The organism is Reyranella sp., from assembly GCF_004296935.1.
Taxonomy (GTDB): domain Bacteria; phylum Pseudomonadota; class Alphaproteobacteria; order Reyranellales; family Reyranellaceae; genus Reyranella.
Genome location: NZ_SCVH01000166.1, coordinates 57672 through 169788, shown reverse-complemented (window position 1 = coordinate 169788; position 112117 = coordinate 57672). Strand labels below are relative to the sequence as shown.

The 112117-nt window shown below is 66.6% G+C and carries 110 protein-coding genes (1 of these 110 running past the window's edge); 54 read left to right on the top strand and 56 right to left on the bottom strand.

Annotated features, from left to right (window positions below; all coding sequences use genetic code 11):
- The 3 genes in view from EPO55_RS25155 to EPO55_RS25145 are tightly spaced (at most 35 nt apart) and all read left to right on the top strand, a layout consistent with a single transcriptional unit that may run on beyond the window.
- On the top strand, positions 1-92 hold the final stretch of the coding sequence (locus EPO55_RS25155; RefSeq protein WP_296340266.1) for a GntR family transcriptional regulator. It extends 580 nt beyond the left edge of the window; the window shows 92 of its 672 coding nt (coding positions 581-672); its start codon lies beyond the left edge, outside the window; its stop codon occupies positions 90-92.
- Between the two features lie 35 nt (positions 93-127).
- Positions 128-928, top strand: coding sequence for a phytanoyl-CoA dioxygenase family protein (locus EPO55_RS25150; protein WP_296340265.1), 801 nt, complete (start codon positions 128-130; stop codon positions 926-928).
- A 22-nt stretch (positions 929-950) separates the two neighbouring features.
- Positions 951-2315, top strand: coding sequence for a Gfo/Idh/MocA family oxidoreductase (locus tag EPO55_RS25145; protein ID WP_296340262.1), 1365 nt, complete (start codon positions 951-953; stop codon positions 2313-2315).
- Between the two features lies 1 nt (position 2316).
- On the opposite strand, the gene EPO55_RS25140 is transcribed toward EPO55_RS25145, so the two are convergent.
- Genes EPO55_RS25140 through argB form a run of 3 tightly spaced genes read right to left on the bottom strand, consistent with a single transcriptional unit; the run spans position 2317 to position 4317 of the window.
- The gene (locus tag EPO55_RS25140) at positions 2317-2715 is read right to left on the bottom strand and encodes a globin family protein (RefSeq protein WP_296340261.1); all 399 of its coding nucleotides are present in this window, start codon (positions 2713-2715) and stop codon (positions 2317-2319) included.
- A 55-nt stretch (positions 2716-2770) separates the two neighbouring features.
- Entirely contained in the window at positions 2771-3352 is a 582-nt protein-coding gene (gene def / locus EPO55_RS25135) for a peptide deformylase (protein WP_296340259.1), read from the bottom strand.
- A 50-nt stretch (positions 3353-3402) separates the two neighbouring features.
- On the bottom strand, positions 3403-4317 hold the full coding sequence (argB, locus tag EPO55_RS25130) for an acetylglutamate kinase (protein ID WP_296340325.1): 915 nt from the start codon (positions 4315-4317) through the stop codon (positions 3403-3405).
- A gap of 133 nt (positions 4318-4450) precedes the next feature.
- Here argB and EPO55_RS25125 point away from each other — a divergent pair, with 133 nt between their 5' ends.
- On the top strand, positions 4451-5122 hold the full coding sequence (locus EPO55_RS25125) for a 2OG-Fe(II) oxygenase (protein ID WP_296340258.1): 672 nt from the start codon (positions 4451-4453) through the stop codon (positions 5120-5122).
- A 9-nt stretch (positions 5123-5131) separates the two neighbouring features.
- Here EPO55_RS25125 and soxR read toward each other — a convergent pair whose 3' ends face one another.
- The gene (soxR, locus tag EPO55_RS25120) at positions 5132-5671 is read right to left on the bottom strand and encodes a redox-sensitive transcriptional activator SoxR (protein WP_296340257.1); all 540 of its coding nucleotides are present in this window, start codon (positions 5669-5671) and stop codon (positions 5132-5134) included.
- A gap of 67 nt (positions 5672-5738) precedes the next feature.
- Here soxR and EPO55_RS25115 point away from each other — a divergent pair, with 67 nt between their 5' ends.
- On the top strand, positions 5739-5921 hold the full coding sequence (locus EPO55_RS25115) for a hypothetical protein (RefSeq protein WP_296340255.1): 183 nt from the start codon (positions 5739-5741) through the stop codon (positions 5919-5921).
- Positions 5922-6152: 231 nt separating this feature from the next.
- Here EPO55_RS25115 and EPO55_RS25110 read toward each other — a convergent pair whose 3' ends face one another.
- Complete coding sequence (locus tag EPO55_RS25110) at positions 6153-6467, bottom strand: hypothetical protein (RefSeq protein WP_296340254.1); 315 nt, start codon at positions 6465-6467, stop codon at positions 6153-6155.
- Positions 6468-6485: 18 nt separating this feature from the next.
- Positions 6486-7541: a class I SAM-dependent methyltransferase gene (locus EPO55_RS25105; protein ID WP_296340252.1), complete on the bottom strand. Its 1056-nt coding sequence runs from the start codon at positions 7539-7541 to the stop codon at positions 6486-6488.
- 161 nt (positions 7542-7702) lie between these two features.
- Between EPO55_RS25105 and EPO55_RS25100 the strand changes: the two genes are divergently transcribed.
- A complete protein-coding gene (locus EPO55_RS25100; RefSeq protein WP_296340251.1) occupies positions 7703-9250 on the top strand; it encodes a winged helix-turn-helix domain-containing protein in 1548 nt (515 codons plus the stop codon).
- Between the two features lie 12 nt (positions 9251-9262).
- Here EPO55_RS25100 and EPO55_RS25095 read toward each other — a convergent pair whose 3' ends face one another.
- From EPO55_RS25095 to rpmH, 6 genes are all read right to left on the bottom strand, one after another.
- A complete protein-coding gene (locus EPO55_RS25095; protein ID WP_296340250.1) occupies positions 9263-10045 on the bottom strand; it encodes an ABC transporter substrate-binding protein in 783 nt (260 codons plus the stop codon).
- A 65-nt stretch (positions 10046-10110) separates the two neighbouring features.
- Positions 10111-10776 (bottom strand): ribosome biogenesis GTP-binding protein YihA/YsxC, encoded by a 666-nt coding sequence (gene yihA, locus EPO55_RS25090; RefSeq protein WP_296340249.1) that lies wholly within the window; start codon positions 10774-10776, stop codon positions 10111-10113.
- Complete coding sequence (gene yidC / locus EPO55_RS25085) at positions 10776-12617, bottom strand: membrane protein insertase YidC (RefSeq protein WP_296340248.1); 1842 nt, start codon at positions 12615-12617, stop codon at positions 10776-10778. The genes yihA and yidC overlap by 1 nt, the downstream gene beginning before the upstream one ends.
- Before the next feature lie 24 nt (positions 12618-12641).
- The gene (gene yidD / locus EPO55_RS25080; RefSeq protein WP_363719966.1) at positions 12642-12956 is read right to left on the bottom strand and encodes a membrane protein insertion efficiency factor YidD; all 315 of its coding nucleotides are present in this window, start codon (positions 12954-12956) and stop codon (positions 12642-12644) included.
- A 12-nt stretch (positions 12957-12968) separates the two neighbouring features.
- Positions 12969-13304, bottom strand: a complete 336-nt coding sequence (rnpA, locus tag EPO55_RS25075) for a ribonuclease P protein component (RefSeq protein ID WP_296340323.1) — start codon at positions 13302-13304, stop codon at positions 12969-12971.
- A gap of 29 nt (positions 13305-13333) precedes the next feature.
- Positions 13334-13468, bottom strand: coding sequence for a 50S ribosomal protein L34 (gene rpmH / locus EPO55_RS25070; RefSeq protein ID WP_092824441.1), 135 nt, complete (start codon positions 13466-13468; stop codon positions 13334-13336).
- A gap of 142 nt (positions 13469-13610) precedes the next feature.
- On the opposite strand from rpmH, the gene EPO55_RS25065 reads away from it, so the two are divergent.
- From EPO55_RS25065 to EPO55_RS25050, 4 genes are all read left to right on the top strand, one after another.
- Positions 13611-14258: a glutathione S-transferase family protein gene (locus EPO55_RS25065; RefSeq protein ID WP_296340242.1), complete on the top strand. Its 648-nt coding sequence runs from the start codon at positions 13611-13613 to the stop codon at positions 14256-14258.
- Between the two features lie 65 nt (positions 14259-14323).
- Positions 14324-15034, top strand: a complete 711-nt coding sequence (locus EPO55_RS25060) for a VTT domain-containing protein (protein WP_296340240.1) — start codon at positions 14324-14326, stop codon at positions 15032-15034.
- 1 nt (position 15035) lies between these two features.
- On the top strand, positions 15036-16460 hold the full coding sequence (locus tag EPO55_RS25055; RefSeq protein ID WP_296340239.1) for an FAD-dependent oxidoreductase: 1425 nt from the start codon (positions 15036-15038) through the stop codon (positions 16458-16460).
- A 50-nt stretch (positions 16461-16510) separates the two neighbouring features.
- Positions 16511-17947: a HAMP domain-containing sensor histidine kinase gene (locus tag EPO55_RS25050; protein ID WP_296340236.1), complete on the top strand. Its 1437-nt coding sequence runs from the start codon at positions 16511-16513 to the stop codon at positions 17945-17947.
- 21 nt (positions 17948-17968) lie between these two features.
- On the opposite strand, the gene EPO55_RS25045 is transcribed toward EPO55_RS25050, so the two are convergent.
- Positions 17969-18721: a DUF1499 domain-containing protein gene (locus tag EPO55_RS25045; RefSeq protein WP_296340234.1), complete on the bottom strand. Its 753-nt coding sequence runs from the start codon at positions 18719-18721 to the stop codon at positions 17969-17971.
- 104 nt (positions 18722-18825) lie between these two features.
- On the opposite strand from EPO55_RS25045, the gene EPO55_RS25040 reads away from it, so the two are divergent.
- Positions 18826-19719, top strand: a complete 894-nt coding sequence (locus tag EPO55_RS25040) for an EamA family transporter (RefSeq protein WP_296340233.1) — start codon at positions 18826-18828, stop codon at positions 19717-19719.
- A gap of 66 nt (positions 19720-19785) precedes the next feature.
- Here EPO55_RS25040 and EPO55_RS25035 read toward each other — a convergent pair whose 3' ends face one another.
- From EPO55_RS25035 to EPO55_RS25020, 4 genes are all read right to left on the bottom strand, one after another.
- Positions 19786-19965, bottom strand: coding sequence for a hypothetical protein (locus tag EPO55_RS25035; RefSeq protein ID WP_296340232.1), 180 nt, complete (start codon positions 19963-19965; stop codon positions 19786-19788).
- Between the two features lie 141 nt (positions 19966-20106).
- Complete coding sequence (locus EPO55_RS25030; protein ID WP_296340231.1) at positions 20107-20520, bottom strand: cupin domain-containing protein; 414 nt, start codon at positions 20518-20520, stop codon at positions 20107-20109.
- Positions 20517-21137, bottom strand: coding sequence for a glutathione S-transferase family protein (locus EPO55_RS25025; RefSeq protein WP_296340230.1), 621 nt, complete (start codon positions 21135-21137; stop codon positions 20517-20519). The genes EPO55_RS25030 and EPO55_RS25025 overlap by 4 nt, the downstream gene beginning before the upstream one ends.
- A gap of 26 nt (positions 21138-21163) precedes the next feature.
- Entirely contained in the window at positions 21164-22267 is a 1104-nt protein-coding gene (locus tag EPO55_RS25020) for a malate/lactate/ureidoglycolate dehydrogenase (RefSeq protein WP_296340229.1), read from the bottom strand.
- Positions 22268-22505: 238 nt separating this feature from the next.
- On the opposite strand from EPO55_RS25020, the gene EPO55_RS25015 reads away from it, so the two are divergent.
- Positions 22506-24986, top strand: coding sequence for a DUF3772 domain-containing protein (locus tag EPO55_RS25015; protein ID WP_296340228.1), 2481 nt, complete (start codon positions 22506-22508; stop codon positions 24984-24986).
- Positions 24961-26025: an alpha/beta hydrolase gene (locus EPO55_RS25010; protein WP_296340226.1), complete on the top strand. Its 1065-nt coding sequence runs from the start codon at positions 24961-24963 to the stop codon at positions 26023-26025. Before EPO55_RS25015 ends, EPO55_RS25010 begins: the two co-directional genes overlap by 26 nt.
- Positions 26026-26038: 13 nt before the next feature.
- Here EPO55_RS25010 and EPO55_RS25005 read toward each other — a convergent pair whose 3' ends face one another.
- From EPO55_RS25005 to EPO55_RS24985, 5 genes are read right to left on the bottom strand one after another with little or no spacing between them, the layout of a single operon-like run.
- Positions 26039-26563: a UGSC family (seleno)protein gene (locus EPO55_RS25005; protein WP_296340225.1), complete on the bottom strand. Its 525-nt coding sequence runs from the start codon at positions 26561-26563 to the stop codon at positions 26039-26041.
- A 13-nt stretch (positions 26564-26576) separates the two neighbouring features.
- On the bottom strand, positions 26577-28019 hold the full coding sequence (locus EPO55_RS25000) for a thioredoxin family protein (RefSeq protein ID WP_296340223.1): 1443 nt from the start codon (positions 28017-28019) through the stop codon (positions 26577-26579).
- Positions 28012-28989, bottom strand: a complete 978-nt coding sequence (locus EPO55_RS24995; protein WP_296340222.1) for an alpha/beta fold hydrolase — start codon at positions 28987-28989, stop codon at positions 28012-28014. Before EPO55_RS24995 ends, EPO55_RS25000 begins: the two co-directional genes overlap by 8 nt.
- Positions 28986-29927, bottom strand: a complete 942-nt coding sequence (locus EPO55_RS24990; protein WP_296340221.1) for a fatty acid desaturase — start codon at positions 29925-29927, stop codon at positions 28986-28988. Before EPO55_RS24990 ends, EPO55_RS24995 begins: the two co-directional genes overlap by 4 nt.
- The gene (locus EPO55_RS24985; RefSeq protein WP_296340220.1) at positions 29909-30571 is read right to left on the bottom strand and encodes an MSMEG_1061 family FMN-dependent PPOX-type flavoprotein; all 663 of its coding nucleotides are present in this window, start codon (positions 30569-30571) and stop codon (positions 29909-29911) included. Before EPO55_RS24985 ends, EPO55_RS24990 begins: the two co-directional genes overlap by 19 nt.
- A gap of 494 nt (positions 30572-31065) precedes the next feature.
- Between EPO55_RS24985 and EPO55_RS24980 the strand changes: the two genes are divergently transcribed.
- The 14 genes from EPO55_RS24980 to EPO55_RS24915 all read left to right on the top strand — a co-directional run bounded on the left by EPO55_RS24980 (position 31066) and on the right by EPO55_RS24915 (position 45770).
- Positions 31066-32049, top strand: a complete 984-nt coding sequence (locus tag EPO55_RS24980) for an ABC transporter substrate-binding protein (protein WP_296340219.1) — start codon at positions 31066-31068, stop codon at positions 32047-32049.
- Between the two features lie 77 nt (positions 32050-32126).
- On the top strand, positions 32127-33131 hold the full coding sequence (locus tag EPO55_RS24975; RefSeq protein WP_296340217.1) for an ABC transporter substrate-binding protein: 1005 nt from the start codon (positions 32127-32129) through the stop codon (positions 33129-33131).
- On the top strand, positions 33128-34096 hold the full coding sequence (locus EPO55_RS24970) for an ABC transporter substrate-binding protein (protein ID WP_296340216.1): 969 nt from the start codon (positions 33128-33130) through the stop codon (positions 34094-34096). Before EPO55_RS24975 ends, EPO55_RS24970 begins: the two co-directional genes overlap by 4 nt.
- Positions 34097-34106: 10 nt before the next feature.
- The gene (locus EPO55_RS24965) at positions 34107-35075 is read left to right on the top strand and encodes an ABC transporter substrate-binding protein (RefSeq protein ID WP_296340215.1); all 969 of its coding nucleotides are present in this window, start codon (positions 34107-34109) and stop codon (positions 35073-35075) included.
- The gene (locus EPO55_RS24960) at positions 35072-36052 is read left to right on the top strand and encodes an ABC transporter substrate-binding protein (protein ID WP_296340213.1); all 981 of its coding nucleotides are present in this window, start codon (positions 35072-35074) and stop codon (positions 36050-36052) included. The genes EPO55_RS24965 and EPO55_RS24960 overlap by 4 nt, the downstream gene beginning before the upstream one ends.
- Positions 36049-37005, top strand: a complete 957-nt coding sequence (locus EPO55_RS24955; protein WP_296340212.1) for an ABC transporter substrate-binding protein — start codon at positions 36049-36051, stop codon at positions 37003-37005. The genes EPO55_RS24960 and EPO55_RS24955 overlap by 4 nt, the downstream gene beginning before the upstream one ends.
- Positions 37002-37943, top strand: a complete 942-nt coding sequence (locus EPO55_RS24950; protein WP_296340211.1) for an ABC transporter substrate-binding protein — start codon at positions 37002-37004, stop codon at positions 37941-37943. The genes EPO55_RS24955 and EPO55_RS24950 overlap by 4 nt, the downstream gene beginning before the upstream one ends.
- A complete protein-coding gene (locus tag EPO55_RS24945; protein ID WP_296340210.1) occupies positions 37940-41851 on the top strand; it encodes a GAF domain-containing protein in 3912 nt (1303 codons plus the stop codon). Before EPO55_RS24950 ends, EPO55_RS24945 begins: the two co-directional genes overlap by 4 nt.
- The gene (locus EPO55_RS24940) at positions 41848-42213 is read left to right on the top strand and encodes a response regulator (RefSeq protein WP_296340209.1); all 366 of its coding nucleotides are present in this window, start codon (positions 41848-41850) and stop codon (positions 42211-42213) included. The genes EPO55_RS24945 and EPO55_RS24940 overlap by 4 nt, the downstream gene beginning before the upstream one ends.
- 2 nt (positions 42214-42215) lie before the next feature.
- Positions 42216-43310 (top strand): adenylate/guanylate cyclase domain-containing response regulator, encoded by a 1095-nt coding sequence (locus tag EPO55_RS24935; protein WP_296340208.1) that lies wholly within the window; start codon positions 42216-42218, stop codon positions 43308-43310.
- Positions 43311-43334: 24 nt separating this feature from the next.
- Positions 43335-44627 carry a PLP-dependent transferase gene (locus tag EPO55_RS24930; protein ID WP_296340206.1) on the top strand — a complete coding sequence of 431 codons (1293 nt, stop codon included), beginning with the start codon at positions 43335-43337 and terminating at the stop codon, positions 44625-44627.
- Positions 44628-44731: 104 nt separating this feature from the next.
- Entirely contained in the window at positions 44732-45106 is a 375-nt protein-coding gene (locus EPO55_RS24925) for a hypothetical protein (RefSeq protein ID WP_296340204.1), read from the top strand.
- 9 nt (positions 45107-45115) lie between these two features.
- Entirely contained in the window at positions 45116-45364 is a 249-nt protein-coding gene (locus EPO55_RS24920; RefSeq protein ID WP_296340203.1) for a hypothetical protein, read from the top strand.
- 88 nt (positions 45365-45452) lie between these two features.
- Positions 45453-45770, top strand: coding sequence for a hypothetical protein (locus EPO55_RS24915; protein WP_296340202.1), 318 nt, complete (start codon positions 45453-45455; stop codon positions 45768-45770).
- Positions 45771-46240: 470 nt separating this feature from the next.
- On the opposite strand, the gene EPO55_RS24910 is transcribed toward EPO55_RS24915, so the two are convergent.
- From EPO55_RS24910 to EPO55_RS26180, 4 genes are all read right to left on the bottom strand, one after another.
- Positions 46241-46699 carry a DUF2442 domain-containing protein gene (locus EPO55_RS24910; protein WP_296340200.1) on the bottom strand — a complete coding sequence of 153 codons (459 nt, stop codon included), beginning with the start codon at positions 46697-46699 and terminating at the stop codon, positions 46241-46243.
- The gene (locus EPO55_RS24905; protein ID WP_296340198.1) at positions 46696-46911 is read right to left on the bottom strand and encodes a DUF4160 domain-containing protein; all 216 of its coding nucleotides are present in this window, start codon (positions 46909-46911) and stop codon (positions 46696-46698) included. The genes EPO55_RS24910 and EPO55_RS24905 overlap by 4 nt, the downstream gene beginning before the upstream one ends.
- A 193-nt stretch (positions 46912-47104) precedes the next feature.
- Positions 47105-47515 (bottom strand): nuclear transport factor 2 family protein, encoded by a 411-nt coding sequence (locus EPO55_RS24900; RefSeq protein WP_296340196.1) that lies wholly within the window; start codon positions 47513-47515, stop codon positions 47105-47107.
- A 116-nt stretch (positions 47516-47631) separates the two neighbouring features.
- Complete coding sequence (locus EPO55_RS26180) at positions 47632-47895, bottom strand: PaeR7I family type II restriction endonuclease (RefSeq protein WP_363719923.1); 264 nt, start codon at positions 47893-47895, stop codon at positions 47632-47634.
- A 164-nt stretch (positions 47896-48059) separates the two neighbouring features.
- Between EPO55_RS26180 and EPO55_RS24895 the strand changes: the two genes are divergently transcribed.
- The 4 genes from EPO55_RS24895 (at position 48060) to EPO55_RS24880 (ending at position 52653) form a co-directional block, all read left to right on the top strand.
- Entirely contained in the window at positions 48060-50717 is a 2658-nt protein-coding gene (locus EPO55_RS24895; protein ID WP_296340195.1) for a toll/interleukin-1 receptor domain-containing protein, read from the top strand.
- A 489-nt stretch (positions 50718-51206) separates the two neighbouring features.
- The gene (locus EPO55_RS24890; protein WP_296340194.1) at positions 51207-51431 is read left to right on the top strand and encodes an addiction module protein; all 225 of its coding nucleotides are present in this window, start codon (positions 51207-51209) and stop codon (positions 51429-51431) included.
- A gap of 10 nt (positions 51432-51441) precedes the next feature.
- The gene (locus tag EPO55_RS24885; RefSeq protein WP_296340193.1) at positions 51442-52182 is read left to right on the top strand and encodes a DUF3800 domain-containing protein; all 741 of its coding nucleotides are present in this window, start codon (positions 51442-51444) and stop codon (positions 52180-52182) included.
- A 273-nt stretch (positions 52183-52455) separates the two neighbouring features.
- Complete coding sequence (locus tag EPO55_RS24880) at positions 52456-52653, top strand: hypothetical protein (RefSeq protein ID WP_296340192.1); 198 nt, start codon at positions 52456-52458, stop codon at positions 52651-52653.
- A 289-nt stretch (positions 52654-52942) separates the two neighbouring features.
- On the opposite strand, the gene EPO55_RS24875 is transcribed toward EPO55_RS24880, so the two are convergent.
- Together EPO55_RS24875 and EPO55_RS24870 are read right to left on the bottom strand one after the other, a co-directional pair.
- Positions 52943-53956 (bottom strand): tripartite tricarboxylate transporter substrate-binding protein, encoded by a 1014-nt coding sequence (locus EPO55_RS24875; protein WP_296340191.1) that lies wholly within the window; start codon positions 53954-53956, stop codon positions 52943-52945.
- Positions 53953-54759 (bottom strand): hypothetical protein, encoded by an 807-nt coding sequence (locus EPO55_RS24870; protein ID WP_296340190.1) that lies wholly within the window; start codon positions 54757-54759, stop codon positions 53953-53955. Before EPO55_RS24870 ends, EPO55_RS24875 begins: the two co-directional genes overlap by 4 nt.
- Before the next feature lie 154 nt (positions 54760-54913).
- On the opposite strand from EPO55_RS24870, the gene EPO55_RS24865 reads away from it, so the two are divergent.
- From EPO55_RS24865 to EPO55_RS24855, 3 genes are read left to right on the top strand one after another with little or no spacing between them, the layout of a single operon-like run.
- A complete protein-coding gene (locus EPO55_RS24865; RefSeq protein ID WP_296340189.1) occupies positions 54914-56644 on the top strand; it encodes a hypothetical protein in 1731 nt (576 codons plus the stop codon).
- A gap of 42 nt (positions 56645-56686) precedes the next feature.
- The gene (locus EPO55_RS24860) at positions 56687-62002 is read left to right on the top strand and encodes a cytochrome P450 (RefSeq protein WP_296340188.1); all 5316 of its coding nucleotides are present in this window, start codon (positions 56687-56689) and stop codon (positions 62000-62002) included.
- The gene (locus tag EPO55_RS24855) at positions 61999-63006 is read left to right on the top strand and encodes an alpha/beta fold hydrolase (protein ID WP_296340187.1); all 1008 of its coding nucleotides are present in this window, start codon (positions 61999-62001) and stop codon (positions 63004-63006) included. Before EPO55_RS24860 ends, EPO55_RS24855 begins: the two co-directional genes overlap by 4 nt.
- 53 nt (positions 63007-63059) lie before the next feature.
- Here the strand turns inward: EPO55_RS24855 and EPO55_RS24850 are convergent, their stop codons facing one another.
- Both EPO55_RS24850 and EPO55_RS24845 read right to left on the bottom strand, forming a co-directional pair.
- Positions 63060-64739: a S8 family serine peptidase gene (locus EPO55_RS24850; RefSeq protein WP_296340186.1), complete on the bottom strand. Its 1680-nt coding sequence runs from the start codon at positions 64737-64739 to the stop codon at positions 63060-63062.
- Between the two features lie 32 nt (positions 64740-64771).
- Positions 64772-65821: a hypothetical protein gene (locus EPO55_RS24845; protein WP_296340185.1), complete on the bottom strand. Its 1050-nt coding sequence runs from the start codon at positions 65819-65821 to the stop codon at positions 64772-64774.
- Between the two features lie 177 nt (positions 65822-65998).
- Between EPO55_RS24845 and EPO55_RS24840 the strand changes: the two genes are divergently transcribed.
- On the top strand, positions 65999-67783 hold the full coding sequence (locus EPO55_RS24840; protein WP_296340184.1) for a tetratricopeptide repeat protein: 1785 nt from the start codon (positions 65999-66001) through the stop codon (positions 67781-67783).
- A gap of 6 nt (positions 67784-67789) precedes the next feature.
- On the opposite strand, the gene ccmI is transcribed toward EPO55_RS24840, so the two are convergent.
- The 19 genes from ccmI to EPO55_RS24745 all read right to left on the bottom strand — a co-directional run bounded on the left by ccmI (position 67790) and on the right by EPO55_RS24745 (position 86043).
- Complete coding sequence (gene ccmI, locus EPO55_RS24835; protein WP_296340183.1) at positions 67790-69046, bottom strand: c-type cytochrome biogenesis protein CcmI; 1257 nt, start codon at positions 69044-69046, stop codon at positions 67790-67792.
- Positions 69046-69501 carry a cytochrome c-type biogenesis protein gene (locus tag EPO55_RS24830; protein ID WP_296340182.1) on the bottom strand — a complete coding sequence of 152 codons (456 nt, stop codon included), beginning with the start codon at positions 69499-69501 and terminating at the stop codon, positions 69046-69048. Before EPO55_RS24830 ends, ccmI begins: the two co-directional genes overlap by 1 nt.
- The gene (locus tag EPO55_RS24825) at positions 69498-70037 is read right to left on the bottom strand and encodes a DsbE family thiol:disulfide interchange protein (protein ID WP_296340181.1); all 540 of its coding nucleotides are present in this window, start codon (positions 70035-70037) and stop codon (positions 69498-69500) included. The genes EPO55_RS24830 and EPO55_RS24825 overlap by 4 nt, the downstream gene beginning before the upstream one ends.
- Positions 70034-71998: a heme lyase CcmF/NrfE family subunit gene (locus EPO55_RS24820; RefSeq protein ID WP_296340180.1), complete on the bottom strand. Its 1965-nt coding sequence runs from the start codon at positions 71996-71998 to the stop codon at positions 70034-70036. Before EPO55_RS24820 ends, EPO55_RS24825 begins: the two co-directional genes overlap by 4 nt.
- An 82-nt stretch (positions 71999-72080) precedes the next feature.
- A complete protein-coding gene (gene ccmE, locus EPO55_RS24815) occupies positions 72081-72524 on the bottom strand; it encodes a cytochrome c maturation protein CcmE (protein WP_296340179.1) in 444 nt (147 codons plus the stop codon).
- On the bottom strand, positions 72521-72661 hold the full coding sequence (ccmD, locus tag EPO55_RS24810) for a heme exporter protein CcmD (RefSeq protein ID WP_296340178.1): 141 nt from the start codon (positions 72659-72661) through the stop codon (positions 72521-72523). The genes ccmE and ccmD overlap by 4 nt, the downstream gene beginning before the upstream one ends.
- Positions 72658-73377 (bottom strand): heme ABC transporter permease, encoded by a 720-nt coding sequence (locus tag EPO55_RS24805; RefSeq protein ID WP_296340177.1) that lies wholly within the window; start codon positions 73375-73377, stop codon positions 72658-72660. The genes ccmD and EPO55_RS24805 overlap by 4 nt, the downstream gene beginning before the upstream one ends.
- Before the next feature lie 48 nt (positions 73378-73425).
- A complete protein-coding gene (gene ccmB / locus EPO55_RS24800; protein WP_296340176.1) occupies positions 73426-74091 on the bottom strand; it encodes a heme exporter protein CcmB in 666 nt (221 codons plus the stop codon).
- The gene (gene ccmA, locus EPO55_RS24795) at positions 74088-74714 is read right to left on the bottom strand and encodes a heme ABC exporter ATP-binding protein CcmA (protein WP_296340175.1); all 627 of its coding nucleotides are present in this window, start codon (positions 74712-74714) and stop codon (positions 74088-74090) included. Before ccmA ends, ccmB begins: the two co-directional genes overlap by 4 nt.
- Positions 74715-75123: 409 nt before the next feature.
- Positions 75124-76299, bottom strand: a complete 1176-nt coding sequence (locus EPO55_RS24790) for an ABC transporter permease (RefSeq protein WP_296340173.1) — start codon at positions 76297-76299, stop codon at positions 75124-75126.
- A 7-nt stretch (positions 76300-76306) separates the two neighbouring features.
- Positions 76307-77305, bottom strand: coding sequence for an ABC transporter permease (locus EPO55_RS24785; protein ID WP_296340171.1), 999 nt, complete (start codon positions 77303-77305; stop codon positions 76307-76309).
- A 2-nt stretch (positions 77306-77307) separates the two neighbouring features.
- Entirely contained in the window at positions 77308-79281 is a 1974-nt protein-coding gene (locus EPO55_RS24780) for an ABC transporter ATP-binding protein (protein ID WP_296340170.1), read from the bottom strand.
- The gene (locus EPO55_RS24775; RefSeq protein ID WP_296340169.1) at positions 79278-79784 is read right to left on the bottom strand and encodes a hypothetical protein; all 507 of its coding nucleotides are present in this window, start codon (positions 79782-79784) and stop codon (positions 79278-79280) included. The genes EPO55_RS24780 and EPO55_RS24775 overlap by 4 nt, the downstream gene beginning before the upstream one ends.
- Positions 79781-80566, bottom strand: coding sequence for a polysaccharide deacetylase family protein (locus EPO55_RS24770; protein ID WP_296340167.1), 786 nt, complete (start codon positions 80564-80566; stop codon positions 79781-79783). The genes EPO55_RS24775 and EPO55_RS24770 overlap by 4 nt, the downstream gene beginning before the upstream one ends.
- Positions 80563-81726, bottom strand: coding sequence for a glycosyltransferase (locus EPO55_RS24765; protein WP_296340166.1), 1164 nt, complete (start codon positions 81724-81726; stop codon positions 80563-80565). Before EPO55_RS24765 ends, EPO55_RS24770 begins: the two co-directional genes overlap by 4 nt.
- Positions 81723-82325 (bottom strand): histidine phosphatase family protein, encoded by a 603-nt coding sequence (locus tag EPO55_RS24760; protein WP_296340165.1) that lies wholly within the window; start codon positions 82323-82325, stop codon positions 81723-81725. The genes EPO55_RS24765 and EPO55_RS24760 overlap by 4 nt, the downstream gene beginning before the upstream one ends.
- Positions 82322-83440, bottom strand: coding sequence for a glycosyltransferase family 4 protein (locus EPO55_RS24755; RefSeq protein WP_296340162.1), 1119 nt, complete (start codon positions 83438-83440; stop codon positions 82322-82324). The genes EPO55_RS24760 and EPO55_RS24755 overlap by 4 nt, the downstream gene beginning before the upstream one ends.
- A gap of 4 nt (positions 83441-83444) precedes the next feature.
- Positions 83445-84737, bottom strand: coding sequence for a glycosyltransferase family 4 protein (locus EPO55_RS24750; RefSeq protein ID WP_296340161.1), 1293 nt, complete (start codon positions 84735-84737; stop codon positions 83445-83447).
- 13 nt (positions 84738-84750) lie between these two features.
- A complete protein-coding gene (locus tag EPO55_RS24745) occupies positions 84751-86043 on the bottom strand; it encodes a glycosyltransferase (RefSeq protein ID WP_296340159.1) in 1293 nt (430 codons plus the stop codon).
- Positions 86044-86226: 183 nt separating this feature from the next.
- On the opposite strand from EPO55_RS24745, the gene EPO55_RS24740 reads away from it, so the two are divergent.
- The 3 genes from EPO55_RS24740 to EPO55_RS24730 are packed head-to-tail and all read left to right on the top strand — an operon-like array spanning position 86227 to position 89914.
- Positions 86227-88947 (top strand): ABC transporter ATP-binding protein, encoded by a 2721-nt coding sequence (locus EPO55_RS24740; RefSeq protein WP_296340158.1) that lies wholly within the window; start codon positions 86227-86229, stop codon positions 88945-88947.
- 19 nt (positions 88948-88966) lie between these two features.
- Positions 88967-89416, top strand: coding sequence for a Crp/Fnr family transcriptional regulator (locus tag EPO55_RS24735; RefSeq protein ID WP_296340157.1), 450 nt, complete (start codon positions 88967-88969; stop codon positions 89414-89416).
- Positions 89417-89425: 9 nt separating this feature from the next.
- Positions 89426-89914 (top strand): class I SAM-dependent methyltransferase, encoded by a 489-nt coding sequence (locus EPO55_RS24730; protein ID WP_296340156.1) that lies wholly within the window; start codon positions 89426-89428, stop codon positions 89912-89914.
- On the opposite strand, the gene EPO55_RS24725 is transcribed toward EPO55_RS24730, so the two are convergent.
- Together EPO55_RS24725 and EPO55_RS24720 are read right to left on the bottom strand one after the other, a co-directional pair.
- On the bottom strand, positions 89911-90153 hold the full coding sequence (locus EPO55_RS24725; protein WP_296340155.1) for a GlsB/YeaQ/YmgE family stress response membrane protein: 243 nt from the start codon (positions 90151-90153) through the stop codon (positions 89911-89913). The two genes, EPO55_RS24730 and EPO55_RS24725, sit on opposite strands and share 4 nt — an antisense overlap.
- An 11-nt stretch (positions 90154-90164) precedes the next feature.
- Complete coding sequence (locus EPO55_RS24720; protein ID WP_296340153.1) at positions 90165-90986, bottom strand: exodeoxyribonuclease III; 822 nt, start codon at positions 90984-90986, stop codon at positions 90165-90167.
- Between the two features lie 39 nt (positions 90987-91025).
- Here EPO55_RS24720 and EPO55_RS24715 point away from each other — a divergent pair, with 39 nt between their 5' ends.
- A complete protein-coding gene (locus EPO55_RS24715; RefSeq protein WP_296340152.1) occupies positions 91026-91943 on the top strand; it encodes a neutral zinc metallopeptidase in 918 nt (305 codons plus the stop codon).
- A gap of 4 nt (positions 91944-91947) precedes the next feature.
- On the opposite strand, the gene EPO55_RS24710 is transcribed toward EPO55_RS24715, so the two are convergent.
- Entirely contained in the window at positions 91948-92649 is a 702-nt protein-coding gene (locus tag EPO55_RS24710; protein ID WP_296340151.1) for a fumarylacetoacetate hydrolase family protein, read from the bottom strand.
- A 52-nt stretch (positions 92650-92701) separates the two neighbouring features.
- On the opposite strand from EPO55_RS24710, the gene EPO55_RS24705 reads away from it, so the two are divergent.
- Positions 92702-93310: a L,D-transpeptidase family protein gene (locus EPO55_RS24705; RefSeq protein WP_296340150.1), complete on the top strand. Its 609-nt coding sequence runs from the start codon at positions 92702-92704 to the stop codon at positions 93308-93310.
- A gap of 19 nt (positions 93311-93329) precedes the next feature.
- Here EPO55_RS24705 and hrcA read toward each other — a convergent pair whose 3' ends face one another.
- Positions 93330-94433, bottom strand: coding sequence for a heat-inducible transcriptional repressor HrcA (gene hrcA / locus EPO55_RS24700; protein WP_296340149.1), 1104 nt, complete (start codon positions 94431-94433; stop codon positions 93330-93332).
- 138 nt (positions 94434-94571) lie between these two features.
- Between hrcA and rph the strand changes: the two genes are divergently transcribed.
- From rph to EPO55_RS24680, 4 genes are read left to right on the top strand one after another with little or no spacing between them, the layout of a single operon-like run.
- Positions 94572-95291 carry a ribonuclease PH gene (rph, locus tag EPO55_RS24695; RefSeq protein ID WP_296340321.1) on the top strand — a complete coding sequence of 240 codons (720 nt, stop codon included), beginning with the start codon at positions 94572-94574 and terminating at the stop codon, positions 95289-95291.
- Positions 95291-95905 carry an RdgB/HAM1 family non-canonical purine NTP pyrophosphatase gene (gene rdgB, locus EPO55_RS24690; protein WP_296340147.1) on the top strand — a complete coding sequence of 205 codons (615 nt, stop codon included), beginning with the start codon at positions 95291-95293 and terminating at the stop codon, positions 95903-95905. Before rph ends, rdgB begins: the two co-directional genes overlap by 1 nt.
- On the top strand, positions 95902-97068 hold the full coding sequence (hemW, locus tag EPO55_RS24685) for a radical SAM family heme chaperone HemW (protein ID WP_296340145.1): 1167 nt from the start codon (positions 95902-95904) through the stop codon (positions 97066-97068). Before rdgB ends, hemW begins: the two co-directional genes overlap by 4 nt.
- Positions 97065-97910, top strand: coding sequence for a transporter substrate-binding domain-containing protein (locus tag EPO55_RS24680; protein ID WP_296340144.1), 846 nt, complete (start codon positions 97065-97067; stop codon positions 97908-97910). The genes hemW and EPO55_RS24680 overlap by 4 nt, the downstream gene beginning before the upstream one ends.
- 22 nt (positions 97911-97932) lie before the next feature.
- On the opposite strand, the gene hspQ is transcribed toward EPO55_RS24680, so the two are convergent.
- On the bottom strand, positions 97933-98304 hold the full coding sequence (gene hspQ / locus EPO55_RS24675) for a heat shock protein HspQ (protein ID WP_296340143.1): 372 nt from the start codon (positions 98302-98304) through the stop codon (positions 97933-97935).
- Positions 98305-98508: 204 nt separating this feature from the next.
- Between hspQ and EPO55_RS24670 the strand changes: the two genes are divergently transcribed.
- The 5 genes from EPO55_RS24670 to EPO55_RS24650 all read left to right on the top strand — a co-directional run bounded on the left by EPO55_RS24670 (position 98509) and on the right by EPO55_RS24650 (position 103504).
- Positions 98509-99360: an MBL fold metallo-hydrolase gene (locus EPO55_RS24670; RefSeq protein WP_296340142.1), complete on the top strand. Its 852-nt coding sequence runs from the start codon at positions 98509-98511 to the stop codon at positions 99358-99360.
- Positions 99357-100193: a class I SAM-dependent methyltransferase gene (locus EPO55_RS24665; RefSeq protein ID WP_296340140.1), complete on the top strand. Its 837-nt coding sequence runs from the start codon at positions 99357-99359 to the stop codon at positions 100191-100193. Before EPO55_RS24670 ends, EPO55_RS24665 begins: the two co-directional genes overlap by 4 nt.
- The gene (locus EPO55_RS24660) at positions 100193-101545 is read left to right on the top strand and encodes an adenylate/guanylate cyclase domain-containing protein (protein ID WP_296340138.1); all 1353 of its coding nucleotides are present in this window, start codon (positions 100193-100195) and stop codon (positions 101543-101545) included. Before EPO55_RS24665 ends, EPO55_RS24660 begins: the two co-directional genes overlap by 1 nt.
- A 106-nt stretch (positions 101546-101651) precedes the next feature.
- A complete protein-coding gene (locus EPO55_RS24655) occupies positions 101652-102383 on the top strand; it encodes a Tim44/TimA family putative adaptor protein (protein WP_296340136.1) in 732 nt (243 codons plus the stop codon).
- Between the two features lie 17 nt (positions 102384-102400).
- Complete coding sequence (locus tag EPO55_RS24650; RefSeq protein ID WP_296340135.1) at positions 102401-103504, top strand: MltA domain-containing protein; 1104 nt, start codon at positions 102401-102403, stop codon at positions 103502-103504.
- 40 nt (positions 103505-103544) lie between these two features.
- Here EPO55_RS24650 and katG read toward each other — a convergent pair whose 3' ends face one another.
- Complete coding sequence (gene katG, locus EPO55_RS24645) at positions 103545-105755, bottom strand: catalase/peroxidase HPI (RefSeq protein ID WP_296340134.1); 2211 nt, start codon at positions 105753-105755, stop codon at positions 103545-103547.
- A 91-nt stretch (positions 105756-105846) separates the two neighbouring features.
- On the opposite strand from katG, the gene EPO55_RS24640 reads away from it, so the two are divergent.
- Genes EPO55_RS24640 through EPO55_RS24625 form a run of 4 tightly spaced genes read left to right on the top strand, consistent with a single transcriptional unit; the run spans position 105847 to position 109547 of the window.
- Positions 105847-106656, top strand: coding sequence for a (Fe-S)-binding protein (locus tag EPO55_RS24640; RefSeq protein WP_296340133.1), 810 nt, complete (start codon positions 105847-105849; stop codon positions 106654-106656).
- Positions 106656-108074: a LutB/LldF family L-lactate oxidation iron-sulfur protein gene (locus tag EPO55_RS24635; protein WP_296340132.1), complete on the top strand. Its 1419-nt coding sequence runs from the start codon at positions 106656-106658 to the stop codon at positions 108072-108074. The genes EPO55_RS24640 and EPO55_RS24635 overlap by 1 nt, the downstream gene beginning before the upstream one ends.
- Positions 108071-108757, top strand: coding sequence for a lactate utilization protein (locus EPO55_RS24630; RefSeq protein ID WP_296340131.1), 687 nt, complete (start codon positions 108071-108073; stop codon positions 108755-108757). The genes EPO55_RS24635 and EPO55_RS24630 overlap by 4 nt, the downstream gene beginning before the upstream one ends.
- A gap of 25 nt (positions 108758-108782) precedes the next feature.
- Complete coding sequence (locus EPO55_RS24625; RefSeq protein WP_296340129.1) at positions 108783-109547, top strand: methyltransferase domain-containing protein; 765 nt, start codon at positions 108783-108785, stop codon at positions 109545-109547.
- A 76-nt stretch (positions 109548-109623) separates the two neighbouring features.
- On the opposite strand, the gene EPO55_RS24620 is transcribed toward EPO55_RS24625, so the two are convergent.
- A complete protein-coding gene (locus EPO55_RS24620; RefSeq protein ID WP_296340128.1) occupies positions 109624-111021 on the bottom strand; it encodes a porin in 1398 nt (465 codons plus the stop codon).
- A gap of 462 nt (positions 111022-111483) precedes the next feature.
- Between EPO55_RS24620 and EPO55_RS24615 the strand changes: the two genes are divergently transcribed.
- Positions 111484-112050 carry a DUF3576 domain-containing protein gene (locus EPO55_RS24615; protein ID WP_296340127.1) on the top strand — a complete coding sequence of 189 codons (567 nt, stop codon included), beginning with the start codon at positions 111484-111486 and terminating at the stop codon, positions 112048-112050.
- Positions 112051-112117: the final 67 nt, after the last annotated feature.

Genomic DNA, 112117 nt, shown 5'->3' with positions numbered 1-112117 from the left:
CGGAAAGCGAGGCGCTCTGCCGCAAGCACACCGAACAGATGGCCGGCATTCTCACCGGGCGCCTGAAGGACGTGATCTCGCGCGCCGCCTAGAATGACCGGCGGGAAAAGTCAGAGAGGAGGAAACAATGAAGCTCACACCGGAGCAACTGAAGCAGTTCGACGACGACGGCTATCTCTTCTTCCCGAATTACTTCTCGCCGGAGGAAACGGCGATCCTGAAGTCGGAGATTCCCGGCGTCTTTGCCCAGCGCCGCGAGGAGAACGTGCGTGAGAAGACCGGTGACGTGGTCCGCACCGCCTTCGCCGTGCACACTTACAATCCGGTGTTCGAGGCGTTGGTTCACAGCCCGCGCTTCGTCGAACCGGCCGAGCAGCTGCTCAGGGACAAGACCTACATTCATCAGTTCAAGATCAACGGAAAGGCCGCCTTCGACGGCGACGTCTGGCAGTGGCACCAGGACTACGGTACCTGGAAGGCCGACGACGGCATGCCCGAGGCACGCGCCATGAACCTCGCGGTGTTCGTCGACGAGGTGAACGAGTTCAACGGCCCGCTCTATTTCATCCCGAAGAGCCACAAGAAGGGCGCGATCGAGGCCAAGCACGACCTCACCACGACGTCCTACCCGCTGTGGGTGATCGACAACGACGTCATCGCCAAGCTGGTGAAGCAGGGCGGTATCGTGGCGCCCAAGGGCGGTCCGGGCTCGGCGATCTTCTTCCACGGCACGCTGGTTCATGGCAGCCCGCCCAACATGTCGCCGTGGGACCGCCAGATCATCTACGTCACCTACAATTCCGTGCAGAACGCCATCACCCGCCATAAGCGGCCGGCCTACATCGCCCATCGCGATTTCACGCCGATCGACGCCTGGGAAGACGATTGCGTGACGCGCGCCGCCCGCCAAAAGGTTGCGGCGGAATAACAAGGCAGTTCGGGAGGAAACAATGAGTCTTCATCGCATGCTGCTGGCCCGCGCGGCCGAAGCGAAGCCCTTGCGCATCGGCGTGATCGGCGCAGGAAAATTCGGTTCGATGTACCTGTCGCAGATCCCGACGACGCCGGGCATCCACCTGCTGGGCATCGCCGACCTCTCACCGACCCGCGCGCGCGAGAACCTGGCGCGGCTGGGCTGGAAGCCCGAGGTGACCGGAGCGACGTCCTTCGCCGAGGCGCGCAAGCATGGCAGCACCTACCTCACCGAGGACTGGCGCGCGCTGGTCAGCCATCCCGAGATCGACATCATCGTGGAATCGACCGGCGATCCGATCGCCGCCGTCGAGCATGCGCTGGAAGCTTTTAGGCACGGCAAGAGCGTGGTGATGGTGACGGTCGAAGCCGATGCCTTCTGCGGGCCGTTGTTGGCCAGGCGCGCGGCCCAGGCCGGCGTGATCTACAGCCTCGCCTATGGCGACCAGCCGGCGCTGATCTGCGAACTGGTCGACTGGGCGCGCACCTCGGGCTTCGCGGTGACGGCGGCAGGCCGCGGCCACAAGTGGCTGCCGCACTTCGCGCAATCGACACCCGAGACGGTGTGGAAATACTGGGGCCTGAACGAAGAGCAGGCCAAGCGCGGCGGGCTGAACCCAAAAATGTTCAATTCCTTCCTCGACGGCTCCAAGCCCGCCATCGAGAGCACGGCCGTGTCCAACGCCACCGGACTCACGCCGGCGCCGGATGGCCTCGCCTTCCCGCCCTGCGCGGTCGACGACTTGCCGTTCGTGATGCGGCCGATTTCCGAGGGCGGCCAGCTCCATCACAAGGGCCAGGTCGAGGTGGCGTCGTCGCTGGAGAAGGATGGCCGCGCCATTCCCTACGAAATCCGCAAGGGCGTGTGGGTCGTGTTCGAGGCGGCCACCGACTACCAGAAGAACTGCTTCGAGGAGTACATGCTCTGCACCGACCCCTCGGGTCGGTATTCCGTCATGTACAAGCGCTGGCACCTGATCGGGCTGGAAGTCGGCATGTCGGTGGCCTCCATCGGCCTGCGCAAGGAACCGACCGGCTGCCCGATCGGCTTCCATGCCGACGTGATCGCCACCGCCAAGCGCGACCTCAAGCCCGGCGAGATGTTGGACGGCGAGGGCGGCTACACCGTCTACGGCAAGCTGTTCCCGGCCGGGAAGTCGACGTCGCTCGGCAGCCTGCCGCTCGGCCTGGCCCACAACGTCAAGCTCCTGAAGCCGATCAAGGCCGGCCAGTCCCTCACCTACGCCGATGTAACGATGGACGAGACACTGACCGCGGTAAAACTGCGCCGCGAGATGGAGCGGGATTTCGCGCCCGAGGCGTCGAAGATCGCCGCGCAGTAGCTCAGGCTGACGTCATGACCCCGGCGAGGGCGGTGTAGGTTTCCGTCCACGCCGCCTTCACGTCGGGCGTGAAATCGGGCCCAAGGCCCTTCTCCAGGGTCCACAGCAGCGCAGCGCCGACCGGCGCGTAATGCGCCGCAGTCACGCCGTAGCCCTTGTGGCGCTCACCCAGCGCCTTCACGGCCGGCAGGATCGTCTCGAGCTTGTGCAGGTTGGTGACCGCCGTGCCCAGCATGGCCATCAGCTTGGTTTTCTGTTCCCGCATATCCTCGGGAAACATCGGGCGCACCTCGGGCGCGATCTCGAACAGGCGGCCGTAAAACAGGTCCGCCGCGGTGCCGGCGATGGGCACGACTTTCTTGAAACTCGTTTGAACCAGTTCGATCTGCTGCGGTGTCATCGGCGGAATCTCCCGGGCTGAGCTGCCCCGGCCGCCGCAATTTCCGTGCCGCCTGCTAGAGGGCGTGCTCCGGGTCTTTCGCCTTGTCGGTGGCCCTGTCGGAGGTCTTTCCCTCGGCCTCGTCGCGCTCCCTTTCCTTCCGCGCCTTCAAGAGCTTGCGCAGGATCATGTTGCGCTTCAGCGACGAGATGTGATCGATGAACAGGATGCCGTCGAGATGGTCGATCTCGTGCTGGACGCAGGTAGCGAGCAGCCCCTCGCAGGCCAGTTCCTGCTTCTTGCCGTCGCGGTCGAGATAGCGCACCCGCACCTTCGCCGGCCGCGCAACATCGGAATAGTGCTCGGGCACCGACAGGCAGCCTTCCTCGTAGATGACGTCGTCGTCCGAGGCCTCGACGATCTCGGGATTGGCCATGAACAGAGGGCCTGTTTTCGTCTCCTCGCGGTCGATGTCGAGCACGATGACGCGCTTCAGGGCACCCACCTGCGGGGCGGCGAGGCCGATGCCGGGGGCCGCATACATCGTCTCCAGCATGTCATCCATGAGCTGGCGCACGCCGGCGTCGACCGTCTCGACGGGCAGGGACTTCTTCTTCAGACGCGGATCCGGCGCCGTCAGGATGGGGAGGAGAGCCATGGTGCCTAAATATGTAGCAAAATCAGCGTTTCAAGGCCAAGCCGGGCGGATCAGTTGCGGGTCACCATGGTCCCGACGCCCGACTCGGTGAAGACTTCCAGCAGGAGGGCGTGCGGCACCCGGCCGTCCATGATGACGGCGGCTTCGACGCCGCTGTTCACTGCATCGATGCAATTCTCGATCTTGGGGATCATGCCGCCGGAGATCGTGCCGTCGGAGATCAGGGCGCGGGCCTGTTCGACCGTCATGTCCTGGATCAGCTTGCCGTTCTTGTCGAGCACACCCGGCACGTCGGTCAGGAACAGCAGGCGCTTGGCCCGCATGGCGCCGGCGATGGCGCCGGCCGAAGTGTCGGCGTTGATGTTGTAGGTGAGTTCGTCGTCGACGCCGAAGCCGATCGGCGCCACCACCGGGATGACGTCGGCCCGACGCAGCTGCTCCAGCACCATGACGTTGATCTTGGCAGGCTCGCCCACCTGCTTGAGGTCGACCTTCAGGAGTTCGCCGGTCTTGGGATCACGCATCTGCACGACCTTGCGCGCCAGGATCAGGTTGCCATCCTTGCCGCAGATGCCGACGGCGATACCGCCGCATTCGTTGATGTCGGCCACGATCGCCTTGTTGATCGAGCCGGCCAGGACCATCTCGACGATCTCCATGGTCGCGGCATCGGTGACGCGCAGGCCGTTCACGAAGGTGCTCTTGATGCCGACCCGGTCCAGCATCTTGTTGATCTGCGGCCCGCCACCATGGACCACGATGGGGTTCATGCCGACCTGCTTCATCAGCACGACATCGCGCGCGACCAGGTCGCCGAGCTTGGGATCGGTCATGGCGTGGCCGCCGTACTTCACCACGAAGGTGGCGTCGTTGTGCCGGCGCATGTAGGGCAGCGCCTTGGAGATGGTCTCCGCCATGCGGATGAGCCGCCTCTGTTCCTTGTCGGTCTGAACCGGCTCGGCCATGTCTCGCGCCCCGATCATGAAAAGCCCTCTCCGCCCGCCTGTTAAGAAGGGGGGAGAGGGCCAAGGTCAGGAAGGCAATATATCAGTCGCGTGCCGGATAGAAGAGCATCCTTCGACGCGGCAGGATGTCCGGATGATCGATACAGATTCCCTGGCCACTCGCGGTTTCGCCGTAATTCCCAGCCTGATCGACCCCGCGCAATGCCGGGGGCTGGCGGCGCTCTGGCCCAACGGGGCCAATTTCCGCAGCCGCGTGGTCATGCAGCGTCATGGCTACGGCCGGGGCGAATACCAGTATTTCACCTATCCGCTGCCGGAACCGGTCGAGCGGCTGCGCCAGGCGCTGTACCCGCCGCTGGCCGAGGTCGCCAACCGCTGGAACGGGCAGCTGGGCCGCGACAAGCGCTTTCCGCCAAACCTGAGGGACTGGCTCGGCGAATGCCATGCCGGCGGCCAGAAGCGGCCGACGCCGCTGCTGCTGCGCTATGGGCCGGGCGACTACAACTGCCTGCACCGGGATCTCTATGGCGACCTCGTCTTCCCACTGCAGGCGACCATTCTCCTGAGCGATCCTACCCGGGATTTCGACGGTGGCGAGTTCATGCTGGTCGAACAGCGGCCCCGCATGCAGTCGCGCGGCGAGGTGGTTCGCCTTGGCCAGGGCGATGCAGTGATCTTCGCCGTCAACGAACGGCCGGTGAAGGGCACGCGCGGCTTCTACCGCACGGCGATGCGCCACGGCGTGTCGACCGTGCGGCGCGGCCAGCGTTTTACCCTCGGCATCATCTTCCATGACGCGGCGTGACCAGCCACGCTACACGCGACCTGGTCGCAGATTCGCGCGGCCGGGCTGCCGCGGTTTCTTGGGCTGAGTTGGATCGGCGAAATCCTGAGCCCGGTTGCCCAGCAGGTAGCGCGGGCCGGCGCCGCCCACCGCCGCCTTGTCACCCCGGTTGTAGAGGGCGCAGCGGTCGAGCGAGAGGCAGCCGCAGCCGATACAGCCATCGAGCAGGTCGCGCGTCCGTTCGAGCATGTGCAACCGCGCTTCGAGCGCGCCGCGGATCCGCTTGCTGATCGCCTGCCAGTCCGACCGGGTCGGCGTCCGGCCCAGCGACAGGGTGGTGAGCTCGGCCTCGATCTCGGCCAGCGTCAGGCCGAGCTGCTGGGCGATTAGCGCGAAGGAAAAACGGCGGATGTCGGCGCGCAGGAAGCGGCGCTGATTACCGCCGGAGCGGATCGCCGTTAGCGGGCCGCGCGCCTCGTAGAAGCGGATCGCCGCCACCGACAGGCCGGTGCGGCGCGCGAGCTGGCCGATCGACACCAGCGAGAATCCGGTCGTCGGAGTCTTCGGCAAAGGCTTGACCTCGAGTTAGGTTGAGATTCTACGCTCCATGAATGCATTCGAACGGGAGCCCACGACCATGTCCGGATTGCGCATCGAGCATGTCAACGTCACCGCCCCCGCACGCACCGCGAAGCTGATGGAGGCGCTGTTTGGCTGGCACATCCGCTGGCAAGGCGCCGCCCGCAACGGCGGCCACACCATCCATGTCGGATCGGACGATCACTACGTCGCCCTCTATACCGGGCGCGACGTGCACTAAACGGCGGACGATTTCGCCAAGGGCCGGCCGCTCAACCATATCGGCGTCGAGGTCGACGATCTCGACGGCACCGCGGCGCGCGTCCTGACCGCCGGCCTGCGGCCGTTCTCGCACGACGACTACCATCCCGGCCGCCGCTTCTATTTCCTCGACCCCGACGGCATCGAGTACGAGGTGGTGAGCTATCGCGGAGCCGCTTGAAGACGCGAGCTCAAGTTTGGGATGCGCCTCTCAGATGTCGACGCCGACGAGGATTTCGCGTTCCTCGAGGCTGTCGCCCCGGTCCTCGACCGACTTGCGGATATCGCTCAGGAGCTCGATCCACTCGATGTCGGTCTGGACCGATGCCGAGGCCTTGCCATAGGCGGTCAGGTCCGCAAACACCATTGCGAAGATCATCTGTCCAGCTTGAGGTCCCGTGAAGAGCGTGCTCAGACGACACTCCTGGGCACCATTCCTCAACCATGCCGACTTGGCCCTCTTGGCATTGCTCGTCGCCTTGGCGGCGTCGCCCACCTTCCAGCGGCTGACGATCGTGACAGTCATGTCTTCCTCCCTTGGTTCCTACGGCCTGGCTTCAAGGACCATGTTGAACGGCGTTTCGGCGGCGCGGCGGATGCTGCGGAAGCCGGCATCGGTCATCACCCGGCGCAGCCGTGCTTCGCCCGCCTGGGCGCCGAGCGCGGTGCCGACCTCCTGGGACAGCGAAGTGGGGACGCAGACCAGGGTCGATGCGGCGTAGGAGATACGACCGATCGGATTGAGATTGTCCTCAAGCCGATCGCCCGCCATAGGCTCGATCACCATCCAGGTCCCGTCCGGCTTCAGCATGCCGCGGATGTGAGCCGCCGCCCCGGTCGGATCGCCCATGTCGTGCAGGCAGTCGAAGCAGGTGACGAGATCGAACCCGGTGCCGGGAACCTGCTTGGCGGGTGCAACCTCGAAGCGCGTATTGCCGGCAACGCCGTGCTCGCGCGCGTGGGAGCGGGCGTCCTCGATCGAGTCGGCATGGAAGTCGTAGCCGGTGAACTGCGAGTTGGGAAACGCCTTGGCCATCATCACGGTCGACCAGCCATGGCCGCAGCCGACATCGGCGACCTTGGCGCCGCGCTCGAGCTTGGCCACCACGCCGTCGAGCGCCGGCAGCCAAGCCGGCACAAGGTTATTGTGATAGCCCGGGCGGAAGAAGCGGGCGACCGCGCAGAACATGCAGCCCGCCTGGTCGCCCCACGCCACCCCGCCGCCGCTCTTAAAGGCCACCTGCACCTTGGCTTGGTTGTCGAGCATCGCCGCCATGAGGTCGAAGGCGCCCATCATGTAGACCGGGCTGTCCTCGAGGGCGAAGATCATGGCCTGCTCGGCCGGCAGCGCAAAGGTGGCGGCCGCAGGATCGTAGTCCAGGTACCCGGAAGCCGCCTGGTGGGACAGCCATTCGCGCAGGTAGCGCTCGTTCAGCCCGAGCCGCGTGGCCAGCGCGGCGCACGTCGCCGGCCCGCTGTCGTGCAGCGCCTTGTAAAGGCCCAGCGCGTCGCCGATGCGGATCATGGCGATGCTGGAGGCGCCGCCGAGATCACCCAGCATCTGGCTCATGAATGTATTGAGCTTTGCTTCGTCGACCATGCTTTCCTCCTGGCAGTTGAGCGACTGGAGCCTAGATCGCCGGCCGCCTCGTCCGCTTGCAGGCTTCCTTGCGGTTAGCTTGTCTTTTCCTGGAGATCGCTTGCCGATGCCCCCTTCCCTGCCAGATACTGTGGTGTGATCGCACGCCTTGGGGGAGGCCGATGATCCACTGCTTCGGCGACTACGTCCTCGATTGCCAGCAGCGCGAGCTGCGGTTCGGCAAGGGCATTGTTCCGCTCGAGCCGCAGGTCTTCGACCTCCTGGCGCTGCTGGTCGAGCGCCGACATGTCGTGGTCACTCGGGACGAGCTTATCGAGGCGGTATGGGCTGGCCGGGTCGTCTCCAACGCCGCCATCGACAGCCGGATCAGCACCGCGCGGCGCGCCCTGGGCGACAACGGCTCCGACCAGGCATTAATCCGGACCGTCCCGCGGCGTGGCTTTCGCTTCATCGGGAAAGTCGTCACGGAGCCGGAGGTCCAGCGCTATCCGCAGCCGCCGCTGCCGGACCTGCCGTCGATCGCCGTCCTGCCCTTCGAAAACCTTTCGGGGGCTCCGCGCATCGGCCTGATGGCCGACGCCCTGGTCGAGGATGTCACGGCGATGCTGGCCCGCGTCGGCGGCTTCTTCGTCGTCGCCTCGCGCTCCGCTTTTGCCTACCGCGAGCAGCCCGTCGACCTGCGAACCATCGGACGACAGCTAGGAGTGCGGCACCTCGTGACCGGCAGCGTGCGCGGTTCCGGAGACCGGGTCATGATCACCGTCTCCCTGGTCGACGCGGAGACGGGCTTGCAGCGCTGGGCCGGCCGGCTCGACGCATCGCCGGAGGATGTCGTCGACCTGCAGACCGATCTCGCGCGGTCGGTCATCAGCGAGATCGAGCCCGCCCTGAACACGGCGGAGCTCGAGATCATCCGCCGCTGCAAGGCCGATGACCTCGATGCCTGGGCGCACTATCGCAGCGCCGTGGCCACGCTGGCGGTCGGCGGATGGACCGAGGGGACCGTCACCGAAGCGCGCCGGCATCTCCAGCAGGCCGTGCAGCGCGATCCCGGCTTCGCCCGAGGTTACGCCCATTCGGCGATGATCGCGGCGCTCGCGCGTGGGCTCGGTGCCCTGGCCAGCACGGAGCCTCTGCTTGCGGAGATCCGAGGCCTGGTCGACACGGCAATCGAGCTCGATCCGAACGACAGCGAGGTGCTGAGCTTCGCGGGCTGCGCCCTGAATGACATCGGTGACGTCGTGGCCTCCGGCGAGGTGACCGAGCGGGCGCTTCGCATCGATCCGAGCAATGCCCACGCCTTGATCGTGCGCGGATTCTACCTGGCCCTCCACGGATACATGGACGAAGGGCTCGCCGCCTTTCGTCGCGGCATGCGGCTCAGCCCGAGGGATCGGAGGCTTGGTGCGTGGGGAACCGGCCTTGCCGGTTGCCTGTTGCGTGCCGGGCAGCCGGTGCAGGCACTGGAGGAAGCGCGCCTCGCCTACCTGCGTGATCGCAACCTCTTCATGGCGAAGCTGATCGAGGCGCTCGCCGCGCACGATCTCGGCCGGTGCGAGGATGCCGAGGCGGCGCTGAGCGTCGCGCGGCGCACCAACCCACGGCTGACCGTCTGGGTCGTCGAGCACTTCCTGGGTGGCGAGGCCGCCGCCCGCTTCAAGCGCATTTGGCCGCTGGAGGGACGAATAGCCGTTGCCGCCGGCCCGTGATCGTGCCGGAACCTACTGCAGGCCCCACTTCAGGGCGAGACGGGCGTAAGTCCCGTCTTTCTGCATGTCCGCCAGGGCGCCGTTGAGGGCAGCCAGAAGCGCCGTGTTCGACTTCGCAAGGCCGATCCCGAGCTGCTGCGGGTCGTTCGGCACCTGAGCCACGATGCGCAGGCCCGGCGTCTGGCGAGCGAGCCAGGCGGCGACGAGGTAGACCTTCATGACCGCCGTTATGCGGCCGGCCGCGAGATCGACCATGGCATTGCCGATCTCGGCGAAAGGATAGACCTTGATGCTGCCGATCTCGCCTCTCGCCTTCATGGCCACCGCGACGTCGTAATCAGTCGTCGCCGCCTGCACACCGACCAACGCCTTCCTGAGGTCAGCGATGCCGCGCATGTTCGGCGAGCGCCGGCTGTCGACCACCAGGCTGAGCGTCGTGGTCATGTAGGGTGTCGACCAGGCGAACGTCTGCTCGCGCGGCGGTGTGATGGTGATACCGCCGACGATGCAGTCGTATTTTCCCGCCTGCATCTCCTGGAGGATAGTCTCCCATCGCGTGTCGACGAACTCGGGCGCGAGCGACAGGCGCCAGGCGATGTCGTTCATCAGATCGACCTCGAAGCCGACCCTCTGGCCGTCGGCGACATACTCGAACGGTGGATTGACGAAGTAGGTTCCGATGCGGAGCTTGCCCGGCGCCAGTGTCATGGTGCGCTCGCCCTGCGGCGCACAGGCGACGAGGGCCAGGGAGGCGACAAGCCCGGTCGACCTGCCGATCAGCCATCGTCGCGACACGGTCTCTGGTCGGCAGCAGGAGGACTTGGGGGGCAGCGTCCGATCGGTTGGTGGTCACGTTGATCTCAGCGTGATGCTACAGCAGCGATCTCGGCCCTAAGCTCGGGGATACCGAAGCCGGTCTCGCTGCTGGTCGGCAGGACCTCGGGATGGGCGGCGCCATGCTTGCGCGCGGCTGCTTCAGCCGAGGCGATGGCGCGCGGAATCTCGGCCTGCCGCAGCTGGTCGGTCTTGGTCAGGATGAGCTGGTAGGAGACGGCGGCGCGGTCGAGGTTCTTCATGGTCTCGTGGTCGCTGTCCTTCACACCGTGGCGCGAATCGATCAGCAGGCAAACGCGCTTCAGCGTCGGGCGGCCGCGCAGATAGGCCGATGCCAGATCCTGCCACGTCTCCTTCATCGACTTGGAGACCTGGGCGAAGCCGTAGCCGGGCAGGTCGACCAGAAAGAGGCGGCCGGCGAGATCGAAGAAATTGATCTGCCGCGTATGGCCGGGCCGGGCCGACACGCGGGCCAGCGTGCGGCGGCCGGTCAGTGCGTTGACCAGGCTGGACTTGCCGACATTGGATCGGCCGGCGAAGGCCACTTCCGGCAAGGCAATCGGCGGCAGCGATTCGACCGAGGCCGCGCCCGAGATGAAGTCGCAGGGCCCGGCGAATAGCTTGCGCGCCGCCTCGATCTCCTCGGACGTACGCCCTTCCGGCGCGCCCGCCCCTGGAATATTGGCTGCCATCAGCCCTTCTTGCCCGAGCCCTTGCCGCCCTTCTTGCCGGCGTTGCCGTTGGAGGCTGCGGGGGCCGGCGTCGCCGGGAGAGCCGGCGGCTTGGCCTTGCCGCCGCCGATCGGCGTGCCGTGGCGACGCATGATCATGTACTGCTGGGCGATCGAGAGCGTGTTGCTCCAGGCCCAGTAGATCACCAGGCCGGCCGAGAACGGCGCCAGCATGAAGGTGAACAGGATCGGCAGGAACTGGAACACGCGGGCCTGTACCGGATCGGTCGGCTGCGGATTGAGCTTCTGCTGCAGGTACATCGTCACGCCCATGATGATGGGCCACAGGCCGATGTTGAAGAAAAGCAGGAACTCGGGGACGTGCCAGGGCAAGAGACCGAAGCCGGTGAGGATGGTCAGCGGATCGGGCGCGGCAAGATCCTTGATCCAGCCATAGAACGGCTGGTGGCGCATTTCGATGGTGGTGTAGAGCACCTTGTAGAGCGCGAAGAACACCGGGATCTGCACGACGATGGGCAGGCAGCCCGCCGCCGGATTGACCTTCTCGCGGCGATAGAGCTGCATCAGCTCCTGGTTCATGCGCTGGCGGTCCTCGCCGTAGCGCTCCTTGAGCTTCTCCATCTCCGGCTGGAGCCGCTTCATCTTGCTCATCGCCGCATAGGACTTGTTGGCCAGCGGGAAGAACACGAGCTTGACGATGACGGTCAGCACCAGGATCGACAGGCCGAAGTTGCCAAGCTGGACGTAGAGCCACTCGAGCAGCCAGAACAGCGGCTTGGTGAAGAACCAGAACCAGCCCCAGTCGATGGTGAGGTCGAACTTCTCGATGCCGTACTTCTCGGTATAGGAATCGATGATGCGCACGATCTTGGCGCCGGCGAACAGACGCGCCTCGGTGCGGCCGGTGCTGCCCGGCGCGATGGTCTCGCCGCCGCCGACATAGTCGATCTGGTACTTCGCGGCGTCGCCCGTGCCAGTGCCCTTGATCGTCACGTCGACCTTGGATTTCTGGTCCGGCACGAGCGTCGCCATCCAGTACTTGTCGGTGATGCCGACCCAGCCACCCGTGGTGCTGAACTTCTGCTGCTTGTTGTCCTTGAAATCGGAGTAGCCAAACTCCTTCAGGCTGCCGTTGAAGACGCCGTAGGGGCCTTCATGGAGGATGTAGATGCCTTCCGCCGGGGGCGTGCCGTAGCGGACGACGAGGCTCCACGGAAACAGCGTGACCGGCTTGTCGGTCTTGTTCTCGACGCTCTGCTTGACGTCGAACATGAAGAATTCGTCGATCGACACGTCGAGCGCGAACACCAGGCCCTGGCCGTTATCCCAGGTGAGCCGCACCGGCGCGCCAGGGGCCACCGTGCTCTTGTCGGCGGTCCACATCGTCTCCGGCCCCGGCACCTTGATCGCGGCATCGGACGCCGACCAGCCGAACTCGGCGTAGTAGGGATGGACCGTGCCGACCGGCGACAGCACCGGCACCGGCGGGCTCTTGGGATCGATGGTCTCGCGATACTTGACGAGCTGCACATCGTCGATGCGCGCGCCCTTGAGCGAGATCGAGCCCAGCAGTTCGGCGGTGCTGAACGTCACGCGCGGGGTGCGCGCCAGCGCCTCCTTGAGGCCCACGACCTGCTGCCCAGAAGTGGCCGCAGCGCCCGGCTGCACGCCGGGAGCGACCGGCTGGCCGGTCGGCGCCGCGGGGGCGCCCGGTGCACCCGGCTGGGTGGAGGCCTGTTGTGTCGTCGTAACCGGCGGCTTGGCGGGCGGAAAGGCCGCCTGCCAACCCACGATGATCAGCACCGAGAGGACGATGGCGACGATGAAGTTCTTCTGGTCCATTTTGAGGCTAACTCTCGTGACGCGTCAGGCGCGCTCGGCGGGATGGCAGGAAAGCGGCGCGGATGCGCCGGCAGAGGAAGGCACGGGATCGTAGCCGCCGGCGCCCCAGGGCCCGCAGCGGCACAGGCGGTGGGCGGCAAGCCAGCTTCCCCGGAGCGCGCCGTGACGCGCCACGGCCTCGGCGGCGTAGCTCGAGCACGAGGGTTCGTAGCGGCAGGCGCCGACGAAAAAGTAGGCGAGCGTCAATTGGTAGAGACGGATCGCGCCGCGCAGCAACAGGGACATCATGCGGCCCGGAAACTGGCGATTTGCCGGGGCCGGCGCAAGCCGTCCGTACAGGTCATGGGCAGGTCATGGCGTCGCGAGGGCCAGCGCCTTGAGGCGCTTCAGCGCCTCCTGCAACTCCTGGCGCAAGGCTCCGAAGTCGCGGGCAAGGGCCGCCTGGCGGCCGACCAGCACATAATCGAGATCGGGACGGGCCTCGCCCGGGATGACCATGCCGGCGATTTCCCTCAGACGGCGGCGGACCCTGTTGCGGGCGACCGCATTGCCGACCTTGCGGCTGACGGTAAACCCCACCCGGACGAGGGGTTGGGGCCGGTCCGCCGGGGCAACTTGGAGAACGAAACCGGGCATGGCACAGCGGCGTCCGGCCTGAACGCGCAGAAAGTCACGACGGTTCGGCAAACGCCCGAGGCGTGCCGCGGCCAAGTTTGTTAGGCCGACAGGCGCTTACGGCCCGACCTGCGGCGGCTGGCGATGACCTTGCGGCCGCCGACCGTTGCCATCCGGGACCGAAAGCCGTGCCGGCGCTTGCGCACCAGCTTGCTCGGCTGATAGGTGCGTTTCATCACGCAACTCCTTCAAACACAAACCCCCGCGCGGAGCGTCGGGGGCGAAATCCGTGGGCGAGGGTAATAAGCGGCTGACCGGCCAGAGTCAACGATCCGGCGGGCCTTGCCGGGTCGCTCCCGAGTGCCGAACAATGACCCTATGCCCCCTGTCCTGCACGGTTACCGCTACAGCGTCTATGTCCGGATCGCCCGCCTCGCCCTTGCCGAGAAAGGCGTATCCTACGAACGGGTCGAGGTGAACCCTTTCAGCCCCGACATTCCAGCGGCCTACCTTGCCCTTCACCCCTTCGGTCGCGTGCCGACCCTCGTCCACGACGGCTTCGCGCTCTATGAGACCGGCGCCATCAGCCGCTATATCGACCGCGCCTTTGCCGGACCACCCCTGCAGCCCCAGGACGCGCGGGCGCTCGCCCGGATGGACCAGATCATCGGCGTCGTCGATTCCTACGGCTACTGGCCGCTCGTCCGGCAGGTCTTCTCGCAGCGTGTCTTCCGCCCCGCCATCGGCCAACCGACGGATGAGGCCGAAGTGGCGCGGGGCCTTGCCGGTGCCGCCAAGGTGCTGGCCGCTCTCGAGGATCTCGCATCGTCCGGCACCTTTCTGGTCGGAGCCGCGCCATCGCTCGCCGATCTCCATCTCGGCGCGATGATCGCCTACTTCACTGCCGCGCCCGAAGGGGCCGCCATGCTCGACCGACATCGGCGACTCGCCGGCTGGTGGGGCCGCCTGGAAGCGCGTCCATCCATGGCGGCGACGGCGCCCGGTCTGCCGGTCACTCAGGTGTGAGCGAGTTTGCTTTGAGGCCGGCGCGATGAGGGTCAATATCGGTGCCGCACGACACGAAAGCGCACATGACCCTGCCGATGCTGCGCCGGCTGCTTCCCGTGGCGATCCTGCTGCTGGGGCTGGCGCTATTCCTGCTGTTCGGCCTCGAGCGGTATTTCTCCTTCGAGATGCTGAGCCGTCATCATGCCGAACTCGCCTCCTGGGTCGCCGGCAATATCGCGGCGGCGGCGCTCATCTTCGTGCTGTTCTACGCACTGGCGGTGGCCTTCTCGCTGCCGATCGCTGTCGTGGTCACACCGGTCGGCGGCTTCCTGTTCGGCATGTGGCTGGGCGCGCTCCTGTCGGTGATCGGCGCAACACTAGGTTCGGTGGCGGTATTCCTGGCGGCGCGTACGGCATTCTACGATCTCTTCCGGGCGCGCGCCGGCGCCACGCTGGCCCGGCTCGAGGATGGTTTCCGCCGCGACAGCTTCAATTATCTCCTGTTCCTGCGGCTGGTGCCGGTGTTCCCCTTCTGGCTGGTCAACATCGTGCCGGCGCTGCTCGGCATGCAGCTTGGCCCCTATGCACTGGCGACGCTGATCGGCATCGTTCCCGGCGCAGTCATCTATGCCAGCGTCGGCGCCAGCTTCGGCATGCTCATCGAGCGCGGCGAGCGCCCCGATTTCGGCGTGATCTTCGAATGGCACATCCTGTTGCCGCTGTTGGGCTTGGCCGCGCTGTCGCTGCTGCCGGTGATCTACAACCGCCTGCGCGGCGGCAAGGCGGCACCCTGAGATGACGGACGTACTCACGCCTGACATCTGCGTCATCGGCGGTGGTTCCGCAGGTCTCGTCGTTGCCGCCGGCGCGGCGCAGCTCGGCCTGAAAGTCGTTCTGGTCGAGCGTGCCGAGATGGGCGGCGATTGTCTCAACTTCGGCTGCGTGCCATCGAAAGCACTGATCGCCGCCGCCAAGGCAGCCCAGGCGCAGCGAAGCGGCGCGGCCTTCGGTATCGCACCGGTCGAACCCAAGGTCGACTTCGCCAAGGTCATGGACCACGTCGCCGGCGTGATCGCGGCCATCGCCCCCAACGATTCGGTCGAGCGGTTCGAGGGTCTCGGCGTGCGCGTTCTTAAGGAAGAGGCCCGCTTCACCGGTCGCACCGAGTTGCAGGCCGGCCCGCACCGGATCCACTGCAAGCGCATCGTGCTGGCGACCGGCTCACGGCCGACCGCGCCGCCCATCCCGGGTCTCGCCGACATGCCTTATCTCACCAACGAGACGATCTTCGCCAACCGCACGCTGCCGGCCCACCTGATCGTGATCGGCGGCGGACCGATCGGGCTGGAGATGGCGCAGGCGCATCGGCGATTGGGCGCGCGGGTCACGGTACTGGAAGCCTTTGGCTTTCTCGCCAAGGACGATCCCGAACTCTCCGCCGTCGTCGTGGATCACCTGCGCACGGAAGGCGTCGATCTGCGCGACCATGTCAGGCTTGCCCGGGTCGAAAAGGCAGCATCGGGCATGACGGTGTTTCTCGAGGACGGCGAACGGATCGAGGGATCGCACCTGCTGGTGGCGACGGGCCGCGCGCCCATCATCGAAGGCCTCGATCTCGACAAGGCCGGGGTCGCCTACACCAAGCGCGGGATCACGGTCGACGGCGCGCTCAGAACGTCCAATCGCAATGTCTGGGCAATCGGCGACTGCAACGGTCTCTATGCCTTCACCCACATGGCCGGCTACGAGGCCTCGCTGTTCATCCGCGGCGCGCTGTTCCGAGCTCCCGCGAAGCTCGATCCGGCGATCGTGCCATGGGCGACCTACACCGATCCCGAGCTGGCGCAGGTCGGCCTCAGCGAAAGCGAGGCACGCAAGCAGCATGGCGAGGCGATCCGGGTGTTGCGCTGGAAACTGGCCGAGAACGACCGCGCCCAGACCGAGCGGGAGACCGACGGGCTGGTGAAGGTCATCACCGATCCGCGCGGCCGCGTGCTGGGCGCCACCATCGTCGGGCCGCACGCCGGCGACCTGATCCAGCCCTGGTGCCTGGCCCTCTCCAAGCGCCTCAGAATCGCGGCGATGGCGAGCTTAGTGCCGCCCTATCCGACGCTCGGCGAAGCAAGCAAGCGCGCCGCCGGCAGCTATTTCACCGAAGCCCTGTTCGGGCGCCGGACGCGCGGGCTCGTGCGGTTCCTGGCGCGGTTGCCGGTATGGTGAACGGCCGCCGCCTAGGCCATGCCGGCAGTCTCCGATAGACTTCGACAATCATGACCACCGACGTCACCGTTCCGGCACAAGCGACCCGCGCCACGCGCCGCCGCAGTCCGGCCTTCGGCCTGTCGTGGCGCATCCTCGCGCTCGTCGTGACGGCGGTGATGACCGCTGAGGTCTTCATCTTCCTGCCGTCGATTGCCCGCTTCCGCGCGGTCAATCTCGAGCAGTTGATCGAAAGCGGCACCCTGGCAGCCCTCGCTCTCGACGCCACCCCCGACAACATGGTGACGGAAGAGGTCAAGCGCAGCCTGCTCAACCACGCCCGGGTCGACACTGTCGTGCTGGTCGAGCCCAACAAGCCCAAGCGCGCCTTGATGAACATCGAGCCGCGGCCGGATATGCCGAGTTACAATTTGAAGGACCGCGGCGCCTTGGGCCTGATCTGGGACGCTCTGGCTACGATGACCTACGACGGTTCGCGCTACATCCGCGTCGGAGGCGAATCGATGAGATTGCCCTCGGCGATGGTCTGGATCGTCGTCGATGAGCTACCGATGCGGTTGGCGATGTACGCCTATGCTGGCCGCATCCTCGCACTGTCGATTATCATCGCCCTGTTCACCGCCATCCTGCTCTATCTCGGCCTGCGTTGGCTGGTCATCCGGCCACTCCAGGATCTGTCGTCCGACATGACGGCGTTCCGTCGCGCACCCGAGGAGGGCGGGACCGAACGGGCGCCGACGCAACGCAACGACGAGATCGGCGTCGTCGACCGCGAATTCCAGAACCTGCAGCGCGAACTGCGCGCCTCGCTCCGGCAGAAGTCTCGCCTGGCCGAGGTCGGCGCCGCGACCAACAAGATCAATCACGACCTGCGCAACATGCTGTCGACGGCACGACTGCTATCGGACCGGATGGCGCGCAGTGGCGACGAACGTACACGGGTGCTGGCGCCGACCATTCTCAACACCATCGACCGCGCGGCGCGGCTGGCCAGCGACGCCATCGAGTATGTGCGCGACCAGCCGGCGCCGCGTCTGGCAACGGTCGACCTCGCCGATCTGGTAGACGAAGCGGGTATAGCGCTCCAGGAACAGGGCGAGGACAGCACGCCCAACCTCGTCCGCGCGTGGCTGAACGAAGTCGGCGAAGGCCGCAACGCGCGCGCCGACCGAGACCTGCTCTACCGCGTCTTCGTCAATCTCGGCCGCAACGCCTTCGAAGCCGGCGCCACCACCGTCACCGTGCGGTCCAGGGCCAACGGCGGATACCTGCTGATCGACGTCGCCGACAACGGCCCCGGCGTGCCGCAGGCGGTCGCGGCGCAGCTCTTCCGCCCCTTCACCACCGGCGGACGCGCCGGTGGCGCCGGGTTGGGTCTCGCTATCGCGCGCGACCTGGTGCGTACCCATGGCGGCGACATCGCGCTCACCGAGACCGGCCCCTCGGGCACGACCTTTCGCTTTACCCTGCCGCTCGGCGACGTCTGACGAGATCGATCGAAGAGCCGATCAGCGCTCGGCTTTCAGACGGGCGGCGAAGTCGCGGATACGCCGCGCGTTGACGCCGAGGTCGGACTCGCCGGCCCGGCTCTTGGAGCGGATGTCGATCCTGCTGCCCGTGCCCTCGGCACGGATGCGCACGACGATGTCGTCACGAAATCCGAACCAGTTGCTGGTGTCGACGGCCTCGATCCGGCCTTCCGCCGGCGCGCGCGCGATGACATCCCAGCCCAGCGCCATCGCCACACGGTCAGCGCGCTTGAACGCCTCGGCCGGGGCAACAGGCAGGATGATCGACACGATGTCGGGATAGGCGGCGCGCTGGAGCGCGGCGGCGGCGGCGCCGGGATAGTTGGGCAGATTGGGTGCGCCACGCCGCAACTGTAGGAGCGCCACCATGGCAGGTGGGCTGGCGACATCGGTCGAGATGTCGTTGATCACCGGCAATTGCTGCGACCACAGGAACCAGCTCACCGGCACCCAGGCACCGGCCACGCCGATCACGATGGCGAGAAACGCCGCCACGAACCCGCGCCGACGGTCGCCGGGCCGCGTCGGGACGATGGTCGCGAGCCCCAGCGCCACGCCGGCGACGGCGACATAGAAGCCGTAGCGGAAGACGGCGATCGCCGCTTCGATATCCAACCCGAGATAGCGGTGCAGCGGACCGGCGGCGGCAACGATCAGCGCGGCCACACAGGCCGAAATGAACGCCATGCGCGCCAGGCGATGGCTGATCGGGTTGGTCGGTCGAACGAACATGCCGTCTCCGCTGTAACGTCATCGTAACCGCGAAACCAAACCCATGCATCCGCCACACCATTCGGGCGCTCGACAAGCGCGATTGCATTCTCTATGCGGCGGCGATGACGACAGTCGACACCGTCCGGCGGCGGGCGATGGCTTCCGGACTCGCCGCCATCTGCCTTTGGGGTTCGCTTGCCACGCTTTCCGTCCTGGCGGGCGAGGTTCCGCCCTTCCAGATGGTTGCCATGACGTTCGCCATCGGCGCGGCCATCGGCATCGTCCGCGCCCGGTGGCGCGGCGTGGGCTGGGCGGGGCTCGTGCGCTGGCCGGCACAGGTCTGGCTGGTGGGCATCGGCGGCCTGTTCGGCTACCACGCGCTCTACTTCGGCGCCCTGCAATTGGCACCTCCGGCCGAGGCCAATCTCGTCAACTATCTCTGGCCGCTTCTGATCGTGCTCTCGTCGGCGCCGCTCGCCGCAGAAAGCGAACGAGGGCGCCTGGGCTGGACGCATCTGGCCGGCGCCGGCCTCGGCTTCGCTGGCGTGGCACTGCTCGCCGTCGGCCGTGGACTGAATTTCACCGGCGATCACGCGCTGGGCTACGCCCTGGCGCTGGGCTGCGCCTTCACCTGGGCGCTCTATTCGGTGATGTCGCGCCGTTTCGGCGAGACGCCGACCGACGCCATTGCCGGCTTTTGCGCCGCGTCGGCCGTTCTCTCGCTGCTCTGCCACCTGGTGTTCGAGCGCACGGTGTGGCCGGCGACGCCCCTTGCCTGGCTCGCCGTGCTGGCGCTCGGCCTTGGGCCTACGGGATCGGCTTTCTATTTCTGGGACCACGCCGTCAAACGCGGCGACATCCGCGCACTGGGCGCGTTCAGCTATGCAACACCGATTCTCTCGACAGCGATCCTGATCGTCTGCGGGCTCGCTGAACCGACCGGCGCACTCCTGCTTGCCGCCCTGCTGGTCACCATCGGAGCGGTGCTCGCCTCGCGCGAGCTGTGGCGAAAGTAACTCCTCCCCCGTCATACGGGGGAGGTGGCCCGCAGGGCCGGAGGGGGAAGGCCGCCCTTTGGCGCGTCAGTTGCTCTTCGAATCTTCGTCGTAGTACTTGATAGTTCCCTTGACTGGCATCGCAGTCCAAGCCTTCCACTCTGCGTCGAACCGCAGGATAGCTTCCATCTCCAATTCGTCAGTCATGTAGATGATGACATGCATGCCGTCGCGAAGCTGATCGGCAATCGGCGCAATATCGTCCAACGAGCCTTTGACCCAAAGCCCGTACCGACCCGTCAGGCGTTCCGTCGTTTGTGTCGAGGTAGATTCGAAACATCGTTCCTTGCCTGTGGCCTTCCCCCTCCGCCCCTACGGGGCACCTCCCCCGAGGACGGGGGAGGAGGGCTATTTCGGTTCCCAACCGGGCGGCGCCAGTTCGAAACCCGCGAAGTCGAAGCCGGGTGCCACGGTGCAGCCGACAAGCGTCCAGTTGCCCAGTGAGCGCGCCGCCTGCCAGACGCCGCGCGGCACCACGATCTGCGGCGTCTCGCCGAGGCCGAAATCGCTACCGAGCCGAAGGTGGCGGACGGCGTGGCCGTCGTCACTCATCGACAGTTCGAGCGGCGCGCCGGCATAGTGATGCCAGACCTCGTCGGCATCGACCCTGTGCCAGTGCGAGCGCTCGCCCGCCTTGAGCAGGAAGAAGATCGCCGTGCTGGCGCCGCGGCCCGCATCGGGCGCGCGGAAGGTCTCGCGGAAATGCCCGCCCTCGGGATGTGGCCGCAAGCCGAGACGGGCAATGATCTCGTCTGCCGTCACGCCGGCGGAGGCACCGTCGCCTTCATCGACGCCTGCTTGGAGAAGGTCGAGAACCACTTGGCGAGCTTGGCGCGCTTGCCGCGCCAGTCGTGGCTGGCGAAGCGGAAGTCGAGATAACCCAAGGCGCAGGCGATGGTGATGGTGCCGATGGTCGGTTTGCCCTTGAGCGACTTCGACTCGGCTTCGAGCTGGTCGAGTACGCCGTCGATCTTCTTCATCTGGCCCTTGGTCCAGTCAGGCCAGCGCCTGTCCTCCGGGCGCAGGAAACCTTCGTAGCGGGCCAGAAGCGCGGCATCGAGCAGACCATCGCCCATCGCCTGCTGGCGCAACGCCACCCAGCGTTCGCGGCCCTTGCGCGGGAAGAGCTTGCGGCCCTTGTGCTGGCTGTCGAGGTACTCGCAGATCACCGGCGAATCGAAGAGATCCATTCCCTTGACCGACAGCGCCGGAATCTTGCCGATGGGATTGTGCTTGTCGACGTCGGCATTGGGCGCCACCGGCGTCAGCGCGACGTTCACCGTCTCCATCTTCTTGTCGAGGCCCGTGAGCAGCGCCAACACCCGAACCTTGCGGGCGTACGGCGACGAGGGCGAGTAGTAGAGCTTCATTTTGGCCATGGTCGGTCTCCTGCCTTCCGGCGGCGTCAGGCGCCGGCCATTTGGGGAATGTCGATGTCGTTCAGGCGCACCTTGCGCGCGGTATCGACGATCTGCTGCCATGTCGTGGCATCGATCGGCACGCCGTTCTTCTCGCGGTCGACACGGCGCGCGCGTTCGGGCTCGCCCGGCGTCAGGACTTCAGCGACGCCAGGCTGAGGCTTCGCAGACTTCACCCAGCCGATGAAATTCTCGACTTCATCCTCGAAAAATTCAGCGCCGCCCATCGATGCTGGATCGATGATGATCGACAGCATGTTGTTGATGATGTCGGTGCCGTCCTTCTTGATGGTCCGCGGCGAATGCGTTTTGCCGCCGGTCAGGGCGCCGGCCAGCAGGTCGCAGATCACCGCCAGGCCGCCGCCCTTGTGCAGGCCGAATGGCAGGATGGCGCCGTAGGGGGCGTTGTACATGGTGCCGGGATCGGTGGTCGGATTGCCCTCGGCGTCGATCATCAGCCCGGGTTCCATCTGGATCTGCTTGTTGTTGGCAACCCGGACCTTGCCCATCGCCACCTGGCTGGTGGCGAAGTCGAGCACGATCGGCTCCTTGCCCTTGCGCGGCACCGCCGTGCAGTAGGGGTTGGTGGTGAAGCGGGCCTCGGCGGCGCCGAACGGCGCCACCAGCGACTTGTGGCCGTGCACGTTCACCCAATGCGTGCTCACCATGCCGGCGCGCGCGCACTGTTCGCCCCAGTGGCCGATACGGCCGATGTGATGGGCGTTGATCAGGCCGACGACGCAGACGCCGTTCTTCTTGGCCCGCTCGATGCCGATGTCCATCGCCTCCTTGGCGACGACCTGGCCGTAGCCAGCGCCGCCGTCGATCACGAGCACCGCGCCGTTGTCGCGGACGATCTTGGCGTGATGATTGCGCACGCAGGCGCCCGACACGGTGTTCTGGATGTAGTGTGGCATCATGCCGACGCCGTGGCTGTCGTGGCCGAACAGGTTGGCGAGCACGAGATGGTCAGCGATGAGCTTCGCTTCCTGGTCCGAACTGCCATCGGCCCGGCAAATTGCCATCGTGAACCTGTGCAGGCGATCGGGCTTGATCCGAACCTCACCCACCGCGCCTTGCCCGTCGGCCATGCCGTTTCCCCCAAAATTTCCCGTTTCGGCGCGCAAGGTTCCGCGTCGGTCCCGTCCTGTCAACGACGAAGCGGTGACGGGATGCAGACAGCCTGAAGGATGCCCTGATTTCGCCGTTGTGACGGGCCAAATGACGGTCTCGCGACCCGCGAAATCCGGGCCGGGCGATGGCCCGATCCATATCCGTCGTGGTACGGGAAGCAAAGACCCTACGAAGTCATCAGGATCCGGCAACCGCATGCGATTTTCTACCCGCCTCGCCTGGTCCAGTCTTGCGGGGCTCGCGTTCCTGCTGGCGGGCGTCGTCGCGTTCGCCCAGCAGACGCCGGCGCCGCAGCGGCCGTTCTCGCAGCTCGTCGACCTTTGGACGCGCCAGCTCGACCGCATCGCCACTCGCACCGAGCAAGCCGTCCTGCTGCCGGCCGAGATCGATGCTTTGCGCGAACAGGCAACCGACGTACGCGCCGCCGCCGCCGCCGCCGCCGCGCTCGCCCGCAACGACCTTACCGACACCAAGAAGCTGCTGGCACCGCTCGAGGCCAAGCCGGGACCGGATGCCCCGCCCGAATCGGATGCCGTGAAGGCCGAGCGCCAGCGCCTGACGGAGCAGGCGACGATCAGCGAGGGCCGAGCCAAGCAATGCGAGGTCGTGATCGCCCGCGCCGACCAGCTGCTCGAACATCTGACCAAGCTGCGGGGCGAAGTCGTGCTGCAGAACCTGCTGCGCCGCAACGCCTCGCCGTTGTCGAGCCAGGTATGGAGCAATATCGGACCGGAGCTGGCCGCCTCGGCGCAGGCCCTGTCTGTGGCGATGTCGACCTGGAATCGCGGCGGGCTGGCGGCGCTGAGATCAGGCGGACAGGACCTCACGCCGCTCGCCGCCTGGGCCCTGCTCACCCTTGCGCTGTGGTGGGCCGGACGATGGCTCCGCCGCCGCTTCGGCCGCAGGCATGCCCACGAGCCGACCCACCGCGACCGTACCATCGCCACCGCCATCGACGGCATCGGGCTGGTGCTGGTGCCGATTCTCGCCGTGTGGCTGATCGGCAAGCTGCTGTCGGCCAGCGCGCCGCCGCCGCCCATGGATGTGCTGGTGCCGGAATTGACCCTGCGTCTGATCACCTTGCTGCTGGTGTTCGGCATGACCGCGGCCGGGCTTGCGCCGGCCCATCCGGCATGGCGCATCCTGCCGTTCTCCGATTCGAGCGCACATTATCTCTCTCATGCACTGCGCCGCCTGATGGTGGTGGGTATCGTGGCCGACCTGATCTATGTCTCGCTGAGCCAAGCCGGCGAGCGCGAGGCGGTGGCGGCCGTCGGCTCCCTCGTGCTCGCCACCCTGGTCGCGCTGCTCGCCCTGCCGACCCTTTCTAACAAGGCTTGGCATGCGGCGCGGCCCGAGGGATCGGAGCTGCCGCCGATGATCGGCGGCACCTGGTGGTCGATCGCGCGCCTGGTCCTGAGTGCCGTGGTGTTGTCATCGATCGGCTTCGCGCTCGCGGGCTATGCCGCGCTCGCTGCCCACCTTCATGCATCGATCGCCGCAACCTGCCTCCTGATCGCGATCGGACTTCTGCTGCATCGCCTCGTCGCCGATCTGCTCGATGCCGCCGCCGCACCCGACACGCCGTCCGGCCGCTGGGTGCGGCACCGCCTGGGCTTGCCGGCCGATTCGACGGTGCGCGGCCAGCTGATCGTGTTGCTGCTGTTCGACCTGATCCTGGTGGCGTTGCTGGCGCTGACGATCCCGGCCACCTGGGGAGTCGACATCGACGCCATCCTGCAGGGCTTTGGCCAGCTGCTGCGCGGCGTGAAGGTGGGCGGCGTCACGATCTCGTTGGGCAACGTCGGCATGGCGATCCTGGCCTTCGGCGTCTGCATGCTGATCGCGCGCCTGATCCGCAGCATCGTGCGCGACCGCGTGCTGCCGACTGTCGACGCGCCGCTGCCGCTCCGCCAGTCGATCGACGCCGGCCTCAACTACGCCGGCGTCATGATCGCGATCCTGGTCGGCGTCGGCGCCTTGGGCGTCGACTTCACCAACCTCGCCATCGTGCTCGGCGCCCTGTCGGTGGGCATCGGCCTCGGCCTGCAGAACATCGCCAACAATGTGATCTCCGGTGTGATCCTTCTGATGGAGCGACCGATCAAGGCCGGCGACTGGGTGATCGTGAACGGCCATGAAGGCTTCGTGCGGCGCATCAACATCCGCGCCACCGAGATCGAGACCTTCCAGCGCACGCATGTGATCGTGCCCAACAGCATGTTCCTGCAAAACCCGGTCATCAACCGGACCTATGCCGACACCTCGAGCCGGGTGGAAATCCAGATCGCCGTGCCGCTGTCGACCGACGTCATGAAACTGGAGGCAATCCTGCGCGAGGCGGCGCTCGGCCACCCGCGGGTGCTGCGCGTGCCGATGCCGATCGTACGCTTCGTGCGCGTCACTACGGCCGCCCTCGACTTCGAGCTGTTCGTGTTCGTGTCGAACCTCGAGGACCGGCTGACCGTCATGAACGACCTCAACCGCTCGATTCTTGGCCGGCTGATCGACGAGATGATCATCGACCCCAGGCCGGTGCCTGAACTCAGGCTGCGCGATATCGACAAGCTCGGCGCGGCGTTCCGCGGCGAGTTGCCGGAACGGCCGAAGACGGAGGGCAGTTCCGAGATGACCAGCGAAGGACCAGACGATGCCGCCGCGGCGCCGAAGAATTGAGACGCCGCGCCGGCGCTGGCCGCTCGTCGTGCTGTTTGCCTGCGCCATCCTGGCGGGCGTGGCGTTGTGGGCCTATGCGCCGACGCTGCCGGCCGAGACCCTGGTCGCGCGCTACGCCAACGAGCGCTCGAAGTTCATCGATGTCGGCGGCGTGCAGGCCCATGTCCGCGACTATGCGCGCGACCAGGACGACACCGACCCAATTCCGGTGGTGCTGATCCATGGTTCCCTGGGCTCGTTGCACATGTGGGAGGGCTGGGCGCGCGAATTGGCACCACGCCTGCGCCTGATCACGGTCGATCTGCCGGGGCACGGCCTCACCGGAGCCTGGCCGCGCGACGAATACACCATCGAGGCCTACACCGATTTCATCGAGGTGCTGGTCGATGCACTTCATCTCGATCGCTTCGTGCTGATCGGCCACTCGATGGGTGGCGCCGTGGCCTGGAGCTTCGCCGCCACGCGGCCCGACAGGGTAAGCCATCTCGTCCTGGTCGATGCCGCGGGCTACCCGCGCCAGGGCGAGGCGCCGTTGCCGATGCGGCTCGCCCGCATGCCCGTGGTGGGCGACGTCGGCATCTACTTCAAGCCGGAGCGTGTCGTGCGGCGCTCGCTCGAGGAGGTCTACGCCGACCCCGCGATGGTGACGCCCGACCGGATCAGGCGCTATGCCGAACTGCAGCGCTTCCCCGGCAACCGCGAGGCCACCCTGCAGCGCGCCCGCACCCAGGAGCCGCTCGATCCCACGCCACTCAAGCGATTGGACGTGCCGACCCTGATCCTGTGGGGCGCCAAGGACCGCTGGGTGCCGGTGGCCGATGCCTTCCGTTTCCAGAACGACATCAAGGGCGCCAAGCTAGAAATCTTCCAGAACCTCGGCCACAACCCGATGGAGGAGGATCCCAAGGCGACCGCCGCCGCGGTGGCGGCCTTCTTGGCCTCGACGCCGGCGCGGCCGGTACGGCGCGCGCCCGGGCCGGAGCCCGCGACGACCGAGCCGACCGTAGTGCTTCCGGCCGTGGTGCCGGAGAAGGACTAGGGGCCTGAAGTCCTCAGGCGCTGGCGAGCAGCGCCATCACCTTGGCGAAGGCCTCGTCGGCAATCGTCTCGATCTCTTCCTTGGTGCGGTTCTGGATGGGATGCGGCACGTAGACGACAGCAGGCTCGAAGCCCAGCGCATCGCTTTGCGCCGCGACGCCATCCACGAAACCTGTTGTCACGATATTGACGCCGGCGAGGCCGCGTCCGTCGAGGCTATGAAGGTCGTGCAGACTGCACGATGTGCAGGAGCCTCAATCGCTTAAGGCGATCACCGCGAGCTGGTTCTCCGCCGCGATCTTCTGCAGGAGATTCGTCGGCGCCACCTTGGTGTTGGTGGGCTTGCGGTAGCGCCGGGTGGCGACGCCGGCCTTCTTGAAGTGGCCTTCAAGCCGGTCGATGAACTCCGATCCGCGCGCCTTGCCGATATCCATCAGCGCCACGCTCTTGCCCGCGACGGACGGTGGCGGCGCGAGACGGGCGCGGCGCGTCGGCGAGGTCTCCGCCGTGGGATCGCGCAATTTGAGAGCAACGTTCATGGACGGATCTCCCTCAGCGAATTTCATGCGTGACGGCCTGGCATTCGTCGCGCACCGACTGGCCCGGCCAACCGCCGATGATGGCCGAGAATAGACCGGCTTCGCCGCCGGCGCGAACGATCAGGAGCCCGTCGGGCTGGAATTTGTCGACCATCTTGTCGGCGAACGACGGCGGCATGCCCTCGGCGATGTTCTGGGCGCCGCGGATCAGCTCGCTGCCCGGCCGCTTCAGGGCCTTGTAGAGCTCATCCTCGATGCGACGGCGGTTCCAACCGCCGTCCTTGAAGATCTTGTAGTGCTCGGGCGCCAGCACCAGCACGGCGTTGCCGGCGAGGCAGAGCTTGGGATGGCCGACCCCGAACAGGCCCATCGCAAGAGACCGTATGAGCTCCTCCGGCGTGCGCGACTTCTGGTCGATGAAGCCGTTTACGCCCTCGCCGTGGAACAGCGTCACGGCGCTCTTGCCGGCGGGGATGCCGCGGCGTTGCGCCAGCGGTTCCCAGTCGGGATCGGACTCATCCTCGGCGAAGCAGAAGGTGTACTTGCCGGGATTGCCGAGCGTGGCGCGATCCATGCCGCCGGGCAGGCCGCCGCCGACATTCCTGACAATGAGCTGCAAGGCGCGCCCGATGGTGGCGTTGGCGCGGTTGCCCTGGCCGAGCGCGTTGACACCGCTGTTCATGCCGATCGCCTTGGCGGCCGGCCCGTTGATGATCACGAGCGGTCCCGAGAAGTGCGTGGTGCAGAGGAGCCCGTGCAGGACGAACAGCGGATCGAGTGCCGCCTCGAGCACGCCCAGCACCACCGGCATGTACTCGGGCTTGCAGCCCGCCATCACGGCGTTGATCGCCACCTTCTCGACGGTGCACGGCGCCAGGTTGGGCGGGATGCTACCCACGATCTCGTCGGGCTTGCGCTCGGTGCCGCCCAGCATGCGCAGGATGCGATCGTCGGTCGGCGGCACGACGGGAAGCCCGTCGCTCCAGCCGCGCTCGAAGCAGGCTTCGATCGGATCGTCCCATTCGCCGACCGCGATGGCGCGCGCCTTGAGGCCTGTGTCACCGTAGCGCGCCACCAGGGTTTCGTGCACGCCGGGCTCGACGCTCTTGGAGCCGCAGCCCGGCTGCCACGCCGGCAGGCCGTCGCCTGACGCGGCGGCACCGGCAACTCGCGTCCATTCGGCGCGATCCCAGCCCACAGTGCGCTCGACCTCGCGGCCACCCTTGAACCGGATCAGGGTCGGCACGGTTTCGACTTTCAGCTGGAACGAGCGCTGCAGGTCGTGGTCGTCGATCACGGTGCCGACGCCCGACGGGAAGGAAGGATCGTCCTGGGTGATGACGGCCAGCGGACCGGCACGGTCGAGGCTCTGCATCACCGGTTCGACGAGGGTGCAGGTCGGACAATCGTGCTTGGCGACGATCACGAAGCCGTCGTTTGGCAAACCGTCAGGCATTGAGCAGGGCCTCCACCTGGGCATCGATGAACGCCGCATCCTCGGGATTGGCGAGCGGGTTGCCGGCACGATGACCCCAGACCGAGGGGATTTCCACCAGCTTCGCGTCCCGGAGATAGGGCAGCTCGGCGCGGTTGTCGTCGGTCTGGAAATAGAGGTCGGTGGCCGACGGCAGCAGCAGCACCTTGGCCTTTATGCCGGCGAGCGCCATCTGGAGATCGCCGCGGTAGAGGTCGTTGGCGGAGATGTCGCCGTTCTGCCAGCTCCAAAGCTGGGCCATGAGATCGCGCGCGTCGCGGCGCACGAAGTTGGCCTCCCAGGAGCGGACCAAAAAATCCTCCAGGCTGGCGAAGCCCAGCCCGCGCCACATCTCGCGGCGATAGAAGGTCTGGCTGAGCGCCCAGCCGGCATAGATACGGCCCATCGCACGCAGGCCCGCTTCGGACGTACGGGCGGCCTGCACCGCGCTGCGCACACCTTCGAGGAAGACGAAATTGTGCGGCGCCGTACGGGCCGAGCCGCAGACGACCACGATGCGCTCGACTGCGTCGCCGAACAGGGCGGCCCAGTGATAGGCCTGCTGCGCGCCCATCGACCAGCCATAGACCAGTTTGATGCGATCGACGCCGAACAGCTCGGCCATGAGCCGCCGCTGCTGCATGACGTTGTCGTAGGTCGTGACCTCGGGAAAATCACCCCCGGACGTATTGGACGGCGAGGAAGAGAGCCCGTTGGTGAACATGTTGGGAATGACGATGAAGTAGCGGCTGGGATCGAGGCAATGCTCGACATTGACCAGCCATTCGATGTCGGTGTGCTGGGCGCCGTAGCTCGTGGGATAGACGATGACGTTGTCGCGCTTCGGCGAAAGCGTGCCGTAGGTCTTGTAGACAATCCGGGCGTTCTTCAGCGTGCCGCCGCGCTGCAGCGAAAGATCGCCACACTCGAAGACGCCGTCACTGGTCCTCAAGCGAAGCTCCGAATGATCTCGCCATGCACCTGGGTGTAGCTCCGGGCCACGTATTTCAGGTGTGGCCGCAGATGGCGGTGCGCTTCAGGCAGGTGATGGAACGGGATGTTGGGCAGCAGATGGTGTTCGGCGTGGTAGGGCAGGTTCCACATCAGGAAACGCACCACGGGGTTGCTCAAGGTCGTGCGGGTATTGGCGAAGCCGTCGTCGCTGTTGGGGCAGAGTGTGTGCTCGCACAACAGATAAAGACGCAGCAGCGGCAGGCCGATCAGTAGCGGGATGAACCACACCCACAGCACCGCTGTCGTCTGCAGCAGGATCGAGCCCACGACCAGCGCGGCATAGAAGGCGAGCAGCAGCCGGCCCCAGCGCCGGACCTCGGGCCACGCCTGCTGGTGGATGTAGGTCACGTCGCCCTTGAAGCCGAAGGGGAACAGGAGAATGTCGCGCAGGCGGATCATGAGGAACGGGACCGAGCTGATGCGGAAGAGATAGGCCCCCCAGCCCCTGGGTGTGCCCGAGGTGATGAGCTCGGGATCGCGCAGCGGATCCTGGGTGTAGCGGTGATGCGCCAGGTGATAGTGCCGGTAGAAGCCCGCGTTGTTCAGGATCGCCGCGCCTGAGAAGAAAGCCAGGATGTCGGCAAAGCGGCGCGTCTTGAACGAATTGTAATGCGTCGACTCGTGCATGGCGCCGAACAGCGTGTTCACGAACACCGCCTGCAGCAGGAGCGCCGGCACCACCCACCAGGTCCCGCGCGTTTCCAGGACCAGCCAGCCGCCCAGGACCAGCAACGCGAGATGCGCGCCGGTCTGCACAAAACCCTTGGCGTCGGACTTGCCGTAAAGACGCTTCAGGACATCGGCCGGCACCACCCGCATCTGGCGGGCGCGTTGTCCGGTGACGACGAAGGGGCCGGCTACTTGATCGGTGCCCATAGTCCGTCCCGGTAGGCGATCTCGGTCGCCGCTTCGCGCTTCTTCTTCTCCTCCTCGCTGAGGCCAATCTGGTCGCCGACCATCCGGCTGATCGACGGGAAGGTGCCTTTGGGCTGGGCATAGTCGCCGCTCCACAGTTTGGAGCGCAGCAGCGCCTTGGCGCAGTGCAGATAGGCCTGCCGCACCGACACCACGATGGCGCATTTCGGCGCCTTGCCCTGAACCGCCATGGATTCCAGCAACGCCGGATCGACCGAGAGCCGCGCCGTGCCCGCCATGCGCACCGTCTCGTTGGTGCCAGGCAGCAGGAAAATGAGTGCGATCTCGGGATTCTCAAGCAGGTTCTTGAGCGTATCGAGCCGGTTGTTGCCCGGCCGGTCGGCGACCGCCAGCGTGTGCTCGTCCAGCACCTTGAACGAGCCCGGCGGGTCGCCGCGCGGCGTCACATCCTGCTTGCCCGCGGCGTCGGCGGTGGCCACCAGGCACATTGGCGAGAGGGAAACGAACCGGCCCATGTGCGCGTCGATTCGGCCGATATCTTTTACGGCCGCCGTCACGCTGACCGGCGCGTAGGAAGCGACGAGCGCTGCCGCACCGGCGGCATCGAGCAGGGCCGGGGCGCGAGGGAGAACAGAGTCGGGCACGGCAGCGACCTCCAGGGGATCGTGAAAGCCTAGCATGATTCGGACCGGCGGAAGACTTCAGGGGCGTTTCCGGGAGACACCATGACGTTACGTCTTGTCTATTTTGTCTCCCGGCGGACCCCGGGCCCGCATTGAATGGCGGGCACATATGCTCTTGTCGCACCACGCCCCGGAGGGTGCGGCGCCAGGCCGGCGTTGGCTCGCCAGCTCGGCTTTTCTTTGGCGATAGGCAGGAGGAGGCAAGCGACACTCGCCTCGGGGACGACCTTCCATCGGAAGGCCTCGCGCGGTCGGTAGGGTCCGCCGTCGTTGTCATGCCGTGCGGTCAGGACCGCCCGACTCTGTTCTCTCCGGACGCATCGCGCCGAGGATATCTGCAAAGATAGCTAAAATTTGCTAAACTTGCAAATCAATACATGCAATCCAGCCTTGCGCGGACGCCTCGGCATACGTAGAGAAACAGGCAAGCAGTCCGTACGGGATCGGGTGATCGAATGAGCTGGCCGAAGAAGGCGACCGCCTGCGTCCTCCTGCTGGTCGCCGGCCTCGTCGCCGCAGTGCCGGCGGGGGCGCAAGGCGGCCGCGACCGCATTTTTCGCCTCGCCGTGCTGGGCCAGTCGGCGCTTTCCCTGCAGCTCACGCGGGAGACAACGCTGCCGGAGCTCGAGCGACTGGGCTTCGTGCGCGGACGGACGTTCGACGTCGCGGATGCCTTCGGCGATTCCGCAAGCCTGCCGGGATTGGCCCGCGAACTCGTCGCCGGCAAGCCGGATGTCCTGATCGCAGTCGGCGGCGAGGCCGTCCGCGCCGCCGCCGCGGCCACCGACCAGATTCCCATAGTGGCGTTCGGCCCCGATCCAGTGCAGCTCGGGCTGGCGCGAACGCTGTCGCGGCCCGGCAAGAACGTGACCGGCATCGTCATTCTTGCGGCCGAACTCGAGGGCAAGCGCCTGCATCTTCTGTCGGAGGCGGTGCCGGGGATGTCCCGGGTCGGCTTGCTGCTCTATCAGCGGTCGACCAGCGCGGAAACCAGCCTGCGCGAAGCCCGCGACGTCGCCGGCCGGATCGGGATCGAAGTGCTCCCGATCAATGTGGAGAAGGCCGGCGACATCGGGCCCGCCCTTGCCGGTCTCAAGTCCGCCGGAGCCGGCGCCGTCGTGGTTTCCGCGGACCCCCGGCTGTTCAACGACACGCCGACCGTCGTCGCAGAGGCAGCCAGGTTGGGACTGCCCCTCGCCTGCCAGTGGGTGGAGATGGCCGAGGCGGGATGCCTGCTGTCCTACGGACCCGGCCTCCGGCAACAGCGTGTCAGATTGGCGGACTACGTCGCACGACTGTTTCGCGGCGCGCAACCGGCGGACATGCCGGTAGAGCAGCCCACGACCTTCGAACTCGCCATCAACCTCAAGACGGCCAGGGCGTTGGGCCTGCAGATCCCGCCGGTGGTCCTCAGCCGGGCGGAGCAAATTATCGAGTGACGCGACCGTACAGGTGATCTCGCCAACTCCCTGCCGATCTGGTTAGGATCGCCCTTGGGGAAGGGGCCCGCGACGTCATGGGTGAAAGCGGCCAGTCCGGTGCCCGGTTCGGGCCCTCGGGGAGACGGCAAGCGCTTGCCGCGGCGCTCGCCGCTGGCTTGGCGGCCCCCATTTCCGCGCGTGCCCAACCGCGCCTGCCTAAAATCGGCGTCGTGAATTGGGAAGGCCCCGAGGCCACGTTCCGCATGGACGAACTCCGCAAGGCAATGGCAAGCGTCGGCTATCGCGAGGGCATCAATGTCGCCTTCGAGTGGCGATGGGCCGCCGGCAGCCGCGCCCGCGCCGCCGAGGCCGCGATCGAACTCGAAGCCATGGGCGTGTCGTTGATCTTTGCGCGCACGACTCCCGCGGCCCACGCCGTGAAGGAAGTGGTGAAGCGCACACCCGTCGTGTTCCATGTCGCGGACGCACTGGCCACGGGCATCGTCAGCAACCTGGCGCGCCCCGGCGGCCTGATGACCGGCGTCATGTCATCAGGTCCTGAACTGGCACCCAAGCGTCTCGAGATTCTGCGCGAAGCCGTTCCCAAACTGACGCGCGTCGGCTTCCTCGCCTCGTCCATCGATCCGAATGCCGAGACGTTCATCAGCGAGACCTCGACCACCGCCAGCCGTATGGAAATCTCGGTGGTTCCGGTGCGAGTCCGCGGACCGGACGGTTTCGCCGCCGCTCTCGATCAAATGACCAGCGAACGCGTGCAAGCGGTGATCGTGCAGACGCTTTTCCTGGCGTCGTCCCGCCAGTTCATCGAGCCCGCCCTCGGCCGCCGCCTGCCGTCTATCGGCGAGCAGCCGCTGTTCGCCGAGAACGGCGCGCTGGTCGCCTTTGGCGCCGACCACGCCAGCCTGACCGAGCGCGCGGCGACCCAGATCGATCGCATCCTCAAGGGCGCCAATCCCGGCGACATTCCGGTCGAGACGCCGACCAAGTTCTGGCTGGTGGTCAATCAGAAGACGGCACGCACCCTGGGCCTCACCCTGCCGCCGTCGCTGCTGATTCGTGCCGATGAGGTGATCGAATGAAACGGCGTCACATCCTGGCCGCGGGTCTTGCGGCTCCTTTCCTGGGCGCGGGCCGCGCCCATGCTGCCGAACGCCTGATCGGCTGGATCTCGCCCGAATCCGCCGAGACCACGGCGCCGTTCTTCAACGCGCTGAAGGCGGGCCTCATCGCCGCCCTGCCGGCGGGCGGGGAGCCCGTCCGCATTCTCGAACGCTACAACGTGAACACGCCGGCACTCGCCGCCGCCCAGGTGGCCGAGCTGCAGCAACTGGGCGTGCGCCTGATCGTGACCCAGGGCGCCGCCGCCGTGACGGCCGTCGCCGGCAAACCTACCGTGCCGCTGGTGTTCGGCTACAGCGGGGATCCCGTCGTCGCTGGCATCGCGCAATCGATGTCGCGGCCGGGCGGCAATGCGACCGGCCTCAGCTTCATGTCGATCGAGCTCAGTCCCAAACGCATCGACCTCCTGCGTACGGCGGTGCCCAACTGCCGCAAGATGGCACTCCTGTCGAACGCGCGCCATGCCGGCGAGGAGAAGGAGATTGTCGCCTGCCAGTCGGCTGTCCAGCCGCTCGGCATCGACCTCACCGTCTATCGCGCCCAGAACGCGGGCGACATCCGCACCGCTCTGACCCAGGCGCTCGACAGCGGAACCCAGGCGGTCGTCATGCTGCCCAGTTCCGGCATGGTCCAGCAAGCGCCCGCCGCGGCGGCCGACTGCATCGCCCACAAGGTGCCCTTGATCTCCGGCTGGGCCGAGATCGCGCGGGCCGGCGCGCTCCTGACCTACGGCCCCAACCTGCAGGAAGCCTATCGGCGCCTGGCGGTCTATGTCGTGCGCGTGCTGGGCGGTGCCGCGCCGGCGACCCTGCCGATCGAGCAGCCGACGGTGCTGGAGCTGGTGATCAACCAGAAGACGGCGGCGGCCCTCGGCCTCACCCTGCCGCCGACCCTGCTCGCCCAAGCCGACGAGATCATCGAATGACGGTTGCACCATGAACCGGCGGTCCTTTCTGGCCGGGACAGTGCCGGCTGCTCTCGGGGTGCGCAGTGCCCATGCGCAGCGCCTGCCCGTCGTGGGCTGGCTGTCTTATGCAACGGCCGCCGCCGCCGCTGGAAGCCGCGCCATATTTCTGGAAGGCATGGCGGAGAATGGTTATCTCCCCGGCCGGACATTCACGCTCGAAGAGCGATATGCCGATGAGCGCATCGACCGGGTTGCCGATCTTGCGCGGTCGCTGGCAGAGCAGCCGGCAAATGCCATCGCCACCTATGGCGCCGCCGTAAAATCCACCCTCGACGCGATAAAGACGGTGCCTGTTCTCTATTCCTTCAGCGGAGATCCTGTCGATGCCGGCTTCGCGGCCAGCCTCACGCGGCCCGGCCGCAATGCGTCGGGGGTCTCCTACCTGTCGGCCGAACTGAACGGAAAGAGGATCGAACTGCTGCGGGAATTCATGCCTCGCCTCCAGACTCTGGCGGTGTTGGCCAATCCCGATCATCCCGGCGAGGGCCGGGACATGGCGGTGTGCCGGCTGACCGCCGCTTCGCTCGACCTTGGCCTCGTCTACTATCCGGCGCGCAACCGGTCCGAGATGGAATCGGCGTTCGACAGGATGCCGGCAGCAAATGTAGGCGCCATCATGGCCCTGTCCGACATCGTGACGGTTCAGAACCGCGTGTGGATTGCCAATGCCGCCGCCAGGCTGCGCGTTCCGGTCATTGCAAGCTGGGCGATCTTCGCACGCAGTGGCTTTCTGTTCTCTTATGGACCAAAGGTGGAGGAAGTTCATCGACAACTGGCCCGGCAGGTAGAACGCGTGCTGAAAGGAGCGGACCCGGCGACTCTCCCCATTGAACAGCCCGTGAGGTTCGAATTGGTCATCAATGCGAAGACGGCCGGCCAATACGCGATCGCCATTCCTCCGGCGATCTTTGCGCGCGCCGACGAAATCATCGAATGAGGCGGCGCGACGTCCTAGGCGGCCTCGCCGCAGTAGTTTGCCTGCCGTCAGCCGCGGTCGCGCAGAAACTCGCTCCGCCCGTGATCGGCTTTCTCAGCCTGCTGCCGGAAGCAGCGCTGCGCGATCAACTCGCGGCGTTCCGCGCCGGACTGGAAGAGACCGGCTACGTCATCGGCCGTACCGTGGCCATCGAGTACCGCTGGGCCGACGGCGACTCCGCGAAGCTGCCGGCGCTGGCCGCCGAGCTGGTCCGCCGTCAGCCGGCGCTCCTCGTGGCGGCCGGCGGCAATTTCGCGGCGGCGGCAGCGAAGACCGCCACTTCGACCATCCCCATCGTCTTCACTGCCGTGCGCGACCCGGTACAGGACGGCATCGTCGCGAGCCTGAACAGACCGGGCGGCAACGTCACCGGCGTTGCCATCCTCGCCGAGGACCTCGACGCCAAGCGGCTGGACCTTCTGTCCGAGCTGGTCCCTTCCTCCGGGATCATGGGCGTCTTCATCAACCCGAAGAATCCCAGTGCCGATATCCAGCGCACCAAACTGCAGGCCGCGGCCAAGGCGATCGGGCGGTCCCTGACGATCCTGCAGCCGGGCACGAGCGACGAGTTCGATGCCGCTTTCGCGACCCTCGCGGCGCAGCAGGCGATGGGGCTGGTCGTGGCGTCCGACCCCTGGTTCACCAGCGAGCGCTTGCGCATCGTCGAGCTCGCCGCGCGCCATCGCCTGCCCGGAATCTACCAGTGGCGACAGTTCGCCGATGCCGGAGGACTTGCGAGCTACGGCCCCAGCTTCAACGAGGCCTATCGCCAGGCTGGTGTCCTTGCCGGCCGCATCCTGCGTGGCGAGAACCCGGCGACTCTGCCGGTGTTGCAGCCAACCAGGTTCGAGTTGGTCATCAACCTCAAAACCGCGAAGACGCTCGGTTTGACTGTCCCGGCACTGTTCATGGCCCGCGTCGACGAGGTAATCGAATGAGGCGACGGCTTCTCCTGGCTGCAGGCGCGATGGCGGCGGCGACGCCGGTCGGCGCGCGTGCTCAAGCCGGCAAGGTCTTCCGCGTCGGCGTGCTGGTGGGCGGCCAGCGCGAGCCCTTCTGGTCGATCTTCCGCAATACGCTGAAGGACCTGGGCTACGTCGAAGGCACAAATATCAGGTTCGAGTATCGCTCGGCCGAGTTCGAGCCGGCGCGGCTCGATGCGCTGGCTGCCGAGCTGGTGGCCCTCAATGTCGATGTCCTGGTGGCGGTCCAGACACCGGCGGCGCTCGCCGCCAAGAAGGCGACGCAAACCATCCCGGTCTTGCTGGCCGGCGTCGGCGACGCGTTGGCGACCGGCCTGGTCACCAGCCTGGCGCGGCCCGAGGCCAACCTGACGGGCGTCTCGACGGCGACGGCCGAGCTCGCCGGCAAGAGCGTCGAGCTCCTGAAGGAAATCCTGCCAGCGGCGCGCCGCATCGCCGCCATCGCCAACGCGCCGGATCCGTTCCACAAGCCGTTCCTCGAGCAGCTCGAGAAGGCCGGGAGCCAGGGCGGCGTCGCCATCGAGCGCGTGATGATCGAGCGCGAGGCCGATCTCGAGCCCGCCTTCGCGCGGCTGGGCGGCGGCGCTGTCGATGCCGTCATCGTGCAGCCGAGCCTTTCCCCCGCCCTCACGGCCGCGCTCGCGCTCAAGCACCGCCTGCCCTCGGCCGCGGCCTCGCGGCGCTTCACCGATGCCGGCGGACTGCTGAGCTACGCCGCCGACATCCGGCACATCTATCGCGACTCCGCCATCTATCTCGACAAGCTCCTGAAGGGGGCAAAGCCCGGCGACCTGCCGGTGCAGGGCCCGATCCAGATCGAGCTGGTGATCAACCTCAAGACGGCGAAGGTGCTGGGCATCGCCGTGCCGCAATCCATCCTGATCCGCGCCGACGAGGTGATCGAGTGAAGCGGCGGCTTTTCCTCTCCGCGCTCGCGGCTCTTCCTGCCGCGCCAGGCCGCGCGCAGGCACCGCGCCGGCCGGTCATCGGCGTGCTGATGGCGCGCGACGAACACTACTTCCCGGACCTGCTGCGCATCGGCCTGCAGGAGCGCGGCTGGACCGAGGGCTCCTATTCGCTGCTGACACGTTCGACCGGCGGTTCGATCGATCGCCTGCAGTTGCTTGCCGCCGAGTTGGTCGCGGCCAACGTCGACGCCATCGTCGCCCTGCAAACGCCGGCGGCACTCGCCGCCAAGCGCGCGACGCAGACCATCCCGATCGTCATCTCGTCCGGCGACCCCGTCGGCGCGGGCCTCGTCGACAGCCTGGCGCGCCCGGGTGGCAACCTTACGGGCGTCGATGGCGCCGCGGCTGCGCTCGGCGCCAAACGGGTCGAGCTCATGCGCGAGATCGTGCCGTCGATGAAGCGTATCGCCGTGCTGCTCCATCCTTCAGATCCGTTCAGCAAGCCGTTCCTGGCACAGATCCAGGCTTCCGCCGCAACGCTGGCCATCGAGGTCGAGCCGATCGTGGCCACGATCGGCGACCTCGAGCCCGCCTTTGCCAAGCTGCAGGCACGTCGGCCCGACGCCGTCATCGTGCAGCCCAGCCTGCCGCTCGCCGCCATCGCCGCACGGCTGCGCGCGATGCGCCTGCCATCGGTCTCACAGGGTCGTTTCTATGTCGACTCCGGCGGCCTGATGGCGATCGGGGCGAACACTGCCGAGGTCTACCGGCTGCTGGCGTTCTGCCTGACGCAGGCGCTGAAGGGAACGCCGCCGCGCGATATCCCGGTGATGCAGCCGACGCAGTTCGACCTGTTCCTGAATCTCGCGACGGCCAAGGCGTTCGGCCTTACGCTGCCGCAGGGCCTGGTGCAGCGTGCCGACGAGGTGATCGAGTGAAGACGCCGTCGTTCCTGAAGCGCGGCGGCCTGTTCGCCAAATATTTCCTGTCGCTGGTCGGCATCGTCACCCTCGTGCTGCTGATCAACGGCGCGTTCGACATGTGGTTCGCCTACGGCACCGCGCGCCAGGCGCTGGGCCGGCTGCAGCAGGAGCAGGCCAACGGCGCCGCCGACAAGGTCGGCCAGTTCATCACCGAGATCGAGCGCCAGATCGGCTGGACAACACACCCGCAATGGGCGGCGGCGCCGGTCGACCAGCGGCGCTTCGACTTCATCCGCCTGCAGCGCCAGGTGCCGGCCATCACCGAGCTGACGCAGATCGACGGCCGCGGCCGCGAGCAGCTCAAGGTGTCGCGGCTGGCCATGGATGTCGTCGGCTCGAACGCCGATCTCTCCAAGGACCCGCGCTTCACCGAGGTCCAGAACAAGCGCGTCTGGTACAGCCCGGTCTACCTGCGCAAGGAGTCCGAGCCCTACATGTCGATCTCGCTGGCGCGCACGGGACGGCAGGCCGGCGCCACGGCGGCCGAGGTCAACCTCAAGCTGATCTGGGACGTCGTCAGCGCCATCAAGGCCGGCGACAAGGGCTATGCCTATGTCGTCGATCGAGACGGCCGGCTGATCGCCCATCCCGACATCAGCCTGGTGCTGCGCAACACCAACATGAACAAGCTCGAGCAGGTGCACACCGCCCTCGACGCGCTGCGCGACGGCAAGCCGCTCACCGGCGCCAGCGCCCGCTTCGGTCACGCGCTCGACGGCACCGCGGTGCTCTCGTCGGTCGCCGCGATCCCGGCGCTGGGCTGGCTGGTCTTCGTCGAGCAGCCGACCTCCGAGGCGCTGCAGCCGCTCTTCACCTCGCTGTGGCAGACCCTGGCGCTGCTGGTGCTGGGTCTCGCCACCGCCGCGGTCGGTGCTTGGTTCCTGTCACGCCGCATGGCCTCGCCCATCCGGGTGCTGTCGACCGGCGCCGAGCGCTTGGGCGGCGGCGACCTCGGCCACCGCATCGAGATCAGGACGGGCGACGAGGTCGAGACGCTGGCGACCAACTTCAACCGCATGGCCGGCCAGCTCCAGGAGTCGCACGCGACGCTGGAGCAGCGGGTCGAAGACCGGACACGCGAACTTTCGGAGTCGCTGGAGCAGCAGACCGCGACCGCCGAAATCCTGCGCGCCATCTCGCAGTCGCCGACCGACGTACAGCCCGTCCTCGATGCGGTGGTGAAGGCGGCCGTTCGCTTCTGCGGCGCAACCGACGCTGTCATCACGCTGCGTGAAGGCGACGGCGCCGTTTTCGCCGCGCATGAAGGCCCCCTGACCACGGCCCCAGGGTCGAGCCTTCCGCTCAACCGGCAAACCGCCCCGGGCCGCGCCATCCTGGATGGGCAAACCTGCCACCTGCCCAACATCGCGTCGCTCGATCCGGTCGAGTTCGCGGCGGCCCACAAATTCGCCGCTGACCACGGCTTCCGCGCTGCCGTCGCGGCACCCCTGCTACGCAAGGGTATCGCCGTCGGCGCGGTGGCGCTGCGCAAGCCCGAGCCAGGACCGTTCACGCCGCGCCAGATCGAACTGCTCGAGACCTTCGCCGCCCAGGCCGTCATCGCCATCGAGAACGTCCGCCTGTTCACCGAACTGCGCGAATCGCTGGAGCAGCAGACGGCATCGTCGGAAATCCTCCAGGTCATCTCCCAGTCGCCGACCGACGTGCAGCCGGTGCTGAACGTGGTGGCGACAGCGGCGCGGCGGTTCTGCGGCGCCACCGACGCCGTCATCGTGCTGCGCGACGACGCCAACATTGTGGTCGCCGCCCATGACGGGCCGCTGGCGACGCCGGCCACCCGCTTTCCACTCGACCGCAGCTCGTTTTCGGGACGGGCCATGGTCGACGGCCGGACCATCTATGTCGGCGACGTGACCAGGATCGATCCCGGGGAATACGGCACCGCGCTCGAGCTTGCCCGCGGCGCGGACTACCGCGCGACGCTGGCGACACCGATGTTGCGCGAAGGCACCGCCGTCGGCGGCATCGTGCTCCGCCGGGCCGAGGCCGGCGAATTCACGCCGCGACAGATCGAACTGCTGGAAACTTTCGCCGCCCAGGCCGTCATCGCCATCGAGAACGTGCGCCTGTTCACCGAACTCAGCGAATCGCTGGATCAGCAGACAGCCACCGCCGAGATTCTCCGCGTCATCTCCCAGTCGCCGACCGACGTGCAGCCGGTGTTCGACGTCGTCGTCAAGGCGGCTGTCCGCCTGTGCGGCGCTCAGGATGCGCTGGTCGTCATGCGCGACGGCTCGGAAGTTATATTCGAAGCCCACGAAGGGCCTGTCGGCGGTGACCGCGGCGCCCGCTGGCCTCTCGACCGGGAGAACGTGATGGGGTGTGCCATCATCGAGAGCCGGACCGTTCACATTCCCGATGCGACGGCCCTGCGGCCCGGCGAGTTCACCAAAACGCAGCACGGTATGGCCCTGTACGGCTTCAAGGCGATCGTCGCCGCGCCGTTGATGCGCGAAGGCAGCGCGATCGGCGCCCTCCTGCTTCGCAAGCCCGAGTCGGGGCCGTTCACGCCGCGACAGATCGAGTTGCTGGAAACTTTCGCCGCCCAGGCCGTCATCGCCATCGAGAACGTGCGCCTCTTCACCGAATTGCGCGAATCTCTGGAATACCAGACGGCGATCAGCGATGTGCTCAAGGTCATGAGCCGCTCGACCTTCGACCTCGAGCCGGTGTTGCAGACCGTCGTCGCGACCGCGGCGCGGCTCTGCGGCGCGCAGATGGCCGGCATATTCCAGCTCGAAGACGGTGCTTTCCGCTGGAAGGCCGGACACGCCCTCGATCCCCGCTACCAGGAGCACGAGAAGGCAACTCCACTTTATCCGGGCGAGGACACGCTGGTCGGCCGCGTGGCGATGCGCGGCACGCCGGTGCTGGAACTCGATGCCCTGGCCGATCCTGCCTATGGTCCCAAGGAGATCGCCGAGGTCGGCCAGGTGCGTTCCATGCTGGGCGTTCCGATGACGCGCGACGGCAAGCTGTTCGGCGTCATGGCCCTGGCGCGCACCCGCGTCGAGGCCTTTTCCGACAAGGAGGTCGAACTGGTGACGGTATTCGCCGACCAGGCGGTGATCGCCATCGAGAATGTCCGCCTGATCAACGAAATCCGCGACAAGAGCCGGCAGCTCGAGATCGCGAGCCAGCACAAGTCGCAATTCCTCGCCAACATGAGCCACGAGCTGCGCACGCCGCTCAACGCCATCATCGGCTACACGGAAATGATGGCCGACGGCCTCTACGGCGACGTCGGCGAGAAGGCGCAGACCGTGCTCGAGCGGGTCCAGAGCAACGGCCGCCACCTGCTGGGCCTGATCAACGACGTGCTCGATCTCAGCAAGATCGAGGCGGGCCAGCTCGTCCTCACCCAGGAGGAGTACAGCGTCGCCGACATGGTGGCGACGGTGACCGCCGCCACCGAGTCGCTCGTTCGCGCCAAGGGACTGGCTCTCACGACGTCCGTCGCGCCCGGCCTGCCGACCGGCACCGGCGATGCCCGCCGGCTGTCCCAGGTGCTATTGAACCTGGTGGGCAACGCCATCAAGTTCACCGATCAGGGTTCGGTCGAGATTCGCGCGGTGCAGGCGGGCGACCGGTTCGAACTGTCGGTGGTCGACTCGGGCCTCGGCATCAAGCCCGCGGACCAGGCGCGCATCTTCGACGAGTTCCAGCAGGTCGACGACACCAGCACGCGCAAGAAGGGCGGGACCGGCCTCGGGCTCTCGATCTCGCGCCGCATCGTGGAGCTGCATGGCGGGCGCATTTCCGTCGAGTCGGAGGTCGGCAAGGGCTCGACCTTCAAGGTAACGGTTCCGATCAACGCCACCCCGGTCGAGGATGCCGCATGAGCAAGAAGATTCTCATCGTCGAGGACACCGAGGATAACCGCCAGATCCTGCGCGATCTGCTGGGCATGGCGGGCTACACGCTGTTCGAGGCGCGCGACGGCGCCGAGGGCGTCGCCAAGGCAGCCGAACACCGGCCCGACCTGATCCTGATGGACATCCAGATGCCGGTGATGGACGGCTACGAGGCGACGCGGCGCATAAAAGCCAACCCCGAGCTGAAGGCGATCCCGATCGTGGCCGTCACCTCCTATGCCCTGTCCGGCGACGAGCAGAAGACGCGCGATGCCGGCTGCGATGCCTACATCGCCAAGCCCTACAGCCCGCGGCAGATGCTGGCCAAGGTGCGGGAGCTGATCGGCTAGAAATGCGTGATCCGGCCCGCATCCTGGTCGCCGACGACGTCGCCGACAATGTCGAGATCCTGAAGGTCCGGCTCGAAAGCCTGGGCTACGAGGTGGTGGTCGCGCGCGACGGCGAGCAGGCCCTCGAGATGGTGCGCGAGACGCTGCCCGACCTGGTGCTGCTCGACATCATGATGCCCAAGGTCGACGGGCTGGAGGTCGTGCGCCGGCTCAAGGCCGACGCGAGCCTGCCGTTCATCCCGGTGGTGCTGGTCACCGCCAGGGCCAGCCCGAAGGACGTCATCGCCGGCCTCGAGGCCGGCGGCGACGACTATCTCACCAAGCCGGTCGACCATGGCGCGCTGGTCGCCCGCGTCCGCGCCATGCTGCGCATCAAGGCCCTGCACGACGAACTCACCACGCTGAACGCCGACCTTTCGACCCGGGTGGCCGAGCAGGTGGGCGAACTCGAGCGCGTCAATCGGCTGCGCCGCTTCATGGCGCCCCAGCTTGCGCATGCGATCGTGTCGGCGGGCGACGAGAAGATCCTGGAGAACCACCGCCGCGACATCGTGGCGATGTTCTGCGACCTGCGCGGCTTCACCTCCTTCTCCGAGACCGCCGAGCCCGAGGACATCATGGCCGTGCTCGCCGAGTATCACGGCGCGATCGGGCCGCTGATCCGCAAGCACGAGGGCACGCTCGACCGCTTCACCGGCGACGGCATGCTGGTGTTCTTCAACGATCCGCTGCCGTGCCCCGACGCGCCCGAGCGCGCGGCCAGGCTCTCGCTCGAAATGCGCGACGCCGTGGCGGCGCTTGCCCAGACCTGGACCCGGCGCGGCCATCGCCTGGGCTTCGGCATCGGCATGGCGCAGGGCTATGCCACGCTCGGGCGCATCGGCTTCGAGGATCGCTTCGACTACACGGCGATCGGCGCCGTCATCAACCTCGCCGCACGCCTCTGCAACGAGGCGACCGACGGGCAGGTGCTGGTGACCGGGCGGCTGGCCGCCGCGGTCGAGGGCACGGCCGAAGTCGAGGATCTCGGCGAACGCGACATCCGCGGCATGGCGCGGCCGGTGGCCGTGGCCAACCTGCGAGGTCCGAAGGTATAAGACGGTCAACGCAGGAGGATCACCATGGCGACCAACAGCAAGCATCCCGAGACCGTCGTGCTGCATGCCGGCTATCGCAGCGACCCGGCAACCAACGCGGTGGCGGTGCCGATCTACCAGACCACCAGTTTCCAATTCAACAGCACGCAGCACGCCGCCAACCTGTTCGCGCTGGCCGAGCTCGGCAACATCTACAGCCGCATCGGCAACCCGACCTGCGACGTGCTCGAGCAGCGCGTCGCCGCCCTCGAGGGCGGGGTCGCCGCGCTGGCGCTGGGCTCGGGCCAGGCCGCCTCGCTGTTCGCCGTCCAGAACATCTGCCACGCCGGTGACAATTTCGTCGCCTCCACCGACATCTACGGCGGCACCTGGAACCTGTTCGCCAACACGATGAAGACCATGGGCATAGAATGCCGCTTCGTCGATCCGGCGGACCCGGAGGCCTTCCGACGCGCCACCGACGCGCGCACGCGCTGCTACTACGCCGAGACCCTGCCCAACCCCAAGCTCGCGGTGTTCCCGATCGCCCAGGTGGCGAAGATCGGCCGCGAACTCGGCATCCCGCTGATCATGGACAACACCGCGGCGCCGGTGCTGTGCCGGCCGTTCGACCATGGCGCGGCGATCGTGCTGCACTCGACGACGAAATACATCGGCGGCCACGGCACCTCGATCGGCGGCATCCTGGTCGACGGCGGCAACTTCGACTGGGAGAAGCACAAGGACCGCTTCCCCATGCTGAACACACCCGACCCCAGCTACCACGGGGCGGTGTGGACGCAGGCGACCAAGCCGATGGGGCCGGTGGCCTACATCATCAAGGCCCGCGTGACGCTCCTGCGCGACGTCGGCGCGCCGATGAGCCCGTTCAACGCCTTCATGTTCATCCAGGGGCTGGAGACGCTGCCGCTGCGCATGCGGGTCCATTGCGACAACGCCATCGCCGTGGCCAAGCACCTGGCCAAGAATCCCAAGATCGCCAAGGTGATCCATCCCTCGCTGATGACGGGCGAGGCGAAGAAGCGGGCCGACCAGCATTTGTCGCGCGGCTACGGGGCGTTGCTGGGTTTCGAGCTCAAGGGCGGCGCCGACGCCGGCCGCAAGTTCATCGACAACCTCAAAATGTTCTATCACGTGGCCAACATCGGCGACGCGCGCAGCCTCGCCATCCATCCCGCCTCGACCACGCACTCCCAGCTCTCGGCCGAGGAGCAGGCCCAGACCGGCGTCACGCCGGGCTACGTGCGGCTCTCGATCGGGCTCGAGCATATCGACGACATCCTGGCCGACCTCGACCAGGCGCTCGCCGCCACCTGACCGGGGGCGTCCTCCAAGCCCTTGATGGGAGGGCAGAATCGGCCGCAGGGAACGCCCTGCGGCGCAGCCCGTTGAGCCTGTGAGCTTCTCAAAAGGAGGATCACATGACCGACTACAATCCCGACCCCCGGCTCGATCCACGCTCGCCGCGTGACAGATACGCCGACAAGTACGGCCTCAACGAGCGCTTCGATCCGTCCTACGAGGCGGTCGACGGCCGCTCGAATTATGCCTTCATCGCGCTGCTGGCCGCGGTGGCGCTGGTGGGCGGCTTCCTGTTCTTCGCCAGCCCGCAGCCCAACGACCGGCAAGCCGAGACCCCGCCGGCGTCGATGACCACGCCGGCCCCGGCGCCCGCCCAGACCCCCGCCCAGGCTCCGGGCCAGGACCAGGCGCCGACCCGCCTGCCGGCCGCCCCGCCCGAGGGGCCGATCCAGACCCCGCCCGACTCCGTGACCCCGACCAACCCGCAGCGGTAGGAGGACACCATGAACGACCATGATCCGTTGCGCGCGCCGCAGGTCGACCCGGTGGCGGGCCGCGACACCGGCGGCGGCACCTTCTATCTCATCGGTGCAGTGCTGATCGCCATCGTGCTGGCGGCGGGCCTGCTGTTCTACAATCCCACGGCGGCGCCGGGCGAACGCAACGACCAGGCCCGCCAGCCCGACCGCCCCGCTGAGCGGATGATCGACGCGCCCGCCACGCCGCCCAGGCCCATCCTCCCGCGGCAGTAGCAGCACGCCCGCTGTTCGCAGGCTGCGGGAACGACCGCCGCGGCGGGGCGTTGGCTCCGGGAGTACCCAACGGAATTGGGGGCCCGCCATGAGCAACCATCACGTTCTGCCGACCCTGCCCGAGGCCGAACCCGCGCCGCATGACCACGAGATGCCGCACGACGTGCCGAACCGTTACGACGAGGTGCCGCCCGACATCGGCACCGGCCAGGCGGGCTTCCTGCTGGCCGTCGTGGTGCTGGCGGTGACGCTCGCCATGGGCATCATCGCGATCGGCCAGCTCCAGGGCGGCAGCCTCTCCGCCCACGGCTTCGAGCGCGCCGCCGCCGGTCCTATGGAGCCGCCGGGCCGCCCCGGCAGCGTGCGGGCGACACCGATCCCGGGGCCGGGCAGCTTCTCGCGCTAGAGGCCGCGACGTCTGGCCCAACTTTCGCGTTTTGGCCCAAATCACATGCGCGAAATCGCGTCCCCGACAGCCCGGAAAGCCCGGCCCGCCGGCGTTTTGGCGGCACCTCCGGGCCCACCTGAAACGAGGGAGTGTTGGGCCAGAAGTTGGGCCAGAAATTGGGCCCGACCTGAGGCCCATCGTTGTTCCGAGCGCGCGCAGAGACGTCCTGTTGGCCATCATGGGTCGATCGTTCGTTTGCGTGCGGTTGGATCCGCCGCCGTGGCCGACGCTCACCCGGACGGCCGCCGGGGAGCGCTCACCTTGTTGTCTGCACGGGTCAGGACCCGTGGCGGGCGCTGGTGACGCGTGGCGTCGTTGGCCCAAGGAAAAGGCCGCGCGCCCAGGGACGCACGGCCTTCATCATGGCAGGTTTCATAGCCTAAACCTGCTGAACTTGCAAGTTTAAGTTTTGATGGGTCGCGGCGAAGTTACGCCGCCCGCTTGCGCGGGCGTCCGCCCTTGCGGCCGTTGGCCCGCGCGGCAGCGGCCTTGGCCTTGGACGTCGTCTGGCCGGCACGGCGCGCCAGCTCCGAGGCCATCCAGGCGCGCGTGCCGAACACGCCCATCAGCAGACCCGGCACGGTGAAGTCGGCGTCGAGCGCGGGCCAGTGCAGGCCATAGCCTATCCCCATGATCTCGATATCGGCCAGTTCGGCATCGGTCGCCCCCGCCAGCCCCTGCAGCGAGCGCGCCGGGAAAATGAAGCTGCAGCCGTTGGTCAGCTCGACGACCACGCGCCCGGTGCGCCGATCGTAACGCGCGCGACTGGCTTGTGGCTCGGTGGCCGCGCGCTGCCGGCCCTTCGCCAGGGCGCGGTCGATTTCCGCTTTCGACCATCCTTGTTCTTTTCCGACAGCTCTTTCGACCGGCACCTGGACCTCCTTCATTCCGCAGCTCCATGAATCCGCCGCCAAGCGGCCAGAAGCTTGGCCTGCCGTGCCACGACCTCCTTGAAGACCCGGTTCAGGCCAGCACGGTCGAATCCGCGCATCCACTCCAGCGCCGGGCGACCGTTCAACAGTCCCAGGAGGACCTTCGCCTCGGCTCCCGCCGAAAAGACGTGAACATGAGGCGGCCCATGATCCTCGAGATAGATCATGAAACGCAGGTTCCCGGCACGATGGACGGTCGGCATGAGGAGAATAACCCATCTGATGGGTTATTCAAGAATCAGCAGCTCCCTCCGTCATCCCGAGTCGCGCGGAGTAGCCTCCGCGCTGGAGCGAAGCGCAGTCGAGGGATCCTTCATCATGAAAGGCCCCTCGGCTGCGCTCGGGGTATCGATAAAGCGCCTAGCTAGGCGCTTTATCGATAAACCCCACCACCGACGCCAGCCTGCCATCCGGCGCGAGGGCGCAGAAATCGACGCCCTCGACGACCGACGGGCCGGCGGCGGGGCCGAGCGACCAGGTGAAGCGGCAGGTGCCGTTGTGGGCATCGACCCGGGACGTGCGCTTGAGCACAAAGCCCGGGAATTTGGCCTGCACGCCCGCCAGCATGGCGTCGATCCCGGCGGGGCCGTCGCTCGCCATCACCGGATCGCGGTAGGTGGCGGCCTCCACCCAGGCCGCGGCAATGCCGGCGCGGCGGCGCAGGGGATCGGTCTCGTTCCAGGTGGCGACGTAGGTGTCGATGGTGGTGTCGACGGAGCCGGTGATCGCAGCTGGCGATGCGGCTTGGGCGGTGGCAGTTGCGGTGGACATGGCTTCCTCTTGCGGATGGTTGATCCAAGTGGAGGGAAGCGCGGAACGGGGCGGGGGGCGATTGTCTGGGAAGTAATGAGATATGCCCACCAAAATACTTTCAGCTAGCTACATCTTTAACGAATTACTGTCGTGCCGCTTCTGCAGCAACATGGCTCGCGAATGTGCTGAAAAATGTCTTGAGCCCGGTCAGTTCGGAGAGTTCGACGAGCTTGCCAGATCTCAATGTCTCGCGGGAGGATAGTATTACGAAGCAGAGCCGTACAGCCGCTCTTGGACCAACTTTTTTTGCAGAGCACATTATAGCGATCCACGTAGGGCGCCGATTTGAAGTCTTCGAAGACTGGAGAATGTGGCGAGTCTTCTCTCGCAAGACACATTACTCACGATATTTCTGCTCTCCGAGGGATCCAAAACCCTGTCTCGATACCTCAAGCCTCGCCGTGGAGCGCTAGCGGCTACTTGATGGAGATCGGGCGAGCTGTACCATCCTCTACCACCATTGGTGGTTGCCGGATTTCGCTCGGTATGATGTCATAAATAGGTGTCCTCCAGCCTGGGCACCAAGAGTGACGGCAACGAAGAGCTGCCCGATTTGCAACGCGTCCGTCCCAAATTGCGCGAGGTCGGAGTTCATATGAATAACATCATCTTCCTTTCTCATGTCGCTGCTGACAAACCATACGTTGATGAGGTGCGATCTAAGCTTGATCAATCCAACGTCTTTTATGATCTAAAGTCGATTGCTCCTGGTGAAAGTAACCTTGCCGCAATGAAGGACGGCGTTCTGCGATCTACGGTATTTTGTTTGTTTATCTCACCTGCGACGAAAGCTAGCCCGTGGGTTGGCTATGAGCAGACTCTCGCAGAGGTTCAAAGTGTTAAAGCGTCCTCATTCACGCCGATTGTGGTGCCAATTAATAGTGCAACCTACAGGGACGCTCCCGAGTGGATGCGCGGATATTTTTCAACTAGCGCATCGTTCTTACCCTCTGACATTGCCCGACTGATTAGCGCTCATCATTTTCGCAATTTAGTTAGTAGTGGACAGGCAAAAGAGTCACTTCTTGCGGGTCGCGAAGAGTTCCTTTTCGCGTCAACTGTCAGGGTTAACACACGTCGGGCGAGCACCAACAAACCTGTAAACTTTTTGATCATGAGCGGAATAGAAAGTATGGGCCGAAAGGCCTTCGCTTCAAATTTGATTCCACGGCTGTTTCCAACAGAGACTCTTGGCGGTCCCTTCTTGGATATTGCACGCTTCGCGGATTCGCTAGATCTCCATCTCTCGCTTCTGGATACGATTCATGGGCAAAGAAGCCAGTCAAGAACTGAGCAGGAGAAGGATCTATTTCAGAAGATGACTGCTGCGGAGCAAGCCCAAACTATTCATGCAAATTTGCGACACTTCGGCGAACTGAACCAGACAGTAATCGTCCGAAGCGCATTCGGGTTACGTGATAAAGACCGCAACCTTAAACCGTGGCTTCAAAATCTGGTCACTCTGCTACAATCTGACCGTAGCTCCCGCATCTTTTGGATATCGGAACGTCGGATTAGCGATGCCGTACTCTTGCCGTATCCCAACGTGATTGACATCAATGTGCCTGAAATTTCTGAGCCCGCCACCACGGAACTGCTCAGCGCATTAGTCGGCCGGGACAAAATCCCACCGCCAGTGGCTAGTACACTTGGGCGCTTGTCTGGCGGTCATCCTGGAACAGTTCATCATGCCGCCAGCTTGATCAACAATAGTGGGCGAAGCGCCGAATCTTTAACAACAAGCGATGGCGCGATTACGAGCTATCAAGACAGCATCCTTAGAGAAACTATTAAATCGTATTCGAACAAAGACGATTTCCGTTCGGTCCTACATGTTGTCGCCCTCCTGCCTCGTGTAAAATTCGACGATGTATTGGAAGTATTGGGTGGTCAGAACGAACAGCTTCGAGCGACCCTCGATGAACTAGTAGATGCGTGTCTCGTTAGTTTCTCTCAAGAAACTGGCTACAGGATGCCCGAGGTTGCTCGAGCCGCTGCACGGCGCGTAATTGGTCCGCCTCCGGATGATCTAGTTGGCGCTCTAGTGACTTATTTCAATTCACGGCTGAAGGCAGAAAGAATTGATCAGCAGACCGTAGAAGCGTTGCTCTATTTGACGTTGAGAACGACCGGCGAGATGCCCGAGGTGATCAAGAGAATCGTTACACCCGCTACGCTGCAATCCGCTGTCGAGGCCACTTATCAGCGTGGTCTCGCGGCCCTGGACGAAAGTTTCAGGACGAACTTTCTACTCGTAGCCAAGCTATCGCACCTCGTCGACGCTATGCCTATGCCGCCCGATATTGCTGAGGACATCCTCTACATGGGGGCTGATGCACTAAGCAGGATCGCCGATGATCCAACACCAATTATCGAAGTAATGCGGCGTAAAGGTTTCGCCAGTGCGAACTACGCAATGGGAAACTACCAATTTTATCGGCTTCGCGACAATGCAGCAGCAATTGTCAGCTTAGAACGCGCGCTTGCTGGAAGATCCTATGTCAAACGTACCAGCCGACTTCTGGCGCGCCTATACTTGTTGGAGGGAAGAGCCGCACCAGCTTTAGAAGTACTCAACAAACTCGGCGATTCGCGAGTCCTTCGGGATTCAGGCTTGCTGTCGCAGAAAATCAAAGCGTTGCGCGCTTTAGGACGTAGAGCTGAGGCAGCTCAGCTTCTGCCGAATTTGCAGGCATTGAACGATGACTATGGTGAATACCATATGAATGTTGCTTCAGACATGATGCGAGCAGGAAGAGTTCCGGACGCCCTCGCTGCAGTAAGACGAGCAAAGGAGAGGCCACGCGCAAATCAACAAAGCCTACTTTTCTTAGAGTGCGCATTGATGCTTGATTTAGGCGACTTTGGCCTCTTTGATCATGCGTCTGCTGTGGCTAACGCAGCGGGACGAAGTGACGACTTGTCTCATCTCCGCGCGAGAGCCGCGCTCGCGCACAAAGACTGGCGCGAAGCGGAAAGACAGTGGGGCCTGATCCAACGCCCGGGCCGTACGGATCGCTATCTCCTGGTGCGGATTCTAGAAAGCAAGCTATCCGACCCCGTAATTGCCGGGAGCACCACTGAGATGGCAGACGTTAGACGTGTATACGAGGAAACCTTAGGCAAATTAGCGAATTCGCCCGAAGTGTTTGATCGGTGACTTAGCTGGTGGTCAACCGATCACGATGGCAGCCTCAGTCTGCTTATCTAGGAGTACACCTGTTGAGCACGAGCGCTCACAACGTGGGCTGATACATGCTATGGCTACCTTCGGAGAGGTCAGCTCTGCTGTGCTTCCCATATCCACTACTTTTGCATCCCTCTTATCGGTTCATTGACGGTAGCCGATACAACACCATCTTCTATCTCCTGTAGTCTGCCATCTGCGGCGATAGTTCGAAAAGAGACTGGCGTGCGTCATCAACACCGACCGCCCGATCGCCGTCGGGCTCATGAAGGATCCGCACCAGATGCAGGTCCACACGGATGATCCCGCGGGCAAGCCGGCGAAGCGGCCGTTTCATATTGCGAGGTCGGGGATTAGGGGGCGGGCGTCTGTCCCCTCCGCCCCTGCGGGGCACCTCCCCCGAAACGGGAGAGGAGGGGCTTCCATTATTGAAAAGCGCCTAGCAAAGCGTACCTTTCTGCCATGAACAAGGCGGTCCTCCTGGACGAATTGCAGCAGCTCACCTCGCATGAGCGGCTGGAGCTGGCCTATGGTCTGCTCGACAGCGTCCTGCACGATGCAGCGGCGCCGGCGCCAAGCGATGCGCAGCGGCGCGAACTCGGCGCGCGGCTTGCTCATCACCGGGCCCATCCGGACGAGCCCGGCGTCACACTGGACGAGATCCGCCGGAAGCTCGCCGCCGGCTAGAGGCGGCGGCGTGAAACCCTTCAGCGATTACATCGTCTATGTCGATGAGAGCGGCGATCACAGCCTGACTTCCATCGACCGGACGTATCCGATATTCGTCCTCGCCTTCTGTATCTTCCGCAAGGCCGAGTACATCCAGTCGATCGTGCCAGCCGTTCAGGGTTTCAAGTTCCGCCAGTTCGGCCACGACATGGTCGTTCTACACGAGCGGGAAGTCAGGCGGCAGGAACCGCCCTTCGTGTTCCTCAAGAGCGAGAGCAAGCGGGCAGCGTTCATGGCCGAACTCAACGTCCTCATCGAGGCCGCGCCCTTCACCGTCATTGCGTCGGCGATACGGAAGGATCGTCTGGCCCAGCGGTACACCGAGCCCCAGAGTCCCTACGACATTGCGATGTTGTTCTGCCTCGAACGGCTCAACAGGCTCCTCACCGAAGCGAGCCAGCTGGGGCGACGTACGACTGTCGTGTTCGAACGTCGCGGCAAGCAGGAAGACAAGGAGCTCGAACTCGCGTTCCGCCGCATCTGCGACCTCGGTGGCATGCAGGGGCCGATGCCCGACCTCGACATTGTCTTTGCCGACAAGCAGGTGAACTCGACCGGACTGCAGATCGCCGACCTGATCGCACGGCCGATCGGGCTCAAGACACTGCGGCCCGAAGAGCCCAACCGAGCCTACGAGATCATCGAAAAAAAGTTCAGGCGCAGTTCTTTGGGCAGAGTGGATGGCTGGGGTCTGAAAATCTTCCCCTGAAAAGCAGAAGGGCCCCGATTCACACCGAAGCCCAGCGCCGACCGGGAACAGCCCCCAATCCACTTGTTGCCAAAATGGCAACATTTACGGAGTTTTCAAGGAAAGCCGTGTGCCGTCACCGCAAAACGCAACTTCGAGTCGTGGAGGGCGTCGGGGGGCTTCAAATCTTTCAAATGGAAGCCACCCCTCCGCAGCCCTCACTCCACCGCCTTGATCCGGCGAATCCTTGCGCCAGATCAAGGCGCTGGCGCCCGGTATCGGCTGTGTTGCGGGATGATGCGGACCTTCCTCTATCGCTGCCCGGCGACCGGCTACAATGTCCAGGGCGAGTATGTCAGCGGCGGCCAGCCGCTGCCGGCGTTCGTGCCGCAGACCTGCCTGGCCTGCCAGGGCATGCACCTGGTCGATCCGGCGACCGGCCGGCTGATGGCCGAGGGCGTGCGGCGGCCGGAGCCGCGGACGGAGAAGTAAAATCGGGTGAGGGGGAAAGAGCGGGTGTCACCCTGTCCCCCCGCACCCCCGGACGAAGTCTCCTTCGCCCGCCCCTCTCCCCGTGGGTGGGGGAGAGGATCCGGTTGCTCATATCAGGCCCCTCCGGCCCGGTGCCTTCACAGGCACCTGAGGTGCCTTCACAGGCACCTGAGGCGCCTTCCCAAGCGCCTCGCCATCTCCACCGCTCACCCCCCGGGCGGGGAGTCTGATCGGCTCCTCGCCCTGTCGTGGTGGAGACGCCCCCGAAGGGGCGGAGGGAGGCATCGCCTCATCGTGGCGCCAGTCCCGCCGAGGCGATCACCTTTTTCCATTTCACGTTCTCGGCCGCGATGTGCAGGAAGAGATCCTCGGCGGTGCCGGGCCTCTCGCGCACGCCGAGGCCGCGGAGCCGGGCGGTGGCGGCCGGTGATTTCAGGCCGGCCACGATCGCCTCGGAGAGCGTCTTCACCCGGTCGCGGCGCGTGCCCGCGGGAACGGCCGCGTACCACCAGAGGGTGGCGTCGAAGTCGGCGAAGCCCTGCTCGGCCACGGTCGGGATTTCGGGGGCGGCGAACCAGCGCTCGGCCGAGCTGACGGCAAGGGCGCGGAGCGCACCGGACCTGATGTGCTTCAGGCAGGCCGGCAGAGTGTCCATGGCGACCATGAGCTGGCCGGACAGCAGCTCCCTCGTCATGCGCGCGCGGCCGCGCTGGGCGGCATGCGCCAGCCTGATGCCGGCCTCGCACTGGAGATATTCCATCGCCAGGTGCCCGGCGCTGCCCACGCCCGAGGAACCGTAGGCCACCTTGTGCGGGCCGGCGGCGCGGCAGAGGCCGACGAACTCCTGAAGCGTCCGGGCGGGAAAGTCGGGATGGACCACCAGCACGTTGGCCATCTCGGCCATCAGCGCCACCGGCGCGAAGCTCTCGACGCCGTCGTAAGGCAGGTGCCGGTAGAGATACTGGTTGGTGACGGCGGTGCTGACCGTGCCCAGCAGCAGGGTGCGGCCGTCCGGCGGCGCGCGGGCCACGATCTCGGCACTCGCGATGCCGGCCGCGCCGGCGCGGTTCTCGATCGTGAACGGCTCGCCCAGGCGCGCCGCCAGGATCCCGGCCATCAGGCGGCCCAAGAGGTCGGTGGTGCCGCCGGCGGCGAAGGGCACGACAATGCGTGCGGTGCGATCGGCGCGCAGAAAGGCCTGCGAGTCGGCACGGCCGGCCCGCAGCGGGACGGCGAGCGCGCCCGCGGCCCCGGCGGCGAAGGCCGTGGCGAGCACGGCGCGGCGATGAACGAGGAGCGTCATGGGATTCCTCCCCTTGTCCGGCCGATCCAGGCATGGGCCGGCAGCGGCGAGATCGAGCTCAGGTAGTGGACGGGGGCGACGCGGCGCTCGGCCTCGAGGCAATGCGACGTCGTCGTCACCCGGACGTTGACCAGCCGGTCGCCCAGGAGGGAGACCAGGTGGGCTTCGATCGCCTGGTGGAAGGCATGCGGACCGTCGGCCCAGCCGGTCGGCGTCAGCACCGTCTCGAGGTGGGCGGCGACCATGCCGCGCTTGAAGGCGTCGAGGACCGCCTTCTCGATCTCGGCGGCGCTGGGCAGCAGGGCATCGACGCCAAGGTGGAGTTCGTGGCGGCGCGCCTGCTGCGGGTTGTTCCAGGTGCCGCAGGCGAAGGGGATGTCGACGGCGCCGAGCGCCATGGTGAAGCTGGCGCCCTCGCGGGGCGGCGTCCGGTCGGTGCCCTTGCGGCGGAGGTAGGAGCGCGCCGAGGCCGGCATGAGGGAGGCGATCGCCTCCTCCTCGAGGCGCGAGATCGGGCGCACGGGAACCCGCATGTCGACCGGCCGGCCCTTCACCTCATGGCGCACCACCACCTCCTTGACGCCGTTGGAGGCGAAGACGCCGGTGATCTGGAAGGGCATGACGACGGGCAGGACCGTGCCGACCGGCGGCTCCTGCAGGAACTCCCAGGTGTTGGGCATGGCATCGATGGCCGAGAACCAGTTGGTCCAGCCGAGCGTCGGGTTGGTGCCTTGCCCCGAGAGGCAGAGGTAGTGGGCGAATTCGAAGGCGTCGATGCCGTCAAGGTGTCCGAGCTTGCTCATGATGGGCGCTCTCCATTGATTTGGTGCGCCGACTATCTCCGGCGAGCGCTTGGCGAGCGCGACGACAGCGTTCGCGGAGCGTGATTTCTGCGTGTATCGACGCTATCTTTTCGGCTCACTAGGATGCGCCCGCCTGCCGTCGATCGGGGGAGTGATGGCCGCGTTGAGCCGCCGATATGCGTTGAACCTCATGGGATCCTTCCGGCTGCTGGGGCCGGACGGCGCGCGCATCGACATTGCCAGCCGCAAGGGCATGGCGATGGTCGCCATGCTGGCCCTGGCCGAGGGCGGCGAGCGGACGCGCGGCTGGCTGCAGGAAAAGCTGTGGGGCCAGCGCGACCGGCCGCAGGCGCAGGGCAGCCTCCGGCGCGAACTCACCCATCTGCGCGATTACCTGAATGTAGGGGCCAAGCCGCTGCTGGTCTGCGAGCGGCAGCGGGTCATGCTCGATCTCTCCCAGATCGACGTCGATGTCCTGTCGCCGAAGCAAGGGGGGAAGACAGGGGGCGTCGCCACCGGCGATTTCCTCGAAGGCTTCGACCTCGCCGGCGAGGAAGGTTTCGAGGACTGGCTGCGCGAGCAACGCAGCCTGCTGGAAGCGGGGGCCGCGAGAAGCGACGCGAAGGGGACGGCCGCCGTGCCTTCGCCGGACGCCGAGCCGGGACCGGCCAGCTTCGTCGACCGGCCGGCGCTCGCCATCCTGCCCTTTGCCAATCTCAGCGAGGACACGACGCTCGATTATCTCTGCGAAGGCCTCAGCGAGGATCTGATCGATCGCCTCTCGCGCCTGCGCTGGCTGCCGGTGATCGCCCGCAGCTCGAGCTTCGCCTTCGCCTCCGACAGGCTCGATCCGCGCGCCATCGGGCAGAAGCTGCACGCCAAGTACGTGCTGGAAGGCCGGCTGAAGCGGGCCAACGACGGCTTCACCGTCGCCGTCAACCTGTCCGATGCGGTGAGCGGCTATTCGCTGTGGTCGCACCGCGTGCCGCTGCCACCTCACCGTTCGCAGGACGCGCTCGATCCGATCGTGGCCGAGCTGGTGGGCGTGCTCGACGCGCAGATCGACTATGCCGAGCAGGTGCGGGCCCGCGGCAACCGGCAGAACAGGCTGGAATACAACGACCTGATCTGGCGCGGGCGCTGGCACCTCAACCGGCTGACGCGGGCCGATTCGGAAATGGCGCGCCAGCTGTTCGACCAGGCGCTCGAACTCGAGCCGGAGTCGCCCGAGGCGATCATCCAGCAGACGTTTCGCATCGGCTGGTCGGTGTGGGCCAGGCGCGGCGGCGACGCCGAAGTGGCCGAGATGCGCCGCCTCGCCCATCGCGCGATCGTGGCCGATCCCGACGACGGCCGCGGCCACATGCTGGCGGGCATCGCCGAGATGTGGCAGCGCCAGCCCGGCCGTGCCCGCACCCTGCTCGAGCGCGCGATCGCGCTGAACCCCAGCCTGTGCCAGGCCCATGCCCAGCTCGGCTGCCATTACAACCTGGTCGGCGACCCGGCGGCGGCGATCGGGCCGCTCAGCACGGCACATCGCCTCAGCCCCAATGACGTCCACTGCTTCTTCTTCATCGGCGAGCTGGCGCTCTCGCACTGGATGCTCGGCAAGTGGGCCGAGGCGGTCGGCCACGCCGACCAGTCGCTGATCCGGCGGCCGGCCTACTGGTATTCGCTGGTGGTCAAGATCAACGCCCTGGTCGGCAGCGGCGACCTCGCCGCAGCGCGGCGCGCCTACGGCGAACTGATGACGGTGAAGCCGGACTTCACGCCGCAGTTCATCGACTGGACTCCCTTCGTCGACCGCACCTGGAACCGGCGGCTTGCCGAGGGCGTGGCGCTGGCGTCGGGCGAGCAGAAACCAGCCTCGCGGCGACGCCGATAGAAGGCTGCGAGATCTCGTCCGGGGCCTGGGGGGGCGCCTGCCATGTTCGAACTCAAGTACTTCGCGAAAATCGATGCCTACGAGCGGGAAGAGAAGACCGACAAGGATCCGACGCGGCTGCCGGCCTTCGACCTCAATATCCTGGGCGTCGACAGTCTCTACAAGCGGGCGGTCCGCCGGTTCACGCGATGGTTCTTCCTTGCCGCGTTCTGGGTGCTGCGGGCCTGGTGGCCGGTGGCCCGCTTCGGCCGGCTCGTCATCGTCACGCGTTATGCCGACGTCCAGGAGGTGCTGAAGCACCCGGAGCGTTTCCCGGTCCCGTTCGGCCCCGAAATGCAGGCGATCACCGACGGCGAGAGCTTCGCCCTCGGCCTGGACGGTGAGGCGCACCAGGAGCAACGCGAGATCGTCGATGCGGTGATCGTGCGAAGCCCGCAGCTCCTGCGACAGGACGTGGACTTCGTGCTCGCAAGAACGCGGAGAACGACCGAACTCCTGCTCGAGGGGTCGGGCGGCCGCATCGACGTCATGCGCGACCTGCTGGGGCGGGTCTTCACCGAGACCTGCAGCGATTATTTCGGACTCGACCTCGACGAGCCCAACGCCTTCCTCGATCGCACGATGGCGATCTCGGCGCTGCTGTTCGCCGACCCGTTCGGCGAGGAGAAGACCCGCAAGCTGGCGCTGAACGGGGCCGTGCGCGTCCGCTACCTGATCGACCGTGCCATCGAGCGGGCGATGGAGCGGGAACGGACGAACGCGGCGGGCGACAGCCTCGTCGACCGCCTTGTCCGGCACAGGCGTCCTGGCCGCGTGCGCGTTCCCAAGGAGCGGATCCGCGCCATCGTCATCGGCATCATCACCGGCTTCGTGCCGACCAACACGCTGGGCGCCGGCAAGATGGTCGAGGAACTGCAGCGCCGCGGCCTGCTGCAAAGCGCCATCGGCGCTGCATCGGCCGCCGAGGCCCTCAAGACGAGCGATCCCGTCGCCGCCAAGGGCCATCGCCGGGAACTGCAGAAAATCCTGCTCGAGGCGTTTCGCCTCAATCCCGCGCTGTCGCCCGGCCAGTTCCGCCATGCGCCGAAGGCCACGACCGTCGCGGGCAAGCCCGTTCCCGCCGGGTCATTCGTCGTGGCGGCAACCATGTCGGCCCTGCGCGACCACCGGCAATTCCCGTCTCCCGGCGCCTACGATCCCGAGCGCCCGGTAGAGGCGGGACGCACGCCGGGCCCGGCAGGCTCGACCGCTCCGGAACTGATGTTCGGCGAGGGGCCGCATGTCTGCCCGGGCGCCCACCTCGCCCGGGAGCAGATCACGGAGATCTTCCAGATCCTGTTCTCGCGGCCCGGCATCCGGCTCGCCAGCGACCCCGCCGGCTGGCTGGCCTATGTCGGCCCGTTCCCGCGCCGGCTCGATTTCGTGTTCCAGCCGACCGCCGCGTCCTCGACCCAGAACCAGATGACCATCCAGGCGAAGCTCGAGCCGGGCAGCCTGGACGAGGTCAAGGAGATGATCTCGGCGCTCGGCAATCCGGCGGTCGCGGGCAGCCCGATCGACCGGGCCCTCAAGCGTACGGGCCTGGTCCATTTTGCCTCCCTGTCGGCCTTCGACGCCAAGGATCCCGACGACAAGGAGGCCGAGCCGGATCCAAGGCTCCTGTTCGAGCTGAACGTCGATGGCGACGAAGACACGGCGCTAGCCCGGATCGCCAGGCGCGCCGGGCCGCTGCTCGAGCCGATCTTCCGCCGCATCGCGGGCAGCAAGGATATGCGTCCGGAGTGGGATATCGACGCGGACGAGGCGATCGATCCAGAGGCACCCATCGATCCGGACAGGTTGCCCAAGCGTTACGTAAACAGGCTCCATTTCCTGCTCGAGCGCCACAAGACCAAGCTGCACTTCGTTCCCTGGGGTGCCATCGGCCTCAATTTCAACGGCACGCCGGACACACCGGTCGGCGACATCGAGAAGCAGGAGCAGGTCGCAACATTCGCCCGCCAGGCCGTCGACCACTATCTCCACGTCCACGACGGCATCCACAAACGGGCGGTGGATGCGCTCGCCTATGTGCGGGCCCTGACGCTTCCCTCCCGAATTGCACTCTACGACACGTCCCATTTCTCCCCGGCCAACGCCCAGACCGAAGCAGAGCTGATGGAAAAGGGCTGGGAGCTGCGCGACTTCCTGATCCGTCCGACGCGGCGGCGGCTGAGCATGTCGGAGTGGAGCGGCTACGACGCGGCACTCGGCCTGCAGGGCCTGCCGGCCACGCTGAGGTCGAATGCCGGGATCTTCGTGGCACTCCTGTTGGGCACGACGGTGTGCCTGCAAGGCGGGGCGATCCATTACGCGGTCAATCCCGACCCCTGGATCGCGGTCGGGCTCGCCGTGGCGGGCGCCGTCTTCGGCACCGTTCTCATCATCGCGACGGCGATCCGCGACGGCTTCAATACGCTCGTCCGCTGGTGGATGGAGGGCGTGGAGGGCCTGGCCACTGTCGTTGCCTTCGTGCTGTCCGCAGTGGCGGGCGTTCTGTTCTTCGTCTTTCTGCTGGTCCGCTGGCTGAGATGGCCTGCAGGCTTCATCGGCTTCGGTGCCGCGTCGTTCTGGGCGCTCCGACGATGGTGGCCGGCGCTCTCCCTGGATGAGCAGATCGTGCTGGCGATGCTGGGCGGCGGCGCGGCCACTGTATTGGTCGTCGGCTTCGGGAGCCGGATGGTGTCGCCGCTGCTGCGGGCCTGGCAAACCGTTGCGCTGGCGCTGGCCGGCGCGGCGGCAACCTTCTGGGCGTTGCAGCACTGGGCCCCGGAGCTCCCCCTGTCCGGCCGGATCGCGCTGACAGGGCTCGGCGCGCTCGTTGCCGCGAACATCGTCCCGCCGATCTGGGCAAGGGCCGGGATGCTGCTGCGGCGGTATCCAATCTTCTTCAAATGGATGTCCAGCATCGCCGCGGCCGCGGTCCTCGTCTACGTGCTGCGCGTCCATTGGAAACAGGTCAGCTGCGTCGTCGACCAGCTCGGTTCGCTGTCGCTCGCGCTGGCGGGCGGCATGGTCGCGACTTTCCTCCTATGGCTGATTCCGACCCTCCTCTTCCTGGCCGTCCTCTACTGGCACGAAGTGTGCGACGACAAGGACATAGACCGACGGCCGGCGCCTCTCGAGACCATCGAGGCGATCGCGGCGAAGGAGAATCCGCCGGGCTACGCGCAGAACCACATCACGGCGGTCACGGTGATGAAGAAGGGCGCCTTCCGCAAAGTCACCCTGGCGCTGGCGTTGTGGGTCATCGGCAAGGAGGTGCAATACTGGTTCCGGCCGGGCTTCGTGCTCAACATGGGCACGATCCACTATGCGCGATGGTTCCGGCTGCCCGGCAGCGAGATGATGCTGTTCCTCGCCAACTACGACGGCAGCTGGCTGAGCTATCTCGAGGATTTCATCACCAAGGCGCATGAGGGGCAGTCTGCGGTCTGGAGCCACGGCCGGGGCTTTCCGAAGACGCGCCTCCTGGTCCTGGGCGGCGCCGCGGACGGCGACCGCTTCAAGCGGTGGGTGCGGCGGCAGCAGATCGTCACGCAGTTCTGGTACAGCCGCTTCCCACAGCTCACGACCGACCAGATCCGCACCAATGCGCTGATCCACGACGGGCTGATGCGGGCCCAGACCGATACCGCCGCCCGCGCCTGGCTCGACTGCTTCGGCACCATGCCGCGCCCGGAAGACGCGATCGAGACCGACGAAGTCCAGTCCCTGGTCTTCCGCGGCCTGCCCACCCACGACTACATGCTTTGCGCGACGCTCATCCTTCCCAAGAACGCCGCCGCGCGGAGAGAGTGGCTCAAGCTCGTTAGCGAAGAAGTGACGTTCGGCGAACAGCCCGACGTCGAGCATACGACCGCGACCTTCGTGGCCTTCTCGGCCCGTGGCATCGCGAAATGCCTCAATGGCAAAGAGCAGGACAAGGTGGAGAAAATGGCGGCGTTTCCGCCCGCCTTCCGCCTGGGCATGGCCGACCGTGCCAAGGTGCTCGGCGACACCGGGCCGTCGGCGCCACGGAAGTGGCGGTGGGCGGACATCGACAGGGCGGGCGCACGTGAGGACGCCCGCGCGGCGGTCGATGCCGTGCTGTTCATCTACGGCAAGGATCCCCGAGCGTGCATCAACGTCCTCGGGGTGCATGAGAAAAAGCTGGGACGCACCGCGGTATCGACGGTGATGACCGAGCCGACCCAGAAAACCAGGGGTGCCCAGGCAGAACGTAAACGCCGAGAAGAATGGCGCGCCAAGTTCGCCGGCGAGAGTCCGCCGACAGGCGGGCAGGACGGCCAAGCGGGCGATGCCACGCCGACCAGCGAACGCGATAACCCGATGTACGAGCATTTCGGCTTCCGCGACGGCATTTCCCAGCCGATCCTGCGCGGCAGCCAGCGCGAAGCCGCGACCGACAACAAGGCCGATGTGGTCGAGGCGGGGGAGGTGATCCTCGGTTACAAGGACGGCGCCGGCTACATGGCGCCTGCCCTGACCCTGGAGGCGGAGAGCGACCCCGGCGACGACCTCGAAACCGATACACCCGATTTCCCCTCGCGCTTCCCGCGCTTTGCCGGGTCGCGCGACACGGATCTGCGTGATTTCGGCCGAAACGGCACGTTCGTCGTGGTTCGCCAGCTGATGCAGAAGGTCGAAGACTTCGAAGACTTCCTCGTCGAGCAGAAGCAAGAGCTCAAGACGTACAAAGGCCTCACGGACAGCGTCGGCGGCCCAATCACCGAAAACTGGATTGCCGCCAAGATGATGGGGCGCTGGCAGACCGGCGCCTCGCTGATCAGCCACCCGCACGAGATGACCGGTCGCAGGATGACCGACAAGGTGGACAACGACTTCAGCTTCGCGAAGGACGATCCGCAGGGACTTCATTGCCCGTTCGGCGCGCACATTCGACGGGCCAATCCGCGCGGCAGCCTGGCGCCGAACGATCCCAAGCAGGCAATGATCGAGAAGCGACATCGCATCCTGCGGCGCGGACGCCCCTACGGCGACAAAGGATCGGAAAGAGGCCTGTTGTTCGTCGCCCTTTGCGCCGACCTCGAGCGCCAGTTCGAGTTCCTGCAACAATCCTGGATTGGCTCACCCTCCTTCCACGGGCTGAACAACGAGCCCGATCCCATCACCGCGCCGCCGCCGCAGCGCGTGCCAGGGCAGAAACGACAATCCTATGTCTTCACCATCCCCACGCCATCAGGTCCGATCACGATGAAGAACCTGAGGAGCTTCGTCACCGTGAAGGCCGGCGGTTACTTCTTCATGCCCGGCCGCTCAGCCCTGCGCTTCCTGACCAATTTGACCCGACAATGAAGAACCCCAAGCCCAACCTCGGGCTTCCGCCCTTCAAGCAGCGCTTCCCCCTGTGGGGCGGCGGTCTCCAGACAATCGCGACCGCTACCTGGCTGGTCGACGTTCCCAGCAGCCTGGCGCCCGCCATCAGCGAGCGCCTGCGCTTTTCACTGAAAGACGGCGATGTCATGCTCGGCATGCTCGATCGTCCGGCCAAGCCGCAGCCGCGCCGGCCGCTGGTACTGCTGATCCACGGTGTCCCGGGCTCGGAGGACAGCCGGTACATGCGGCGGATGTCGGGTTATCTGCTCGGCGAGGGCTACCCAGTGCTGCGGCTCAACATGCGCGGTGCCGGGCCGTCGCGGACCACCTGCGGCGGCCAGTATTCCGCCGGCAGCAGCCGCGACCTGGCCGAGCTGATCGGCCTGCTGCCCGCGGACCTGGCGGCGCCCGGAGTTGCCGCGGTCGGCTACTCGGTGGGCGGCGCGATCCTGTTGAAATACCTGGGCGAGGAGGGTTCGACGGCGAAGCTGTGCGCCGCCGCCAGCATCTCGGCGCCGATCGATCTCCTCGGCACCGTCCGCAGCCTGATGCGCTTTCGCAACCTGGCCTATCATTGGCACGTCTTCGGGGCGGCCAAGCGCGAGGCCCTGGCCGACGGTGCCGTGCTGACGCCGGCCGAGCGCGCGAACATCGAGACGTCGCAGACCCTGTGGCAGTACGACGATCTCTTCACCGGGCCGCGCCATGGCTTTTCGGGCGCGGCGGACTATTACGCCCGCAGCAGCGCGGTGAATTACCTGCCCGGCATCCGCGTGCCCACCCTGGTGCTGGCGTCGCTGGACGATCCCTGGGTGCCGGGCGGCGCCTATGTCGGCCACCAGTGGCGATCGAACAAGTCCCCGTCGTTAACACCGCTCCTGACGCGGCGCGGCGGCCATGTCGGCTTCCACGGCGTCGGCAGCTACAAGCCCTGGAGCGATCGGGCCGTGATCAAGTTCCTCGACGGGAAGCGGCCGTCCTAGCGGCCCCTAGCGCTCAGTGGCGGCCGAGGCGGCGAGGCTGGGTGGCGGCCGGCTCAAGCCGGCGCCACAACTCTGAACACGTCCGATACCACGGGGAAGTTGGCCTTCATCTTGGGCAATGTGGGATCGTCAACGTCGTTCATCAGCGGCGTGATCTTGAGCACTATGTTCGGCCCGACATGGGCGAGCTTCGGTCGCCATGTGAAGCGACCGTCGTTGGCCGACCTGTCCTTCACCGGCGTGGGGTCCCAGGTGTTGCCCAGATCCTTCGAGAATTCGATCGTCACCCAGTTGAAGTCGGGCTGGGCGTACTCGTTGGTCCAGGTGATGTCGACGTCGACGCCGACCTGCAGGGTATCATTCGCCACCGGCGCGGTGATGCGGCGAAGCGGCCCATAGACGGCGCGGCGCAGGTTGAGCCGCTTGCCGCCGATGCAGACGAGCTTCAGCCCTTCGATCGTGTCCGCCGAGGCCTTGAGGTGCGTGATCACCTCCTTGGATGTCCAGCGTGGATTGAGGGCAAAGACCAGGGCGGCGGCGCCCGAGACGAAGGCTGCCGAAGCCGAGGTGCCGTTGTAGTCGGGGTATTGCGGCGTCTGACCCGGAAGACCCGGGAAATAGCGCCCGGTCGTCTTGATGCCCGTGCCGGGTGCGGCGATGTCGACGCCGAGCGCGCCATAGTTGGAGAACGACGCCTTGAAGTCGTCCGGTGCCGTCGCCGCAACCGTCAGCATGGTCTTGCGCAGGCCCGGGAACAGGAGTTCGCTGCCATAGTTCGCCGGGTAGGTGGGATAGATGTCGTTGTCGCTGCCGTCATTTCCGGCAGCGGCGACGACGAGACGCGGGGGCGTCGCGTTCTTGGCGTACTTGATCGCGTCCTTGAGGATCCTCTTGTCACCATCCCCCAGTGCCACATGCCAGCTTGCGTTGATGACCTTGGCGCCCTTGTCCACGGCGTGCATGATGGCCTCGGCAGCGCCGGCAACATCGGGCGATCCGCCGCCCTCGAAAAACTTCACCGGCAGCAAGCTGATGTGCCAGTCCGGGGGGATGGCCGAGGCAAGTCCCTTGAGGTTGTCGTAGACGGTCGAGATCGTGCCGGCCAGCATGGTGCCATGACCGTCCGTGTCGATGCCGTCGGAGAAGAATCCAGCGGGCTGGCAATCAACCAATGGCTCCACCGACCCCAGATCCTCATGCAAGGTGCCGTCCGAAAGCCTGAGGCCCGAATCGATGATGGCAACGAGGGTCTTGCCCGGGTTCGCTGGCGGGTCCGGCAGCGCCGGCGGGGCCGCCGGCGGGCCGTCGGGAATCGTCCAGGGAGAAGTAGCCTCCATCTTCGTCAGCGCCCATTGCCAGCGGAAATACGGATCGTTGAAGCTGTCCAGGGTGACCGGCGCGTTGCGCTCGAACCAGACGACGCCGGGAAGCATTTTCTCCGCTACCGTCTTCTTCTTGTCCTCCTTGAGCACCTTGTTCAGATATTCGAGGGAGACCTTCGGATCGTCGAAGCGGATGACGGCGAACGCCACGAAGGATTCCTTTTTCAAGCCGGCAGAGACGAAGGCCCTCAGCACGGTCGCCGAATGACGGCGGAGGTTTCCCAGCGCAATGTCGATCTGCTTGCGCGCATCCGACAGGCCGAGCACGCCCAGTTCTTCGTCGAAGCCGACGATGATCTGGTCGCGCACGTCCATCTGTTTCGCCTGATCGGAGGGTTTGGGCTCGGACATCCATCTCTCCCCTGAAGAGCTCGGCGGAGGCGCTAGGTCAGGTCCCTCAGTTCGCCCTTCGCGCCGTGGACCAAGGTGTGGAACATGTTCGCAGGCGGGGGATTAGGGGCGGCAAGGGGGGCGGCAAGGGCAGCGATCTTCTTGAGGCATTCCCAGGCTGCAAAGTCGCCGCACAGGCTGTCCATGCGGTAGTGGACGCCGGCGATCTCGCGGTTCTCGGCCACGCGATAGGCAAGCATGTCGAGAGCCTGCGCGGTCGACCGGACTGGCGACACCGGCACGCCCGGGGCCCAAGTGGCCGGCGGGGCGACCGACGGCGTCAGCGCGAGCTTCAGTACGCCGGAAATCATGTACGCCTGCAGTGCATGGCTGCTCGGGTAGGACGGCGTGTCAGGCCCGTCGATGATCGGCATGATCAGCGAATAGGCATGCGCCGGCCGGCGCATCCTGTAGAAATCCTTCAGTCCCATGGCGACGTACTCGCCGATCTTGCGGGCCACCAGCATCAACAGGAAGGTGTTGGGATCCTTCGAAGGGCTGAGGCGGAGCATGCCAGTCCAGTAGCCGAGCGCGCCTGCGCCGCTTGCCTGGTCGACGATCTCGAGCGCCCGGTCGGCGCGGTTGAGTGCGGAAGCGACCACACCGCGGACCTCCGTCGTCATTTTCGGATCATCGAGCTGTGCGCCAGCAGGCGCAGCAGGGTCGTTGGGGATCGGAAAAATGGCTTGGCCACGGATCTGACCCTTGAGGAAATCAATCGGGCTGGTGCCGGCCCCCCATCCGCCATTGCGGATGAACTCCTCAACGTAGCTCCAGGCACGCATGTCCTTGTCCCAGTCGTCGTACCTGCGCGTCGGCACCTTGAAGGTCGGCAGCGCTGGCGGCGTAATGACCGGCGTCAGCTTGGCCCAGTCCTCAGTGTTGAAGCGCGGGCTCGTGCCCATCGGGCGTCCGCCCCGGGCGCTGAGGTCCAGATCGAGATCCAGATCGAGGTCGAGGTCCAAAGTCCTGCCGGCCATGTCATCCCCCCGGATTTCGTGCGCCTGCTCCGCCCACCGGAACCAGTCCGCGAACGAGCCCATAGACTAGCCCTTGCACGACAGACCGCAACCGTCGGGAGCAACCGCCCCTCGACCCTCAGAAATTTGCAGTGGCGCCGACAATGCCACCGCATCTTCCGGCAGGCGGCACTTTCGGCGGCCGCTTCCCGGGCAGGGGCATTGTGCTAGTCTTGCGGCGATGCGGGGGGAATTGCGCGTATGGCTCGCAGACACGTTGCCGCGGCGCTTGCCGACAACGACTACGGCAATCGCCGGCTGGTGGTGGTGGCGGCCTTTGACGTCGTGGGATTCAGCACCGTCGTCGAAGCCAATGAGGACGCCGCCCTGGCCGCCTGGCGCCTGCTGCGCCGGGAAATCGATCCGCTGATCGCCCGCGGCGGCGGCCGCATCTTCAAGTCCCTGGGCGACGGCCTCCTCGTCGAGTTCACCAGCCCGGTCGAGGCGACACGCTCGGCGCTCGAGGTCCAGGCCGCTGTCGCCGCGATGGCGCCGGCCGGGGACATCCGCCTGGAGCTGCGTTGCGCCATCCACATGGGCGACGTGATCGTCGAAGGGTCGGACCTGCTGGGCGACGGCATCAACATCGTGTCGCGGCTGCAGGACCATGCGCCGGTCGGCGGCGTGCTGGTCTCGGCCGCGGTCATGGACCTGATCAGCGGCCGCATCGATGCGCCGATCAAGGACATGGGGTCGCTGAAGCTCAAGAACATCAGCCGCCCTGTCCATGCCTATGGCGTGGGCGCCGGCAAGCGGCCCAAGTCGACGCCGGCGATCGACAGTTTCCAACGCCGCCGGCCTTCGATCGCGGTGCTGCCCTTCACCGACCAGTCGGGCGAGACGGCGAATTCGTATTTCAGCGACGGGCTGGTCGAAGACATCATCTCGGCGCTGTCGTGCCTGCCTGAGCTGATCGTGATCTCGCGCACGTCGGTGCTGCGCTATCGCGGCACGGCGCACGACCCGCGGCAGGTCCACCGCGACCTCGGCGTGCGCTACATGCTGTCGGGCAGCGTGCGCCGTGCCGGCACCAAGGTCCGCCTGTCGGCCGAGCTGGCGGATTGCGAAAATGGTGCGACCATCTGGAGCGACCGCTTCGCCGGCGAAGCCGCCGACCTGTTCGACCTGCAGGACGAGCTGTCGGCGAAGGTGGTGGCGACGATCACACCGCAGGTCCAGGAGGCCGAGCTGCGCCGGGTCCTGCGCAAGCGACCGGAGAGTCTCGACGCCTACGAATACGTGCTGCGCGGGCTCGATCTCTTCTACCGCTTCGAGGACGACAAGTTCGCCCAGGCGCTGCCGATGTTCGAGAAGGCGATGGCGCTCGATCCGAGCTATGCCACGGCGCATGCGCTGGCCGCCGGCTGGTACAGCGTCCGGATCAACCAGGGACTCTCGCCCGATCCCGTGGCCGACAACAAGGAAGCGGAGCGGCTTTCGAGATTGGCGCTGACCCTGGACCGCTTCGACCCGCACGCGCTCTCGATTTGCGGCCATGTGCGCGCCTTCCTCTTCCGCGACTACGACCAGGCGATCGAGCTGTTCGACCGCGCGCTCGCGGCCAATCCCAGTTCGGCGATCGCCTGGCTGCGCAGCAGTGCCACCTTCAGCTACATCGGCGAGACCCGCGAGGCACGCCGGCGTGCCGAGATCGGCCTGCGCCTGTCGCCCTACGACGCACACGTGTTCTACAGCTACTCGATCATCGCGCTCGCCTGCTACGCGGCCGGCGACTACGCCGATGCGGCCCAGTGGGCGCGCCGGTCGGCGGCGCTAAATCCACGCTTCACGGCCAACCTGCGATTCCTGGCGGCCAGTCTGGCCGCGAACGGCCAGATCGACGAGGCGATGCAGGTCGGCCGGGACCTGCTGCGCGTGGATCCCAAGTTCAGCGCGTCACGATTCGCACAGGCCTATGCCTTCCGCGATCCCGCAAAACGCCAGCTGTTCGCCGATCACCTGATCCTGGCCGGGCTGCCGAAATAGACGTGCCTACTCCGCCGCCTTGATCCGCTCCTCCAGCAGGCCGCGGATCGGCGCATCGGCCGGCAGCAACTGAAGCAGCGTCTTCCAGCGCCGGAGCGCGGCCGGCTTGTCGCCGGCGGCGAACGACGCGGCGCCGAGATAGAAGAGCGCCAGCGCGTTGCGCGGCTCGGCCTTCTCCAACCGCTCCAGCACGGCCACGGCCTCGGGCGGCGGCGGCGCGCCGGGAGCGATCTGGCGGACATGGGCCTCGGCCCAGTCGGTGAGCGTCTTGGTGTCGAGCGGACCCAGCGCATCGGCCTTGGCATAGGCGTCGGCGGCCTTGGCGTTCTCGCCCAGCACGCGCCAGGCGTTGGCGAGGCGCAGCCAGCCGGCGCGGTCGCCGGGGTTTTCCTTCAGCCTGAGATCGAGACCCTCGACCATCGAGCGGATCGCCTGCTGGCGCTGCTCGGGGTTCAAGCTCTGCATCGCCTCGACCTGGTCGCGCGTCGGGGTGGGCATGCCAGTTTGCGCCTGCGGCGCGGGCATCCCGGCCGCTCTCGAGACACGCGCGATCTCGGCGCGCAGCATCGGCAGCCACGGCGCCTCCGGCGGGCTCCTGGCCTCCAGCGCCTGCCAGCGCGCGACCGCGGCCTTCGAGTCGCCGCTCTGGGCCTCGTGCAGGCCGAGATAATAGTGGGCGCGCGGATCGTCGGGCCGTTGGGCCAGCGCCTTGTTGAAGGCTTCTATGGCTTCAGGCGTCACCGAGCCGTCGGCTTCGAGCACGAGCGCCTCGCCCAGCGCGGAGAGGGCGTCGGGATCGTCGGGCTGCTGGGCAAGACGGGCGCGGGCCTCGGCCAGCAGGCGCTCGGGCGTCATCTGCTCGTTTGGATTGGGGTGGTCGGCGGCGGGGCGCGTGCCGAAGGGCGCCGCCGGAAGGCCGGGGCGGCCGACGTTGAGATAGACGCCCAACGCCAGCAGCGGGATCAGGAGCGCGAGCGCCGGCGGCAGGAAGCGGTGGAGCGCCGAAGAGTCTTTTGGCGTCGCGGCATCGGCAGCATTGGCGGCGGCGAGAATCCGTCGCTCGACCTCGATGCGGGCGGCGGCCGCCTCGGTCTCCGGCGTCGTGCCGTCGGCGCGCGCGCGCTCGATCTCGGCCAGCTGGTCGCGATAGATCTGGAGCGCGCTGTCCAGCCGCTCGGTCCTGCGGGCACTGGTGCGCAGCAGCGGCACCAGCAGGGCACCGACCGTCACGGTGGTGAGGAGCGCAAGGAGGAATTCGAGCATCAGGGCTTCAGCAGCGCATCGAGGCGGCGCTGCTCCTCGTCGCTCAGCGGCACGGGCGGCGGGATCGGCTTGCGACGGCGCGCCGCCATCAGCAGCAGGCCGCCCGCGACGATCAAGACCAGCGGCCCGCCCAGCCACAGCGCCCAGGTGCCCGCCTTGAACGGCGGCTTCAGCAAGACGTAGTCGCCGTAGCGCGCGACCATGTAGGCGAAGACTTTTTGGTCGTCGTCGCCCGCCGTCAGCCGCTCGCGCACGGCGCGGCGCATGTCGCGCGCCACCTCGGCATTGGAATCGTCGATCGACTGGTTCTGGCAGACGACGCAGCGCAGGGACCGGCCGATGTCTCTCGCCCGCGACTCCAGCGACGGATCCTGAAGCATCTCCGAGGGCTCTACGGCCAGCGCCGGCCACGCGAGCAGCAGAGTGGCGAGGAGGACGGCGACGGTGCGCATCACTTCGCGCCCTTCAGGAACGGCAGGATCGTCTCGTTCACGTCGCGCTCGGTGATCGGGCCGCGGAAGTGGCGGCGGACGATGCCCTGGCCGTCGACGAGATAGGTCTCGGGCACGCCGGAGAGGCCCCAGTCGAGGCCGGTACGGCCGTCGAGGTCGGCGCCGGCGAATTTGTAGGGATCGCCCAGCCGCTTCAGCCAGGCCCGCGCCTCCGGAGGCTTGTTCTTCCAGGCGACGCCGACGATGACGGCGCCGTCGCGCGTGGCGAGCCGCGTGAACAGCGGATGCTCGGCGAGGCAAGGCGTGCACCAGCTGGCGAAGAAATTCACGATGGTTGGCTTGCCGGTCCGGAGCAGCGCGTCGGTGAGCGGTGGTTCATCGTCGCGCAGGGCCTTGACCTCGAGCCGCGGCGCCGGGCGGCCGACCAGCACCGAGCCGATCGACGCCGGATCGCGGCCGGCCAGCAGCGACCAGGCGAAGAACCCCGCCATCAGCGCGAGCGTCGCCAGCGGCAGGAGGAAGAGAAGCCGGCGGTTCATTCGGCGGGGTGAGCGATCGGCCGCGTCCGCGCCCTCTTGCCACCTTGAGGGGCACCGACGCGCAGCCGGCGATCCGAGAGCGAAACGAAGCCGCCCAGCGCGCAGAGCGCGGCGCCGAGCCAGATCCAGGGCGCCAGCGGATTGTAGTAGAGGCGGATCACCCAGCCGTTGGCGGCCTCGCCCTCGCCCAGGGTCGCGTAGAGATCGCGCAACAGATTGGTGTGGATGGCGGTCTCGGCGACCTGGCGGCGCTGCACCGCGAACAGGCGGCGCTCCGGCTGAAGGACGGTGTAGGACTTGCCGCCGACGCTGACGGCAAGCGTGGCGCGCTCGGCGATGTAGTTGGGGCCCTGCAGGCTCTCCATGCGCTCCAGTTTTACGTCGAAGCCGTGGAATTGAGCGCGGTCGCCGGGCTTCATCGTTTGCATCAGCTCGGAATTCCAGGCACCGGTGCCGACGGCACCCAGCACGACGACGCCCATGGCGGCATGGGCGATGGTCATGCCCAGCGCGGCGCGCGGCGGCATCCGGTAGCCGGTGCGGGCGAGGCGCTGGGCGAATTCGCCGAGGCTGCCCACGATCAGCCAGACGCCGAAGCCGAAGGCGAGCGCGGCGAGCGTGGCGCGGCCGTCGATGGCGGTGGCGGCGACGATGGCGGCGACCACGGCGGCAATGAAGGCCACGCGCAGTTTCAGCAGCGCTGGCCAGATCTCGGCCCGCTTCCAGCCGAGATAGGGGCCGACGCAAAGGGCGGCGAACAGCGGCGCGCAGATCGGCACGAAGGTGGCGTTGAAGAAGGGCGGGCCGACCGAGACCTTGTTGCCGGTGAGCAGGTCGAGGAACAGCGGGTAGAGCGTGCCCAGCAGCACCGTGGCCGCCAGCGTGCAGAGCAGCAGGTTGTTCAGGATCAGTGCGCCCTCGCGGCTGACCGGCTGGAACATGCCGCCCGGCGTCAGCCTGGGCGCCCGCCACGCATAAAGCGCGAGGCCGCCGCCGGTGACCAGCAGCAGGAAGGCGAGGATGAACATGCCGCGCGCCGGGTCCTGGGCGAAGGCGTGGACCGAAGTGAGCACGCCGGAGCGGACGAGGAAGGTGCCGAGCAGCGACAGCGAGAAAGCGAGGATGGCCAGCAGCACGGTCCAGCTCTTCAGCGAATCGCGCTTCTCGACGACGATGGCGGAATGCAGCAGCGCCGTGCCGGCGAGCCACGGCATCAGTGAGGCGTTCTCGACCGGATCCCAGAACCAGAAGCCGCCCCAGCCGAGGATGTAGTAGGCCCACCACGACCCCAGCGCGATGCCGAGCGTCAGGAAGCACCAGGCGGCCAGGGTCCAGGGCCGCACCCAGCGCGCCCAGGCGGCGTCCACCCTTCCTTCGAGCAGCGCGGCGATGGCGAAGGCGTAGGTGACGGAGAAGCCGACGTAGCCGAGGTAAAGCAGCGGCGGATGGAAGGCGAGGCCGGGGTCCTGCAGGAGCGGGTTGAGGCCGTTGCCGTCCAGCGGCGCCGGCGAGACGCGCTCGAAGGGGTTGGAGGTGAAGAGCAGGAAGGCGAGGAAGCCGACACCGATCAGCGCCTGGATGGCGAGCACGCGGGCGCGCAAGGTGTCGGGCAGGCCCGCGCCAAAGACCGCGACGGCGGCGCCGAACAGGGCGAGGATCAGGGCCCACAGAAGCATCGAACCTTCGTGATTCCCCCAGACGCCGGAGATCTTGTAGAGCAGCGGCTTGGCCGAGTGCGAGTTGGCGACGACGTTGACGACGGAGAAGTCGGACGTGACGTAGGCTTGCGTGAGCGCGCCGAAAGCGACGAAGACGAGCAGCGCCTGCGTGAGAGCGGCGGTTCTTCCCAGATCCATCAGCCGGATGTCGCCGCGCGATGCGCCCAGCAACGGCAAGATTCCCTGCACCAGGGCGACGGCCAGCGCGAGGATCAATGCAAAATGGCCCAGTTCCGGAATCAACGCCGATGCTCCACAACCTTTGTCATCCTGAGCGCAGCGAAGGATCCTTCGCTTCGCTCAGGATGACAAATTTCACGTTGTGTCACTTCTTCCCGTCCTTCCATTGCCCGGCATCCTTGATCGCCTTGGCGACCTCAGGAGGCATGTAGGTTTCGTCGTGCTTTGCCAGTACTTCGCGCGCGACGAACACGCCGTCAGCGCCCAGCGAACCCTCGGCCACAACCCCCTGCCCTTCGCGGAAAAGATCGGGCAGCAGGCCGCGGTAGACGACGTCGACGGTCTTGTTGGTGTCGGTGACGCGGAAGCGCGTCGTCTGGCCGTCGGCGGACTTCTGCACGCTGCCGGCCTCGACCAGGCCGCCCATGCGGAAGCGGCGTTCCGGCGGGATCTGCTTCTCCGCGATTTGGGTCGGGGAATAGAAGAAGACGATGTTGTCGTTGAGCGCCGTCAGCACCAGCGTGGCGGCAAAGCCCAGCACGGCGAGCGAGCTTACGACCAGCCACAGGCGCTTGCGCTTCGGTGTCATCTTTTGCGATCCAATCCTCGCGCGGAAAGCTCGCGGCGCACGCGCTGGCGGGCGGCGAGCGAGGAGATGAGCAAGCCGCCCAGGATCACCAGCGCCACCAGATAGGCCGACATCACATAGACGGCGTGGTTGCTCATGCCTGCTGCTCCGCGTTCTCGAGCCGGCGGCGATCGATCTCGGTGTCGGTGCGCAGGAGAACCAGCAGCACGAACAACATGAACAAGGTCACCGCCATCCAGAGCAGCGGAATCAGGATCGAGGGATGGATGCTGGGGCCGCCGAGGCGCGCGACCGAGGCGGGCTGGTGCAGCGTGTTCCACCAGTCGACGGAGAATTTGATGATCGGCAGGTTGACGACGCCGATCAGCGCCAGGATGGCGGCAGCGCGATCGCCGCGCTCGGGCTCGTCGTAGGCGCGGCTCAAGGCGATGTGGCCGAGGTAGAGGAAGAACAGCAGCAGCATCGAGGTGAGGCGCGCGTCCCACACCCAGTAGGCGCCCCACATCGGCCGGCCCCACAGCGACCCGGTGAGCAAACAGACCGCGCAGAAGCCGGCCCCGACGGGCGCCGACGCGCGCGCCATCAGGGCGGCCAGCGGATGGCGCCAGATCAGCAGCGCGGCGCCCAGCCCGGCCAGCAGCGCGTAGCCTGCCATGGCGAGCCAGGCGGACGGGACATGCACGAACATGATGCGCACCGTGTCGCCCTGCTGGTAGTCGGGCGGCGACTGGATCAGCGCCATGTAGAGGCCGACCAACAACATCAGCGCGGTCGCGAAGGCGAGGCTCGGCAGCACGCGCTGGCTGAATCGCCGGAAGCGCGCGGGATTGGCGAGGAAGTGCAAGTCGGCCATCTGCTCTATCTATCCAAACGCTCTATCTATCCAAACACTGGCATGAGTCTATTCGCCCGCTTGCCGCAAGGCCGCGGCAATCGCCCACGGCGTGGTGGCCAAAGCCACCAGGGCCAGCGCCGCCAGGACCGCGAGATGGGCGCCGAAATCGCCCCCCGTTGCCAACGCCTCGACCGCACCGGCGCCGAAGATGAGGGTGGGCACACAGAGCGGCAAAGCCAGCAGGGCCAACAGGGCGCCGGATTTGCGCGCCCCCAGGGTGAGCGCCGCGGCGAGGCCGCCGATCAGCGACAGGGTAGGCGTGCCGACCAGCAAAGTGGCGGCAAGCGCCAGCAGGCTGTCTCGATCCAGGCCGAAGGCGACGCCCAGGAACGGCGCCAGAAGGGCGAGCGGCAGGCCGGTCACAATCCAGTGAGCACCGCACTTGGCGAGCGCGGCCAACTCGAGCGGCCAGGGCGCCAGCAGCAGGAGATCGAGCGTGCCGTCCTCGAAGTCGGCAGCGAACAGCCGGTCGAGCGACAGGAGCGCGGCGAACAGCGCGGCGCACCAGAGGACGCCGGAAGCGATGCGGGCCAGCACATTGGCCTCGGGTCCGATGCCGAGCGGAAAGAGCGTGGTGGCGACGACGAAGAAGGCCAGCACAACGGCGACGTCACCGGGCCGGCGCCACACCAGCCGCAGGTCGCGCGAGACGAGGGCCGCGAAGCCGCTCATGTCTGCCTGCTCAATTCGAGCATGCGACCGGCAACGCCGAGATTGGCGTGGGTGGCAGCGATGGCAAGGCCGCCAGCGGCGAGATGCTTTTCGAGGGCGGCACGGAAGGCCGCCTGCGCCGGGACATCGAGAGCATTCAGTGGCTCATCGAGCAGCCAGAGCGGTGCCTGGGCCAGGACCACGCGGGCGAGCGCCGTGCGACGACGCTGGCCAGCCGAGAGCGTGCGCACGGCACGCGCCGCGAGTGACGAGAGATCGAAGGCAACCAGGGCGCTGTCGAGCCGATCCTCGGCGGACGGCACCCCACGCAGGCGCTCCGCGGACAGCAGATTCTCGGCGACGGACAGATCGCCCTTCAGGCCCTCGAGGTGGCCCAGCCAGGCGATCCGGCCGCGCCAGGCTTCGGGCTCGGCCCGGACATCGACGCCCTGCCAGTGGATCATCCCGACCTCGGGGCGGACCAGCAGGGCCAGCGCCCGCAGGAGCGTGGTCTTGCCGCTGCCGTTGCGGCCCATGAGTGTAAGCATCTCACCGGCGGCGAGGCTGAAGGACAGGCGCTCGAACACCTTCCGGCCGCCGCGGCGGCAGGCAAGATCTGCCACTTCGAGAAGGGAGGTCGCCATCTGTGGCGCCGTCGTAGCATGACGGCTGGAGGGGGCCGGAAAAGAAAAAGGCCGCCCTCTCGGGGGAGAATGAGAGGACGGCCGAAGCGCCTCCGAAGAGGCTAGAACGTGGCCTTTGGGGGGAACCACGTTCGGGGGAGATACAAGACCAAGATGGAAACCCCGCGTGGCCGTCGCTAGACCCAATTGGGGCATTAGTGTGATTTTTTAATCACACTCGTTTTTGGTAGTGAATGTGAATTTATGAGCCAAAATCAAAAGGTTAGGATTGTGCCCTCCTCCTTATTCACATGGAGAGGTGCTCCGGCTCATGGGCCGGAGGAGTCGGAAGCCTTATCCGTTCTGAAGCGCACGGGCTCTCAGGGCTGATTGCAGCCCCTGCCGCCCGCCACGCCCAAGCGCTTTGCGCTTAGGCGTAGGGATCAGCCGCGTCTCTCATTCCGTCGCCCATGAACTGGTAAGCCAGGATGACCAGGACCACGGGCACGACAGGCAGCATCAGCCACCAGTTCACGGCCACGACATTGATGTCCGTCGCCTCGTTCAGCAGCACACCCCACGAGGTGATGGGCGGCCGGAGGCCGAGGCCGAGGAAGCTGAGCGCCGTCTCGGCCAGGATCATCGAGGGAATGGATAGCGTCGCCGAGGCGATGAGGTGGCTCATGAAACCGGGCAGCAGATGGCGGCCGATGATACGGGCGGGCTTGGCACCCATCATCTGGGCGGCGGCGGCATAGTCCTCCTCGCGCAACGATAAGAGCTTGGAGCGCACGGCGCGCCCTAGCCCCGGCCAGTCGAGTAGCGCCAGGATGATGGTAATGCCGAAATAGATTACCAGCGGCGACCAGGTCACCGGCAGCGCCGCCGACAACGCCAGCCAAAGCGGCAGGTGCGGGAAGCTCTTGATGATCTCGGTGATGCGCTGGACGACGCTGTCGATCCAGCCGCCGTAGTAGCCCGCCAGCCCGCCCAGCACCAACGCCAACACGAAGGATAGCGTGATGCCGATGATGCCGATGGTGAGCGAGATGCGTGCGGCATAGACGATACGGCTGAACAGATCGCGTCCCAACCGGTCGGTGCCCAGCCAGAAGAACTGGCCACCTTCGGGCGGACAGACGAAATGGAACGAGGCGTCGATCATGCCCCAGAATTCGTAGGGCGCGCCGCTACAGAAGAACCGGAGCGGCATCGGCTTGGCGAGGTCCGCGGTATAGACGCGTTGCAGCGTGTCGGGATCGCGGTCGGTCTTCAGGCCGTAGACGAAGGGCCCGAGGAACTTGCCCTCGTGGAACAGATGGACCGACTGCGGCGGCGCGAAGATGTAGGCCGAGTGGCGGCTGTGTAGGTCGTAGGGCGCGATCCACTCGCTGATGGCGGTGGAGAAATACATCAGCGCCAGGAAGACCATCGAGACCACGGCCGGCCGATGCTTGCGGAAGCGCCACCACATCAGCTTCCACTGGCCGGCCATGTAGTACTTTTCCTGATCGGCGGTCAGGCGCTCGGCGACGTAGGGATCCCATTTCTCCTGGCTGACGAAGTGCGGGGTGCGAGTCGGCGGCGTCGAGGATTGGTCGGTCATGTCCGCCTCACTTTTCCGACGTGGCGCCGAAGCGGATGCGTGGATCCAGCGCGGCCAGCGCCAGGTCCGAGATCAGCATGCCGATCACCGTCAGCACCGCCACGAACAGCAGGAAGGTGGCGGCGAGGTTTACATCTTGGGTTTTCAGCGCGCCCAGCAGCATCGGTCCGGTGGTGGGCAGCGACAGCACGACAGAGACGATGACCGAGCCCGAGATGACGTCGGGCAGCAGGCCGCCGATATCGGCCACGAACGGGTTGATGGCATGGCGCAGTGGATACTTGATCAGCAGGCGCATCGGCGGCAGCCCCTTGGCCCGGCCGGTGACGACATACTGCTTCTGCAGTTCGTCGAGCAGGTTGGCGCGCAGCCGTCGGATCATGCCGGCGGTGCCGGACATGCCGATGACGATCACCGGGATGATGAGGTGCTCGGCCACCGAGACGAACTTGCCCCAGCTGAACGGCTTGTCGATGTATTCGGGATCCATCAGGCCGCCGATCGACAGGCCGAAATAGACCTTGCCGACATAGAGCAGCACCAGGGCCAGCAGGAAGTTCGGTACCGAGAGACCGACGAAGCCGATGAAAGAGGCGACGTAATCGCCCATCCGGTACTGGTGGGTGGCGGCATAGACGCCGATGACGAACGAGACGATCCAGATGAAGGCGATGGTCGAGGATTCCATGATCAGCGTGAGTGCCATGCGCTCGCCGATCAGCTCGGATACCGGCACGGTATCCTGGCAGCTGAGGCCGAAGTCCCAGCGGAAGATGCCGCCGACCCATTCGAAGTAGCGCTGCCACAGGGGCTGGTCGAGGCCATAGAGTGCGCGCAGTTCGTCGGCGCGTACCAGCGCATCGGCATCGCCGCGCGCCAGCAGCTCGTCGATCTGCGAGGTTACGCAATCGCCGGGCGGCAGGTCGATGATGAAGTAGACGAGGGCGCTGATGACGAACAGGGTCGGGACCATCAGCAGCACGCGGCGCACGATGAAATTGAGCATGCTCAGGCGCCTCCCCGCGCGGCGCGGACGTAATGCCCCGGCTCGGCCTCGGTCCAGAAAAGCGTTTCCTTTCCGGTATCCCTGAACGGTTCCGGCCAGGCCGCCGGGTCCGAGGCCTTGCCCTCCATCAGCGCGCCGAGATCGAGGCGGTGCCGGGGATCGGGCATCGGCACCGCCGACAGCAACGCCCTGGTGTAGGGATGCAGGGGCCGGCGGAACAGTTCGCCCGCCGGCGCCAGCTCGACCAGACGGCCGGCGCACATCACGGCGATACGGTCGGCGATGTAATCGACCACGGCGAGGTTGTGCGAGATGAAGAGGTAGGTGAGGCCGAGCTGCTTCTGCAGGTCCTTGAGCAGGTTCAGGATCTGGGCCTGGATCGACACGTCGAGCGCCGAGACCGGCTCGTCGCAGATCACCATGTCGGGCCTGAGCGCCAGCGAACGCGCGATGCCGATGCGCTGGCGCTGGCCGCCGGAGAAGGAGTGCGGGTAGCGACTGAGGTGGCGGCGGTCGAGGCCGACCATCTCCATCAGCTCGCTCACCATCTCGCGGCGGTAGGCATCGTCGCCGATGCCGTGAATGATCAGCGGCTCGACCAGGATGTCGTAGACGGTCATGCGTGGATTGAGCGAGCCGAACGGGTCCTGGAAGATGAACTGCAGCTTGGTGCGGAAGCGGTCCAGGTCGTTGCCCTCTAGCATCATGACGTCGACCTTGCGGCCCCAGTCGTCATAGACAACCCGGCCGGCGCCCTCGTTGGGATCGGCCGAGATGCCCCGCATCAGCATCTTGCTGAGCGTGGTCTTGCCGCAGCCCGACTCGCCCACCAGGCCGAGGCACTCGCCACGCTGGACGTCGAAGCTGACGTCATTGACCGCGCGGATGGTGCGCGTGGTGCCACCGCCCATCAGCGATTCGATCAGTGTGTCGGCCTTGCGGATGCGAAAGGTCTTGCTGAGATGCCTGACCTTGAGCACCGGCGCGGCGGGGTTGAAGCTGGCCGTCGGCGCGGTCTGGGCCTTCTCCTTCAGGAGATGGCCGGTTGCAGCGGTGATCTCGCGGATCGGCTGCAGCCGCTCGCCGGGCTTCATGTCGAACCGCGGCACCGCATGCAGCAGCGCCTTGAGATAGGGATGCTGCGGGTCGCGGAAGATATCGTGCAGGTCGCCCGATTCGACGACTTTGCCGCGATACATCACGACCACGTCGTCGGCGACGTTGGCGACCACCCCGAGATCGTGGGTGATCATCAGCAGCGCCATGCCCAATTCCTTCTGCAGATCCTTCATGAGGCGCAGGATCTGGGCCTGGATGGTGACGTCGAGCGCCGTCGTCGGCTCGTCGGCGATCAGCAATGCCGGCCGGCAAACCAGGGCCATGGCGATCATGGCGCGCTGGCGCAGGCCGCCCGAAAGCTCGAACGGGTAGGTTCTGAGTGCCCGCTTGGGATCGGGGAAACCGACCATGCGCAGCATGTCGCGCGTCAGCTCGTCGATCTCGGCGCGGCCGAGCTTGCGGCCATTATTGCGCGCCGCCTCGCCGATCTGGTCGCCCAGCGAATGGAGTTCGCTGAACCGGCTGCCGCCGTGCAGCTCGACGGCTTCGCCGATCTGATCGCCCACGGTATGCAGCGCCGACAGCGACGTCATCGGCTCCTGGAAGATGATGGAAATCTGCCCGCCCCGGATGCGCCGGATCTCGGGGCCGGTGCGATCGAGCTTGGCGATGTCGATCGGGCCGCCGCCGGCGCGTGGATCCTCGAACAGGATCGAGCCGGACGAGACCGTGGCGGTACGCGGCAGCAGGCCCATGATGGCCTGGCTGCACACCGACTTGCCGGAACCCGACTCGCCCACCAGGGCCAGCGTGCCACCGGGCGGGATCGAAAACGAGACATTGTCGACGGCCCGAAGGATTCCTTCATGGACGCCGAAGTCGACGGTCAGGTTCTCGACGCGCAGCAGATCCTTCATGCCAATTCTTCCTGACCCGCCACCGAAATTCCCATCGACCTCAGATTGGCCCGCGTCGCCTCGCTCAGGCCGACGCCGCCGGCCTCGGCGGCCCGTGCCGCCCGCTCGACGATATCGTGAAAACCGTCGAGTGAGGAATCGACCTTCACCATGCGTCCCCCGGTCGAGCCGATACTGAGCTGCATCCAGCCGTCGGACCGGTCGCGCTTGGTCGAGAAATAGCTGAGCTTCAGGCGATCGAGCCGTGCCCATTCCACCAGCGTCCCGGCCGGCCCGTCGGCGCAAAGCGTGTCCGGCCCCAGGACATAGCGCGTGTGGTGCCGGAGTGCGGTGCGCGCCAGGAACAGGGCGAACAGCAGGAATCCGGCCAACAGGAGCCCCGCCAGCCAGCGGTTGACGTCGAGCAGCAGCAGGGGCGCGCCACACAGCAGGACGCCCGCCGCAGCACGCAGATAGTCGGCCCACAGCGTCTGGCGCGGATAGCGTAGTTCGGCAGAACTCAAGCGCGCGCCTCCCCTCCCTCGGAATTCTTGGCCGCGAACAGCTCGTGCGCCGGGCGCACGCGCAGGCCCGACATCGTTCTTGTTCTTTCCCAGAATGACCTTAGGAAATCCCATGCCCGGCCGTCCATCGCAAGATGATGGCTTAGAAGCCCTACGGGTTCCCCGCTGTCGGTCCGCGACCGGGCGAGCGACGTCACCAGCACTGCAAGGCACGCCTCCTCGCCGGCGAAGCCGCGCTCCCCCTTCCAGTCGATCAGGTCGACGTGGGTATTGACCTGGCGCAAGCCGCGCACTGGTTGGGCACGGGCCCGCGCGCCGAAAGTCGAGAGCCCGGTGAAACCGATCTCCGGCAGGGTCGGCACCAGGACCGGCGCGATACGGTTCCAAGGCGGCACCATGACACTGAGCGGGCGATTGCCAAACAGCCGTTCCAGCGCCAGCCAGCCGGTGCCGAGCTCACCCAGCACGATCATGGCCGGGCGGTGCAGGCCGAGCTCGATCTTCTTTCCTTCGCCTGGCATCGCGTGATTGACGTGGGCGTAGCCATGCTGGAGCAGGTCGACGTCAGGCTCGGCGGCGAGGCGCCCGGCCAGGGCCGATGTCGCGCGCGCGGGCACGACCGCCAGGGCCAACGGCATCGCGGTCTCGCGATGGAGTGCGAGCAGCCGGTCGAGCTCCGGGCCGGCATCGGCGGCATCGTCGTCGCGCCACCACAGTTCGGCGGTGCGGCCGGCGGCGCGCCAGTGCTCGAGTTCGCGCTCGAGCGCCTGCCAGTTGCTCATGACGTCACCATCTGGCGCAGCGCCTCGACCGTTGCCAGTCCACCCCGCGCATCGACTGGCGGGAAGCTGCGGATCGACGGACCGGCCCATGCCGCGGCGACGGCGGCGGCCAAAGTCTCGGGCGACAGGCTGTCGGGCGGCACAGAGGCGACCATGCCGCGCTCGACGAGGAGACGGGCACGATCGGCCTGCTCGGTCTCGCGTACGGTGCCGAAGGGCACCAGCACGGCGCGGTCGGCGTGGCACAGTGTCTCGATCACGGTGTTGTAGCCAGCCTGGGAAATCGACAGCGCCGCGTTCTGCAGCAAGGTCGGGAAATCGTCGCGTGTCGGCTCGACGACGATGCCCGGACTGGCGGCTTTGGCCAGATCGGCCCGATCGGCGGCGGGCACGTTCGGTCCGACCAGCAGGCGCCAGCGCCGGTCGGCGAGCGCCGTCATCGGCCGGGCTTTCAAGGCGGCGCGAAGCAGCGGCACGCCGACCGCGCCGCCGCCTGCCGACACGATCACCTCACCTTTGCCCACCAGACTTGACGGGGCATCGCCGTGCGGCGCCGGCGCGGGGTCGGAGTCGGCGACATAACCGGTGTAGAGTGCCCGTGCTTTCACATCGTCCCAGGCCGGAAAACTCTCCTCGAAGCGTACGAGAGCAGGATCGGCATGGATCAGCAGCGCGTCGAAGGCTTCGAAGGTCGCCACCGTCTCGTCGACCCGGTCGGGCGACGCCGAGCGCCGCACGACGTCGCGCACCGACGACACGATCCACGGCGGCGATGGCTGGTCCCGCGCCGCCTCGAGAAGCGGCAGCAGCTCGAACCGGAGTTGCGTGCGGCCGAAGGGAAACTGCTCGGTCATCAGCACGTCGGGCGCCTCTGACCGGAACAGGTCGAGCAGGCGGCGCGTCCGCTCGGCGCGAAAGGCATGGTCGAGCGGCGTGCCGTCGAGCCGCGCCAGCTCCTTCAGCCGCGCATCGGCAGCGCGCAACGGTGGCAGTTGATGGAAGCGTGCGCCGCCCAGCGCCAGCCCGTCGGTCGGCGCCCCACCGGAAACCAGCAGCACGTCGAAGCCGCCACCTGCCATCGCCCGCGCCAGTGTCGCGGCACGACGCAGATGACCGATGCCCAGGAGGTGCTGCACGTAGAAAAAGACGCGCTTCTTCACGAAGCACCTTCGAGCGGCACATTCAGGCGTTCGACCGCGACCCGCCCGTCGTCGTGCACAACGAAGAAATGAACCGAGCGCCAGTCGAGTTTGTGCGGCGGCCGGCCCAGCATGTTCCAGCCGGTCGCCAGCGCCAGCAGGGCGCGGATGGCGGCTTTGTGCGAAACCGCGACCACGGGCTCGCCCGCCTGGGCGATAGAGCCGGCCCAGAGGCCGATGCGGGCCATCGCCGTACGCGGCGACTCGCCGCCCGGTGGCTGGAAGTCGAGCCCGGCCGCTTCTGCAGCCGCGAAGGCGGTACCGCCCGCGACGCGCAGCTCGGCCAGGGTGCGGCCCTCCCAGACGCCGAAGCTCATCTCGCGTAACGCCGAATCGACGGTCACGGCAGCAGAGGGCTGCAGCAGCTCAGCTGTGCACCGGGCGCGCTGCAGCGGACTGGACATCCGCTTCCAGCCGTCGGCCGGCGCCGGCAGTCGCCAGCGTCGCGCTGCCGCCTCGCCTTCGGGGCTGAGGCAGGTATCGGTGAGGCCCTGGAGACGGCCTGCGGCATTCCACTCGGTCGGCGCATGGCGCAGGAGCGCGAAGGGCACGGCGCTCATGTGAGAGTACCTCCCCTTAGCGTCTTGAGCGCCACGGCCAGCGCATGGGCCGCCGCGCGCTCGTCGTGATGCGCCGCCACGCGGGCCGCGGCGGCGGCGCCCAGGCGCGCGCGCTCGGCCGGCGAGTCGAGCAGCCGCGCAACAGCGGCGGCAAAAGCCGGAGCATCGCCGATCGGCGTCAGCAGGCCAGTGACGCCATCGGCCACCACCGCCGGCACGCCGCCGGTGCGGCCGGCGACCACGGGCAGGCCCGAGGCCTGGGCTTCGAGAAAGGCCATGCCGTAGGCTTCGTTGATCGCGGGCCAAAGGTAAAGGTCCGACGCCGCATAAAGCGCCGGTAGATCGGCGTGAGGCACCGCGCCGGCGAAGCGCACGCGGGCGCCAAATGGTGCCATCAGCGCCTCGATCTGGGCGCGTGCCGGCCCATCGCCGACGAGAAGCGCCTGCCATTTCCGGTCCTTCAGCAGCGCCAGGGCCTCTGCCAGCACGCGATAGGACTCGAGCTTGTCGCGGGTGCGCATCATGCCGACGCTGAGCAGCATGGGTGGATCGTTCACCGGCCTGGGCACGATGGCGCGAAAGGGCGCCGTGTCGATGAAGGGAGGCAGCCGGAGCTGGCGGGCGCCGGGCCTGAGCCGCGCCCGCACGCCGGCGACGTCGCGGGGATTGACCGTCAGCACCAGGTCGGCGGCAGCCAGCGCGCGTTCGACGGTGCGATGGCCGAGTCGGGTCGGCCCTTGGGTGCGGCGTGGTGCGTGGCTCGCCTCGGCGATCACATAGGGCATGCCGAGCGAGCGCGTCACCTCGGGCCCCAGCCAGTCGGGCTTGCGGTAGTAGCAATGGTAGGTGAACCAGAGATCGAAGCGTTCGGGATGGCTGGCCGGCAGCGCGCGCCAGCGCGCGATCAGCCGTGCCGCCTGCGCCCTGGCGCGCCGTTCCAGTGCGAGATGTGCTTCCGGCGGCGGCACGCCCGGCGCCACGCGGCTCAGCGGCGGCATCACAACGCGATGGCCGAGCCGCTGCAGCAGGCGCGCGAACCCCCGCGCCATCTCTCGATCGCCGGAAGGCACGGCGCTGTCGGGCGGCTTTAGCGGCGTGTGCAGCAGCACGCGCATGGACCTACTCCGCGGCGCGCGCCGTTGACGAGCGTTGCTGGTCCATTCCCTGTCCTCCGAGTGCGGTCGCGATCCAGTCGATGCCGGCGTCGAAGGAGAAGCGCGTGCGCACGATCTCGGCCGCCCGCACCGCGAGGCGCGCGCGCAGCCCGGGATCGCCGATAGCGCGCGCCAATGCCCGGGCCAGTTCATCGGGCGCACCGGGCGCCACCAGCAGGCCATTCACGCCGTCCTCGATGAACTCGCCGATCGCTGCGGCATGCGTCGACACCAGCGGCAGGCCCTGGTGCGCCGCCTCCATCAGCACGTTGGGCAATCCGTCCTGATCGCCGTCGGCAGCCCGCTTGCTGGCCAGCACGAACAGGTCGGCACCTGCAAGCGCGGCGAACACCACCTTCTGCGGCTGTGCGCCATGCCAGACGCAGCGCTGGCCGATGCCGAGCGACGCCGCCTCGGCCTTCAACGCATCCGAGAGTTCACCCGCACCGACATGCTCGAAGCGCCAGTGCAGCTCAGGCGGCAGCTTGGCCAGTGCCTGCAGGAGATCGTCATAACCTTTCTTCTCGACCTTGCGGCCGATCGACAGGACGACGACCGGATCGGCGGCATTGCTGCCGTCGCGCCGTGGCCGCGCCGACGGAGGTGGCGGCAGATGGGCGAAGTCGAGGCCGTGATAGACCAGCCGCAGGCGCCCCGAATCCCTGGCGGGATGGGGCGCCAGCTCCTTCAGCCGCTGCAGGCCGACACCGGTGCAGGTCACCAGCCAGGCCGCGTCATCGAGCTTCTCCGAGACCTCCCACGGTGCGCTGGTCCAGATGTCCTTGGCATGGGCCGATACGCTCCAGGGCAGGCCACGCAGCGCCGCCGCATAGCGTGTGACCGAGGCCGGCGTGTGCAGGAAGTGGGCGTAGAGCCGGTCGATCGAAGCCGGCAGCTCGGCCGCCAGCACCAGCGCCTGGCCCCAGCGGCGGACCCGGTTGGCGGTCGGATCGCGCCGGAGATCGGCGAGAAATTTCTGCCGCGCCAGCGCATAGCCCGGCAGGCGGCGCGCCTTGCGCCAGCCGTCGAACACCCGGCGCGGATCGTCCTTGAGATATTCCGGCAGATAGACCGCGCGGCCAGCGACGCGCTCGTGCACCGGATGGCGTGCCTTGTCGGTCGGCCGGCGCAGCGACCAGATTTCCAGCGCCACGCCGCGGGCCTCGAGGCCGGCGATCTCCTGGGCGATGAAGGTTTCGGAAAGGCGCGGCCAGCCTTTCAGCACGACCGCGACGCGCGCGCCCATTTCGACGGACATGAACAGCCGCTGCTTAGGTCCTGGCGCGCACGGGCGGAACGCCCACCGAGTTGGGCGCCGGATCGGGTGCCGGCTCCGCGCTGCCTTCCCCCGCGTCGAGCGATGCCGGGCCACGATGCGGGTGCATGAGCTGCTTGGCGACCAGACGCCAGACATTGCCAAGTCCGTCGAGCAGGCCGGGCACCACGACGTCGCTCGGCAGACCCTGCTGCGGCAACTGCCGCAACGCCGTTGCCATGGCCTGCGGATCGCGGCCCTTGTCGGCATCGAGCATCTCGACCAGGCCGATGTTGCGTGCGGCGCGGGCGCGGATGAATTGCTCCAGCCGCGGCCTGGTGCGAGGCACGATGATCGCCTTCTTGTCGAACGACAGGATCTCGCAGAAGGTGTTGTAGCCGCCCATGGCGACGACGCCCGCCGCACGCTGCATCAGCGCGCCGAGATTGTTGGTGAAAGTGAGCGTGCGGATATTCTTGAACTTCGCGGCGCGGTCCTTGAAGGCCTCGCGCGCCGTAGCCGACATGAACGGGCCGAAGACGATCACTGCGCCATAGGGAATGTGGGGATCGTGCTCGTAGGCCGCGAGCACCCAGTCGACCAGGTCCTCGCCGTCACCGCCGCCGCCGGACGTGACCAGGATGAAAGGCCCGTCGATCTCCTCGATCTCGTGCGGAATGTCGGCGTGCAGCGGCAGCTCGCGGTGCAGGTAGCCGGTGTAGACCGTCTTGTGGCGCACCGACGGTGGCACGTCGATGCCGGTGAGCGGCTTGTTGATCTGCGGCAGGCCGTAGATCCAGATCTCGTCGTAGAGGTCGCGCAGGGCCGGCACGATCTTCTTGCGCTCCCATTCCTGGGCGAGCGCCGTCGGATCGTCCATGACGTCGCGCAGGCCGAGTACCAGCGGCGTGCCACGGTCCTTGAGCAGGCGCAGCGCCGGGCCGACCTCGCCGCGGAGCCCGAGCGGCTCCTTGTCGACGATGAAGAGGTCGGGCCGGAAGATGTCGGCGGTGTCGCGGATGATGCGGGTCCGCATCTCCATCGTGTGCTCGACGCCGACCCGGAGGTTGGCGGAGTCGTATTCGCCGGTGTCGATCTGCTTGACCACGCCGGGCACGCGCACGAAGTCGATGCCGGAGCGGAATTCGTAGGATCCGATCATCGGCGAGCCCGACAGGATCAGGACCGACACCGACTGGTCGGCCTCGACGAGGGCATTGGCGATGGTGCGGCAGCGGCTCACATGGCCGAGGCCGAAGGAGTCGTGGCTGTAGATCAGCACACGCTTGGACCGGCTGCTGGCGGGCATGTGAAGCGTCTCCCCTGGACGAAGCGCCTCCTGCTCCGGCCGGTGAATGTTGTCCGACTATGCCACAGCCCGGCTGCGGCGTGAAATCGGGCCCCTCTGACACGAAAAATCGAATGTAATCAAGGGGCTGATCGAATATACGGAACGGGGAGCCTAAACTGGGTCGGCGCCGCACAGGAATCGATGCAACGCAATCTGTTCACCTACATCTGGCGGCACAGCCGGCCCGAGCAGCTCGTGATCCTGGCGCTCGTGGTGCTGGCGCAGCTCTTCTACTTCCTGTCGCTGACCGTGCCGAAGTCGGTCATCAACAACGGCATCCAGGGCAACGCCTTCAAGGACAGCAAGACCATCCCGTTCCTGGTCTGGGAACTCGATCTGTCGGCCATCCTGCCCGGCAAGGTCATCCGCTTCTTCGACGGCTTCCAGGTCGACCAGCTCCAGTACCTTGTCGTGATGAGCTTCGTCTTCCTGGGTGCGGTGGTCGTGAACGGCCAGTTCAAGAAGACGATCAACACCCAGAAGGGCCGCATGGGCGAGCGCATGCTGCGCCGCCTGCGCTACGAGCTCTACGACCGCATCCTGCGCTTCCCGCCGGCCCACTTCCGCAAGGTCAAGCAGGCCGAGCTCGCCACCATGGTCAAGGACGAGGTCGAGCCGCTCGGCGGCTTCATCGGCGATGCCTTCGTGGCGCCGATGTTCCTCGGTGGTCAGGCGCTGACTGCCATCATCTTCATCATGCTGCAGAACTGGCTGCTCGGCATCGTCGTGATCGTCCTGCTGGGCGTGCAGATGGCGATCATCCCGCGGCTGCGCAAGCCGGTGCTGGTGCTCGGCCGGCAGCGTCAGCTCTCGGCGCGGCTGCTTGCCGGCCGTATCGCCGAGACCGCCGATGGCGTCCACGAGATCCACGTCCACGGCGCCGCCAACTACGAGCGCGCCGACATCTCCGAGCGGCTGGGTGGCATCTTCAAGATCCGCTTCGACCTCTATCAGAAGAAGTTCGTCGCCAAGTTCTGGAACAACTTCCTCTCCCAGGCGACACCGTTCGCGATCTACCTGATCGGCGGCTATTTTGCGATCACCGGCCAGATGGACGTCGGCGCCGTGGTCGGCGTCCTGCTTGCCTACAAGGACCTGCCGTCGCCGATCAAGGAACTGATCGACTGGGACCAGCAGCGCCAGGACGTGCAGATCAAGTACGAGCAGGTGATCGACCAGTTCCAGCCCGAAGGCATGATGCCGCCCGAACTGCAGGCCATCCCCGACGGCCCGCCGCCGCCGCTCGGCAACGAGCTTGCGCTGGCCGGCGTCACCTTCTCCGAGGACGGCCGAGTGAAGCTCCTCGACAGCGTCACGCTTGCCGTGCCGACGGCGGCGAGAATGGCGGTGATCGGTGGCGCCGGCTCGGGCAAGGACGTGCTGGGTCAAATGCTGGCCCGCCTGGTGCTGCCGACCGGCGGCTCGGTCCGCCTCGATGGCAAGGATTTCTTCCAGGTGCCCGAATACCTGCTGGGCGCCCGCACCGCCTACGTCGGCCAGGACACCTATCTGTTCCCGCTCTCGGTCCGCGACAATCTGCTGTTCGGGTTGAAATTCCGGCCGGTCGCGCCAGCCAGCTACGATGATGCGACGCGCGCGGTGCGCGAGGCGTTCTGGAAGGAATCGGAGCGCGCCGGCAACCCGCCGTTCGATCCCAATGCCGACTGGATCGACTACGAACTGGCCGGCGCCACCGGCCCGGCCGACCTGCTGCCGCGCATGGTCGATGCCCTGCGCCAGGTCGAGATCGACGAGGACATCTATTCGCTGGGCCTGCGCGGCACCATCGACGCGGCACAGAGGCCCGATCTCGCCGACAAGATCCTAAAGGCGCGCCACACCCTGCACGGCCGCCTGCAGAACGAGGCCTATGCCGGCCTGGTCGAGCCGTTCAACGGCGATCTCTACAACAAGAACCTGTCGGTGGCTGAAAACCTGCTGTTCGGCACACCGCTCGGCAAGCAGTTCGACGGCGACAACATCGCGGCCGACCCCTACGTGCAGTCGGTGCTGCAGGCGACCGGCCTCAACCTCGACCTGCAGCGCATGGGGCTCAGCATCGCCGAAACCATGGTCGAGCTGTTCTCCGGCCTGTCACCCGACAATCCGCTGTTCGAGCAGTACAGCTTCATCTCGGCCGACGAGCTGCCCAACGTGCGACTGCTGCTGCAGCGGCTGGGCGGCAAGGGCATCGAGGCCGTGCCCGAAACCGACCGGCCACGCCTGATGACGCTGCCCTTTCGCTACATCGAGGCCCGCCATCGCCTCGGCCTGATCGACGCCGAGATGGAAGGGCGCATCCTGGCGGCCCGGCATGCCTTCGCCGAAGGCCTGCCGGCCGAGCTGCGCAGTGTCGTCGAGTTCTACGATTTCCAGCGCTACAACAGCGCCGCCACCCTGCAGGACAATATCCTGTTCGGGCGCCTGGTGTACGGCCAGGCCCAGGCCGAGACGCGAATCGGAACACTGATCGCCGAGGTCCTGAACGAGCTCGAGCTGCGCGACCAGGCGATCGAGGTCGGTCTGGAGTACAATGTCGGCGTCGCCGGCAAGCGCCTGCCGGCGACCCAGCGCCAGAAGCTCGGCATCGCCCGCGCCCTGATCAAGCGGCCACAGCTCTTGATCGTCAACGAGGCCGTCGCCATGTTCGATGGCCGCACGCAGGACCGCATCCGCGACAACATCCTGGCGGTAACGACGGTGGAAAAGCGCGGCGTGGTCTGGATCGCCAACCGGCCGGCCCAGGCCGAGCCGTTCGAGCAAATCGTGGTCATGCAGGCCGGCCGGGTTGCCTCGCAGGGCGCGCCCGAGGAACTGGCGGCGCGCGGCGGGCTCTATACCGAGTTGATGGCGTCGGCGTAACGGCAACGAGGAGGACGCGATGAACCTCAATGAAGAAGTCGAGCTGCTCAAGCGGGTGCCGATCTTCTCCAAGATCGAGCAGGCCAAGCTGAAATTGCTGGCCTTCACCAGCGAGCGGGTGAACTTCGCCGCGGGTCAGGAGGTCTGCCATCAGGGCGACCAGGGCGACACGATGTACGTCATCCTGGGCGGCACGGCGGACGTGCTGATCGACGCGGCGGGCGGCCAGATCGCCGTGGCGGAGATGAAGAAGAACAGCTTCTTCGGCGAGATCGCCATCCTGTGCGACGTGCCGCGCACCGCGACGATCAAGGCGAAGGAGCCGCTTGCCACGCTCAAGATCACCAAGGACATGTTCTACCGCCTGGTGGCCGAGTTCCCGCAGATGGCGGTCGAGATCATGCGCGAGCTGGCGCATCGCCTCGAGGACACCAACCAGAAGCTGCAAGCAGCCACCAAGCCCGCCTGACCGCCGCGCATGAGCCGTCTCGACAGTTTCATCGCGCGCATGCAGGCGCAGCGCGACTGCCTGAATTTCCTGAAGCCCGCGGTCGACCGGCTGGGTGGCCCGATCCTCGAGATCGGGCTGGGCAATGGCCGCACCTACGATCACCTGCGCGACCTCTTTCCCGGCCGCGACATCTACGTCTTCGAGCGCCAGGTAGCGGCCCATCCCGACTGCATCCCGCCCGACGATCGCCTGTTCCTGGGCGAGGCGCGGGACGCGCTACCGCGGGCCGCCGGGAAGCTGGGCGCCGTGGCGGCGCTGATCCACACCGATCTCGGCACCGGCGATCACGCCGCCAACATGGCGATGGGCGCCTGGCTCGGCCCGGCGCTGGATGCGCTGGCCGGGTCGGGCGGCTACATCCTCGCCAACCAGTCGCTTGAAGTGCCGCGCTGGCAGCGCCTGCCCGAGCCGGCCGGCGTGCCGAAGGACCGGTATTTCCTCTATCGGGTGAACTAGCGGCCGAACAGCTGGACGAGCGCCAACAGGGCGATCGCGCCCACGACCGAGCCGATGAAGCCCGCCGGCCGCCCGACGCGATAGAGGCCGAGTGCTTGGCCGCCATAGGTCGCGATCACCGAACCCGCGATGCCGATCAGGACCGTGATCCAGAATCCGTGGATGTGCGCACCGGGGCCGATCCAGCGCGCCACGAGGCCCACCAGGAAACCGATCAGTATGATGAAGATGATATGCATGGTCGCCACCCCTAAATCTCGAATGTCGCCAGCACCGGCACATGGTCGGATGCCTTCTCCCAGTCGCGCAGGTCGGCGTCGATGCGATAGCCGCTGATCGCTCCCGACAACGCCGGCGTGGCGAGGATGTGGTCGAGCCGGCGGCCGCGATTCGAAGCCCGCCAGTCGGTGTTGCGGTAGCTCCACCACGAATAGAGTTTCTTGTCGGCGGCCACGAAACGGCGCGGCACGTCGATCCAGTCGAGCGACGCCTGCATCTGGGCGAACAGGTCGACCTCGACGGGCGTGTGCGACACGATCTTGAGCAGCTGCTTGTGGTTCCACACGTCGTGCTCGAGCGGCGCCACGTTGAGGTCGCCGACGGCGATGCGGCGCAGGCCCTTGCGGGCGCGCGGCCTGGGCTTGTGGCTGGCGTACCACTTGGCCATCTCGCGGTAGAAGTCGAGCTTGTGCGCGAACTTCACGTTCTGGGCGACATCGGGAATATCGCCGCCCGCCGGGATGTAGAGATTGTCGAGCAGGATCGGATCGCCGCCGAGATCGAGCGCGACTTCGATATGGCGGCAATCCTCCTTGCCGCAGCGATGGTGGATGGTGGTGGCGGTGAACGGCACCTTCGAGAGGATCGCCACGCCGTTGTAGGACTTCATGCCCTGGACGAGGCGGTGGGTGTAACCCAGCGCCTCGAACGCGAGGTGCGGGAAGAACTCGTCCGGGCACTTGGTTTCCTGCAGGCAGAGCACGTCCGGCTTGCGCAGCCGCAGGTACCGCTCGACGTTACCGATCCGCAGGCGGACCGAGTTGATATTCCAGGTGGCGACCGTCAGGCTCATTGGATACGCACTATAGGCCAAGGCGGTGGAGGCCTCACCATGCAGATGGACGGCGACGAGAGCAGCAACATCGAGGACCGGCGCGACGACGGCGGCGGATTTGGTGGCAGCCTGGGGGGCGGCTTTCCGATGCCGATGGGCGGCGACGGCGTGTTCACGGGTGGACTGGGCGTGGTGGGCTTCATCGTGCTGGCGCTGCTGTTCGGTGCCGACCCCGGCGAGATCCTGGGCGGCATGACCGGCGGCACCTCGAGCCATGCGCCGGCGCCATCATCGTCAGCCAGCCATCCCGCCCAGCGGCCCGCAGCCGATCCAGAAACGCAGTTCGTGGCGCGCGTGCTGAAAAGCACCGAGACCGTGTGGTCCGACATCTTCCGCGACATGGGCAAGGTCTATCGCGAGCCCAAGCTGGTACTGTTCCGCGACGCCACGCGCACCGACTGCGGCGTCGGCCAGGCCGCCATGGGGCCGTTCTATTGCCCCGCCGACCAGCGCGTTTATCTCGACCTCGGCTTCTTCGACGAACTCGCCCAGCGCTTCCATGCGCCCGGCCAGTTTCCACAAGCCTACGTCATCGCCCACGAGATCGGGCACCACGTCCAGAACCTGCTCGGCATCTCGGGCCAGGTGCAGCAGATGCGCCAGAGCATGAGCAAGCGCGACGGCAACGCGCTGTCGGTGCGGACCGAATTGCAGGCCGATTGCTTTGCCGGTGTCTGGGCCAACCGCGCCGACCGCCAGCGCGGCGGCAAGATGATCGACGATCGCGACATCGATCAGGCGATGGCCGCGGCGACGGCGATCGGTGACGACAGATTGCAGCGCCAGACGCAGGGCCGCGTCGTTCCCGACAGCTTTACGCACGGCAGCAGCGCCCAGCGCACGCGCTGGTTCCGCGTCGGCCTCGACAGCGGCGATTACCGCAAGTGCGACACCTTCCGCGCCCAACAATTATAGCTGGCTAGACCAGCGTGCAGGTGACGGTTCCGCAGCCATCGACGAAGCCGGCCAGCGTGTCGCCCTTGACCACCGCGGCCACGCCGTCGGGCGTACCTGTGTAGATCAGGTCGCCGGCGGCCAGCGCCACCAGGCCCGACAGATACGAGATCGTCTCCGGCACGCTCCAGATCAGGGCGTTGAGGTCCGACTTCTGGCGGGTCTTGCCGTTCACATCGAGCTGGATGGTGCCCTTCGACGGATGGCCGATTTTCGATGCGGGGAAGATCTCTCCGATCGGCGCGGACTGGTCGAAGCCCTTGCCCATGTCCCACGGCCGGCCCATGTCCTTGGCTTGGTTCTGCAGGTCGCGGCGGGTCATGTCGAGGCCGACGCCGTAGCCGAAGACGTGATCGAGCGCCTTGTCGATGGCGATGTTGGCGCCACCGGACTTCATCGCCACCACCAGCTCCATCTCGTGGTGCAGGTTCTTGGTGGCTGACGGATAGGCGACCTTGGTCGGGTTCTTGGGATCGGCGCAGATGACGATGGCGTCGGCCGGCTTGGTGAAAAAGAAGGGCGGCTCGCGGTCGGGATCATGGCCCATCTCGCGGGCATGGGCGGCATAGTTGCGGCCGACGCAGAAGATGCGGCGGACCGGGAACAGGTCGCCGGTTCCATGGACCGGCACGCCGACAGTGGCCGGCGGCGTCACGACATAAGCCATCGCTTTCCCCCTCAAGAGCGTGCCTTTATGAAGGGCACCGGAGTGCCAGGCAATGACCGACGAGAATATCCTGATCGTGCAGGCCGATTCGGCTGAAACCTCACTGGGCTGGGCCACCCTGGGGCCCCGGCGCTGGCGCTGCACGGTGGGTGAAGGCGGCATCCGCGAGGACAAGGTCGAGGGCGATGCCGCCACGCCGGCAGGAGAATATCCGCTACGTCGCCTCTATTTCCGCAACGACCGGCTGGTGCTGCCCAAGGTCCGCCTGCCGGCCCGGCCGATCTCCGAGCACGACGGCTGGTGCGACGACCCCCAGTCGCCGACCTACAACCGGCTGGTCCATGTGCCCAACGACTGGAGCGCCGAGAAGATGTGGCGCGAGGACGCCCTCTACGACCTCGTGGTCGTGGTCGGCTACAACGACGACCCGCCGGAGGGCGAATGGGGCAGCGCCATTTTCCTCCATGTCGCGCGCGAGGATTATGCGCCGACCAAGGGCTGCGTCGCCTTCTCGCAAGCCGACCTGCTGGAACTGGTGCCACTGCTCGGCCCCGCGACCCGCCTGCGCGTGTTGGCGCTTCCGGCGTCCGAGCAGGTGCCGGCGAGCGGCGAAGGCGCCGAGATGAAGACGCTGGAAGATTTCGACGAAAAAGACTGGTGAGCCGGCCCGTGTGAACGCGCTAGCCGACAACACGGCCGATGGCGCGGGCGGTGTAGTCGACCAGCGGGATGATGCGGGCGTAGTTGAGTCGCGTCGGGCCGATGACGCCGATGGCGCCCAGGATCCGTTCCTGCGAATCGCGGAACGGCGCCACCACCATCGAACAGCCGGTGTTGGCGAACAGCGGATTGTCGGAACCGATGAAGATCTGCACGCCCGACGCCGTGTTGGAAAGCTCGAGCAGCCGCACGAAACCCTCGCCGCGCTCGAGCGCGTCGAACAGCGTACGGACGCGTTCGAGATCCTCGATCGCGGTGATGTCCTCCAGGAGCCGCGCCTGACCGCGCACGATCAGCGCGCTGCCTGGCTCGCCCGCCCAGGTCGCCAGGCCCGATTCGATCACGCGCGCGGTGAGGTCGTTCAGCTCGGCTCGCTGCAGCTTCAGGTCTTCCAGAATGAGGCGACGCGCATCCTCGAAGGTGCGCCCCATCAGGCGCGCGTTGAGATAATTGGTGGCCTCGATCAACGCCGACGGCGGCATGCCCAAAGGCGTGTCGATGACGCGGTTCTCGACATGGCCCGATTGCGTGACGGTCACAACCAGCGCGCGTCCGGGGCCAAGATTGACGAACTCGATATGCTTCAGCGGCTGCTCGGTCTTGGGCGCCATCACGAGGCCGGCGCAGCGCGACAGGCCGGAGAGCAGCGTCGTCGCCTGCTCCAGCGCCTCGGTAACGCTGCGGCCGACCGTGGCGCAGCGCGCCTCGATGCTGCTGCGTTCTTCCTCGGAAATGTTGCCGACCTCGAGCAGACCGTTGACGAAGAGCTTCAGACCGGCGTCGGTCGGCAGGCGGCCCGCCGAGGTGTGGGGGGCATAGAGCAGCCCGACATCCTGCAGATCCGCCATGATGTTGCGGATGGTGGCGGGCGACAGCGTCTCCGACAGTTTGCGCGTGAGGGCGCGGGAGCCCACCGGCTCGCCGGTCTCGACGTAGCCCTCAACGACCAGGCGCAGGACCTCGCGCGCGCGGTCGTTCAACTCGGCAACCGAGGCCGTCTGCCGTTGTCCGGGGGGACTATCGGCGAGGACCCCCCCGGGAGAGCCGATACGGTGGATCGCCATGGAAAAAATGTAGGTAGTACAAGGGGGCGGGTCAATGAACGCAGCCAAGAAGGCTAAAGGGGGCGGCTGGATTCGTAACCGTCCCGGCGCTACACCGGCCGCCCGCCATTCGGGCGATATATGTTCAGGAGAAGAATGATGCGCCCTTCCGGCCGCAGTCCCGACCAACTACGCCCGATTTCCCTGGAGCCGGGCTTCTCGCGCTACGCCGAAGGCTCGTGCCTGGTGAAGTTCGGCGAAACCCATGTCCTCTGCACCGCCTCGGTCGACGACAAAGTGCCGCCGTTCCTGCGTAATTCGGGGCGAGGCTGGGTCACTGCCGAATACGGCATGTTGCCGCGCTCGACCCATACCCGCACGGACCGTGAGGCTGCTCGCGGCAAGCAGTCGGGCCGTACCCAGGAGATCCAGCGCCTGATCGGCCGCGCGCTGCGCGCCGTCGTCGATTTGCCGGCCATGGGCGAGCGACAAATAAATATCGACTGCGACGTGCTGCAGGCCGATGGCGGCACCAGGACGGCCAGCATCACCGGCGCCTGGGTGGCGCTGCATTTCGCCTTCGAGCGACTGATCAAGGACGGCAAGCTCACGGCCAACCCGATGAGCGGCCAGGTGGCGGCGGTGTCGTGCGGCCTGTTCGAGGGCGCGGCGGTGCTCGACCTCGACTATCCCGAGGATTCCAAGGCCCAGGCCGACGCCAACTTCGTGCTGACCGGCGATGGCGGCATCGTCGAGGTCCAGGGCACGGCCGAAGACAAGCCGTTCAGCGAGGCGCAGTTCATGGAACTGCTCAATCTTGCCAAGAAGGGCGTCGGCGAACTGGCGCGCCTGCAGCGACTGGCGATCGGCAAAACCTGATGCCGCGCCGCTTCGTCTTGCCCAAGCTGGTGGTGGCCACCCACAACCGCGGCAAGGCGGGCGAGATCCGCACCATGCTCGGCGCATTCGGCGTCGAGATCGTCTCGGCGGGCGAGCTCGGCCTGCCGGCGCCCGACGAGACCGGCATTACCTTCGAGGAGAACGCCACCATCAAGGCGCTGGCAGCGACTCGGGCGAGTGGATTGCCGGTACTGGCCGACGATTCCGGCCTCAGCGTACATGCGCTCGACGGGCAGCCCGGGGTCCATTCAGCCGACTGGGAGGGTCCGGCACGCGACGCCAAAGTCGCCATGCAGCGCATCCAGGACGAACTCGCCAAGCGCGACGTTCCCAGGACCGACGTCGCGCGAGCCGCCACCTTCCATTGCGTGCTGGCGCTGGCCTGGCCCGATGAGCATCTCGAGCTGTTCCACGGCACTTGCGACGGCAGCATCGTCTGGCCGCCGCGCGGCAGCGGCGGCCACGGCTATGATCCCTGCTTCCAGCCGAAAGGCGATACCCGGACGACGGCGCAAATGTCCGATGCCGAGAAGAACGCCATCAGTCATCGAGGCCGTGCTTTCCGGATGATGGTCGAGGCCTGCTTCAGATGAGCGCGCAGCCGCTGGGCGTCTATGTCCATTGGCCCTTCTGCAAGTCGAAGTGCCCCTACTGCGACTTCAACAGCCATGTTCGCGACGGCGTCGAACAGGCGCGCTGGCGCGACGCGCTCCTGAAGGAGCTGGAGCATGCCGCCCGCGAGGCACCGGACCAGCGCGTCGAGACGATCTTTTTCGGCGGCGGTACGCCGTCGCTGATGGCGCCCGAGACCGTGGCGGCCGTGATCGCGCGGACCCGGGAGCTGTGGGATTGTGCTGCCGATGTCGAGATCACCCTGGAAGCCAACCCGACCTCGGTCGAGGCCCGGAGGTTCGCGGCCCTGGCCGAGGCCGGCGTCAATCGCGTGTCTCTGGGCATCCAGGCGCTGGACGCCCCGTCGCTCAAATTCCTCGGCCGCGAGCACTCGACCGACGAGGCGCTTGAAGCCCTCGGCACCGCGCGACGGCACTTCTCCCGCTTCTCGTTCGACCTGATCTATGCCCGGCCGGGCCAGACACCCGAGGCCTGGGCCGAGGAACTGGAGCGCGCACTCGGCCTCGCGGGCGAGCACCTCTCGCTTTACCAGCTGACCATCGAGCGCGGCACCCGCTTCTTCACCGATCATGCCCGCGGCGCCTTCGTCCTGCCGGACGAGGAGGCGGCAGCCTCGATGTTCGAGGCGACCCAGGCGCGTCTCGCGGTGGCTGGCCTCCCCGCCTACGAAATATCCAACCACGCCCGGCCGGGGGCTGCCTGCCGCCATAATTTGATCTATTGGCGGTATCAGGATTACGTCGGCATCGGACCGGGCGCCCACGGCCGCTTCGCCGAACGCCCGGCACAGGCCCCGGCCAAGCGGGCGACGCGGCGGGCGAGTGGACCGGAAGCCTGGTTGGACGCCGTCGAGCAGGCCGGCCACGGCACGGCGGAAAGCTCGGTGGTTGCCGGGCAGGATCTGGTGGAGGAGGCGTTGATGATGGGACTGCGACTGGCCGACGGCATCGACCGCGCCACGTTCGCGTCCGTCACCGGCGCCGATCCCGTGGCGGCACTGGGTGAGGCCAGGCTGGCGCCGCTGGTCAGGGCGGGCTTCCTCGAGATCGAACCGGATCGCCTCCGCGCTACCGCGTCGGGCCGACAGCGCCTCAATGCGCTCCTCGAGCGGCTGATCGCATGAGACTGCCCCTGCGGACATCGGCGCTTCTGGTGATGCTGCTCGCCATGGCGGGGACTGCGTTCGCCCAGCAGCAGCCGCGGCCACCAGCCAAGCCGGCGCCGGCGCCGGCCAAGCCCGCACCAAAGTCGCCCTTCACGCCGCCCGCCTTCAAGATCACGGTCGCCACCGAGGCCGCCTTCCCGCCCTTCAACTATCTCGACCGCAAGGGCATGCCGGCCGGCTTCGAGATGGAGCTGGCGCAGGAGGCCTGCCAGCGCATGAAAGCCGAGTGCGAGTTCACCGCCTTCAAATGGGATGAGCTCATCCCGGGCCTGCTCGACAAGAAATTCGACATGGTCATGTCGTCGATGGAAGTGACCAGCGAGCGGCGCAAACGGATGGCCCTGTCGCGCCGCTACTACCTCTCGCCCGGCGCCTTCATCGCGCAGAAGGGGGCGCCGTTCGACGGCCCACCTTCGTTGCTGCGCAACAAGCGGATCGGCATCCAGAAGGATTCGACGCACGCCGACTGGGCCGACAAGAGCTTCCGCCGCTCGGCCCAGCTCAAGCGCTACAACACGCTGGCCGAAGCCTTGCGCGCGCTCACCAATGACGAGGTCGATGCGGTGTTCGGAGACAAGGTCCAGCTCTGGCTGTGGAGCCAGAAGCCCGAGGGCAAGTGCTGCGAGCTGGTCGGACAGGACATCAAGGACAACCAGACCCTGGGCATCGGCGTCGCCGCCGGCGTGCGCCGCGAGGACATGAAGCTGCGCGACGCCTTCAACAAGGCGCTGGGCGAGATGATGAGCGACGGGACCTACAAGAAGATCAACGAGAAGTATTTCCCGTTCGCGATCAACTAGAGGTCGGCCAACGGGAGGTCGATCAGTGCAGCGCGCGATCGCGCGAGACGTAGAGGCCGCGCTTCAGTTCCTTGAAGAAATGCGGAACCTGCGGATGCGACACCGGCTTGCCGGTTTCGTCGGGCAGCAGGTTCTGTTCCGAGACGTAGGCGACATAGGTCGTCTGCGAATTCTCGGCCAACAGGTGATAGAAGGGCTGGTCGCGGCGCGGGCGAACCTCCGCCGGAATCGACGCCAGCCACTCCTCGGTGTTGGCGAACACCGGGTCGACGTCGAAGATGACGCCGCGGAACGGATAGACACGGTGCTTCACCACCTGGCCGATGGCGAACTTCGCGGTGCGCGTCGGCGGTTCGACGATCGCCGGGACGGAAGCGTGATTGTCGATTTCCATGGCGCAAGTATTACCTCGAACAAGGCCGCAGGCAACGCGGTCGGATCGCCGATTTCACCGGCCCCGTGCAACAATACGTGAGCCGCCGGCCTTTGGATCGCCCTGCAAGAATAGGGCCGGCTTTCCGGCGGCGGCCGCCTCGGTTGACGCGAGGCACCCGCCCGTGGACTCTGCGGCCGGAGAGGAACAGGGGGTACTGGGTCCTTGGTCGACAGTCTGAAAGTCCGATTCTGGGGCGTGCGCGGCTCCATTTCCTGCTCGGGCGCCGAGTACACGCGCTATGGCGGCAACACCTCGTGCCTGGAAGTGACTGCCGGCGGCCGCCGGCTGATTTTCGATGCCGGCACGGGCATCCGGACGCTCGGCCTTGAACTCGCCCGGCAGGCCCCACTCGACATCGACATCTACTTCACGCACACCCATCTTGATCACATCTCGGGTCTCACTTTCTTCGAGCCGCTGTTCGAAAGGCGCAATTCGGTGCGCATGTGGGCCGGTCATCTGGAGGCGCCCTACACGCTGAAGAAAGTGGTCGGCCACCTGATGCAGGCGCCGCTCTATCCGGTGTCGCTGGAAGTCTTCCAGGCGTCCGTCGCGTTCCGGGAGTTCAAGAGCGGTCAGACGCTGTCGTGCGGCGAGGCCGTGAGCATGCGCACGGCGCCGCTCAACCATCCCAATGGCGCCACCGGCTACCGCGTCGAACACGGCGGCAAGTCGATCTGCTACATCACCGACACCGAGCACCACGAGGGCAGGCGAGACCAGACGATCGTCGAGCTCTGCCGCGGCGCCGACGTGATGATCTACGACTCGAGCTACACCGACGCCGAATACCCGCGCTATCGCGGCTGGGGCCATTCGACCTGGCAGGAGGGCGTGCGGATCGCCGACGCGGCCGGCGTCGGCACGCTTGCGATCTTCCATCACGATCCCAGCCATGACGACGCCTTCATGGACGGCGTGGCGCGCGAGGCGGCAGCCGCCCGCCCCGGCACAGTGCCGGGCGGCCTGCCGCGCGCGATCGTCGCCCACGAAGGGCTGACGCTCACCCCGTGACCCGCTCGCTCAGCCTGCGCGGACGCTGGCGGCGGTTGGCGCTGGGACTGCCGACCGTACTGGGCCTGGCGCCGCGCGGCTGGTTCATCCCGCATCGCTACGCACCGTTGCTGCCGCCGCCAGGCACCCAGCCGCCCTATCCGGCGATCGAGCAGCTGTTCGAACGGCACGCCGGAGCCTTTGCCGCGATGATCGATGCGGTCGACAGCCACGCCGCCGGGCTCGAAGGGCTGAAGAGCCTGCTCGGGCAAGCCTGGTTTCCCTCGCTCGACGCTGCTGTCGCCTACGCCCTGGTTCGCGAGCGCAAGCCGCAGCGCATCATCGAGGTCGGCTCGGGCCATTCGACCCGCATCCTGGCGCGGGCCGAGTGCGGTGTCGGCGAGATCGTCGCCGTCGATCCGATGCCGCGCGCCGACGTCGCCGGCCTGCCTGGCGTGCGCGTCGTGCCCTCGACCCTGCAGGCCGCCCCGGCCGGCCTGTTCGACGGGTTGCGCGCCGGCGACGTGCTGTTCATCGATTCAAGCCACATCCTGATGCCCGGCAGCGACGTCGATATTCTGCTCAATCGTGTCCTGCCGCGTCTGCCGGCCGGTGCCCTCGTGCATATTCACGACATCTTCCTGCCGTTCGACTATCCGCCGATTTGGGGCTGGCGGAACTACAACGAACAGCAGGGCGTGGTGCCGCTGCTGGCGACCGGTGCGTGGCGGCCGCTGTTCTCCAGCGTCTGGGCGACGCGGCGGATGGGCGACCGGCTGGCCGCCTCGGTGGTGGCGCGGTTGCCGCAGCCGGCCGAGTCGATGGCAACAAGTCTCTGGCTCGAGAAAGTCTGATGTTCGCGCGCCTCGCCGGCTGGTTGTTCGACGGCGGCGGACCGGAAAACATTCCGGAACGCGTGCGCGACACCATCCGGCGCCAGCAGGAGCAGAGCGAGATCCTGATCGGCTGGATCCAGCTCGTCATCGTGACCCTGCTCATCGGCGTCTACGAAGGCACCAGCATGGCCGAGGGCCTGGTGCAGGACGACTACTCGATCGAGCGGGAAGTGCTGCTGATCTACGGCGCAATCTGCATTGCCCGACTGGCGCTCGCCTACATGCGCCTGCTGCCGACCTGGATGATCTACCTCTCGGTCGTCATCGACATGGCGCTGCTGATGGGCCTGATCTTCAGCTTCCATCTGAAGTATGCCCAGACCGCCGCCTTCTACCTGAAGGTACCGACGCTTCTGTACGTGTTCCTGTTCATCGGCCTCCGCGCGCTGCGCTTCGAGGCGCGCCTCGTGATGTTCAGCGGCGTCTGCGCCGCCATCGGCTGGGCCTGGCTCACCTACTACGTCGCCACGGGGCGCGGCGGCCCGCCCAACCGGACGCATAATTTCATCGAGTACATGACCTCGAACGCCCTGCTGGTCGGCGCCGAGATCGACAAGATCATCGCCATCCTGCTCACCACCGCCGTACTGGCACTCGCCATCGCGCGCGCGCGCCACCTGCTGGTGCGCTCGGTCAGCGAAGGGGCCGCGGCGCGTGACCTGTCGCGTTTCTTCGACCCCGGCGTCGCCGCCCGCATCCGGACGGCGGCGATGTCGATCAAAGCGGGTGAGGGTGAATTGCGTGACGTCGCCATCATGAACGTCGACCTGCGCGGCTTCACCCGGCTGTCGACCGAGCTCGAGCCGGACGAGGTGATGAAGGTGCTGCAGGACTATCAAGGCCGGGTCTGCCCGCTGATCGCGAGCAATGGCGGCAGCATCGACAAGTTCCTGGGCGACGGCATCCTGGCCTCTTTCGGCGCGGTGGCGGCCTCGCCGACGGCCGCCGCCGACGCCTTGCGCGCCGCCGACGCGGTCATCGCGGCGGCAGACCATTGGATCGCCGAGCGCCGGGCCGCCGGCCTGCCACCGCTCACGGTCGGCATGGCGGTGTCGTCCGGCCGCGTCGTCTTCGGCGCCGTCGGCGACGGCGAACGGCTGGAGTTCACCGTGATCGGCGATGCAGTTAATTTCGCGGCGAAACTGGAGAAGCACAACAAGGACGAAAAGACTCGGGCCGTCACCGATGCCGCCACCTACGCCCTGGCCGAGCGGCAGGGCTACCTCCCGCCTGCGGTGCGCGAGCGGCGGGCAGGCCGGCAGGTGGGTGGCGTCGCGGATTTGGTCGATATTGTGGTCCTGGCCACATAGAATGGGCGGCGTAAAACCGGGCCCTGAGGCCGGTTGCCTTGCCCTTTCCGCATTCGGAGCCTATGTAATTTGAAGCGAGCTGGAGACGAGTTGGCGGAGCGCCATCGTGGGTAACAACTACGACATCATTCTCATCGGACTGGTCGCGGTCTTCCTGATCCTGCGACTGCGTTCCGTTCTCGGCAAGCGCACGGGCAACGAGCGCCCGCCGGCGCGCGATCCACTGGCACCGCCGCCCCCTCCGGCGCCGCGCGTCGGGGATGCGCCCGCCGGGACTTCCGCGCGACCCGACAATGTCGTGCCATTGCCGACTGCCAATGCGCCGCCACCGCGGCCCTCGTCCGCAGTGACCGGACCGGGCGGGATTCGTGCCACCGTCATGCCGACCGCCGCCGCCGCGGTCGCTGCCATCCGCGCCGCCGATCCCAGCTTCGATCCCATGGGCTTCACCACCGGCGCCCGCGCCGCCTTCACGGCCATTGTCGAGGCTTTCGCCAAGGACGATGTCGCGACGCTGCGTCCGCTGCTCGACGGCCCGACCTTCACCAGCTTCGAGGCGGCGATCCGCACCCGCCGCGAGCGCGGGGAAAAGGCCGAGACAACTCTGATCGGTTTCGAAGCCTCCGACATTGCCGCAGCCGAGCTGCAGGGCACCGTGGCGTCGGTCACCGTGCGCTTCGTCAGCGAGCAGATCAACGTGGTGCGCAATGCCGATGGCCAGATCGCCGATGGCAACCCGAATGAAGTGCAGAAGGTTGTCGATCTCTGGACATTCCGTCGCGATACCAAGTCCAGCGATCCCAACTGGCTGCTGACAAAGACTGAAAGCGAAGGCTGAGGGAGGCTTTTCCGAATATGCGCTGGGCTGTCCTGTCCGGTGGCGCGGCATGGCTTGCCGTCGCCGGCCTCCTGTCTGCGTGTGCCGACGGCGGGACGACTACGCCCGAGAAGCGGGTAGCGATGGCGCCGATCTCGTTCAACGAGATCGCCGGCTGGGCCGAGGATAAACACAGCGAAGCGCTCGCCACCTTTCGCCGCTCCTGCCCCAAGCTGACGACCGGGCCGGAGACCAGGATCGTCACCGATGGCGGTGAAAAGACCGTCACCCCCGCCGAATGGAAGCGCATCTGCGATGCCGGTGCCACGATCAAGGCCGGCGACAACCGCGCCGCCCGGCTGTTCTTCGAGCAGAATTTCCGGCCGCTCCTGGTCCAGGCGACGGCCAAGTTCACCGGCTACTTCGAACCCGAGATGCGGGGCAGCAAGGCGCCGTCACGCCTGTCCACCGTGCCGGTCTATCGCCGGCCACCCGATCTCACCGACAAGCCCTACTATACGCGTGCCGAGATCGAGCAGGGCGCACTGAAGGGCAAGGGCCTCGAGATCGCCTACGTGCAGGATCCGGTCGGACTGTTCGAGGTCCAGGTCCAGGGCAGCGGCAAGATCCACCTCGCCGAAGGCGGCACGATGACCCTCGGTTTCGACGGCTCCAACAACCGTCCCTACACGGCCATCGGCAATGTGCTGCTCGAGATGGGCGTGATGAAGAAGGACGACGTCACGTGGCCCGCGATCCGCGACTGGCTGAGACGCAATCCGCAGCAGGCACGCGACGTGATGCGCAAGAACGAGCGCTATATCTTCTTCAAGGACACAAGAAGCCAGACCGCCGCCGGCGCCGAGGGCGTGCCCCTCACCGCGCAGCGCAGCCTCGCGGTCGATACGACCCTCACGCCCTTCGGCACGCCGGTCTGGATCGACACCGTGCGGCCTTTGGCGCGCAAGCCGGGTGCCACCGAGCCCTACCGTCGCCTGATGGTCGCCCAGGACGCCGGCGCCGCCATCAAGGGGCCGGCACGCGGCGACGTATTCTTCGGCAACGGCCCGCAGGCCGCCGACTGGGCCGGCCGCATGAACAGTGGCGGCCGGGCCATCGTGCTGGTGCCCAACAAGGGCTGACGCCTCCCGGCGCTGGCGCGGGAGGCCTTTCCCCCCGGGATCAGGCCAAGTCGAAGCGATCGAGGTTCATCACCTTGGTCCAGGCAGCCACGAAGTCTCGCACGAACTTCTTCTGCGAGTCGTCGCAGGCATAGACCTCCGCAAGGGCCCGAAGCTGGGGGTTCGAACCGAAGACGAGGTCGACACGGGTGCCGGTCCACTTCGGCTCACCCGTCGCACGATCGCGTCCTTCGAAAACGTCCTCGGCGGCCGAGGCCGGCTTCCACGTCGTGCCCATGTCGAGCAAGTTCACAAAGAAGTCGTTGGTGAGAGTCTCGGGACGCTTCGTGAAGATGCCGTGCGACGACTGGCCGACGTTCGTATTGAGCACGCGCATGCCACCGACGAGGACCGTCATTTCAGGGGCGGTCAGCGTCAGAAGCTGTGCGCGATCCACCAGCCTCTCTTCTGCCGAAACGTCGTATCCGGCCTTGAGATAGTTGCGGAATCCATCCGCGATCGGTTCGAGCGGCGCAAAGGCCTCGACGTCGGTCTGCTCCTGCGACGCATCCGTGCGGCCTGGCGCGAAGGGAACCTCCACGTCATGTCCGCCCTTCTTCGCCGCCTGCTCGACGGCGGCGGCGCCACCGAGGACGATCAGGTCGGCGAGCGATACTTTCTTGCCGCCGGTCTGCGCAGCGTTGAACGCCTTCTGGATGCCCTCGAGCGTCTCAAGCACGGCGGCCAGTTGAGCGGGCTGGTTCGCCTCCCAATCCCTCTGTGGCGCGAGGCGGATGCGCGCACCGTTTGCGCCGCCGCGCTTGTCGGAGCCGCGGAAGGTTGCGGCCGATGCCCAGGCAGTCGAGACCAGCGCGGAGATGGACAGGCCGGAAGCGAGGGTTCTGGCCTTGAGGGCGCCGATGTCCTGCTCATCGATCAGCACGTGGTCGACCGCCGGGACGGGGTCCTGCCACAGCAGCACCTCCGAAGGGACTTCGGGTCCGAGATAGCGCGCGCGTGGACCCATGTCGCGATGAGTGAGTTTGTACCAGGCCCGGGCGAAGGCTTCGGCGAACAGGTCGGGATTCTCGTGGAAGCGCCGCGAAATCTTTTCGTAAGCGGGATCGAACCGCAACGCGAGGTCGGTGGTCAGCATGGCGGGCGCGTGGCGCTTTGACCGATCGTGTGCATCCGGCACCGAACCGGCACCTGCGCCGTGCGTCGGCTTCCATTGATGTGCGCCCGCTGGGCTCTTGGTCAGCTCCCAATCATAGCCGAACAGGTTCCAGAAGAAGTTGTTGCTCCACTTCGTCGGCGTCGTGGTCCAGGTGACCTCCAGGCCGCTGCTGATTGTGTCAGCGCCCTTGCCCGTGCCGAATTTGCTCTTCCAGCCGAAGCCCTGTTCCTCGATGCCGGCGGCTTCCGGCTCCGGGCCCACCAGCGCCGCATCGCCAGCGCCATGGGTCTTGCCGAAAGTGTGGCCGCCGGCGATGAGGGCCACGGTCTCCTCGTCGTTCATTGCCATGCGTGCGAAGGTCTCGCGAATGTCCTTGGCGGCAGCGAGCGGATCGGGGTTGCCGTTAGGGCCTTCCGGATTGACGTAGATCAGGCCCATCTGGACGGCCCCGAGGGGGTTTTCGAGATCCCTGTCGCCCGAGTAGCGCTTGTCGCCGAGCCAGGCGTCCTCTTTACCCCAGTAGATGTCCTCTTCGGGCTCCCAGACGTCCGCGCGCCCACCGGCGAAGCCGAACGTCTTGAAGCCCATCGACTCCAGCGCGCAGTTGCCGGTGAGGATCATCAGATCGGCCCAGGAAATCTTGTCGCCGTACTTCCGCTTGATCGGCCAGAGCAGCCGGCGCGCCTTGTCGAGGTTCACGTTGTCCGGCCAGCTGTTGAGCGGCGCGAAACGCTGCGTGCCCGAGCCCGCTCCACCGCGGCCGTCACCGACGCGATAGGTGCCCGCGCTGTGCCATGCCATCCGGATGAAGAACGGACCATAGTGGCCGAAGTCGGCCGGCCACCAGTCCTGCGGGTCGGTCATCAGCGCGTAGAGGTCCTTCTTCAGGGCTCGGAGGTCGAGCTTCTTGAATTCCGCCGCGTAGTCGAAATCCTTGGCCATGGGATCGGACAGGGCCGAGTTCTGGTGCAGAACTTTGAGGTTCAGCTGGTTCGGCCACCAATCGCGATTCGATCTGCCCGCAAAAGTCTCTTTCGGGCGCGCGCCGTGCGCGACGGGGCACTTGCTGGCGCTTTCGGCATTCTGTTCATTCATGTCGCTCTCCGATCGTGGTTGTCGGTTTCTATATCAGATTAGAATAATTCTAAACAAGGGGCCGTTGCACCCTATTTTCGCGACTGCCATCTTGGCCACCGTGTCAAAGTCACCGTCCGGTCCAAATCCTCGCCCGCGCCGCGTCGGGCTTTTCGTCACCTGCCTCGTCGATCTGTTCCGGCCTTCGGTCGGCTTCGCCGCGGTCAAACTGCTCGAGGACGCGGGCTGTACGGTCGAGGTGCCGCCCCTGCAAGTCTGCTGCGGCCAGCCGGCCTACAATAGCGGCGACCGCGCTACGACGCGGGCGATCGCGGTCCAGGTCATCGCCGCCTTCGAAGGCTACGACGCCGTCGTGGCGCCGTCCGGCTCCTGCGGCGGAATGCTGAGTCACCACTATCCCGGCCTGTTCGAAGACGATCCGGCGATGAAAGCACGAGCCGAGAGCCTCGCCGGGCGCAGTTACGAGTTGATGGCATTCCTGGTCGACGTGCTGGGGGTCGAGACGGTTGCGGCGCGTTATGACGGCACCGTCACCTATCACGATTCCTGCTCCGGCCTGCGCGAACTCGGGGTCAAGGACCAGCCGCGCCGGCTGCTTGGAACCGTCCAGGGCCTCGCGGTCCGCGAGATGAAAACGCCCGAGGTATGCTGCGGTTTCGGCGGCACTTTCTGCGTGAAATATCCTGAAATATCGAATGCCATGGTTGGCGAAAAGTCGGCCGATATTGCCGCTTCCGGCGCCGGCACCCTGCTGGCCGGCGACCTCGGCTGCCTGATGAACATGGCGGGCAAGCTGCAGCGCGAGGGCAGCCCGGTGCGCGTCCGCCACGTTGCCGAAGTGCTGGCGGGCATGGGCGATCTTCCGGCGATCGGGGAACCCGAGCGCGGCGAGCCCGGCTGATGGAATCCACCGCTCGCGACTTCAACGACAATGTCGACCATGCCCTGGCCGATCCCAATCTGCAGGATTCGCTGGCCAAGCTGAAGGTCGGGTTCTCCGAGCGCCGCCGCCAGGCGGCAGAGCGCCTGCCCGAGTTCGAGGCGCTGCGCGATCGCGCGCGCGACATCAAGAACCATGCCCTGGCCAACCTCGATTTCTATCTCGAGGAGTTCGAGCGCAAGGTTCTGGCGCTGGGCGGTCACGTACATTGGGCGCCGACCGCCGCCGACGCACGGCGCATCATCGGCGAGCTGTGCCAGAGCATGGGTGCCAGGACCGTCGCCAAGTCGAAATCGATGGTGGCCGAGGAGATCGCCCTCAACGAGCATCTCGAGGCGATCGGCATCGCGCCGATCGAGACGGACCTCGGCGAATACATCATCCAGCTCCGCCACGAGCCGCCCAGCCACATCATCGCGCCCGCGGTCCATCTCACCAAGGACCAGGTGGCCGACACGTTTCTCGAGCATCATGCCAAGCTCGGCTTCACCAAACGCCTGACCGAGCGCAACGACCTCGTCGCCGAGGCGCGCTATGTGTTGCGCCAGAAGTTCCTCGATGCCGACGTCGGCCTCACCGGCGCCAATTTCCTGGTCGCCGAGACCGGCTCCTCCATGCTCATCACCAACGAGGGTAATGCCGATCTCTCCAACACACTGCCCCGGATGCACATCGTGCTGGCCAGCATCGAGAAGGTGATCCCGACGCTGGAGGACGCCGCCGTCCTGCTGCGCGTCCTCGCACGCTCGGCGACGGGCCAGGAATCCTCGGCCTACACCACGCTCAACACCGGGCCGAAACGGCCCGAGGATCTCGACGGGCCGGAGCACTATCACGTCGTCATCCTCGACAACGGCCGCTCGGCCGTGCTCGGCACCGAAATGCAGGACATCCTGCGCTGCATCCGCTGCGGCGCCTGCATGAACCATTGCCCGGTCTACGGTGCGATTGGCGGACACGCCTACGGCTGGGTCTATCCCGGACCGCTGGGCGCGGTGTTGACGCCGCAGCTGATCGGCGTCGAGGAAGCCGGCAACCTGCCCAATGCCTCGACCTTCTGCGGCCGCTGCGAGAGCGTCTGTCCGGTACGCATCCCCTTGCCCAAGCTGATGCGGCACTGGCGCGAGCGCGAGTTCGAGCGGCACCTGACGCCTGTTGCGGTCCGCCAGGGCCTGGCGCTGTGGAGTTTCGTCGCCCGTCGGCCGCGGCTCTATCGAGGGCTCACCGGTCTTGCCAACCGCGTGCTGGCGTTGTTCGGGCGAGCCGAGGGCCGCTACCGCGCCATGCCGCTGGCCGGCGGCTGGACCCGCTTCCGCGATCTTCCCGCGCCGCAAGCCGGCGGCACGTTCCACGCCCAGTGGAAGAAGAAGCGATCATGAGCGAGTCATCGGCGACTGCCCGATCGCAGATCCTGAACGGCATCCGCCGCTCGCTCCGCCGCGGCGAGATCTCGGGTGATCAGCGCCAGGCCGTCGAGGCACGGCTGGCACGGCCGCCGCTCGGGCCCACGGTGGCGCGCGCGCAGCTCGCCCAACCCGAGAAGGTGGCACTGTTCTGCCAGTGGGCGGAGACCAACAACGCCACGGTGGCGCGCGTGGCGGTGCCCGACGTGGCGGCCGAGGTCGTGTCGTTCCTGGCGCGCAACAACCTCCCGGCACGGGCCGCGATGGCGCCCTCGCCTCAGCTCGCGGATTACGATTGGGATAGCCAGAAGATGCTGTCGCTCCGGCGCGGCCGCGGCGAGGCCGCCGACCAGGTCTCGATCACCGGTGCCTTCGCCGGCATCGCCGAGACCGGTACGCTGGTCATGGCTTCGGGGCCGGAGCATCCGGTGACCCTCAACCTGCTGCCCGATACGCATATCGTCGTGGTGCGCGAGGCCGACATCGTGAGCGGCTACGAGGATGTCTGGACACTGCTGCGCGAACGCTACGGCAAGGACCGCATGCCGCGTACCGTCAACACCCTGACCGGGCCGTCGCGCACCGGTGACATCGAGCAGGCCATGGAGCTGGGCGCCCATGGCCCGCGTCGCATGCATATCGTGGTCGTGCGGACATGAAGCGGGCGCGCATGAAGGCCGTCCAATGAAATCCGGCGCCGGCGCCGCCCCTCCCGAGCCGCGGGGGGAACTGCGCGTCGTCGGCACCAGCGTCGGGCGCGAAGTCGAGTTGCTGCTCGACCGCCTTGCCGACCGGGTGGGCCGCCGGGCGCCGCGCGTACTGCAGGTAGGCTCGCGCCCGCAGATTTTGGATCGCAACGAACGCAACTGGCGCAGCCTGATCGCCAAGCGCTTCGGCAAGCGCGCCCGCTTCGTCGGCCTCGACCTGCTCGAGGGCACCAATGTCGATGTCGTGGGCGATATCTGCAGCAGCCCGCGGACGCTCAAGGCCAAGCTTGGCGAGAGTCCGTTCGACCTGGTGATCTGCTGCCATGTGCTCGAGCACACAAGGCATCCGGCGCGGGCGGCCGGCAATATCGAGCGCGTGCTGCGTCCGGGCGGCCTTGCCTATGTGGCCACGCCGTGGTCGCAGGCGTTCCACGCCACGCCGGACGACTACTGGCGCTTCTCGGTGCGCGGCCTGATGCTGATGTTCGGGCGGCTGGAGATCGTATCGTCGTTCTACAGCGGCGGCGATGTCGGGCTCGATGTCGCCTATCGGGTGGTCCGCGACGGCCGGCCCGAGCTCGATCCCCGGGCGGGTGCCGTCGAGCAGGGCCTGTTCCAGCTCGTGCTCGATCATGAGGACAACCGCGCCGTGCTGGCCCGCCAGGCCACCGAGCGGCTGCCGGTGTCGCGGACCTACCTGCCGACCCTGTTCGTGAATATCGTGGGCCAGCGGCACGCCTGAGCTGGTCTGGTCGCGTCCACAAATGAAAAGAGCGGGCTTGCGCCCGCTCTTTCCGATTTGCCGGACTGGCGTGTGCTTAGAAGCGCACGTCCATGCCCATGAGGATCGCCCAGGTGTTACCCGTGACGGCGTTCGAAGGTCCGCTCTGGTTGTTGATGAACGCACCACCAGTCAGCTTCACGCCCGGTCCGAGCGCGTAGTTGGCGCCCAACTCGAACTTGTTCGCCGTTTCCGCACCGAACGCCAAGGCGTACGAGCCACCGAACACGGTGGAGTTGACACCCGGCGTGCCGGCGAACGTGCCAGCAGCGCCGCCGGAGCCGTTGAGCGTCGCGGCGTTGGTGCCCGACGCGATCGACTGAACGGTGTTCGAACCGTTGCCGTTCGAGTTGATGGCGCCCATCCACATGAACGACATCTGCCACGGGCCGGTTTCGTACATGATACCCGCCGAAGCGAAGCGGGTCGCATTGTCGACGCCGGTGTAGTAGTTCGAGCCCATGCCCTGGTTGTCGTAGCCGATCGAGCCACCGAGGGTGATGCCCTTGTAGCCGAACTGCAGACCAGCAGCCCACATCGTCCAAGCCGCCAGGTTCGAGCCGGTGATCTGGCTCGCCGAGGTTGCGAGGGCGTTGTAGCCCGGGTTGAACGCCGCATAGGCGAACGAACCGTAGGCCGCGACCGTCACGTCACCGAACTTGTTCAGGTAGTTGGCGCCGATATCGAAGCCGTCCTGATAAGCGTAGTCGTTGATGGCGCACTGGCCAACGTTCGATGCACCGGCAAAGCCGCAAGCACCGAAGCCGCCCGAGCCGAGGCCACCTGGGCCGGTCGCGAGGCCCGTGGAGCCGTAGATGCTGCCGCTCGGAGTGTTGATCTTCGGCGTGTAGCCGACACCGATCTGCAGGCCCTGGAAGCGCGGCGTGAAGTAGTTGATGCGCTGCGTATCCTGCCACGCGGCCGTGTTGGTGGCCGTGGTGCTGTGGAAGTAGGCCTTGTTGAACGTGCTGGACATCGCGTTGGCGACGTTGTGGTTGTGCTGAATGGCGCCGTAGCCGATCAGCGCCGACGGCGCGCCGTAGTACATACGGTAGGAAGCGGCGTCACGCGAGCCGAACTCGACGCGGCCCCAGTCGCCGAAGGCGAACAGGAAGGCTTCGTCGATGGTGGCCACTGAGCCCGTGGCGCCGGCGTTCGGGTTCCAGGCTTCGAGTTCGACGTTCACGCCGACCGAAGTGCCATTGTCCAGCTTCGTCTGGCCAACGAAGTGGATTTCGCCTTCCTGCTGGAAGAACAGACCCTTGTACTGCGTCGAGGTGCCGTTCGTCGCATAGGACGAGCTGATGCCACCGGCGACGGCGTAGAAGGTATAGTAGCCGCCCACGCCGACCTTGATCGGATCGGCGGCCATGGCCGGAGCGGCCATCAACCCACCGACGACCAAGGCGGTCGAGCCCAATAGAAGCTTCTTCATCTTTCTCCCTCTCTCATTGATCAGAGACTGGTACGTACCAAAAGGCCTGTCCGACCGGTGGAACGTGAAGGCCAAACTCACGGCTGCTCACTTCCCGCCAATGCGGCACGGCTAATAGAACACAGGGCTAAAAGAAGGGTCAAGAAATGGTCGCGATGCCGCCTGATTCTTCCCTCGACCTGTGGCGTCTTTGTCACAATTTGGGCGGTTCCTTGGGCTGGAAGCCGGCCAGGCTACCGCATCTAGTCACTGTCTGAGGAACCCCTATTAGTTTCTACAAAGGACTTTATGAAACCAGATAGTTTCATTACGATACTATTCGGCCCGGGCCCGTTCACTTGAAGTCCACAGGCCCTGCGTTTATGGTCTTCAGGCCATCTTGCCGATCATTCCGGCACGTGTTTTGTCGCGGCCGGCAGTATTCCCTACAATATTCTGGCCAATTCGGCTAAAGGCGCCAACATGTCGGGCTCAACCACCACCCCTCGCCTTCTGATCGTTCTGGCCGGCGTCCTGATCCTGGGGCTGGCCGGTTGCGGCGGCAACAACGTCAGCGAGCAGCGCAGCGGCCAATCCAACGACCGCAACAAGCGCGACCTGAACCAGGGTCTTGGCGGTCGCACCCAGGAACAGGGCACGCTGTTCGGGCCGGGCGGCCTGTTCGGCTCCAAGAACGCGCCCAAGGACGACGGCAGCGGCACCGGCGTGGCCGTCAACGCCTACCTCTGGCGGGCCTCGCTCGACACCATCAACTTCATCCCGCTGGTCTCGGCCGATCCGTTCGGCGGGGTGATCATCACCGACTGGTACACGCCGGCCGAGACTCCGAACGAGCGCATGAAGGTCCAGGTCACCATCCTCGACCGCGAACTCAGGGCCGACGGTGTCCGGGTATCGGTGTTCAAGCAGCAGACCGCGCCCAAGGGCGGCAACTGGGTCGATGCCCAGGTCGACCCGCGCACCCAGATCGACATCGAGAACGCCATCCTGACGCGTGCGCGCCAGCTTCGCATCGCAGGCGGTTCCTGACGGCCTCATCTTATCGCCAATAACTTGACGTGAGAGGCCGTAGCGGGCATCCGCTGCGGCCTCAGTC

Excerpts from the sequence above, each read along its gene's own strand:
- rpmH (WP_092824441.1), bottom strand. The coding sequence starts at position 13,468 with ATGAAACGCACCTATCAGCCGAGCAAGCTGGTGCGCAAGCGCCGGCAC.
- EPO55_RS24740 (WP_296340158.1), top strand. The coding sequence starts at position 86,227 with ATGCAACGCAATCTGTTCACCTACATCTGGCGGCACAGCCGGCCCGAG.
- EPO55_RS25105 (WP_296340252.1), bottom strand. The coding sequence starts at position 7,541 with ATGGTCGACGAAGCAAAGCTCAATACATTCATGAGCCAGATGCTGGGT.
- EPO55_RS25060 (WP_296340240.1), top strand. The coding sequence starts at position 14,324 with ATGACCCTGCCGATGCTGCGCCGGCTGCTTCCCGTGGCGATCCTGCTG.
- EPO55_RS25055 (WP_296340239.1), top strand. The coding sequence starts at position 15,036 with ATGACGGACGTACTCACGCCTGACATCTGCGTCATCGGCGGTGGTTCC.
- EPO55_RS24790 (WP_296340173.1), bottom strand. The coding sequence starts at position 76,299 with ATGACCGACCAATCCTCGACGCCGCCGACTCGCACCCCGCACTTCGTC.
- EPO55_RS25015 (WP_296340228.1), top strand. The coding sequence starts at position 22,506 with ATGCGATTTTCTACCCGCCTCGCCTGGTCCAGTCTTGCGGGGCTCGCG.
- EPO55_RS24975 (WP_296340217.1), top strand. The coding sequence starts at position 32,127 with ATGGGTGAAAGCGGCCAGTCCGGTGCCCGGTTCGGGCCCTCGGGGAGA.
- hspQ (WP_296340143.1), bottom strand. The coding sequence starts at position 98,304 with ATGGAAATCGACAATCACGCTTCCGTCCCGGCGATCGTCGAACCGCCG.
- yihA (WP_296340249.1), bottom strand. The coding sequence starts at position 10,776 with ATGGCAGCCAATATTCCAGGGGCGGGCGCGCCGGAAGGGCGTACGTCC.
- EPO55_RS25000 (WP_296340223.1), bottom strand. The coding sequence starts at position 28,019 with ATGCCTGACGGTTTGCCAAACGACGGCTTCGTGATCGTCGCCAAGCAC.
- def (WP_296340259.1), bottom strand. The coding sequence starts at position 3,352 with ATGGCTCTCCTCCCCATCCTGACGGCGCCGGATCCGCGTCTGAAGAAG.
- EPO55_RS24940 (WP_296340209.1), top strand. The coding sequence starts at position 41,848 with ATGAGCAAGAAGATTCTCATCGTCGAGGACACCGAGGATAACCGCCAG.
- EPO55_RS24615 (WP_296340127.1), top strand. The coding sequence starts at position 111,484 with ATGTCGGGCTCAACCACCACCCCTCGCCTTCTGATCGTTCTGGCCGGC.
- EPO55_RS24745 (WP_296340159.1), bottom strand. The coding sequence starts at position 86,043 with ATGCCCGCCAGCAGCCGGTCCAAGCGTGTGCTGATCTACAGCCACGAC.
- EPO55_RS25045 (WP_296340234.1), bottom strand. The coding sequence starts at position 18,721 with ATGTTCGTTCGACCGACCAACCCGATCAGCCATCGCCTGGCGCGCATG.
- EPO55_RS24910 (WP_296340200.1), bottom strand. The coding sequence starts at position 46,699 with ATGAAGGAGGTCCAGGTGCCGGTCGAAAGAGCTGTCGGAAAAGAACAA.
- EPO55_RS24980 (WP_296340219.1), top strand. The coding sequence starts at position 31,066 with ATGAGCTGGCCGAAGAAGGCGACCGCCTGCGTCCTCCTGCTGGTCGCC.
- EPO55_RS24630 (WP_296340131.1), top strand. The coding sequence starts at position 108,071 with ATGAGCGAGTCATCGGCGACTGCCCGATCGCAGATCCTGAACGGCATC.
- EPO55_RS24855 (WP_296340187.1), top strand. The coding sequence starts at position 61,999 with ATGAAGAACCCCAAGCCCAACCTCGGGCTTCCGCCCTTCAAGCAGCGC.
- EPO55_RS24715 (WP_296340152.1), top strand. The coding sequence starts at position 91,026 with ATGCAGATGGACGGCGACGAGAGCAGCAACATCGAGGACCGGCGCGAC.
- EPO55_RS24755 (WP_296340162.1), bottom strand. The coding sequence starts at position 83,440 with ATGCGCGTGCTGCTGCACACGCCGCTAAAGCCGCCCGACAGCGCCGTG.
- yidC (WP_296340248.1), bottom strand. The coding sequence starts at position 12,617 with ATGGACCAGAAGAACTTCATCGTCGCCATCGTCCTCTCGGTGCTGATC.
- EPO55_RS24870 (WP_296340190.1), bottom strand. The coding sequence starts at position 54,759 with ATGAGCAAGCTCGGACACCTTGACGGCATCGACGCCTTCGAATTCGCC.
- EPO55_RS25150 (WP_296340265.1), top strand. The coding sequence starts at position 128 with ATGAAGCTCACACCGGAGCAACTGAAGCAGTTCGACGACGACGGCTAT.
- EPO55_RS24735 (WP_296340157.1), top strand. The coding sequence starts at position 88,967 with ATGAACCTCAATGAAGAAGTCGAGCTGCTCAAGCGGGTGCCGATCTTC.
- EPO55_RS24650 (WP_296340135.1), top strand. The coding sequence starts at position 102,401 with ATGCGCTGGGCTGTCCTGTCCGGTGGCGCGGCATGGCTTGCCGTCGCC.
- EPO55_RS25025 (WP_296340230.1), bottom strand. The coding sequence starts at position 21,137 with ATGGCCAAAATGAAGCTCTACTACTCGCCCTCGTCGCCGTACGCCCGC.
- EPO55_RS24890 (WP_296340194.1), top strand. The coding sequence starts at position 51,207 with ATGAACAAGGCGGTCCTCCTGGACGAATTGCAGCAGCTCACCTCGCAT.
- EPO55_RS24875 (WP_296340191.1), bottom strand. The coding sequence starts at position 53,956 with ATGACGCTCCTCGTTCATCGCCGCGCCGTGCTCGCCACGGCCTTCGCC.
- EPO55_RS25040 (WP_296340233.1), top strand. The coding sequence starts at position 18,826 with ATGACGACAGTCGACACCGTCCGGCGGCGGGCGATGGCTTCCGGACTC.
- EPO55_RS24770 (WP_296340167.1), bottom strand. The coding sequence starts at position 80,566 with ATGAGCAACTGGCAGGCGCTCGAGCGCGAACTCGAGCACTGGCGCGCC.
- hemW (WP_296340145.1), top strand. The coding sequence starts at position 95,902 with ATGAGCGCGCAGCCGCTGGGCGTCTATGTCCATTGGCCCTTCTGCAAG.
- argB (WP_296340325.1), bottom strand. The coding sequence starts at position 4,317 with ATGGCCGAGCCGGTTCAGACCGACAAGGAACAGAGGCGGCTCATCCGC.
- EPO55_RS26180 (WP_363719923.1), bottom strand. The coding sequence starts at position 47,895 with ATGTGTCTTGCGAGAGAAGACTCGCCACATTCTCCAGTCTTCGAAGAC.
- EPO55_RS25100 (WP_296340251.1), top strand. The coding sequence starts at position 7,703 with ATGATCCACTGCTTCGGCGACTACGTCCTCGATTGCCAGCAGCGCGAG.
- hrcA (WP_296340149.1), bottom strand. The coding sequence starts at position 94,433 with ATGGCGATCCACCGTATCGGCTCTCCCGGGGGGGTCCTCGCCGATAGT.
- EPO55_RS24840 (WP_296340184.1), top strand. The coding sequence starts at position 65,999 with ATGGCTCGCAGACACGTTGCCGCGGCGCTTGCCGACAACGACTACGGC.
- EPO55_RS24845 (WP_296340185.1), bottom strand. The coding sequence starts at position 65,821 with ATGGGCTCGTTCGCGGACTGGTTCCGGTGGGCGGAGCAGGCGCACGAA.
- EPO55_RS24960 (WP_296340213.1), top strand. The coding sequence starts at position 35,072 with ATGAGGCGGCGCGACGTCCTAGGCGGCCTCGCCGCAGTAGTTTGCCTG.
- EPO55_RS24725 (WP_296340155.1), bottom strand. The coding sequence starts at position 90,153 with ATGCATATCATCTTCATCATACTGATCGGTTTCCTGGTGGGCCTCGTG.
- ccmD (WP_296340178.1), bottom strand. The coding sequence starts at position 72,661 with ATGAGCAACCACGCCGTCTATGTGATGTCGGCCTATCTGGTGGCGCTG.
- EPO55_RS24760 (WP_296340165.1), bottom strand. The coding sequence starts at position 82,325 with ATGAGCGCCGTGCCCTTCGCGCTCCTGCGCCATGCGCCGACCGAGTGG.
- EPO55_RS24880 (WP_296340192.1), top strand. The coding sequence starts at position 52,456 with ATGATGCGGACCTTCCTCTATCGCTGCCCGGCGACCGGCTACAATGTC.
- rdgB (WP_296340147.1), top strand. The coding sequence starts at position 95,291 with ATGCCGCGCCGCTTCGTCTTGCCCAAGCTGGTGGTGGCCACCCACAAC.
- rph (WP_296340321.1), top strand. The coding sequence starts at position 94,572 with ATGCGCCCTTCCGGCCGCAGTCCCGACCAACTACGCCCGATTTCCCTG.
- EPO55_RS24635 (WP_296340132.1), top strand. The coding sequence starts at position 106,656 with ATGGAATCCACCGCTCGCGACTTCAACGACAATGTCGACCATGCCCTG.
- EPO55_RS24850 (WP_296340186.1), bottom strand. The coding sequence starts at position 64,739 with ATGTCCGAGCCCAAACCCTCCGATCAGGCGAAACAGATGGACGTGCGC.
- EPO55_RS24750 (WP_296340161.1), bottom strand. The coding sequence starts at position 84,737 with ATGTCCGTCGAAATGGGCGCGCGCGTCGCGGTCGTGCTGAAAGGCTGG.
- EPO55_RS24805 (WP_296340177.1), bottom strand. The coding sequence starts at position 73,377 with ATGGCCGACTTGCACTTCCTCGCCAATCCCGCGCGCTTCCGGCGATTC.
- EPO55_RS25010 (WP_296340226.1), top strand. The coding sequence starts at position 24,961 with ATGCCGCCGCGGCGCCGAAGAATTGAGACGCCGCGCCGGCGCTGGCCG.
- EPO55_RS24680 (WP_296340144.1), top strand. The coding sequence starts at position 97,065 with ATGAGACTGCCCCTGCGGACATCGGCGCTTCTGGTGATGCTGCTCGCC.
- ccmB (WP_296340176.1), bottom strand. The coding sequence starts at position 74,091 with ATGAGCGGCTTCGCGGCCCTCGTCTCGCGCGACCTGCGGCTGGTGTGG.
- EPO55_RS24930 (WP_296340206.1), top strand. The coding sequence starts at position 43,335 with ATGGCGACCAACAGCAAGCATCCCGAGACCGTCGTGCTGCATGCCGGC.
- EPO55_RS25140 (WP_296340261.1), bottom strand. The coding sequence starts at position 2,715 with ATGACACCGCAGCAGATCGAACTGGTTCAAACGAGTTTCAAGAAAGTC.
- EPO55_RS25115 (WP_296340255.1), top strand. The coding sequence starts at position 5,739 with ATGTCCGGATTGCGCATCGAGCATGTCAACGTCACCGCCCCCGCACGC.
- katG (WP_296340134.1), bottom strand. The coding sequence starts at position 105,755 with ATGAATGAACAGAATGCCGAAAGCGCCAGCAAGTGCCCCGTCGCGCAC.
- EPO55_RS25050 (WP_296340236.1), top strand. The coding sequence starts at position 16,511 with ATGACCACCGACGTCACCGTTCCGGCACAAGCGACCCGCGCCACGCGC.
- EPO55_RS25125 (WP_296340258.1), top strand. The coding sequence starts at position 4,451 with ATGATCGATACAGATTCCCTGGCCACTCGCGGTTTCGCCGTAATTCCC.
- EPO55_RS24710 (WP_296340151.1), bottom strand. The coding sequence starts at position 92,649 with ATGGCTTATGTCGTGACGCCGCCGGCCACTGTCGGCGTGCCGGTCCAT.
- EPO55_RS24625 (WP_296340129.1), top strand. The coding sequence starts at position 108,783 with ATGAAATCCGGCGCCGGCGCCGCCCCTCCCGAGCCGCGGGGGGAACTG.
- EPO55_RS24965 (WP_296340215.1), top strand. The coding sequence starts at position 34,107 with ATGAACCGGCGGTCCTTTCTGGCCGGGACAGTGCCGGCTGCTCTCGGG.
- ccmA (WP_296340175.1), bottom strand. The coding sequence starts at position 74,714 with ATGGCGACCTCCCTTCTCGAAGTGGCAGATCTTGCCTGCCGCCGCGGC.
- EPO55_RS24915 (WP_296340202.1), top strand. The coding sequence starts at position 45,453 with ATGAGCAACCATCACGTTCTGCCGACCCTGCCCGAGGCCGAACCCGCG.
- EPO55_RS24865 (WP_296340189.1), top strand. The coding sequence starts at position 54,914 with ATGGCCGCGTTGAGCCGCCGATATGCGTTGAACCTCATGGGATCCTTC.
- ccmE (WP_296340179.1), bottom strand. The coding sequence starts at position 72,524 with ATGACACCGAAGCGCAAGCGCCTGTGGCTGGTCGTAAGCTCGCTCGCC.
- EPO55_RS24925 (WP_296340204.1), top strand. The coding sequence starts at position 44,732 with ATGACCGACTACAATCCCGACCCCCGGCTCGATCCACGCTCGCCGCGT.
- EPO55_RS24920 (WP_296340203.1), top strand. The coding sequence starts at position 45,116 with ATGAACGACCATGATCCGTTGCGCGCGCCGCAGGTCGACCCGGTGGCG.
- EPO55_RS24860 (WP_296340188.1), top strand. The coding sequence starts at position 56,687 with ATGTTCGAACTCAAGTACTTCGCGAAAATCGATGCCTACGAGCGGGAA.
- EPO55_RS24900 (WP_296340196.1), bottom strand. The coding sequence starts at position 47,515 with ATGTCCACCGCAACTGCCACCGCCCAAGCCGCATCGCCAGCTGCGATC.
- EPO55_RS24825 (WP_296340181.1), bottom strand. The coding sequence starts at position 70,037 with ATGAACCGCCGGCTTCTCTTCCTCCTGCCGCTGGCGACGCTCGCGCTG.
- EPO55_RS24970 (WP_296340216.1), top strand. The coding sequence starts at position 33,128 with ATGAAACGGCGTCACATCCTGGCCGCGGGTCTTGCGGCTCCTTTCCTG.
- EPO55_RS24660 (WP_296340138.1), top strand. The coding sequence starts at position 100,193 with ATGTTCGCGCGCCTCGCCGGCTGGTTGTTCGACGGCGGCGGACCGGAA.
- EPO55_RS25145 (WP_296340262.1), top strand. The coding sequence starts at position 951 with ATGAGTCTTCATCGCATGCTGCTGGCCCGCGCGGCCGAAGCGAAGCCC.
- EPO55_RS25020 (WP_296340229.1), bottom strand. The coding sequence starts at position 22,267 with ATGGCCGACGGGCAAGGCGCGGTGGGTGAGGTTCGGATCAAGCCCGAT.
- EPO55_RS24780 (WP_296340170.1), bottom strand. The coding sequence starts at position 79,281 with ATGAAGGATCTGCTGCGCGTCGAGAACCTGACCGTCGACTTCGGCGTC.
- EPO55_RS24905 (WP_296340198.1), bottom strand. The coding sequence starts at position 46,911 with ATGATCTATCTCGAGGATCATGGGCCGCCTCATGTTCACGTCTTTTCG.
- EPO55_RS24785 (WP_296340171.1), bottom strand. The coding sequence starts at position 77,305 with ATGCTCAATTTCATCGTGCGCCGCGTGCTGCTGATGGTCCCGACCCTG.
- EPO55_RS24730 (WP_296340156.1), top strand. The coding sequence starts at position 89,426 with ATGAGCCGTCTCGACAGTTTCATCGCGCGCATGCAGGCGCAGCGCGAC.
- EPO55_RS24705 (WP_296340150.1), top strand. The coding sequence starts at position 92,702 with ATGACCGACGAGAATATCCTGATCGTGCAGGCCGATTCGGCTGAAACC.
- EPO55_RS25065 (WP_296340242.1), top strand. The coding sequence starts at position 13,611 with ATGCCCCCTGTCCTGCACGGTTACCGCTACAGCGTCTATGTCCGGATC.
- EPO55_RS24955 (WP_296340212.1), top strand. The coding sequence starts at position 36,049 with ATGAGGCGACGGCTTCTCCTGGCTGCAGGCGCGATGGCGGCGGCGACG.
- EPO55_RS24720 (WP_296340153.1), bottom strand. The coding sequence starts at position 90,986 with ATGAGCCTGACGGTCGCCACCTGGAATATCAACTCGGTCCGCCTGCGG.
- EPO55_RS24935 (WP_296340208.1), top strand. The coding sequence starts at position 42,216 with ATGCGTGATCCGGCCCGCATCCTGGTCGCCGACGACGTCGCCGACAAT.
- EPO55_RS24990 (WP_296340221.1), bottom strand. The coding sequence starts at position 29,927 with ATGGGCACCGATCAAGTAGCCGGCCCCTTCGTCGTCACCGGACAACGC.
- EPO55_RS25110 (WP_296340254.1), bottom strand. The coding sequence starts at position 6,467 with ATGACTGTCACGATCGTCAGCCGCTGGAAGGTGGGCGACGCCGCCAAG.
- EPO55_RS24620 (WP_296340128.1), bottom strand. The coding sequence starts at position 111,021 with ATGAAGAAGCTTCTATTGGGCTCGACCGCCTTGGTCGTCGGTGGGTTG.
- ccmI (WP_296340183.1), bottom strand. The coding sequence starts at position 69,046 with ATGCTCGAATTCCTCCTTGCGCTCCTCACCACCGTGACGGTCGGTGCC.